The organism is Flavimobilis marinus, from assembly GCF_900113055.1.
GTDB classification, from domain to species: domain Bacteria; phylum Actinomycetota; class Actinomycetes; order Actinomycetales; family Cellulomonadaceae; genus Flavimobilis; species Flavimobilis marinus.
In genome coordinates, this window is record NZ_FONZ01000004.1 from 1 (window position 1) to 113,632 (window position 113,632).

Annotated in this window: 99 protein-coding genes, 1 tRNA gene and 1 pseudogene (1 of these 101 cut by a window edge); 56 read left to right on the forward strand and 45 right to left on the reverse strand. The window is 73.3% G+C overall.

Annotation, left to right across the window (positions count from 1 at the left end; all coding sequences use genetic code 11):
- The 4 genes and pseudogenes from BMZ30_RS13785 to BMZ30_RS11030 form a co-directional block, all read left to right on the forward strand.
- Positions 1-355 (forward strand): annotated as a pseudogene (locus tag BMZ30_RS13785) (PKD domain-containing protein); the annotation flags it as partial.
- Positions 352-1,302 (forward strand): glycosyltransferase family 2 protein, encoded by a 951-nt coding sequence (locus tag BMZ30_RS11020; protein WP_093378689.1) that lies wholly within the window; start codon positions 352-354, stop codon positions 1,300-1,302. The pseudogene BMZ30_RS13785 and the gene BMZ30_RS11020, both read left to right, overlap by 4 nt.
- Complete coding sequence (locus tag BMZ30_RS11025) at positions 1,292-2,356, forward strand: glycosyltransferase (protein WP_177191356.1); 1,065 nt, start codon at positions 1,292-1,294, stop codon at positions 2,354-2,356. Before BMZ30_RS11020 ends, BMZ30_RS11025 begins: the two co-directional genes overlap by 11 nt.
- The gene (locus BMZ30_RS11030; protein WP_093378694.1) at positions 2,356-3,636 is read left to right on the forward strand and encodes a hypothetical protein; all 1,281 of its coding nucleotides are present in this window, start codon (positions 2,356-2,358) and stop codon (positions 3,634-3,636) included. Before BMZ30_RS11025 ends, BMZ30_RS11030 begins: the two co-directional genes overlap by 1 nt.
- On the opposite strand, the gene BMZ30_RS11035 is transcribed toward BMZ30_RS11030, so the two are convergent.
- Positions 3,570-4,046 (reverse strand): GtrA family protein, encoded by a 477-nt coding sequence (locus BMZ30_RS11035; protein WP_229828865.1) that lies wholly within the window; start codon positions 4,044-4,046, stop codon positions 3,570-3,572. The genes BMZ30_RS11030 and BMZ30_RS11035 overlap by 67 nt on opposite strands.
- A 339-nt stretch (positions 4,047-4,385) precedes the next feature.
- Here BMZ30_RS11035 and mfd point away from each other — a divergent pair, with 339 nt between their 5' ends.
- The 14 genes from mfd (at position 4,386) to BMZ30_RS11105 (ending at position 22,253) form a co-directional block, all read left to right on the forward strand.
- Positions 4,386-8,039: a transcription-repair coupling factor gene (gene mfd, locus BMZ30_RS11040; protein WP_093378699.1), complete on the forward strand. Its 3,654-nt coding sequence runs from the start codon at positions 4,386-4,388 to the stop codon at positions 8,037-8,039.
- Positions 8,040-8,191: 152 nt separating this feature from the next.
- A complete protein-coding gene (locus BMZ30_RS11045) occupies positions 8,192-8,641 on the forward strand; it encodes an FAD synthase family protein (protein ID WP_093378701.1) in 450 nt (149 codons plus the stop codon).
- A 368-nt stretch (positions 8,642-9,009) separates the two neighbouring features.
- The gene (locus BMZ30_RS11050) at positions 9,010-10,536 is read left to right on the forward strand and encodes a sugar transferase (protein ID WP_219810222.1); all 1,527 of its coding nucleotides are present in this window, start codon (positions 9,010-9,012) and stop codon (positions 10,534-10,536) included.
- A 39-nt stretch (positions 10,537-10,575) separates the two neighbouring features.
- On the forward strand, positions 10,576-11,286 hold the full coding sequence (locus BMZ30_RS11055) for a nucleoside triphosphate pyrophosphohydrolase (protein ID WP_093378704.1): 711 nt from the start codon (positions 10,576-10,578) through the stop codon (positions 11,284-11,286).
- A 102-nt stretch (positions 11,287-11,388) separates the two neighbouring features.
- A complete protein-coding gene (locus tag BMZ30_RS11060) occupies positions 11,389-12,567 on the forward strand; it encodes an NAD(P) transhydrogenase subunit alpha (protein ID WP_093378707.1) in 1,179 nt (392 codons plus the stop codon).
- Positions 12,564-12,887 carry a proton-translocating transhydrogenase family protein gene (locus BMZ30_RS11065; RefSeq protein ID WP_093378709.1) on the forward strand — a complete coding sequence of 108 codons (324 nt, stop codon included), beginning with the start codon at positions 12,564-12,566 and terminating at the stop codon, positions 12,885-12,887. Before BMZ30_RS11060 ends, BMZ30_RS11065 begins: the two co-directional genes overlap by 4 nt.
- Entirely contained in the window at positions 12,884-14,314 is a 1,431-nt protein-coding gene (locus BMZ30_RS11070) for an NAD(P)(+) transhydrogenase (Re/Si-specific) subunit beta (RefSeq protein WP_093378712.1), read from the forward strand. The genes BMZ30_RS11065 and BMZ30_RS11070 overlap by 4 nt, the downstream gene beginning before the upstream one ends.
- A gap of 312 nt (positions 14,315-14,626) precedes the next feature.
- Complete coding sequence (locus tag BMZ30_RS11075; protein WP_093378714.1) at positions 14,627-16,771, forward strand: carbohydrate binding domain-containing protein; 2,145 nt, start codon at positions 14,627-14,629, stop codon at positions 16,769-16,771.
- A gap of 119 nt (positions 16,772-16,890) precedes the next feature.
- The gene (eno, locus tag BMZ30_RS11080; RefSeq protein WP_093378717.1) at positions 16,891-18,171 is read left to right on the forward strand and encodes a phosphopyruvate hydratase; all 1,281 of its coding nucleotides are present in this window, start codon (positions 16,891-16,893) and stop codon (positions 18,169-18,171) included.
- A 140-nt stretch (positions 18,172-18,311) separates the two neighbouring features.
- A complete protein-coding gene (locus tag BMZ30_RS11085; protein WP_093378721.1) occupies positions 18,312-19,052 on the forward strand; it encodes a septum formation initiator family protein in 741 nt (246 codons plus the stop codon).
- Complete coding sequence (locus tag BMZ30_RS11090; RefSeq protein WP_093378725.1) at positions 19,049-19,549, forward strand: DUF501 domain-containing protein; 501 nt, start codon at positions 19,049-19,051, stop codon at positions 19,547-19,549. Before BMZ30_RS11085 ends, BMZ30_RS11090 begins: the two co-directional genes overlap by 4 nt.
- Before the next feature lie 53 nt (positions 19,550-19,602).
- A complete protein-coding gene (locus BMZ30_RS11095) occupies positions 19,603-20,556 on the forward strand; it encodes a Ppx/GppA phosphatase family protein (protein ID WP_373296877.1) in 954 nt (317 codons plus the stop codon).
- Between the two features lie 57 nt (positions 20,557-20,613).
- Positions 20,614-22,059 (forward strand): NAD(P)/FAD-dependent oxidoreductase, encoded by a 1,446-nt coding sequence (locus BMZ30_RS11100; protein ID WP_093378728.1) that lies wholly within the window; start codon positions 20,614-20,616, stop codon positions 22,057-22,059.
- 120 nt (positions 22,060-22,179) lie between these two features.
- Positions 22,180-22,253 (forward strand) — tRNA-Leu (locus BMZ30_RS11105).
- A 23-nt stretch (positions 22,254-22,276) separates the two neighbouring features.
- Here BMZ30_RS11105 and BMZ30_RS11110 read toward each other — a convergent pair.
- Positions 22,277-22,543: a hypothetical protein gene (locus BMZ30_RS11110; RefSeq protein WP_143073192.1), complete on the reverse strand. Its 267-nt coding sequence runs from the start codon at positions 22,541-22,543 to the stop codon at positions 22,277-22,279.
- A gap of 154 nt (positions 22,544-22,697) precedes the next feature.
- On the opposite strand from BMZ30_RS11110, the gene BMZ30_RS11115 reads away from it, so the two are divergent.
- The 4 genes from BMZ30_RS11115 (at position 22,698) to BMZ30_RS11130 (ending at position 28,197) form a co-directional block, all read left to right on the forward strand.
- A complete protein-coding gene (locus tag BMZ30_RS11115; RefSeq protein ID WP_093378733.1) occupies positions 22,698-25,811 on the forward strand; it encodes an efflux RND transporter permease subunit in 3,114 nt (1,037 codons plus the stop codon).
- Positions 25,812-25,925: 114 nt separating this feature from the next.
- The gene (locus BMZ30_RS11120; protein ID WP_093378735.1) at positions 25,926-26,744 is read left to right on the forward strand and encodes a Bax inhibitor-1/YccA family protein; all 819 of its coding nucleotides are present in this window, start codon (positions 25,926-25,928) and stop codon (positions 26,742-26,744) included.
- A gap of 63 nt (positions 26,745-26,807) precedes the next feature.
- On the forward strand, positions 26,808-27,212 hold the full coding sequence (locus tag BMZ30_RS11125; protein ID WP_093378738.1) for an FKBP-type peptidyl-prolyl cis-trans isomerase: 405 nt from the start codon (positions 26,808-26,810) through the stop codon (positions 27,210-27,212).
- A 97-nt stretch (positions 27,213-27,309) separates the two neighbouring features.
- Positions 27,310-28,197 carry an LLM class flavin-dependent oxidoreductase gene (locus tag BMZ30_RS11130; protein WP_093378740.1) on the forward strand — a complete coding sequence of 296 codons (888 nt, stop codon included), beginning with the start codon at positions 27,310-27,312 and terminating at the stop codon, positions 28,195-28,197.
- A 184-nt stretch (positions 28,198-28,381) separates the two neighbouring features.
- Here the strand turns inward: BMZ30_RS11130 and BMZ30_RS11135 are convergent, their stop codons facing one another.
- Complete coding sequence (locus BMZ30_RS11135) at positions 28,382-29,518, reverse strand: class I SAM-dependent methyltransferase (RefSeq protein WP_093378743.1); 1,137 nt, start codon at positions 29,516-29,518, stop codon at positions 28,382-28,384.
- Between the two features lie 92 nt (positions 29,519-29,610).
- Here BMZ30_RS11135 and BMZ30_RS11140 point away from each other — a divergent pair, with 92 nt between their 5' ends.
- Genes BMZ30_RS11140 through BMZ30_RS11150 form a run of 3 tightly spaced genes read left to right on the forward strand, consistent with a single transcriptional unit; the run spans position 29,611 to position 32,958 of the window.
- Entirely contained in the window at positions 29,611-31,011 is a 1,401-nt protein-coding gene (locus tag BMZ30_RS11140; protein ID WP_093378745.1) for a cystathionine beta-synthase, read from the forward strand.
- Between the two features lie 16 nt (positions 31,012-31,027).
- A complete protein-coding gene (locus BMZ30_RS11145) occupies positions 31,028-31,693 on the forward strand; it encodes a biliverdin-producing heme oxygenase (protein ID WP_093379184.1) in 666 nt (221 codons plus the stop codon).
- Positions 31,694-31,746: 53 nt separating this feature from the next.
- Positions 31,747-32,958 carry a cystathionine gamma-synthase gene (locus BMZ30_RS11150; protein ID WP_093378749.1) on the forward strand — a complete coding sequence of 404 codons (1,212 nt, stop codon included), beginning with the start codon at positions 31,747-31,749 and terminating at the stop codon, positions 32,956-32,958.
- Between the two features lie 36 nt (positions 32,959-32,994).
- Here the strand turns inward: BMZ30_RS11150 and BMZ30_RS11155 are convergent, their stop codons facing one another.
- The gene (locus BMZ30_RS11155) at positions 32,995-33,408 is read right to left on the reverse strand and encodes a DUF5997 family protein (RefSeq protein WP_093378751.1); all 414 of its coding nucleotides are present in this window, start codon (positions 33,406-33,408) and stop codon (positions 32,995-32,997) included.
- 42 nt (positions 33,409-33,450) lie between these two features.
- On the opposite strand from BMZ30_RS11155, the gene BMZ30_RS11160 reads away from it, so the two are divergent.
- Entirely contained in the window at positions 33,451-34,248 is a 798-nt protein-coding gene (locus tag BMZ30_RS11160) for a LysR substrate-binding domain-containing protein (protein WP_093378753.1), read from the forward strand.
- Between the two features lie 223 nt (positions 34,249-34,471).
- Here the strand turns inward: BMZ30_RS11160 and BMZ30_RS11165 are convergent, their stop codons facing one another.
- Both BMZ30_RS11165 and BMZ30_RS11170 read right to left on the reverse strand, forming a co-directional pair.
- Complete coding sequence (locus BMZ30_RS11165; protein ID WP_093378756.1) at positions 34,472-35,632, reverse strand: AAA family ATPase; 1,161 nt, start codon at positions 35,630-35,632, stop codon at positions 34,472-34,474.
- Positions 35,633-35,637: 5 nt separating this feature from the next.
- The gene (locus BMZ30_RS11170; protein WP_093378758.1) at positions 35,638-36,399 is read right to left on the reverse strand and encodes an isoprenyl transferase; all 762 of its coding nucleotides are present in this window, start codon (positions 36,397-36,399) and stop codon (positions 35,638-35,640) included.
- A gap of 197 nt (positions 36,400-36,596) precedes the next feature.
- Between BMZ30_RS11170 and trhA the strand changes: the two genes are divergently transcribed.
- Positions 36,597-37,331 carry a PAQR family membrane homeostasis protein TrhA gene (gene trhA / locus BMZ30_RS11175; protein WP_093378761.1) on the forward strand — a complete coding sequence of 245 codons (735 nt, stop codon included), beginning with the start codon at positions 36,597-36,599 and terminating at the stop codon, positions 37,329-37,331.
- Between the two features lie 4 nt (positions 37,332-37,335).
- On the opposite strand, the gene BMZ30_RS11180 is transcribed toward trhA, so the two are convergent.
- Complete coding sequence (locus BMZ30_RS11180) at positions 37,336-39,705, reverse strand: glycoside hydrolase family 65 protein (RefSeq protein WP_229828862.1); 2,370 nt, start codon at positions 39,703-39,705, stop codon at positions 37,336-37,338.
- Positions 39,702-40,538, reverse strand: a complete 837-nt coding sequence (locus BMZ30_RS11185) for a beta-phosphoglucomutase family hydrolase (protein WP_177191357.1) — start codon at positions 40,536-40,538, stop codon at positions 39,702-39,704. Before BMZ30_RS11185 ends, BMZ30_RS11180 begins: the two co-directional genes overlap by 4 nt.
- Before the next feature lie 138 nt (positions 40,539-40,676).
- On the opposite strand from BMZ30_RS11185, the gene map reads away from it, so the two are divergent.
- Complete coding sequence (gene map / locus BMZ30_RS11190; RefSeq protein WP_093378764.1) at positions 40,677-41,453, forward strand: type I methionyl aminopeptidase; 777 nt, start codon at positions 40,677-40,679, stop codon at positions 41,451-41,453.
- On the opposite strand, the gene BMZ30_RS11195 is transcribed toward map, so the two are convergent.
- The 3 genes from BMZ30_RS11195 to mca are packed head-to-tail and all read right to left on the reverse strand — an operon-like array spanning position 41,431 to position 43,492.
- Complete coding sequence (locus BMZ30_RS11195) at positions 41,431-42,312, reverse strand: carbon-nitrogen hydrolase family protein (RefSeq protein WP_229828859.1); 882 nt, start codon at positions 42,310-42,312, stop codon at positions 41,431-41,433. The genes map and BMZ30_RS11195 overlap by 23 nt on opposite strands.
- Positions 42,309-42,614 carry a hypothetical protein gene (locus BMZ30_RS11200; RefSeq protein ID WP_093378766.1) on the reverse strand — a complete coding sequence of 102 codons (306 nt, stop codon included), beginning with the start codon at positions 42,612-42,614 and terminating at the stop codon, positions 42,309-42,311. The genes BMZ30_RS11195 and BMZ30_RS11200 overlap by 4 nt, the downstream gene beginning before the upstream one ends.
- Positions 42,611-43,492 carry a mycothiol conjugate amidase Mca gene (gene mca / locus BMZ30_RS11205; RefSeq protein WP_093378769.1) on the reverse strand — a complete coding sequence of 294 codons (882 nt, stop codon included), beginning with the start codon at positions 43,490-43,492 and terminating at the stop codon, positions 42,611-42,613. The genes BMZ30_RS11200 and mca overlap by 4 nt, the downstream gene beginning before the upstream one ends.
- A 41-nt stretch (positions 43,493-43,533) precedes the next feature.
- Here mca and BMZ30_RS11210 point away from each other — a divergent pair, with 41 nt between their 5' ends.
- Both BMZ30_RS11210 and greA read left to right on the forward strand, forming a co-directional pair.
- On the forward strand, positions 43,534-43,938 hold the full coding sequence (locus BMZ30_RS11210; protein ID WP_093378772.1) for a DUF4307 domain-containing protein: 405 nt from the start codon (positions 43,534-43,536) through the stop codon (positions 43,936-43,938).
- A 165-nt stretch (positions 43,939-44,103) separates the two neighbouring features.
- Positions 44,104-44,589, forward strand: coding sequence for a transcription elongation factor GreA (gene greA, locus BMZ30_RS11215; RefSeq protein WP_093378775.1), 486 nt, complete (start codon positions 44,104-44,106; stop codon positions 44,587-44,589).
- Between the two features lie 95 nt (positions 44,590-44,684).
- On the opposite strand, the gene ilvA is transcribed toward greA, so the two are convergent.
- Positions 44,685-45,905, reverse strand: coding sequence for a threonine ammonia-lyase (gene ilvA / locus BMZ30_RS11220; protein ID WP_373296876.1), 1,221 nt, complete (start codon positions 45,903-45,905; stop codon positions 44,685-44,687).
- Entirely contained in the window at positions 45,902-47,197 is a 1,296-nt protein-coding gene (locus BMZ30_RS11225) for an AI-2E family transporter (protein ID WP_373296875.1), read from the reverse strand. The genes ilvA and BMZ30_RS11225 overlap by 4 nt, the downstream gene beginning before the upstream one ends.
- Before the next feature lie 179 nt (positions 47,198-47,376).
- Between BMZ30_RS11225 and msrA the strand changes: the two genes are divergently transcribed.
- Positions 47,377-48,027 carry a peptide-methionine (S)-S-oxide reductase MsrA gene (gene msrA / locus BMZ30_RS11230; RefSeq protein WP_229828883.1) on the forward strand — a complete coding sequence of 217 codons (651 nt, stop codon included), beginning with the start codon at positions 47,377-47,379 and terminating at the stop codon, positions 48,025-48,027.
- A gap of 19 nt (positions 48,028-48,046) precedes the next feature.
- On the opposite strand, the gene BMZ30_RS11235 is transcribed toward msrA, so the two are convergent.
- The 9 genes from BMZ30_RS11235 to BMZ30_RS11275 form a co-directional block, all read right to left on the reverse strand.
- Positions 48,047-49,372 carry a Glu/Leu/Phe/Val family dehydrogenase gene (locus tag BMZ30_RS11235; protein WP_093378783.1) on the reverse strand — a complete coding sequence of 442 codons (1,326 nt, stop codon included), beginning with the start codon at positions 49,370-49,372 and terminating at the stop codon, positions 48,047-48,049.
- Between the two features lie 38 nt (positions 49,373-49,410).
- A complete protein-coding gene (locus BMZ30_RS11240; RefSeq protein WP_093378786.1) occupies positions 49,411-49,815 on the reverse strand; it encodes a FluC/FEX family fluoride channel in 405 nt (134 codons plus the stop codon).
- A 13-nt stretch (positions 49,816-49,828) separates the two neighbouring features.
- The gene (locus BMZ30_RS11245; protein WP_177191358.1) at positions 49,829-50,230 is read right to left on the reverse strand and encodes a fluoride efflux transporter FluC; all 402 of its coding nucleotides are present in this window, start codon (positions 50,228-50,230) and stop codon (positions 49,829-49,831) included.
- On the reverse strand, positions 50,227-51,237 hold the full coding sequence (locus BMZ30_RS11250; RefSeq protein ID WP_093379197.1) for a LacI family DNA-binding transcriptional regulator: 1,011 nt from the start codon (positions 51,235-51,237) through the stop codon (positions 50,227-50,229). The genes BMZ30_RS11245 and BMZ30_RS11250 overlap by 4 nt, the downstream gene beginning before the upstream one ends.
- Before the next feature lie 40 nt (positions 51,238-51,277).
- The gene (locus BMZ30_RS11255) at positions 51,278-52,810 is read right to left on the reverse strand and encodes a GH1 family beta-glucosidase (protein WP_093378792.1); all 1,533 of its coding nucleotides are present in this window, start codon (positions 52,808-52,810) and stop codon (positions 51,278-51,280) included.
- Entirely contained in the window at positions 52,807-53,718 is a 912-nt protein-coding gene (locus tag BMZ30_RS11260; RefSeq protein WP_093378795.1) for a carbohydrate ABC transporter permease, read from the reverse strand. The genes BMZ30_RS11255 and BMZ30_RS11260 overlap by 4 nt, the downstream gene beginning before the upstream one ends.
- On the reverse strand, positions 53,715-54,734 hold the full coding sequence (locus BMZ30_RS11265) for a carbohydrate ABC transporter permease (protein WP_093378797.1): 1,020 nt from the start codon (positions 54,732-54,734) through the stop codon (positions 53,715-53,717). Before BMZ30_RS11265 ends, BMZ30_RS11260 begins: the two co-directional genes overlap by 4 nt.
- A 96-nt stretch (positions 54,735-54,830) precedes the next feature.
- Positions 54,831-56,159: an ABC transporter substrate-binding protein gene (locus tag BMZ30_RS11270; RefSeq protein WP_093378800.1), complete on the reverse strand. Its 1,329-nt coding sequence runs from the start codon at positions 56,157-56,159 to the stop codon at positions 54,831-54,833.
- A 450-nt stretch (positions 56,160-56,609) separates the two neighbouring features.
- Positions 56,610-57,119 (reverse strand): DUF2505 domain-containing protein, encoded by a 510-nt coding sequence (locus BMZ30_RS11275; RefSeq protein WP_177191359.1) that lies wholly within the window; start codon positions 57,117-57,119, stop codon positions 56,610-56,612.
- A gap of 93 nt (positions 57,120-57,212) precedes the next feature.
- Between BMZ30_RS11275 and BMZ30_RS11280 the strand changes: the two genes are divergently transcribed.
- Positions 57,213-58,673: a sensor histidine kinase gene (locus BMZ30_RS11280; RefSeq protein ID WP_093379203.1), complete on the forward strand. Its 1,461-nt coding sequence runs from the start codon at positions 57,213-57,215 to the stop codon at positions 58,671-58,673.
- Positions 58,674-58,761: 88 nt separating this feature from the next.
- On the opposite strand, the gene BMZ30_RS11285 is transcribed toward BMZ30_RS11280, so the two are convergent.
- Positions 58,762-59,010 carry a WhiB family transcriptional regulator gene (locus BMZ30_RS11285; protein ID WP_093378802.1) on the reverse strand — a complete coding sequence of 83 codons (249 nt, stop codon included), beginning with the start codon at positions 59,008-59,010 and terminating at the stop codon, positions 58,762-58,764.
- A 217-nt stretch (positions 59,011-59,227) separates the two neighbouring features.
- Between BMZ30_RS11285 and BMZ30_RS11290 the strand changes: the two genes are divergently transcribed.
- Entirely contained in the window at positions 59,228-59,650 is a 423-nt protein-coding gene (locus tag BMZ30_RS11290) for a hypothetical protein (RefSeq protein WP_143073194.1), read from the forward strand.
- Positions 59,651-59,745: 95 nt separating this feature from the next.
- On the opposite strand, the gene BMZ30_RS11295 is transcribed toward BMZ30_RS11290, so the two are convergent.
- Positions 59,746-62,358: an FtsX-like permease family protein gene (locus BMZ30_RS11295; RefSeq protein ID WP_093378807.1), complete on the reverse strand. Its 2,613-nt coding sequence runs from the start codon at positions 62,356-62,358 to the stop codon at positions 59,746-59,748.
- Entirely contained in the window at positions 62,355-63,137 is a 783-nt protein-coding gene (locus BMZ30_RS11300) for an ABC transporter ATP-binding protein (RefSeq protein ID WP_093378809.1), read from the reverse strand. The genes BMZ30_RS11295 and BMZ30_RS11300 overlap by 4 nt, the downstream gene beginning before the upstream one ends.
- A 200-nt stretch (positions 63,138-63,337) precedes the next feature.
- Here BMZ30_RS11300 and BMZ30_RS11305 point away from each other — a divergent pair, with 200 nt between their 5' ends.
- Both BMZ30_RS11305 and sigJ read left to right on the forward strand, forming a co-directional pair.
- Entirely contained in the window at positions 63,338-64,552 is a 1,215-nt protein-coding gene (locus BMZ30_RS11305) for an NAD(P)/FAD-dependent oxidoreductase (protein ID WP_093378812.1), read from the forward strand.
- Positions 64,549-65,520, forward strand: coding sequence for an RNA polymerase sigma factor SigJ (gene sigJ, locus BMZ30_RS11310; protein ID WP_093378814.1), 972 nt, complete (start codon positions 64,549-64,551; stop codon positions 65,518-65,520). The genes BMZ30_RS11305 and sigJ overlap by 4 nt, the downstream gene beginning before the upstream one ends.
- Here the strand turns inward: sigJ and BMZ30_RS11315 are convergent.
- Both BMZ30_RS11315 and BMZ30_RS11320 read right to left on the reverse strand, forming a co-directional pair.
- Complete coding sequence (locus BMZ30_RS11315) at positions 65,487-66,200, reverse strand: response regulator (protein ID WP_093378817.1); 714 nt, start codon at positions 66,198-66,200, stop codon at positions 65,487-65,489. The two genes, sigJ and BMZ30_RS11315, sit on opposite strands and share 34 nt — an antisense overlap.
- Entirely contained in the window at positions 66,197-67,426 is a 1,230-nt protein-coding gene (locus BMZ30_RS11320) for a sensor histidine kinase (protein ID WP_229828853.1), read from the reverse strand. Before BMZ30_RS11320 ends, BMZ30_RS11315 begins: the two co-directional genes overlap by 4 nt.
- A 124-nt stretch (positions 67,427-67,550) precedes the next feature.
- Between BMZ30_RS11320 and BMZ30_RS11325 the strand changes: the two genes are divergently transcribed.
- Together BMZ30_RS11325 and BMZ30_RS11330 are read left to right on the forward strand one after the other, a co-directional pair.
- On the forward strand, positions 67,551-68,234 hold the full coding sequence (locus BMZ30_RS11325) for a response regulator transcription factor (protein ID WP_093379209.1): 684 nt from the start codon (positions 67,551-67,553) through the stop codon (positions 68,232-68,234).
- A gap of 6 nt (positions 68,235-68,240) precedes the next feature.
- Entirely contained in the window at positions 68,241-69,572 is a 1,332-nt protein-coding gene (locus BMZ30_RS11330; protein WP_093378819.1) for a sensor histidine kinase, read from the forward strand.
- Positions 69,573-69,582: 10 nt separating this feature from the next.
- Here BMZ30_RS11330 and BMZ30_RS11335 read toward each other — a convergent pair whose 3' ends face one another.
- Positions 69,583-70,095 carry a GtrA family protein gene (locus BMZ30_RS11335; RefSeq protein ID WP_093378822.1) on the reverse strand — a complete coding sequence of 171 codons (513 nt, stop codon included), beginning with the start codon at positions 70,093-70,095 and terminating at the stop codon, positions 69,583-69,585.
- A gap of 41 nt (positions 70,096-70,136) precedes the next feature.
- Between BMZ30_RS11335 and BMZ30_RS11340 the strand changes: the two genes are divergently transcribed.
- The gene (locus BMZ30_RS11340) at positions 70,137-71,357 is read left to right on the forward strand and encodes a 5-(carboxyamino)imidazole ribonucleotide synthase (RefSeq protein ID WP_093378824.1); all 1,221 of its coding nucleotides are present in this window, start codon (positions 70,137-70,139) and stop codon (positions 71,355-71,357) included.
- The gene (gene purE / locus BMZ30_RS11345) at positions 71,354-71,887 is read left to right on the forward strand and encodes a 5-(carboxyamino)imidazole ribonucleotide mutase (protein WP_093378827.1); all 534 of its coding nucleotides are present in this window, start codon (positions 71,354-71,356) and stop codon (positions 71,885-71,887) included. The genes BMZ30_RS11340 and purE overlap by 4 nt, the downstream gene beginning before the upstream one ends.
- A gap of 1 nt (position 71,888) precedes the next feature.
- Here the strand turns inward: purE and BMZ30_RS11350 are convergent, their stop codons facing one another.
- The 4 genes from BMZ30_RS11350 to BMZ30_RS11365 all read right to left on the reverse strand — a co-directional run bounded on the left by BMZ30_RS11350 (position 71,889) and on the right by BMZ30_RS11365 (position 75,685).
- Positions 71,889-72,785 (reverse strand): LCP family protein, encoded by an 897-nt coding sequence (locus BMZ30_RS11350; protein ID WP_229828851.1) that lies wholly within the window; start codon positions 72,783-72,785, stop codon positions 71,889-71,891.
- A gap of 482 nt (positions 72,786-73,267) precedes the next feature.
- Positions 73,268-74,542, reverse strand: coding sequence for an LCP family protein (locus BMZ30_RS11355; RefSeq protein WP_229828848.1), 1,275 nt, complete (start codon positions 74,540-74,542; stop codon positions 73,268-73,270).
- Between the two features lie 79 nt (positions 74,543-74,621).
- Positions 74,622-74,978: a DUF2304 domain-containing protein gene (locus BMZ30_RS11360; RefSeq protein ID WP_093379212.1), complete on the reverse strand. Its 357-nt coding sequence runs from the start codon at positions 74,976-74,978 to the stop codon at positions 74,622-74,624.
- Between the two features lie 17 nt (positions 74,979-74,995).
- The gene (locus BMZ30_RS11365; RefSeq protein WP_093378834.1) at positions 74,996-75,685 is read right to left on the reverse strand and encodes a glycosyltransferase family 2 protein; all 690 of its coding nucleotides are present in this window, start codon (positions 75,683-75,685) and stop codon (positions 74,996-74,998) included.
- Between the two features lie 135 nt (positions 75,686-75,820).
- Here BMZ30_RS11365 and BMZ30_RS11370 point away from each other — a divergent pair, with 135 nt between their 5' ends.
- The 9 genes from BMZ30_RS11370 (at position 75,821) to BMZ30_RS11410 (ending at position 87,481) form a co-directional block, all read left to right on the forward strand.
- Positions 75,821-76,420, forward strand: a complete 600-nt coding sequence (locus BMZ30_RS11370) for an acyltransferase (RefSeq protein ID WP_093378837.1) — start codon at positions 75,821-75,823, stop codon at positions 76,418-76,420.
- Positions 76,417-77,535, forward strand: coding sequence for a DegT/DnrJ/EryC1/StrS family aminotransferase (locus tag BMZ30_RS11375; RefSeq protein ID WP_093378839.1), 1,119 nt, complete (start codon positions 76,417-76,419; stop codon positions 77,533-77,535). The genes BMZ30_RS11370 and BMZ30_RS11375 overlap by 4 nt, the downstream gene beginning before the upstream one ends.
- Positions 77,535-78,524, forward strand: coding sequence for a Gfo/Idh/MocA family protein (locus tag BMZ30_RS11380; protein ID WP_093378842.1), 990 nt, complete (start codon positions 77,535-77,537; stop codon positions 78,522-78,524). The genes BMZ30_RS11375 and BMZ30_RS11380 overlap by 1 nt, the downstream gene beginning before the upstream one ends.
- Before the next feature lie 10 nt (positions 78,525-78,534).
- Complete coding sequence (locus BMZ30_RS11385) at positions 78,535-79,797, forward strand: glycosyltransferase (RefSeq protein WP_177191360.1); 1,263 nt, start codon at positions 78,535-78,537, stop codon at positions 79,795-79,797.
- On the forward strand, positions 79,794-81,596 hold the full coding sequence (locus BMZ30_RS11390) for an ABC transporter ATP-binding protein (protein WP_093378844.1): 1,803 nt from the start codon (positions 79,794-79,796) through the stop codon (positions 81,594-81,596). The genes BMZ30_RS11385 and BMZ30_RS11390 overlap by 4 nt, the downstream gene beginning before the upstream one ends.
- Positions 81,593-82,723: a glycosyltransferase family protein gene (locus BMZ30_RS11395; protein ID WP_093378847.1), complete on the forward strand. Its 1,131-nt coding sequence runs from the start codon at positions 81,593-81,595 to the stop codon at positions 82,721-82,723. Before BMZ30_RS11390 ends, BMZ30_RS11395 begins: the two co-directional genes overlap by 4 nt.
- Complete coding sequence (locus BMZ30_RS11400; protein ID WP_093378850.1) at positions 82,720-83,982, forward strand: glycosyltransferase family protein; 1,263 nt, start codon at positions 82,720-82,722, stop codon at positions 83,980-83,982. Before BMZ30_RS11395 ends, BMZ30_RS11400 begins: the two co-directional genes overlap by 4 nt.
- Before the next feature lie 4 nt (positions 83,983-83,986).
- Complete coding sequence (locus BMZ30_RS11405) at positions 83,987-85,111, forward strand: glycosyltransferase family protein (protein ID WP_093378852.1); 1,125 nt, start codon at positions 83,987-83,989, stop codon at positions 85,109-85,111.
- Positions 85,112-85,609: 498 nt separating this feature from the next.
- Positions 85,610-87,481: an HNH endonuclease signature motif containing protein gene (locus BMZ30_RS11410; RefSeq protein WP_093378855.1), complete on the forward strand. Its 1,872-nt coding sequence runs from the start codon at positions 85,610-85,612 to the stop codon at positions 87,479-87,481.
- A gap of 96 nt (positions 87,482-87,577) precedes the next feature.
- Here BMZ30_RS11410 and rocD read toward each other — a convergent pair whose 3' ends face one another.
- Positions 87,578-88,807, reverse strand: a complete 1,230-nt coding sequence (gene rocD, locus BMZ30_RS11415) for an ornithine--oxo-acid transaminase (protein ID WP_093378857.1) — start codon at positions 88,805-88,807, stop codon at positions 87,578-87,580.
- Positions 88,808-89,002: 195 nt separating this feature from the next.
- Here rocD and BMZ30_RS11420 point away from each other — a divergent pair, with 195 nt between their 5' ends.
- Positions 89,003-90,073, forward strand: coding sequence for a magnesium and cobalt transport protein CorA (locus BMZ30_RS11420; protein WP_093378860.1), 1,071 nt, complete (start codon positions 89,003-89,005; stop codon positions 90,071-90,073).
- Between the two features lie 86 nt (positions 90,074-90,159).
- On the opposite strand, the gene BMZ30_RS11425 is transcribed toward BMZ30_RS11420, so the two are convergent.
- The 8 genes from BMZ30_RS11425 to BMZ30_RS11460 all read right to left on the reverse strand — a co-directional run bounded on the left by BMZ30_RS11425 (position 90,160) and on the right by BMZ30_RS11460 (position 100,325).
- Complete coding sequence (locus tag BMZ30_RS11425) at positions 90,160-91,656, reverse strand: GH1 family beta-glucosidase (protein ID WP_093378863.1); 1,497 nt, start codon at positions 91,654-91,656, stop codon at positions 90,160-90,162.
- 113 nt (positions 91,657-91,769) lie between these two features.
- Complete coding sequence (locus BMZ30_RS11430; RefSeq protein WP_093378865.1) at positions 91,770-92,699, reverse strand: carbohydrate ABC transporter permease; 930 nt, start codon at positions 92,697-92,699, stop codon at positions 91,770-91,772.
- Positions 92,696-93,697, reverse strand: coding sequence for a carbohydrate ABC transporter permease (locus BMZ30_RS11435; RefSeq protein ID WP_093378867.1), 1,002 nt, complete (start codon positions 93,695-93,697; stop codon positions 92,696-92,698). Before BMZ30_RS11435 ends, BMZ30_RS11430 begins: the two co-directional genes overlap by 4 nt.
- Positions 93,698-93,818: 121 nt before the next feature.
- Positions 93,819-95,123: an ABC transporter substrate-binding protein gene (locus tag BMZ30_RS11440; RefSeq protein WP_093378869.1), complete on the reverse strand. Its 1,305-nt coding sequence runs from the start codon at positions 95,121-95,123 to the stop codon at positions 93,819-93,821.
- Positions 95,124-95,468: 345 nt separating this feature from the next.
- Positions 95,469-96,491 carry a LacI family DNA-binding transcriptional regulator gene (locus BMZ30_RS11445; protein ID WP_093378873.1) on the reverse strand — a complete coding sequence of 341 codons (1,023 nt, stop codon included), beginning with the start codon at positions 96,489-96,491 and terminating at the stop codon, positions 95,469-95,471.
- Between the two features lie 116 nt (positions 96,492-96,607).
- The gene (locus tag BMZ30_RS11450; protein ID WP_093378877.1) at positions 96,608-98,044 is read right to left on the reverse strand and encodes a TrkH family potassium uptake protein; all 1,437 of its coding nucleotides are present in this window, start codon (positions 98,042-98,044) and stop codon (positions 96,608-96,610) included.
- A gap of 122 nt (positions 98,045-98,166) precedes the next feature.
- Positions 98,167-98,931 carry a response regulator transcription factor gene (locus tag BMZ30_RS11455; protein WP_093378880.1) on the reverse strand — a complete coding sequence of 255 codons (765 nt, stop codon included), beginning with the start codon at positions 98,929-98,931 and terminating at the stop codon, positions 98,167-98,169.
- Positions 98,928-100,325, reverse strand: coding sequence for a sensor histidine kinase (locus BMZ30_RS11460; protein ID WP_093378883.1), 1,398 nt, complete (start codon positions 100,323-100,325; stop codon positions 98,928-98,930). The genes BMZ30_RS11455 and BMZ30_RS11460 overlap by 4 nt, the downstream gene beginning before the upstream one ends.
- An 87-nt stretch (positions 100,326-100,412) precedes the next feature.
- On the opposite strand from BMZ30_RS11460, the gene BMZ30_RS11465 reads away from it, so the two are divergent.
- The 4 genes from BMZ30_RS11465 (at position 100,413) to BMZ30_RS11480 (ending at position 106,220) form a co-directional block, all read left to right on the forward strand.
- The gene (locus BMZ30_RS11465) at positions 100,413-101,546 is read left to right on the forward strand and encodes a glycosyltransferase family 4 protein (RefSeq protein ID WP_177191361.1); all 1,134 of its coding nucleotides are present in this window, start codon (positions 100,413-100,415) and stop codon (positions 101,544-101,546) included.
- Positions 101,543-102,793 carry a glycosyltransferase family A protein gene (locus tag BMZ30_RS11470; RefSeq protein ID WP_093378889.1) on the forward strand — a complete coding sequence of 417 codons (1,251 nt, stop codon included), beginning with the start codon at positions 101,543-101,545 and terminating at the stop codon, positions 102,791-102,793. The genes BMZ30_RS11465 and BMZ30_RS11470 overlap by 4 nt, the downstream gene beginning before the upstream one ends.
- A 147-nt stretch (positions 102,794-102,940) precedes the next feature.
- On the forward strand, positions 102,941-104,233 hold the full coding sequence (locus BMZ30_RS11475) for a nucleotide sugar dehydrogenase (RefSeq protein ID WP_093378891.1): 1,293 nt from the start codon (positions 102,941-102,943) through the stop codon (positions 104,231-104,233).
- Positions 104,234-104,240: 7 nt separating this feature from the next.
- Positions 104,241-106,220, forward strand: a complete 1,980-nt coding sequence (locus BMZ30_RS11480) for a DUF6541 family protein (protein ID WP_093378894.1) — start codon at positions 104,241-104,243, stop codon at positions 106,218-106,220.
- Between the two features lie 13 nt (positions 106,221-106,233).
- Here the strand turns inward: BMZ30_RS11480 and BMZ30_RS11485 are convergent, their stop codons facing one another.
- From BMZ30_RS11485 to BMZ30_RS11495, 3 genes are read right to left on the reverse strand one after another with little or no spacing between them, the layout of a single operon-like run.
- The gene (locus tag BMZ30_RS11485; RefSeq protein WP_093378896.1) at positions 106,234-107,061 is read right to left on the reverse strand and encodes an ABC transporter permease; all 828 of its coding nucleotides are present in this window, start codon (positions 107,059-107,061) and stop codon (positions 106,234-106,236) included.
- Complete coding sequence (locus BMZ30_RS11490) at positions 107,058-108,056, reverse strand: ATP-binding cassette domain-containing protein (RefSeq protein ID WP_093378899.1); 999 nt, start codon at positions 108,054-108,056, stop codon at positions 107,058-107,060. The genes BMZ30_RS11485 and BMZ30_RS11490 overlap by 4 nt, the downstream gene beginning before the upstream one ends.
- Complete coding sequence (locus tag BMZ30_RS11495) at positions 108,053-108,451, reverse strand: VOC family protein (RefSeq protein ID WP_093378901.1); 399 nt, start codon at positions 108,449-108,451, stop codon at positions 108,053-108,055. Before BMZ30_RS11495 ends, BMZ30_RS11490 begins: the two co-directional genes overlap by 4 nt.
- Before the next feature lie 160 nt (positions 108,452-108,611).
- On the opposite strand from BMZ30_RS11495, the gene BMZ30_RS11500 reads away from it, so the two are divergent.
- Complete coding sequence (locus BMZ30_RS11500; protein ID WP_093378904.1) at positions 108,612-109,661, forward strand: sigma-70 family RNA polymerase sigma factor; 1,050 nt, start codon at positions 108,612-108,614, stop codon at positions 109,659-109,661.
- Here the strand turns inward: BMZ30_RS11500 and BMZ30_RS11505 are convergent.
- Positions 109,596-110,396: a TIGR03089 family protein gene (locus BMZ30_RS11505; RefSeq protein ID WP_093378906.1), complete on the reverse strand. Its 801-nt coding sequence runs from the start codon at positions 110,394-110,396 to the stop codon at positions 109,596-109,598. The two genes, BMZ30_RS11500 and BMZ30_RS11505, sit on opposite strands and share 66 nt — an antisense overlap.
- Positions 110,397-110,596: 200 nt before the next feature.
- Between BMZ30_RS11505 and BMZ30_RS11510 the strand changes: the two genes are divergently transcribed.
- Positions 110,597-110,920 carry a WhiB family transcriptional regulator gene (locus BMZ30_RS11510; protein WP_093378909.1) on the forward strand — a complete coding sequence of 108 codons (324 nt, stop codon included), beginning with the start codon at positions 110,597-110,599 and terminating at the stop codon, positions 110,918-110,920.
- A 30-nt stretch (positions 110,921-110,950) separates the two neighbouring features.
- On the forward strand, positions 110,951-113,632 hold the 5' portion of the coding sequence (locus BMZ30_RS11515; RefSeq protein WP_093378911.1) for a glycosyltransferase. 420 nt of this gene lie beyond the right edge of the window; the window shows 2,682 of its 3,102 coding nt (coding positions 1-2,682); its start codon is at positions 110,951-110,953; its stop codon lies off the right edge, out of view.

The following is a 113,632-nucleotide window of genomic DNA, read 5'->3' on the forward strand; positions in this document are numbered from 1 at the left end:
GGAGTACTACGGGGCGCGGGTGCGGTTGGGGACCGATGGTTCGGTGCAGCTGCACGTGACTCGCGGTAGTGGCACGCCGATGGCGGGTGGTGTGGTCCAGGGCGTGACGTTCGGGGCTGGTGACGAGCTGCGGTTGCGTCTGCAGGTGGAGGGCACTTCTCCGACGGTGGTGCGGGCGAAGGTGTGGCCGGAGGGGTCTGCTGAGCCCGAGGCGTGGCGTGCGGTGGGTAGTGACTCCACGGCGGCGTTGCAGGCGGCGGGTGGTCTGGGTATCCAGAGCTACACCGGTGGTCCTTCGGGTAGCCCGTCGGTGGTCTTCTCCTACGACGACCTGCAGGCCGGGTCGATCGGGTGACGGCGACCGCACGAGGAGATACCCCGACCGTCACGGTCGCGACCCTGACGTACCGTCGGGCGCACGACCTGCGCGACGCGCTCCCTGCGCTCGTCGCGCAGGTCGCGCGCGTGCCCGGCGCCGGGCTGCTGGTGGTCGACAACGACGCCGTGGACTCCGCCCGCGCGACGGTCGCGGAAGCCGCCGCGCGCGAACGTCCGGGGCTCGTCCGCTACGTGCACGAGCCCACGCCCGGCATCGCAGCCGCACGCAACCGTGCGCTCGTCGAGGCCGGGACCGACCTGCTCGTCTTCATCGACGACGACGAGCGCCCGAGCGCCGACTGGCTCTCGCTGCTCCTCGGGGCGTTCGCGGAGCACGAGTGCGTGGGCGTCGTCGGCCCCGTGATCTCGATCTTCGACGGACCGGTCGACCCCTGGGTCACCGCCGGCCGGTTCTTCGAGCGTCTGCGACACCCGACCGGAACCGTGGTCCCCGTGGCAGCGACGAACAACCTCCTGCTGGACCTGCGCGCCGTGCGGCGCTGGGGCGTGACGTTTGACCAGGAGTTCGGTCTCACCGGCGGGTCGGACACCGTGTTCACCCTCGAGCTCGCCGCGCGCGGGGGACGACTCGTCTGGTGCGACGAGGCCGTGGTCCACGACGTGGTGCCGGCGGACCGCAACTCCCGCAGCTGGGTGTCGCGCCGTGCGTTCCGGATGGGCAACTCGGCCAGCCGTGCAGCTGTCCACGTCGCACCCGGGCCGGCGGCACGGCTCGGGCAGCGCACAGCCATGGCGGGCCGCGGTGCCGCCCGGGTCGTTGCCGGAGCCGTGCGTGCGGCGACCGGGCTTCTCGTGCGCCGCGAGGAGGCGCACGCGCGTGGCACACGCACCCTGCTGCGCGGCGCTGGCATGCTGTCCGGAGCGCTGGGCTACGTGTATGGGGAGTATCGACGTGCCGCATGAGACGACCGACCACCGGCCGGACGTCGCTGGCGTCACGGTGCTGCAGTCGCTGTCCCGCATCCGGGAGACCACCAATCCCTACCTCGTCCAGCTCCTTGCCAGCCTGCCCGGCGACGTGCGGATCGAGCTGTTCTCCTGGCGCCGCGCGCTGCTCGGGCGCTACGACGTCCTGCACGTGCACTGGCCGGAGGTGATCTTCCGTCGCTCGACCCGGTGGAAGACGATCGCCGCTCGGTCGCTCTACGCCCTCCTCCTGGCGCGTCTGCGCCTGACGCGGACGGCGCTCGTGCGCACGGCGCACAACGTCGAGCCCTACGAGGGCGCCGATCGCGTCGAGCAGCGCCTCATCGATGCCACGGACCGTGCGACCACCTGGTGGGTCACGCTGAACGACTTCACGCCACTGCCGCCCGGGGCGCTCAGCCGCATGATCCCTCTCGGCTGCCCGCCGGAGACCTACTCCGCGCGTCCTGCGTCCGCGCCGGTCCCGGGACGGCTCGTGCACTTCGGGCTGATGCGCCGGTACAAGGGCATCGAGGAGCTGATCGCGGCGTTCCGGACCATCGCGGACCCTGCCGCGAGCCTGCACCTCGTCGGGCGCTGCGACGACCCCGGCTTCCGCGAGGTCATCGAGCGCGAAGCCAGCAAGGACGATCGCGTGGTCGCGCGCCTGGAGCACGTCAGCGACGCCGACCTGGCGGACGAGGTCGCGGACGCCGAGCTCGTGGTGCTGCCGTACCGGGCGATGCACAACTCCAGCGCGTTGATCCTCGCCCTGTCGATGGCGCGTCCGGTCCTGGTGCCCAGCAACGACGTCACGCGGGCGATCGCCGCAGAGGTGGGCCAGGCCTGGGTCCAGCGCTACGAGGGCGCGCTCGAGCCGGGTGCACTCCTGGCCGCGCTGGCAGCGGCGCGGGAGGCCCGCACCGAGCCGGACCCGGACCTGAGCCGCCGCCGCTGGTCGGAGATCGGTCTGGCGCACGGCGAGGTGTACCGGGCGGCCGCGTCCCGGCGCCAGGCTGACGGCGCCGGGACGCGGACGGTGATCCGCTAGTGGAGGTCCGCCACGCCGCTCCTGCGAGCGTCGAGGACCTCCGGCGCCACGAGATCACCCGGCTTGTCGCTGCCGGGCTCGTGGTCCTGGTCGCGGCCGACGTGCGCGGTCCGCTCGGCTCGTCCGTCGGTACGCTCGCCGGGTTGGCGCTGCTGCCGGTGTGGTGGGCGGGAGCGCGCCCGTCGCGTGCGGCGCGCCTGGTTCTGGGACTCGTCGTCGCCTCCTGGCTCTCGGGCCTGTGGCTGACCTGGTACGCCTCTGGTGACCACGCGGTCCTCGATCACCAGGTCGTCGCGTGGTCGTTCTCGATCCTCGGGCTGGGCGTCGCCGTCGGCGCGGTGCTGTGGGCGCGGCGCCTGTGGTCGACGCCGATCGTCGCGGCGCTCTTCGGCGTCGGCATGCTCCTGGCGGCCGCCGACGACGTCGGCGCGCCCAACCCCTGGAAGGTCGCCCTCGGTGTCGCCGTGGCGGTCGTCCTCCTCGGTCTGGCGTGGCAGCGGCGCAGCCGCGCGACGGAGGTCGTCCTGGTCCTGCTGCTGGGTGCGATCTCCGCGCAGAGCGACAGTCGGTCCATGTTCGCGATGTTCGTCCTGACGGCAGGGATCGTCATCTGGCAGAGCTGGACGCCTCCACCTCGGCGCACCGGTGCTCTGGGGCGGTATCTGGTGCTGCTGACGCTGCTCGGCGCTGCCGTGTACAGCCTCGGGGAAGCGCTGGCGCTCGAGGGATTCCTGGGCGAGGACGCCGAGCAGCGCACCGCCGCGCAGGTCGGCCGGTCGGGGTCGCTGATCCTCGGTGCGCGACCAGAGATCGGTGCGACCCTCGCCCTGATGCAGTGGCGTCCCCTGGGGTTCGGCTTCGGCACGGTTCCCCGGACCGACGACATCATGGCCGCCAAGGCAGGGATGGCGCAGCTCAACTACGACCCGGACAACGGGTACGTGGAGCGCTACATGTTCGGCGGGCTGGTCGAGCTGCACTCCATGATCGGCGACGCGTGGGCGCTCTTCGGGATCCCGGGGTTCGCGCTCTGCGCGGTTCTGACGGTGGTCCTCGTGCGCGCCCTGGTGCAGCACCTCGCGTCCCGGACGGCGAGCGCCCTGCTGGTCTTCCTCACTGTCCGCTGCCTGTGGGACATGCTCTTCGGGCCCCTGTACAGCTCGCTACCGATCCTTGCTCTCACGGCAGGGCTCGCGTTGCACGCACCCGTCGTTCACCGCTCACGCTCCAGGACCGGGGCACCGTCGCGAGGCGCTCCGGTGAAGACCACGGTCCGGTAGCACAGGTAGCGGAAGGCCATCCCCAGCACCAGCCCGACGCCGTTCGCGGCGATGTTGTCTGCGAGCGGCGACGTGAGTCCCAGCACGTAGTGGGAGAAGCCGAGGCAGGCGAGCGCGATCGCCATGCCTAGGGCGTTGACCACGAGGAACGCCACCAGCTCGCGGCCGCGGCTCGCGGTGCGCTGGTCCGCGAAGGTCCAGTACCGGTTGCCGAGCCACGCGACCAGCGTGGCGACGAGCACGGAGATGACCTTGGCGGTCAGCGGCTTCGCCTCGAGGAGATCCCCGGGACCGAACCGGAGCAGGTTGAACAGGCCCGTGTCCACGACGAACGCGACCCCGCCGACAGAGCCGAAGCGGAGCAGCTCGGGCAGGCGGCGCGCGAGAGCCGGTGGCAGCGCCGCGGTCACGCGTCGTCGTACGCCCGCGGCTCGTGACTCGGTGCGAGCGCCCGGACTCGCTAACCGCGTGCCCCGTGCGGAGCGACGGGGGTGGGCAGGCGTGACGACCGGGGCAGGGGCGTCCACGAGCGCAGTCGCAGGAGTCGGCTCGACCATCCGCCGAGCATAGGTGGGCTCTCGGGCGGCGCGACAGGGCGCTCGGGGTGAGAGTAGGGGTGGCTCTGTGGGCGGTGTCGGACCAAGCGCGTAATCTGGTGGTCAGCCTGGGGCCTGCGCGGTTCTGGGCCTTCCCGCGTGCCTCGACGTCCCGCCGAGAGCCGCTCCACCCACGCCGGAGGTCTGTCCGCCTTGCCACTCACCGGAGTCCTTCCCCTCCTTCTCGCCGATCCTGGCGCGGGGGAAGCCGTCCGCCGGGTGCCTGCGCGTGGGTTCCTCGACGTCGTGAGCGCACCGGGAGCGCGGCCTCCGTTGCTCGCGGCGATGGCTGGCGCCAGCGCCGGTGGCCAGCCCGAAGGCGGCGCCCGCGACGGCAGCACCGGCGAGCGGCCGGTTGCGGCACGCCCGCTCGTCGTCGTGACCGCGACGGGCCGGGAGGCGGACGACCTCGCTGACGCGCTCGGCTGCTATCTCCCGCACGACGACGTCGCGGTGCTTCCCGCGTGGGAGACCCTCCCGCACGAGCGCCTGTCCCCGCGCTCGGACACGGTCGCCCGCAGGCTCGCCGTGCTCCGGCGTCTCGCCCACCCCGACGCCGAGAGCGGTCAGGGAGGTCCCGTGCGGGTCCTCGTCGTTCCGGTCCGTGCGCTCATGCAACCCGTGGTCGCTGGCCTCGGCGACCTCGAGCCGGTGCGGCTGCAGGCGCGGCAGCAGGCAAGCCTGTCCGACGTCGCGGACCGGCTCGCAGCGGCGGCCTACACCCGGGTGGACATGGTCGAGCGTCGGGGCGAGTTCGCCGTCCGCGGCGGGATCCTCGACGTCTTCCCGCCGATCGAGGACCACCCCCTGCGCATCGAGTTCTGGGGCGACGAGGTCGAGGAGATCCGCTGGTTCGCGGTCGCCGACCAGCGCAGCCTCGAGATCGCCGAGCACGGGCTGTGGGCCCCGCCCTGCCGCGAGCTGCTGCTCACGGACCAGGTCCGCGCGCGGGCGGCTGCCCTCACGGACCAGCTGCCCGGCGCCGTCGAGATGCTCTCCAAGATGGCCGAGGGCATCGCCGTCGAGGGCATGGAGTCGCTCAGCCCCGCGCTCGTGGACGCGATGGTCCCCGTGCTCGACCTGGTGCCCGACGACGCCCTCGTCGTCGTCAACGACCCGGAGCGTGTGCGCCGGCGCGCGCACGACCTCGTGGCGACCACCGAGGAGTTCCTCGCCGCCGCGTGGACCTCGGCGGCGGCCGGCGCCTCCGTGCCCCTGGACCTCAGCGCCGCGTCGTTCCACACGATCGGGCAGGTCCGCGACGTCGCGGCGCGCCGCGGGCTCGGCTGGTGGACCCTGAGCTCGTTCGGCCTCGCACCGGACGCGGAGCAGGGGGACGACGACGTCGCACCGGGCGAGTCCGACGTCCTGACGATCGGCGCGCGCGAGGTCGAGAGCTACCGCGGGGACGTGGAGCGCGCGCTGACGGACGTGCGCGCCCTGCAGCAGGCCGGGTGGCACCTCGTGCTCGCGACCGAGGGCCACGGGCCCGCGAAGCGCATCGTCGAGCAGCTCGCCGCGGCCGACACCGCCGCGCGGCTCGTCGGCGACCTGTCGGCTTCGCCCGAGGGCGGCGTCGTGCACGTGGTGACGGCGACCGTCGGTGCGGGCTTCGTCGCCCCGGACCTCAGGCTTGCGGTGTTCTCCGAGTCCGACCTCACCGGCCGCGCCGGGGTCACGACCAAGGACATGCGCCGCATGCCCTCGAAGCGGCGCAACGTCGTCGACCCCCTGGCGCTGCGGGCGGGCGACTACGTGGTGCACGAGCAGCACGGCGTCGGGCGCTTCGTCGAGCTCGTGCAGCGCACGCTCGGCGCCGGGGCGAACGCCGCCACGCGCGAGTACCTCGTCATCGAGTACGCGTCGTCCAAGCGAGGCCAGCCGGGCGACCGGCTCTTCGTGCCGACCGACCAGCTGGACCAGGTCACCAAGTACACCGGCGGCGAGCAGCCGTCGCTGAACAAGATGGGCGGCGCCGACTGGGGCAAGACGAAGGCCCGGGCGCGCAAGCACGTCAAGGAGATCGCCGGCGAGCTCCTGCGCCTGTACTCGGCGCGCATGGCGACCCAGGGGCACGCGTTCGCGCAGGACACGCCGTGGCAGCGCGAGCTCGAGGACGCGTTCGCCTACGTCGAGACCCCGGACCAGCTCGCCACGATCGAGGAGGTCAAGGCGGACATGGAGAAGTCGGTCCCGATGGACCGGCTCGTGTGCGGCGACGTCGGCTACGGCAAGACGGAGATCGCGGTCCGGGCAGCGTTCAAGGCCGTCCAGGACGGCAAGCAGGTGGCGGTGCTGGTCCCGACGACGCTGCTCGTGCAGCAGCACTTCGACACCTTCTCTGAGCGCTACGCGGCCTTCCCCGTGACGGTGCGCGCCCTGTCGCGCTTCCAGACGGACGCGGAGGCCAAGGCGGTGCTGGACGGCGTGAAGGACGGCAGCGTCGACGTCGTCATCGGCACGCACCGGCTGCTGTCGGGGTCCGTCCGGTTCAAGGACCTCGGGCTCGTGATCGTCGACGAGGAGCAGCGGTTCGGCGTCGAGCACAAGGAGACCCTCAAGCAGCTGCGCACGAACGTCGACGTGCTCGCGATGAGCGCGACCCCCATCCCGCGCACGCTCGAGATGGCCGTCACCGGGATCCGCGAGATGTCGACGCTCGCGACGCCGCCGGAGGAGCGCCACCCCGTGCTGACGTACGTCGGCGCCTACGACGACAAGCAGATCACCGCCGCGATCCGCCGCGAGCTGCTGCGCGAGGGGCAGGTGTTCTACGTCCACAACAAGGTCGACACGATCTCGAAGACCGCCGCGCGCCTGGCCGAGCTCGTGCCGGAGGCTCGGATCGCCACCGCGCACGGGAAGATGAACGAGAACCAGCTTGAGCAGGTGATGCTCGACTTCTGGGAGAAGAGGTTCGACGTCCTCGTCTCCACGACCATCATCGAGACCGGCCTCGACATCTCGAACGCGAACACGCTGATCCTCGAGCGTGCGGACCTGCTCGGGCTCTCCCAGCTGCACCAGCTGCGCGGGCGCGTGGGCCGCGGCCGCGACCGCGCCTACGCGTACTTCCTGTACCCCCCCGAGCGGCCGCTGACGGACACCGCGCACGACCGGCTCGCCACGATGGCCGCGCACACCGACCTGGGTGCCGGCATGCAGATCGCGATGAAGGACCTCGAGATCCGCGGGGCGGGCAACCTCCTGGGAGGCGAGCAGTCCGGGCACATCGCGGGCGTCGGCTTCGACCTCTACGTGCGGATGGTCGCTGAGGCCGTCGCGGAGTTCCGTGGGGACGGCGAGGAGGAGCCCGCAGACATCACGATCGAGCTGCCCGTGGACGCCCACCTGCCGCACGACTACATCGCCCACGAACGGCTGCGCCTGGAGGCGTACACGAAGATCGCGTCGGCGAGCGACCATGCGGCCCTCGCCGAGGTGCGCGCGGAGCTCGTCGACCGCTACGGTCCGCTGCCCGAGGTCGTCGAGGCGCTGTTCGACGTCGCGGGCTTCCGCAACCGGGCACGTCAGGTCGGGCTCACGGACGTCACCGCCCAGGGCAAGTTCGTGCGGTTCGCGCCCGTGGACCTGCCCGAGTCCGCGCAGCTGCGCCTCAAGCGGCTCTACCCGGGCACGGTGCTCAAGCCAGCGATCCGCGCGTTCCTCGTGCCGTTCCCGACGACCGCCCGGATCGGTGGGCGGCCGCTGCGCGGCGGTGAGGTGCTCGCCTGGGCCACCCAGCTCATCGACGCCGTGATCGCGGGGGACGTGAGCGCCGCGGCGCGGACCGCCACCGCGGGCTGACGCGGTGCGGGGACGCAAGCGCGCCCCCGCACCGAGCGTGATCACCCTGACAATCACCCCAGAACCACCCCATCGGGCCTAGGCCGACTCCCTACCGTTGGACCTGCGACCGACAGGTCGACCAGAGGACCGACCGGGGGAGGTGTCAGGGCTTGGTCATCGGCTATGCCCCAGGGGCGTGGGACCTGTTCCACGTCGGGCACCTCAACGTGCTGCGGCACGCCAGGGATCGGTGCGACTACCTCGTCGCCGGCGTGGTGGACGATGACATGCTCGAGCAGGCCAAGGGTGCTCGACCGATCGTGCCGACGCTCGAGCGCGCAGAGATCCTCCGGGCGATCGAGTTCGTCGACGAGGTCTTCATCGAGACCCAGCCGGACAAACTCGAGACCTGGCGCCGTCGCCCGTTCGACGTCTTCTTCAAGGGAGACGACTGGCGGGGGACGGTCAAAGGGCTTGACCTTGAGCGACGCTTCGCAGAGGTCGGCGTCTCCGTCGTGTACTTCCCGTACACGGTGCACACCTCGAGCACGCGGCTCCGCAGGGCGCTCACGATGCTCGAGCCGAACGCCGGGCACGACGAGGCCCTGCAGAACATCTAGAGCGGTGGACCGGGGGTCCACACCGGCCCGTCCGTGGCCGGGACGCACCACAGGCGTCCCGCGGTCCGACCATCAGGGAGACATTCCCGACCGAATCTGAAGACGTGAGTGGCAGGCGCACCAGGCGCCGCGCTCGGAGCACCGGGGGGTGACGAGTGACTAGAGACAGCAGGCGGAGCCGTTCGGCTCGTCACGCCGGCACGCTACCGACCGCGCGCACCGCGCTCACGCTCCCGACGGCGCCGAGCGCGCAGACCGCCCCGTCCGTCCCGGCCCGACGGCCGTCGACGGACCCGCGCGGCTTCGACTACGTCCCGCCGTCGCGGTCGGTGCACTGGGGGCCGTCGGCTCCGCCGGCGCACCGCCCCGTGCGCCTCGCACCGACTCCCGTGTCGCCGACCGTCGGGCTTCCCGCCGACGCCGACGAGCTGCGGAGTCTCGCCGATCACCAGCGTGCCCTCGCCGGCACCGTGGCCCCGGCGGACCCTGCGTGGCCCCGGCGGTACGCGAGACTCCTGCTCGCCGCGGACAGCGGCGCGATCATCGTCGCGCTCGCGGTGGCGTACTTCGTGCGGTTCTTCGCCGGCGGCGAGATCGCCGGAGGTGCTCCGGCGTCCTACGTCGCGATCTCCGCGGGCTTCGCCCTGCTGTGGCTGGCGGCGCTCGCGATCGAGAAGTCCCGCGACCGGCGCATCGTCGGTGTGGGCATGACCGAGTACGGGCGGGTGTGGACGGCGTCGGCGCGGCTCTTCGGCGCGGTGGCGATTCTCGCCTTCGTGGTGCAGTTCGACCTCGCGCGTGGGTTCGTCGCCGTCGCTTTCCCCGCCGGTGTCGCCCTGCTGCTGGTGGGCCGCTACGCCGCGCGCCGCTACCTGCAGGCCCTGCGGCGACGTGGCCGGGCGCTGTCCCGGATCGTCCTCACCGGCTCGCGCGCAGCCGTCGCCGAGCTCGTCGCCGAGCTCGCGCGCAACCCCCTCGCGGGGTACGTCGTCGTCGGGGCGTGCATCCCCGGCGGTGACCCCGCGGCGCGTGCGAGCGTCGCCGGGGTGCCGGTCCTCGGCGACCTCGTCGACGTCCCGCGCGGTGTGCACCTGACGGGCGCGCAGGCGGTCGCCGTCGCCGGGTCGGACCAGATGACCTCCTCGGTGCTGCGGGCGCTCGGGTACCAGCTCGAGGCGTCCGGGACCGACCTCATCGTCGCGCCCGGGCTCGTGGACGTCGCCGGCCCCCGCGTGGTGATGAGCCCCGCAGAAGGGCTCTCGCTCGTGCACGTGGACGCCCCGGTGTTCACCGGGGTGAGGTACGCCGTGAAGTCGCTGCTGGACTGGAGCCTCGCGCTGATCGCAGTCCTGGTCCTCGCGTTGCCGCTCGCCGTCCTCGCGGTCGCGGTCGCGGTCACGAGCCGCGGACCGGTGTTCTTCACCCAGGAGCGGGTGGGTCGCAACGGCCGGCCATTCCGCATGATCAAGTTCCGCTCGATGCGTGTGGGCGCGGAGGCTGAGGTCGACGAGCTCGCCGACCTCAACGAGGGCGCGGGCCCCCTGTTCAAGCTGCGCGACGACCCGCGCGTCACCCCGCTCGGCCGGCTGCTGCGCCGCTACTCCCTCGACGAGCTGCCGCAGCTCTTCAACGTCTTGCGCGGCGACATGAGCCTCGTCGGCCCGCGCCCGCCGCTCCCCAGCGAGGTCGCGTCGTACGACGGTCGCGCCTCGCGTCGCATGCTCGTCAAGCCCGGCCTCACCGGGCTCTGGCAGGTCAGTGGGCGCTCCGACCTCTCCTGGGACGAGGGCCTGCGCAAGGACGTGTACTACGTGGAGAACTGGACGGTCCTGGGGGACCTGCTGATCATGGCGCGCACCGTGCGGGCGATGTTCGCCGCGGAGGGCGCGTACTAGGAGCCGCCAGCGCGGGCGCGGGTGGGCCAGGATGGAGGCATGGACCCGGACCCCAGCACCTCGACCGACCAGGACGGCACGGCGCTCGCGGCTGTCGTCGACGTGATGGACCGGCTCCGGTCGCCGGGCGGCTGTCCGTGGGATGCCGAGCAGACCCACGAGTCGCTCGTCCGCTACCTGCTCGAGGAGGCGCACGAGCTCGCCGAGGCCATCGAGACGGGCGACCGTGCCGGCATGCGGGAGGAACTCGGCGACGTCCTGCTCCAGGTCGTGTTCCACGCGCGGATCGCTTCGGAGGACCCCGGGGACCCGTTCACCATCGACGACGTCGCGGCGGACCTCGTCGCCAAGCTCCGCCGTCGGCACCCGCACGTCTTCGCAGGCGCGGAGGTGACGGACCTGCACGCCCAGTGGGCTGCGATCAAACAGGAGGAGAAGCAGCGCGCGAGCGTCCTCGACGGGATCCCGCCGACGCTCGGTGCGCTCGCGTACGCGCAGAAGGTCTTGGGACGCGCCGACCGGGCCGGGCTCACGGACCTGCTTCCCCCGGACCCCGCCGCAGCCCCGGCGACGGCGGACCCTACCGCTGCGCAGGAGGACCCCGCCCGCCTCGGACAGGAGCTGCTGACCCTGGTCGAGCGTGCCCGCCGCGCGGGCATCGACGCGGAGGGTGTCCTGCGCGCCGCGGTGCGCGAGGTCAGCGCCGCCGTCCGGGCGGCGGAGTCTTCGCCGGAGCGTCCCGCCCCCTGAGACACCGCATGCGCCGTGGTGGACACCGATGGGCCGTAGGTCCCCTGGCCAGCGGCGGCACCTCGGCCAAGATTGACCCAGTCCGAACCGAGGAGACGAACGATGCCAGACGAGACCACCCAGCCGACACCGGTCGCCGTCGGCGTGCTGCGGGAGGCGGCGGGTGAGCGCCGCGTCGCGCTCGTCCCCGAGGTCGTCGAGACGCTCGTGTCGCGCGGCCTCGTGGTGCGCGTCGAGGCTGGCGCCGGCACTGACGCCTGGTTCGCCGACGACGTCTACGTCGCCGCCGGTGCGCAGGTCACGTCGCGCGCGGTCGCGGCCACGAGCGACGTCGTCGTGAGCGTGCACCGCCCCGGACCCGATGTGGTGGACGCGCTCACCCCCGGGCAGACCCTGATCGGGCTGCTGGGCGCGCGCGCCGACCGCGAGGGCCTCGTCGAGCTCGAGCGCCGCGGGGTGCGCGCCCTCAGCCTCGACCTCCTGCCGCGCACGCTGTCCCGGGCGCAGACGATGGACGCCCTGAGCTCCCAGGCCTCCGTCGCGGGGTATCGCGCCGCCCTCCTCGGGGCCGAGACCTTCGCGCGCTACCTGCCCATGATGATCACCGCAGCCGGGACCGCCCGGCCCGCCAAGGTCCTCGTCCTCGGCGCCGGCGTCGCCGGGCTGCAGGCCATCGGCACCGCGCGGCGGCTCGGCGCGCAGGTCACGGGCTACGACGTCCGGCCCGCGGCGCGCGAGGAGGTCACGTCCCTGGGCGCCACGTTCCTGACGACCTCCGTGACCGCCGGCGCGGGCGAGGGCGGCTACGCCCGCGCGCTCACGGCCCAGGAGACCGCCGCCCAGCAGGCCGAGCTCGGCGCGAAGATCGCGGGCTTCGACATCGTGATCACCACCGCGCAGGTCCCCGGCGCCCGCCCGCCCCTGCTGGTCACCGAGGACACCCTCGACCAGATGGCGCCCGGCTCGGTGCTCGTCGACCTCGCGGCGAGCGCGCTGGGCGGCAACGTCGCCGGCAGCGCACCCGGCCAGAGCGTCGTCACCGATCGCGGGGTCACGATCGTCGGCGCGCACGACCTCCCGAGCCGGATGGCCACGGGCGCCTCGACCGCCTACGCGCGCAACATCGCCGCGGTGCTGGGCGTCGTGGTCGCCGACGATGCCGTCGTCCTGGACCCCGCCGACGAGGTCGTCGGTGCCCTGTGGGTCGGTGCCGACCTCCCCGCGGCGCCGGCACCGGTGACCGTCCCGTCCGTCCCGACCGTGGAAGGTGAGGGCGCATGAGCCCCGACCTGCTCAGCAACCTGGCGCTCTTCGTGCTCGCGCTCCTCGTGGGCTTCGAGGTGATCTCCAAGATCCCGGCGACCCTGCACACGCCCATGATGTCCGGGGCGAACTCGATCCACGGCGTGGTCCTCGTCGGCGCCGTCCTGATCGCCGGCATCGCCGACTCTCTCCTCGGCTACGTGCTCGTGTTCGTCGCCGCCGCGTTCGCCGCGATGAACGTCGTGGGCGGCTACGTCGTCACCGACCGGATGCTCGGCATGTTCCGCGCGAAGCCGAAGCCCGCCGCTGCCGCCGCTCCTGAAGGGACCGACCGATGAGCACCCTCCCGTGGCTCGACACGCTCGTCCGCCTGGTCTACCTGGTCGCGGCCGTCGGCTTCGTGCTCGGCCTGCACCTCATGCGCTCGCCCGCGACGGCGCGCAAGGGCAACCTCCTCTCGGCCGCGGGCATGGCCGCCGCGATCGCCGCGACCGCGATCCTGCTCTACGCCGGGGACGCCGAGCACTCGGGCGACGTCGTCCTGTGGGCGACGCTCGCGCTCGTCCTGGGCACGGTCGTCGGCTCCGTGGGCGGCTTCGTCAGCGCCCGGCGCGTCCAGATGACGGCGATGCCGCAGCTGGTCTCGCTCTTCAACGCGGTCGGCGGCGGCGCCGCGGCCGTCGTGGCGTTCGTCGAGTTCCTCCGCGTCGGCGACGCCGTCACGGCGGGCTTCGCGATCCCCGTGGGCCTCGACGTCATCATCGGTTCGGTGACCTTCTCCGGCTCGCTCGTCGCCGCCGGCAAGCTCCAGGGCTGGGTCTCCGGTGCGCCGATCACCTTCGCCGGCTCGCGTGTCGCGACCGCGGTCTCGGCCGTGGTCGCCCTGGGCGGCGCCGCGTGGATCGTGGTGGACCCGAGCCTGTGGCTGCTGGTCGTGGTCACGGTCGCGTCGCTCGCGTTCGGCATCCTCATGGTGCTGCCCATCGGCGGTGCCGACATGCCCGTGGTCATCTCGCTGCTCAACGCGTTCACGGGGCTCGCGGTGGCGATGGCCGGGTTCGTCGTCGACAACCAGATCATGATCATCGCGGGTGCCCTCGTGGGGGCCAGCGGTGCCATCCTGACCCAGCAGATGGCCGAGGCCATGAACCGCTCGGTGCTCGCCATCATGGTGGGCGGGTTCGGCACGGGGGACGCCGCGGCGGGGGACGTCGTCGTCGGGGCTGCGACGGAGGTGCGCCGCACGGACGCCGACGACGTCGCGATCCAGCTCGCGTACGCCTCGAAGGTCATCATCGTGCCCGGGTACGGCCTCGCGGCCGCCCAGGCGCAGCGCGAGTGCGGCGAGCTGGGTCAGATCCTCACCGACCGGGGGATCACCGTGTACTACGCGGTGCACCCCGTCGCCGGCCGCATGCCCGGGCACATGAACGTCCTGCTCGCCGAGGCCGACGTCCCGTACACCCAGCTCAAGGAGATGGACGAGGTCAACCCGGAGTTCGACACCTGCGACGTGGCCCTCGTCGTCGGCGCGAACGACGTGACGAACCCCGCGGCGCGTCGCCCGGGCAACGCGATCTCCGGGATGCCGATCCTCGACGTCGACCGCGCCCGGTCGATCGTCGTGATCAAGCGGTCCCTGGGTCACGGGTACGCGGGCCTCGACAACGAGCTCTACGGTGCGCCCGCGACGTCGATGCTCTTCGCCGACGCCAAGAAGGGCCTCGGGCAGATCCTCGCGGCCGTCAAGACGTACGCGAGCTGACGGCGCGGCGGAGCCGCCCTCGCTGCAACCTCCGCCGCGCGTTTCAGCGGCCTTGCAACGAGGGCGTTGCCGCCTGACCGGCTCTGTGCCGCCATCCAAGTCGGGGTTGTGCTTCGGCGCCGGGCGGCCGCACCGATAATCTCACCCTGTGGTTGCAAGCCTTGCAGAACGCTTGCAGGAGCGTTACGTTCCGAATGCCCGCTTCCTGCGGGTGCCGCAACAATGCGGCACGAGGGGAACGTCGACCACACGGCCCGAGCACGAACGTCCGGGCGTGGGGGCGCGACGCGCCCACGTCGATGGAGGAGCTCGATGAAGAGATCCCTGCAGTCCCGGCGCTCGCGCGCCACCGCCTTGCTCGCGTCCGCCGCCGTCCTCGCCGGGCTCGCCGCGGCGCCGACGGCGACCGCCGCCGCGACCGCCGCCGCGCCCGCTGCGCTCGGGGTCACCGCGCCGGCAGCAGCGACCGTCGTTCCCACCGCCGGCGCGGCGTCGGCGAGCATCGCGCCGACGGCCGCGCCGGTCGTCCCGGGGCGCGGCAACACCGCCGCGAACCTGTTCCAGTGGACCTGGAACGCCGTCGCCGCCGAGTGCACCCGGACGCTCGGCCCGAACGGCTACGCCTACGTCCAGGTGTCGCCGCCGCAGGAGCACGTCCCGGGCGGCGCGTGGTGGACGTCCTACCAGCCGGTGAGCTACCGGCTCGAGTCCAAGCTCGGCACGCGCGCCGAGTTCGCGGCGATGGTCGACACCTGCGGCGACGCGGGCGTCAAGATCATCGCGGACACGGTGATCAACCACATGGCCGGCGCGGACAGCTCGGGCACCGGATCGGGGGGCTCCAGCTACGGCGTCGACTCCTTCCCCGGGCTCTACGGCCGCAACGACTTCAACGACTGCCGCACCGACATCACGAACTACGGCGACCGCTGGCAGGTGCAGAACTGCCGGCTGGTGAGCCTGCAGGACCTGCGCACAGGCTCCGACTACGTGCGCACCAAGATCGCGGACTACATGAACGACCTGATCGGGCTGGGGGTCGCCGGCTTCCGGATCGACGCCGCCAAGCACATCCCCGCGAGCGATCTCGAGGCGATCAAGGCCCGGCTCAGCGACCCGTCGGTCTTCTGGGTGCACGAGGTCATCGGGTCTGCCGGTGAGCCGATCCAGCCGTCCGAGTACCTCGGCAGCGGCGACTCGCACGAGTTCCAGTACGCCCGGAACCTGGCGGGCTACTTCGACGGGAACATCGCCGGGATCCGCGGGATCAGCAACGGGCTGCTCGGCTCCGACCGCGCCGGGGTGTTCGTCGACAACCACGACACCGAGCGCGACACCCACGGGACGATGAGCTACAAGTGGGGCGCCAAGTACGTCCTGGGCAACGTCTTCCTGCTCGGCTACGACTACGGCTGGCCGACCGTGTACTCGGGCTACAAGTTCACCGACCGCGACGCCGGCGCGCCCATGTCCGGCGGGCGAGTACAGGACGCGTCCTGCGCCAACGGAGCCGTGTGGACCTGCACGCACGACTGGACCGAGATCGCCGGGATGGTCGGCTTCCGCAACACGGTGGGCTCAGCCCCGGTGACGCGCTGGTGGGACAACGGCGCCAACGCGATCGCGTTCGGTCGCGGCGACCGTGGGTACGTCGTCGTCAACAACCAGGCGTCAGGACTGAACCAGACGTTCCAGACGTCGCTGCCCGCCGGGACGTACTGCGACGTGGTCGCCTCCCGCACCTGCGCGGAGACGATCACCGTCGACGACTCGGGCCGGTTCTCGGCGCAGATCCCGCAGTACGGTGCGCTGGCGATCCACGTCGGCGCGCGCGCGGGCGACGTGCCGACCGACCCGACCGACCCCACGGACCCCGCCGAGGCGACCACGGTCTTCTACTCGACGAGCCAGGGCTGGTCCGCGCACCGGATGCACTATCGGGTGGGCAGCGGGGCATGGACGACCGCGCCGGGCGAGGTGCTCGCCCCGGCGTGCGCGGGCTGGGTCTCGCGGACGGTGCCCACGGACGGCGCGGTGATCACGGCGGCGTTCACCAACGGCTCCGGGACCTGGGACAACAACGGAAGCGCGGACTACCGGCTCAGTGGTGCGGTCGCGGCGGTCAAGGACGGGCGCGTCACCGCGGCGAACCCGTGCGCGCAGGCGCCGTCGGACACGACCACGGTCTACTACGCGACCGACCGCGGCTGGTCGACGTACCGCGTGCACTACCGCGTGGGCTCGGGCGCATGGACGGCCCTCCCCGGTGAGGCGCTCGCCCCGGCGTGCGCGGGCTGGGTGTCCCGCACGGTCGCGTCCGCCGGCCAGCCGGTGACGGCGGCCTTCACGAGCGGCTCCGGCCAGTGGGACAACAACGGCAGCGCCGACTACCGCCTGACCGGTGCCCATGTCGCGGTCCGGGGAGGCCAGGTGACACCGGGCAGCCCCTGCGCCTGACCGCCCGGGACGAGGGCGGGCCGCGTCGGGGGAGTCATAGGACGAACTGCCCGGCGCGGCCCGCGGACCCCTCCACTAGTGTGGGGGAGTACACCCACCTGTCTTCTGAAGGAGTTTCTGTGGCCAGCATCGAAGCCGTAGGCGCACGCGAGATCCTCGACTCTCGCGGCAACCCCACCGTCGAGGTCGAGGTAGCGCTCGACGACGGCACGTTCGCGCGCGCGGGCGTCCCCTCCGGCGCCTCCACCGGAGCCTTCGAGGCCGTCGAGCGTCGTGACGGCGACAAGGGCCGCTACCTCGGCAAGGGCGTCCAGGGCGCCGTCGACGCCGTCAACGACATCATCTCGCCCGAGCTGCTCGGCTTCGAGGCTGAGGACCAGCGCGCGATCGACGCCGCGCTCATCGAGCTCGACGGCACCGACAACAAGGGCAAGCTCGGCGCCAACGCGATCCTCGGCGTCTCGCTCGCCGTCGCACGTGCCGCCGCCGAGTCGGCCGGCCTCGAGCTCTACCGCTACGTCGGCGGCCCGAACGCCCACGTCCTGCCCGTCCCGATGATGAACATCCTCAACGGTGGGTCGCACGCCGACTCCAACGTCGACATCCAGGAGTTCATGGTCGCCCCGATCGGCGCCACGACGTTCCGCGAGGCGCTGCGCACCGGCGCCGAGGTCTACCACTCGCTGAAGTCCGTGCTCAAGAGCGAGGGCCTGTCGACCGGCCTCGGTGACGAGGGTGGCTTCGCGCCGAACCTCTCGAGCAACCGCGCCGCGCTCGACCTCATCCTCGTCGCGATCGAGAAGGCCGGCTTCAAGCCGGGCGTGGACGTCGCGCTCGCGCTCGACGTCGCCGCCACCGAGTTCTTCAAGGACGGCGCCTACCAGTTCGAGGGCGCTGCCAAGACGCCGGAGGAGATGGTCGCGTACTACGGCCAGCTGGTCGCGGACTACCCGCTCGTGTCGATCGAGGACCCGCTGTCCGAGGACGAGTGGGGCACGTGGAGCGAGCTCGTCGCGAACGTGGGCGACAAGGTGCAGATCGTCGGTGACGACTTGTTCGTCACCAACCCGGTCCGCCTGGCCAAGGGCATCGAGCTCAAGGCCGCCAACTCGCTGCTGGTCAAGCTCAACCAGATCGGTACCCTGACCGAGACCCTCGAGGCCGTGCAGATGGCGCAGCGCGCCGGCTTCACCGCGATGGTCTCGCACCGCTCGGGCGAGACCGAGGACACGACGATCGCCGACCTCGCGGTCGCGGTCAACGGTGGCCAGATCAAGACCGGTGCTCCCGCCCGTGGCGAGCGCATCAACAAGTACAACCAGCTGCTGCGCATCGAGGAGGCCCTCGAGGACGCCGCGGTATACGCGGGCGCCTCGGCGTTCCCGCGCTGGAAGGCCTGAGCTCAGCTCTGAGCCGCGCCGCTGAACGGTGGCGCACACCGAGGGTCGGGACCGTCTGGTCCCGGCCCTCGGTCGTTCTCGGGTGGTCCCCCGGGGAGTCGGTGGCCCGCCCGCACCTCTCGGCGAGGCAAGATGGACCCATGTCTGCCCGCCGACCCCCGACCGCGCGAGGGCAGGGCCGTGAGCCCGTCCGCCGCCCGGCCGGCTCGGCGCGCCCCGGTGGGAGCCCGACGGGATCGGGACGCCCGACGGGTGCCGCCCGTCCGAGCGGGTCGGCCAGGCCCAGCGGGTCACCGCGCGCGGCCACCACGGGACGGGGCCGCACCACGCCGTCCGCCCCGCCCGTCGTCGCTCGCCCCGCGCGCGCCACGGTGTGGCCGCGGGTGCTCACGGCGCGCGCGATGGTGCTGTTCGTCGTCGCGCTCCTCGCCTTCGTGCTCGTGTTCCCCACGGCCCGCTCGTACTTCGGTCAGTCCGCCCAGTTGCAGGCTCTGCGCGCCGAGGTGTCCGCGGCACAGGAGCGCAACACCGAGCTCGAGTTCCAGGTCAGCCGGTGGCAGGACCAGGCCTACGTCGCCTCGCAGGCACGCGAACGCCTCGCGTACGTGTACCCGGGGGAGACCGCCTACCGGGTGCTCGACCCCGACGTCGCGGAGCCTGCCGTCAACCCGGACACGGGCAAGGCGGTCGCCGAGGGACCGGTGGACGTCGGTTTCGCGGACACGCCCTGGTACGGCACGATCTGGAACTCGCTCACCGTGGCCGGCGAGGTCACGGTCGACGACCAGCCCGCTGCGCCCACCGACCCCGCTGACCCCGCTGACCCGGCCGTGCCCCCCGCCGACGACGCGCCCACCGCCCCAGGAACGGACGACGAGTGACCACGACCGACGTGACCCCGCAGGACCTGCAGAGCCTTGCCGAGCAGCTCGGGCGCCCGGCGCGCGGCGTCGTCGGCATCGCGGCGCGCTGCCGCTGCGGCCGGCCGCTCGTCGTGCGGACGGCGCCGCGCCTCGACGACGGCACGCCCTTCCCGACGACGTACTACCTGACGCACCCCGCCCTCACGTCGGCCGCCAGCACCCTCGAGGCGAACGGCGTCATGAAGGAGATGACGGCGCGCCTGGCCGAGGACGAGGACCTCGCCGCCCGCTACCAGGCGGCCCACGAGCACTACCTCGCGCAGCGCGCCGAGCTCGGCGACGTCCCGGAGATCGCAGGGATCTCGGCCGGCGGGATGCCGACGCGCGTGAAGTGCCTGCACGTCCTGGTCGGGCACGCGCTCGCGGCCGGGCCCGGCGTGCAGCCCCTCGGCGACGAGGCCCTCGCGCTGATCGCCGAGGCCGGCTGGTGGGACCCGCAGCGCTGCCGCTGCTGAACGGCGCGCCCCTGCTGCTGACCGAGCCCGCCGGTGGTGCGAGGATGGTCCGCGTGACTCGAGTAGCTGCCATCGACTGCGGGACCAACTCCATCCGGCTCCTGATCGCCGACGTCGACCCCGCCACCGGCGTCCTGGAGGACCTCGTGCGGCGCATGGAGGTCGTGCGCCTCGGGCAGGGTGTCGACCGCACGGGCGAGCTGCACCCCGAGGCGCTCGCCCGCACGCTCGAGGCCACGGCGCGCTACGCCGAGGAGATCCGCGAGCTCGGTGCCGAGCGCGTGCGCTTCGTGGCGACGTCGGCCACCCGGGACGCGCGCAACCGGCAGGAGTTCGTCGACGGCGTCCGCGCGATCCTGGGCGTGGAGCCCGAGGTCGTCGCGGGCGACGAGGAGGCGCGGCTCTCGTTCGCCGGTGCCACGAGCATGCTGGGCGCCGACGGGGGGCCGTACGTCGTCGTCGACCTGGGCGGTGGTTCGACGGAGGTCGTCCTCGGCGAGGCCGAGCCGAGCGCGGCGCACTCGATGGACGTCGGGTGCGTGCGGATGACCGAGCGGCACCTGCACGACGACCCGCCCGCGCCCGCCCAGGTGCAGGCGGCACGCGCGGACGTGCGCGCGGCGCTCGACGCCGCCGTCGCCGTCGTCCCGGTCCGCCAGGCCGCGACGCTGGTCGGCCTGGCCGGCTCGGTGACGACCGTGACCGCCCACGCCCTCGGCCTCGACCGCTACGACCGGGACCGAATCAACGGCGCGGAGCTCGCAGTCGACGAGGTCCTCGCCGCCTGCGAGTCCCTGCTGGCCATGACGCGCGAGCAGCGGTCCGCGCTCGGATTCATGCACCCGGGTCGCGTGGACGTCATCGGCGCCGGCGCGCTCGTGTGGTCGGAGGTCGTGCGCCGCGTGCGCGACGAGGTCGCCGCCGGCGGCGGGACGCTCGACTCCGTCGTCACCAGCGAGCACGACATCCTCGACGGCATCGCGCTCAGCGCGGCGGGGCGCCTGTAACGCCCGTCACCGTGGATCGACCCGCCGCGTCGGGCGTCGCGTCGTTACGATGAAGCCATGCCTCAGAACGAAACCGCTCCGTCGTCGGCCGCGCAGACCACGACCGTGACCCCCAAGCCGCGCAAGGTCCCGCGCATCGTCGTGCTCGGCGGCGGGACGGTCGGGCTGTACGCCGCCAAGCGCCTGCGCAAGCGCCTCGGCAAGCGTGAGGCCGCGATCGTGATCGTGGACCCGCGCCCGTACATGACCTACGCGCCGTTCCTGCCCGAGGCCGCCGCCGGCTCGATCGACGGACGCCACGTCGTCGCGCCGCTGCGCCGCGCCGTGAAGAACGTCGACGTGCTGCAGGGCAACGTCGCGAAGATCGAGCACGCCGACCGCCGCGTCACAATCCAGCCGGAGGAGGGCGAGGCGTACAGCGTCACGTACGACCACCTCATCGTCGGCCTCGGCTCGGTCGCGCGCACGCTGCCCATTCCCGGTCTCGCGGAGCAGGGCATCGGCTTCAAGACCGTCGAGGAAGCGATCGCCCTGCGCAACCACGTGCTCAACCGGATCGACGTCGCGTCGTCCACCTGGGACCCCGAGCTGCGCAAGAAGATGCTCACGTTCGTCTTCGTCGGCGGCGGGTTCGCCGGGATCGAGGCGCTCGCCGAGGTCGAGGACATGGCGCGCGCCGCGGCCAAGTACTACCCGGAGCTCGACGCCAAGGAGTTGCGCTTCGTGCTCGTCGAGGGCTCGCCGCGCATCCTGCCCGAGGTCTCCGAGGAGCTGGGCGGCTACACGCTCGAGCAGCTGCGCAAGCGCAACATCGAGATCCACCTGTCGACCTTCCTGAACTCGTGCGTCGACGGGCACATCGTGCTGTCGAACAAGATGGAGTTCGACACCGAGACGGTGGTCTGGACCGCGGGCGTCAAGGCCAACCCGGTGCTCCAGGACTCGGACCTCCCCCTCGACAAGATGGGCCGCGTCATCTGCCTGCCCACCCTGCAGATCGCCGACGAGAACGGCGTCATCGTCCCGGACGCGTGGGCCGGCGGCGACTGCGCCGCGGTGCCGGACCTCACGACCCCCGGAGCGTTCTGCCCGCCCAACGCCCAGCACGCGCTGCGCCAGGCGAAGAAGATCGGCGAGAACCTCGCCAAGGTGCTGCGCTCTGCCGAGCCCGAGGAGTACAGCCACCGGAACGTCGGCGCGGTCGCCTCGCTCGGCATGTACAAGGGCGTGGCCCAGATGTTCGGCAAGATCAAGGTGCGCGGACCGCTCGCCTGGGTGCTGCACCGCACGTACCACGTGATGGCGATGCCCACGTGGAACCGCAAGATCCGCATCATGGCCGGCTGGACCAGCGCGCTGTTCCTGCGGCGCGAGGTCGTGTCGCTCGGCGCGATCCACGACCCGCGCGCGTCCTTCCGCTCGGCCTCGACGCCCAAGCCGGCGCCCGAGGAGAAGAAGGCCGTCGACCACGCCGACGCCAACAGCAAGGGCGCCAAGACCTGAGCAGGTCCTGAGCACCGCGCTCGTCGTGAGCGCACGTGAGGGAGTCGCCAGCACCGGCGGCTCCCTCACGTCGTTCGGTGCCGGTGGCGTCGCTATGCTCGCCCCGGAGCCCTCGGGCCCGCCCCCGTAGCCCAATCGGCAGAGGCAGTCGGCTTAAACCCGACCGAGTATGGGTTCGAGTCCCATCGGGGGCACCGGCTGTGACGAAGGACGGGCGTCAGCGCGCCTGTGCTTCCTTCTCGCGCCACGCGCGCAGCACCACCCACACGCCCCAGACGACGACGGCGGCGCCGGCTGCGACGAGGATCCAGTTGGGGACCTGCGCCTCGCCGGAGGAGATGACGGGCCACTGGTAGATGACGACCGCGGCGCCGAGCACGGCGCGGAACGTCCCGGTCCACCACCAGCGCTCGTGCACGCCGGGGCGGGCCGCCTCGGTGGGCTCGTCGGGCTCGGGCGCGGGCGTGGGGCGGTCGTCGCTCATCCGCACAGCCTGCCACGCCCGTGTGCCCTGCTCGCCCACGGGAACAAACCGGCAGGTGGACGCGTCCTATAGTCGGCACTGCTCTCCTCGGGGAGCGACGTCCAGGTCGGCAGCCCGCCGGTCCAGCCGCACTCGCCCTCGGGGGTCCGCACCGGTGTCTGTCCTCGCCAGGTTCTCGCTCGCCAACCGCGCGCTCATCGCCCTGATCACCGGGGCGATCGCCCTGCTGGGCGTCGTCAGCCTCGGTCAGCTCAAGCAGGAGCTCATCCCGTCGCTGCAGTTCCCCACCGCGATCGTCGTCGCGACCTACCCGGGAGCGGCTCCCGACGTCGTCGAGGACGCCGTGTCCGTGCCGCTCGAGGAGGCCGTGCGCGGCGTCGACGACGTCGAGTCCGTCTCGTCGCAGTCCTCGACGAACATGTCGCTCACCACCGTCCAGATGACGTATGGCACGGACATGGACGCGGCCAGCGCCCAGCTCCAGGCCGCCGTGAGCCGGATCTCGAGCCTGCTGCCCGAGGACGTCGACACCAACGTGTTCACCGGCTCGATCGACGACCTGCCGGTCATCCAGCTCGCGGTCTCGGGCGAGGGTGACGAGGCCGACCTCGCCGCCGCGATCGAGCAGACCGTGCTGCCGCGGCTCGAGAAGATCGACGGGATCCGCAGCTCCGCGGTCACCGGCGCCGCCGAGCAGCAGGTCCTGGTCCTGCCCGACCTGCAGGCGCTCGCCGCCCTCTCGCTGGCCCCCAGCGCCGTCGGCGACACGATCGAGGCCGCCGGCCTCGTCCTGCCCGCGGGCGAGGTCGACGACGCGGACCGCACCCTGTCCGTGACCGCAGGCAGCGCCCTGACGAGCGTCGCCGACATCGAAGGTCTGCCGATCGCCGCCGAGGGCGCCGACGGCGCGACCGTCGGGGACGTCGCCGAGGTCGTCTACGGGCCCGCGCCCCCGACGTCGTACTCCCGCCTGGACGGAGAGCCGGCGCTCGCCATCTCCGTGACCAAGACCCCCGCGGGCAACACCGTCGAGGTGTCGTCCGCGGTGACCGACGCGATCGCCGAGCTCGAGGAGGATCTCCCGGGTACCCGGATCGAGGTCGTGTTCGACCAGGCGCCGTTCATCACCGAGTCGATCGAGGGCCTGACCACCGAGGGCCTGCTCGGGCTCGTGTTCGCGATCGTCGTGATCCTGCTGTTCCTCGCGTCGCTGCGGTCCACGCTCGTCTCCGCGATCTCGATCCCGCTGTCGCTGCTCGTGACCTTCATCCTCATGAACGTCACCGGGTACACCCTCAACATCCTCACCCTCGGCGCGCTGACGATCTCGATCGGCCGCGTCGTGGACGACTCGATCGTCGTGATCGAGAACATCAAGCGCCACCTGTCCTACGGCGAGGCCAAGACCCACGCGATCCTCGGTGCCGTGCGCGAGGTCGGTGGCGCCATCACGTCGTCGACCATCGCGACGATCGCCGTGTTCGTGCCCATCGCCCTCGTGGGCGGGGCCGTGGGCGAGCTGTTCCGACCCTTCGCGGTCACCGTCGCGATCGCGATGCTCGCGTCGTTGTTCGTGGCCCTGACGATCGTCCCGGTGCTCGCGTACTGGTTCATCAGAGAGCCGCTGCACGCCGGGGACGAGGACGCGCAGGCCGAGGCCCGTGCGGCCGCCGAGGCCAAGGAGCGCCGCGGCCTGTGGCAGCGCGCGTACGTCCCGTCGCTGCGCGCGGCCCTCGCCCACCCCGTGATCACGATCGCCGTGTCGGTCGGCATCTTCGCCGGCACGCTCGCGCTCGTGCCGCGTCTCGAGACGAACTTCCTCGGCGACGCCGGTCAGAACACCCTGACCGTCACCACGAGCTTCGCGCCCGCGACGAGCCTGGAGACCCAGGACGCGGCGGCGACGCAGGTCGAGGAGGCGCTCGTCGACGTCGCCGAGATCGAGACGATGCAGACGACGGTCGGTTCCTCGGGCGGCATCGAGGCCGCCTTCATGGGCGGGGGCAGCGGGCCCAGCGCCTCGTTCGCGCTCACCCTGGCGGAGGACGCCGACACCGCGGCGGTCGAGGCCGAGGTCCGCCAGGCCCTGGACGGGCTCGAGGGTGTCGGCGACGTCTCCGTCGCCGGGTCCGACGCCGCGTTCGGCAGCTCGACCGTGGACCTCGTCATCCAGTCCGCGGACATCGAGGTGCTCGAGGACGCGGCCGCCCAGGTGGCCGCCGCGGCCGCCGAGGTCGACGGCGCCGCCGAGGTCGCGAACAACCTCGCCCAGGGCCAGCCCGCCGTGCAGGTGAACGTCGACCAGGAGGCGGCGGCCGCCGCGGGCCTCACCGAGACGCAGGTCGTGGGCATCGTGTCCGGTTCCATGTACGAGTCGAACCTCGGCACCGTGGACCTCGGCGACGGGCGCGTGGACGTCCTGCTGCGCGGCAACCCGATCCCGCAGACGCTCGCCGAGCTGCGCGAGCTGAGCCTGCCGACCGCCGCCGGCCTCGTGCCCCTGACCGACCTCGCGTCGGTCGAGGAGGTCGAGCTGCCGACGTCGATCAGCCGGATCGACGGCGCGCGCAGCGCGACCGTCGCGGTCACGCCTGCCGGGCAGGACCTCGGCTCGCTGACGAGCGCGCTGACGGCGATGGTCGACGACCTCGACCTGCCCGCGGGCGCGTCCGTCGAGATCGGCGGCGTCGCCTCGGACCAGGAGGAGGCCTTCGCGGACCTCGGCCTGGCGCTGGTGGCCGCGATCGCGATCGTGTTCATCGTCATGGTGGCGACGTTCAACTCCCTCGTGCAGCCGCTGATCTTGCTCGTCTCGGTGCCGTTCGCGGCGACGGGCGCGCTGATCCTGCTGCTGGTGTCCGGCACGCCGCTGGGCGTCGCCTCGCTGATCGGCATGCTCATGCTCGTGGGCATCGTGGTGTCGAACGCGATCGTGCTGATCGACCTCATCAACCAGTACCGGTCCCGCGGCCGGACGCTGCGCGAGGCGATCGACGAGGGCGCCCGCAAGCGCCTGCGGCCGATCGTCATGACGGCGCTCGCGACGATCTTCGCGCTCACCCCGATGGCGCTCGGCATCACCGGCGGTGGTGCGTTCATCTCCCAGCCCCTCGCGCTCGTCGTCATCGGCGGTCTGCTGACGTCGACCCTGCTCACGCTGCTCGTCGTCCCCGTGCTCTACCTGCTGATCGAACGGGGCAAGGAGAAGCGGGCGGACAAGCGGGAGGCGAAGCGCGAGGCCAAGCGTGCCGCGCTGACCGGTGCATGACCACCGCGGGAACACCAGACCGCGTACGCTCGTTCTCAGAGCAGGTGACCGCCTCGCGGTCACCGGCACGACCAACGGCCAGCGTCACCGCGACGCGATGACCAGGAGGAACCTGTGAGCAACCCCGTATTCAGCTCGAGCGGCGTCTTCACCGACTCGAGCAACCGTCGTGGCCGCGGCCCCGCCGCACCGATGGACGCGCCCACGCTCGAGCAGATGTACCAGGCGCCGACGGCGACGACGCGCGACACCGGGCGCCTGACGTACGACGACGTCATCATGAAGACCGGTGGCCTGCTCGCCCTGCTCGCCGTCGTGGCCGCCGGGACCTGGATGGTCTCGGACACCATGCCAAACCTCTACATCGTCGGCGCGATCGTGGGCTTCGTGCTCGCGATGGTCAACATCTTCAAGAAGCAGCCGAGCCCGGCCCTGATCACCGCGTACGCGATCGCCGAGGGCGTGTTCGTCGGTGGCCTCAGCGCGCTGCTGGACGGGATCTACCCGGGCGTCGCCATGCAGGCGCTGCTCGCCACGGCCGTGACCTTCGCCGTCACGCTGTTCGCGTTCAAGTCCGGCAAGGTGCGCGTCACGCCCAAGGCCAACAAGATCTTCATGATCGCGATGCTCAGCTACCTCGCGTTCTCGCTCGTCAACGTCGGCCTGATGATCTTCGGTGGCACGGACTCGGCCTGGGGTCTGCGCACGGAGGCGACGATCTTCGGCATCCCGCTGGGCGTCGTCATCGGTGCGGTCGCCGTGCTGCTCGGTGCGTACTCGCTCGTCGTCGACTTCGACGGCATCGAGCGCGGCGTGCGCCAGGGCGCCCCGGCGAAGTTCGCCTGGACCGCGGCCTTCGGCCTGATCGTCACGATCGTCTGGCTGTACGTCGAGTTCCTGCGGATCTTCGCGATCCTGCAGGGTCGCGACTGACCGACCTACGCTGGTCTACGAGCCCACACCCGTGCGGCTCGCCCCCGAACCGAGAGGCAGCACATGACTGCGCACCTTCCTGAGGCCACCGGTGGCTTCGGCGACAAGCCCGTCCTGACGTTCCCCGACGCCGCGGCTCCCGCGGAGCTCGAGGAGAAGGTCCTCGTGCAGGGCTCGGGCGACACGGTCGAGGCCGGCAACACGATCGTCGTGAACTACCTCGGCCAGCTCTGGGGTGGCGGGATCTTCGACAACTCCTACGACCGCGGGGCCCCGATCGACTTCCCGATCGGCGTCGGCGCCGTGATCGGCGGCTGGGACCAGGGCCTGGTCGGCAAGCAGGTCGGCTCGCGCGTCCTGCTGTCGATCCCCCCGCACCACGGCTACGGCTCGCGGGGCGTCCCGCAGGCGGGCATCGGCGGGGACGACACCCTGGTGTTCGTCGTCGACATCCTCGACGCCAAGTAGCACGCAGCTTTCTCGACAGGCCGGGTTCCGCACTGCGGGGCCCGGCCTTCGCTGTTCCCGGAGCGGTGCCCGCCGAGCGGTGCCCTAGGCTCGGGCCATGCGATTCGGCCTGGTGATCCTCCCGCAGCAGCGTTGGTCCGAGGCGGAGCCGATGTGGCGCCGCGCGGAGGCTCTCGACTTCGACCACGCCTGGACGTACGACCACCTGGCGTGGCGCACGCTCGTCGACGAGCCGTGGTTCGCGACCGTGCCGACCCTCGCCGCCGCAGCGCTCGTGACGTCGCGCATCCGCCTCGGGACCTTCGTGGCGTCCCCGAACTACCGCCACCCGGTGCCGTTCGCCAAGGAGGTCATGTCTCTCGACGACCTCAGTGCGGGGCGGTTCGTGCTCGGCTTCGGAGCCGGGGGCATCGGCGTGGACGCGACCGTGCTCGGCGAGCCCCTGCTGACCCCGGGGGAGCGGGTGCGGCGCCTCGACGAGTTCGTGGGCCTGCTCGACACCCTGCTCACGCAACCCGTCACCGATCACCAGGGCGAGCGCTACGCGGCCGTCGGGGCGCGCATGTACCCCGGGCCCTTCGGGACGAGCCGCCCGCCGTTCGTGCTCGCCGCCAACGGGCCGCGCGCGCTCGACGTCGCGGTCGCCCGCGGGGAGGGCTGGGTCACCACCGGGATGGAGGACATGCCGGACGTCGCCTCGTGGTGGCGCGGGGTGGCTGAGCTCGGCGAGCGCCTGGACGCGGCGCTCGAGCGTGCCGGGCGGACGGACGCCGTTGCGGACCACGAGCTGTTCCCGCGCTACCTGTCGCTCGACTCGAAGGAGTTTGCGCTCGACAACGTCGCGCGGTTCGAGGACATGGTGGGACGGGCCGCGGAGCTCGGCTTCACGGACGTGATCGTGCACCACCCGCGCCCCGACGGCATCTACGCAGGCGACCCGGCGATCCTCGACGACGTCGCCGCGCTCCTCCCGCGCCTGCGCTGAGACCTGCTGCTGGACCGCGCCTCAGCCCGGGGCTTTGGCTTCCGGCATCCCCACCCCTCCGCCGAGTCCGATAGTTCGGTCCCGGGTGCGATAGGAGGCCCCGTCGGCCCCGGGACCGAACTATCGGACTCGCGCGGTGCGTCCCGACTCTCCCGGGGCGTCTGCGGGGCGGGTGCGGGGCAGCTCAGCCGCGGGCGACCGAGCGGGCGACGGTGAACTTGGGGTTCTGCGCGGCCATCTGGGTGGGTCCGACGACGCGGTTCAGCTCTCCCTTGTAGCGCAGGTGGGAGTTGTACACCGACCACAGCTCGCCGCCGGGCCGCAGCATCCGGGCGGCCGCGGCGAACATGCCCGACGCCGCCCCGGTGTGCACGGCGGCGCCGACGTGGAACGGCGGGTTGCACAGCACGACGTCGACCGAGCCGTCCGGGATCTCACCGCCGACGTCGTCGCGGAGCACCACCACGCGGTCGGCCACGCCGTTCTCGGCCGCCGTCGCCGCCGCCGACGCGACGGCCGCCGCCGACTGGTCCGTCGCGATCACACGGGCGTGCGGGAGCTCGCGCGCGAGCCAGGTGGCGAGCACCCCGGTGCCGCAGCCGAGGTCGACGGCCTGCACGACGTCGTCGGGCAGCGGCGTGCGGGTGAGGGCCTCGAGCAGGAAGCGCGTCCCGATGTCGACGCGCGTGCTCGCGAACGCGGCGCCGTGCGCGAGCACGGTGAGGCCGACGTCGTCGTGGCGCTCGGAGCGCGGGTACGTCGTCGCGGTCTCCGGCTCCGGGCGGATGCCGCGGGCGACGAGGACGCGGGCCTTGCCGCGAGCGAGCGTCGCGTGGACGTCCGTGAGGTGCCGGGCGAGCACGTCGTTCATCGCCCGGGTCATGTGCTTGAGCCGGCCGCCCGCGTACACGACGACGTCGGGGTCTGCGTGCGCGGCGATGAGCTGCGCGAGCTCGTCGAGCGCGTCCAGGCCGCGGGGCAGGCGCAGCAGCACCACGCGGGCGCCGGTCAGGACCGCGGGGTCGAGGGCGGGGAAGGAGCGGAAGGTGCCCTCGAGCCCGACCTCGACGGCGTTGAGCGCGAGGGCGCGCTCGCCGGTGATCAGGTCGGTGTGTGCGCGGACGTCCCGCGCGCCGTGCAGGCCGACCGCGCCGAGGGTGAGCGCGCCGTACGCGTCGTCCAGGGTGACGACCGTGCCCGGGGGCGCCGCGGCGACGTCGGCGGCCGCCTCGTCCAGCAGCAGCCGGTCGGCCGCGTCCACCGCGACGAGCTCGGGTGCCTCCACGTCGGGGCGGCGGCGGAGAGCGTCGAGGAGGGTCATGGGCCCAGTCTGCCTGACGGCGTCGCCCCGCCCTGCCCTGTCTCCCCGCCCCGTCGCCCTGCCCTGTCGGCCCGGCCGGATACCGTGGGGGCATGAAGTTCGCCTCGCACATCTCGGAGCTCGTCGGCGGCACCCCGCTCGTGCGGCTCTCCTCCGTCACCGACGGCCTCGCCGCGACGATCCTCGCGAAGGTCGAGTACCTCAACCCAGGAGGCTCGGCCAAGGACCGGATCGCGCTCAAGATGATCGAGGCGGCGGAGGCCAGCGGCGAGCTGCGTCCCGGCGGCACGATCGTCGAGCCGACCAGCGGCAACACCGGCGTCGGGCTCGCCCTGGTGGCCCAGCGCAAGGGCTACCGCTGCGTGTTCGTGTGCCCGGACAAGGTGAGCGCCGACAAGCGCGACGTGCTGCGCGCGTACGGCGCCGAGGTCGTCGTGACGCCCACGTCGGTCGCACCCGACGACCCGGAGTCGTACTACTCGGTCTCGGACCGCCTGGTGCGGGAGATCCCGGGTGCCTGGAAGCCCAACCAGTACGCGAACCAGAACGGCCCTGCGAGCCACTACGAGAGCACGGGCCCGGAGATCTGGTCCGACACCGACGGCCTGGTCACGCACTTCGTCGCGGGAGTCGGCACGGGCGGCACCATCACGGGCACCGGGCGGTTCCTGCGGGAGGCCTCCGCGGGCCGGGCGGACCTGGGCGAGGTGCGGATCGTCGGGGCGGACCCCGAGGGCTCCGTCTACTCGGGCGGGACGGGGCGCCCCTACCTCGTCGAGGGGGTCGGCGAGGACTTCTGGCCGACGGCCTACGACCCGGCGGTGCCGCACGAGATCGTTGCGGTGTCCGACGCGGACTCGTTCGCGATGACCCGGCGCCTCGCCCGCGAGGAGGGTCTGCTGGTCGGGGGCTCGTGCGGCATGGCCGTCGTCGCGGCCCTCCGGCTCGCGCGCCGCTTGCAGGACGAGGACGCCGTGGCCGCCGCGCGCGCCGTGATCGTGGTGCTCCTGCCGGACTCGGGGCGCGGGTACATGTCCAAGATCTTCAACGACGCGTGGATGCGGTCCTACGGCTTCCTGGACGCGGGCGAGGGCGTCACCGCGGGGGAGATCCTGCGCGGGAAGTCCGGCGCGATGCCTGACCTCGTGCACACCCACCCGGCAGAGACGGTGCGGGACGCGATCGAGATCCTGCGGGAGTTCGGCGTCTCGCAGATGCCCGTGGTGCAGGCCGAGCCGCCCGTCGTGATCGGCGAGGTGGCCGGGTCGGTCAGCGAGCGCGACCTGCTCGACGCCGTGTTCTCCGGGGCGGCGCAGCTCAGCGACCCCGTCTCCGCGCACCTGGGGCGGCGCCTCCCGCAGATCGGCTCGGGCGAACCGCTCGAGCGGGTGCGCAAGGCGCTCCAGGACGACGACGCGCTCCTCGTCGTCGACGACGGCAAGCCGGTGGGAGTGCTCACCCGGCACGACCTGCTCGGCTACCTCGCGAGCTAGCGTGACGCGGGTCGGTATGGCGGTCAAGACGGAGACCGAGACGACGGTCGAGACCGCGCTCTCGGCACAGCTGCGCGAGGGCACGCGCGAGGACCACGCGCGCGCAGAGTCGACGCCGTTCGTCGCGGACCTCATGGCGGGGCGGCTCGACGTCGCGGCATACGCCGATCTCGCCGCCCAGCAGCACGCGGTGTACGTGGCCCTCGAGGCCGCGGGTGCGGCGCTGGGGGAGCGCGGCGCGTCGGTCGCGCTGCCCGCGCTGGCACGCGTCCCCGCGATCGAGTCCGACCTCGCGCGGCTGTGGGGCCCGGCGTGGCGCGATCGCGTCGACCTGCTGCCCGCCACGCGCCGCTACGCCGAGCGGCTGCGGGAGGTCGCCACCACGCTGCCCGGCTATGTGGCGCACGCCTACACCCGCTACCTCGGCGACCTGTCGGGCGGGCAGATCATCAAGCGGATGCTCGCCCGGCACTACGGCCTGGCCGACGACGTGCTCGCGTTCTACACGTTCGACGCGCTCGAGAGGATCAAGCCCTTCAAGGACGAGTACCGGGCGCGCATCGACGCACTCGAGCTGACCGGCGACGAGCGGCGGGCGGTCGTCGCCGAGGCGCGGGGGGCGTTCGACCTCAACCGGGCCGTGTTCGCGGAGCTCGGCGCGCGCCACGCGCCCGCGCCCTGAGACCTCGCTCGCTCGGCGCCCCGCTTGTCACCGCCGGCGGCTAGCCTGGACGGGTGACGAACAACGACACCCACGACTGGTCCACCGCAGGGTTCGCGACCCGCGCCATCCACGCCGGGCAGGATCCCGACGCCGCGACGGGCGCCGTCGTCCCCCCGATCTACCAGGTGTCGACGTACAAGCAGGACGGCGTCGGCAACCTGCGCGGGGGCTACGAGTACTCCCGCTCGGGCAACCCGACGCGCACGGCGCTCGAGGACGCGCTCGCCGCGGTCGAGGGCGGGGAGCGCGCCTTCGCGTTCTCGTCCGGCCTCGCGGCCGAGGACGTCCTGCTGCGCGCCGTCTGCACGCCCGGCTCGCACGTCGTCATGCCCGACGATGCCTACGGCGGCACCTACCGCCTGATCGCCCGCGTGCACGGGCCGTGGGGCGTCGAGCACACCCCGGCCGACATGTGCGACGCCGGCGCGGTCGCCGCCGCCGTGCGCCCGGGACAGACGCGCGTCGTCTGGGTCGAGACCCCGTCGAACCCGCTGCTGGGCGTCGCGGACATCGCCGCGCTCGCGAAGGTCGCGCACGACGCCGGGGCGATCCTCGTGGTCGACAACACCTTCGCCACGCCGGCCCTGCAGACTCCGCTCGCGCTCGGCGCGGACGTCGTCGTGCACTCGACGACCAAGTACATCGGCGGGCACTCCGACGTCGTCGGGGGAGCGGTCGTCGTGGGCGCCGGCATCGAGCTGCCCGCCGGGGCCGCCGGACCGACCGGCACCACGAGCGTCGCCGACGCCGTCGGCTTCTACCAGAACGCCGCCGGAGCGGTCGCCGGGCCGTTCGACGCCTGGCTCACCCTGCGCGGGCTGAAGACCCTCGACGTGCGCATGCAGCGCCACAGCCAGAACGCGATGGAGATCGCCCAGCTGCTCGCTGCGCACCCGAAGGTCACCCAGGTGATCTACCCCGGCCTGCCCGAGCACGAGCAGCACATCGTCGCCGCGAGCCAGATGCGCGCGTTCGGCGGCATGATCTCCTTCCGCACGGGATCGCTCGACAGCGCGCTCCAGGTGGTCGACCGCACCAAGGTCTTCACCCTGGCCGAGTCCCTCGGCGGGGTGGAGTCGCTGATCGAGCACCCCGGGAAGATGACCCACGCGTCGGTGGCTGGGTCCGCCCTCGAGGTCCCGGACGACCTCGTGCGGGTGTCGGTCGGGATCGAGGACGTCGCGGACCTGCGGGCCGACCTGGAGCAGGCGCTCGACGGGTGAGCGCCCGACGCCCGGTAGCGCGCGGGGTGGGGATAGTTAGCTCTTGCCCCGGGCGCGCTGGGCGCGGATCTTCTCGGCCTTGGCCTGCTGCGCGGCGATGCGGTCCTCCTCGGCGCGCACCTCGGCGTTGACGGCGCGCTCGCGCACGAGCCAGTCCGGCTGCTCCTCGCGGAGCTCGGCGATCTCCGAGGTCGTCAGCGGCTCCGTGTACCCGGCGCGGGCGAGGCCGGAGATCGACACGCCGAGGCGCGCGGCGACGACAGAGCGGGGGTGCGGGCCGTTCTGGCGGAGCTCGGCGAGCCACTGCGGGGGGTTGGTCTGCAGCTCGGTGAGCTCCTCGCGGCTCACGAGCCGGTCCTGGAACTCCTGGGGTGCGGCCGGCAGGTAGATGCCCAGCTTCTTGGCCGCGGTGGCGGCCTTCATGGTCTGGGAGCTGGGCTTCGAGGTCATCCGGCGATTCTAGCGGCACCGGGGCGCCGGTAGCCTGGACCGGTGACCGACACCACGCCGCCGCCCGCGCCCGCCTTCCGGCTGGGCTACGTCCCGGGCGTGACGGCGGCCAAGTGGGTCGCCGTGTGGCACGAGCGCCTCGACGTGCCGCTCGACCTCGTCACGCTCGACGCCGCCGACGCCGCCCGTGCGATCCGCGCCGGCGAGGTCGACGCGGCGTTCGTGCGTCAGCCTCTCGACCGCACGGACCTGTCGCTGATCCAGATGTACGTCGAACAGCCGGTCGTCGTCGTCGCCAAGGACCACGTCGTCACCGCCGCCGACGCGGTCACCTGCGCCGACCTCGACGACGAGGTCCTGCTCGATCCGCGCGACGTCGTGCTCACCTGGGAGGGTCCGCAGCCCGGCCGGCCCGCCCGCGAGCGTCCCGCCACGACAGCCGGGGCGATCGAGCTCGCGGCCGCCGGCATCGGCGTCGTCGTCGTGCCGCAGTCGCTCGCCCGCCTGCACCAGCGCAAGGACGTCACCTACCGGCCGCTCACGGATGCGCCGACCTCCCCCGTGGGGCTCGCGTGGCGCGAGGGGGACCCCAGCGACCTCGTGGAGGAGATGATCGGCATCGTGCGCGGGCGCACCGCCAACAGCTCCCGCGGGCGCCGCGCCGCGGAGGAGGCAGCCGAGGCCTCAGCGAAGGCCGTTGCGGCGGCGAAGGCAGCCAAGGCCGAGAAGGCCGCCCGCAAGCCCGGTCCGGACCCCCGCGCCGCCGCCTCCCGCAAGGGCGGCCCCCGCCGTCCGACCACGGCAAAGGCCGCCCACCGCCACCGCCGCGGCGGCCGCTGACCCGTCGGGCTGGCCCCCCGGCTGCCCGCCGCTGACCCGTCGGGCTGCCCCCCGGCTGCCCGCCGCGGACCTGCCCGGCTGGCCCACCCCCGCCGCCGGCCCGAAGAATGCGCGAAATCTGCTGCCCTGAGCGACATGGAGTGCGCATTCCTCGCGTTGGCCGGGGGCGGCTGCGAGTAGGCCCCTCGGACAGAGCGCCGGGTCGCGGGCCCCCGTGCGCGCCTCAGCGGGACGTCCAGCTCCACGCGGGCTGGTCGAGCCGGCCTTCCCGCCCGACGACGACCGTCTCCCCGAGGTCCTTGGTGAGCTCGACGTGCGTGGTCGGCACGGGCGCCTCGGCCCGGCCGGCGACCGCCCCGCCGCCATGGCCCCCGGCGTCGAGCAGCGCTTCCGCGAGTGCCTCGGCGTGCGTGACCACCACGAGCTGGGTGGTCGCCGCGGCGGCCCGCACCAGCCGGGCGAGCGGTGCCAGCATGCTCGGGTGCAGGTTCGCCTCGGGCTCGTTCAGCACCAGGAGCGACGGAGGCCGCGGGCTGAGCAGCGCCGCGACGACCATCAGGTAGCGCAGCGTCCCGTCTGACAGCTCCGCCGCGGCGAGCGGGCGCTCCAGGCCGGGCTGCTCGAGGGCCAGCCCGAACCGGCCGTCCACGGCGGACAGGCGCAAGCGGGCGCCGTCGAAGGCGTCCGCGACGGCACGCTCGAGCGGTTCAGGATCGCCCATCGCCTCGATCGTCGTCAGCGCGGCGGCGAGGTCGTCCCCCGTCGGGGCGAGCACGGGCGTGCGGGTGCCGGGACGCACCTCGCGAGCCGGCGCGCCGGGATCGGTGCGGAAGTGGTCGTAGAACCTCCAGCCCCGCAGCAGGCGGCGCACGGCGTGCAGCTCGGGCGTGGCCACGGGGTCCACGAGCTCGTCGATCATGGACTCGTACGGCGCGAGGCGGGACGCGCGGTCCTCCCACCGGCCGGCGTCGTCGCGCGTGCGCAGGTGGGGGCCGCGCCGCTCGGCCTGGACCGTGCCGGGGCGCAGCAGCGGGCCCGCCCAGACGGCCTCGGTCTTGATCTCCGGGTCGCGCTGGAACGGCGAGCCCTCGTCCTGGGGGAGGCCCAGGTCGAGCTGGTAGCCGACGTCGTCGGCGGCGAAGCCGAGCTGCAGCGCCACGCGGCCCGAGCCGCGCGGCCCCGCCCACAGGGACGACGCGAGGCCGCCCTCCTGGGCGAGCGCACCGATCACCTGCCCCTGGCCGCACGCCGCGAGCAGGCGCAGCGACCGGTACAGGTTCGACTTGCCGCTGCCGTTGGGCCCGGTGACGACCGTGAGCTGGTCGAGCTCGAGGACGAGCTGGCGCAGGGACCGGTAGCCGGCGACCGCCACGGTGCTCAGCACGGGCGTCAGCGCCCGAGGCGGCGGTCGCGCGTCGTGTAGGAGCGCAGCGCACGCAGGTAGTCGACGCGGCGGAAGCTCGGCCAGTAGGCCTCGCAGAAGTAGTACTCGGCGTGCGCGGACTGCCACAGCAGGAACCCGCCGAGCCGCTGCTCGCCCGACGTGCGGATGACGAGCTCCGGGTCTGGCTGGCCGCGCGTGTACAGGTGCTCGGCGATGTGCTCGACGTCGATGTGCTCGGCGATCTCCTCGACGCTCGCGCCCGAGGCGGCCTGCTCGCGCAGGTAGGCGCGCACGGCGTCGGCGATCTCGTGGCGGCCTCCGTAGCCGATGGCGACGTTGACCTCGAGGCCCGCGACGTCGGCCGTGGCGGCCTGGGCGGCGCGCGCCTTCGCGGCGGTCGACTCGGGCAGCAGGTCGAGGCTGCCCATGATGCGCAGGCGCCACCGTCGGCACTCGGCCAGGCCGGCGACGGCGTCCTCGATGATCGCGAGCAGCGCGTCGAGCTCGTCGGGAGAGCGCTTGAGGTTGTCGGTGGACAGCATCCACAGCGTGACGACCTGGATGCCCAGGTCCTCGCTCCAGCCCAGGAACTCGCTGATCTTGTCCGCCCCGCGCCGATGGCCGGTGGCCGCGGGCTCCCCGAAGGACCTCGCCCAGCGGCGGTTGCCGTCGAGGATGACGCCGACGTGGCGGGGCAGGGACTCGCGCGGTAGCGACGCGGCGAGCTGCCGCTCGTACAGTGAGTAGAGCTGCTTGGGAAGTCGCACTCTGGTCCTTGTCGCGTCGGTTCGCGTGCGCGGGCGTCCGCGTCGGACGCGAACGCGATCACGCTACCGGATCGTGGAGCGCCGACGGCGGACCACGGGGTCGCCTCCCAACCTACGGTTCCGTAACCTACGTTTGCGTAAGTTACGCTGATCGGGCTCGCAGCACGAGCGTCCACGACCACACCGAAGGACCAGCGATGCGCACCACCAGCACCCACGACGACCGCGAGCCGACGAGCGCGCTCGACGACGTCGTCGACGCCGCCCGCGAGGGCGCCGAGGCCGTCGTCGAAGCGGTCAAGCCGCGGCTGCGGGGGGCGATCCACGCCGTCACGTTCCCGCTCGCGGTGATCGGCGGCATCCTGCTCACCGTGTGGGCGCCACCCACGGCGCCCCGGGTCGCGGTCGCCGTGTTCGCCGTGACCGCGGCGCTGCTGTTCGGCACGAGCGCCGTCTACCACCTCGGGCGCTGGTCGCCCGCGGTCTCGGCACGCCTGCGCCGGGCCGACCACAGCAACATCTTCCTCATCATCGCGGGGACCTACACGCCGCTGTGCGTCCTGCTCCTCGAGGAGTCGCTCGCGCGCCTGCTGCTGATCCTCGTGTGGGGCGGCTCCCTCGTCGGCCTGGCCGCACGCATGATCTGGCTCAACGCCCCGCGCTGGGTCTACACGCCGGTCTACATCGCCCTGGGCTGGGTCGCCGTCGGCTACATGAAGGCCTTCTATGACGCCGGCGGCGCCGCGATCGTCGCGCTCATCGCGATCGGCGGGCTCGCCTACACCCTGGGGGCCGTGGTGTACGCCATGAAGCGGCCCAACCCCAGCCCGCGCTGGTTCGGCTTCCACGAGGTCTTCCACGTCGGCACGGTCATCGGCTTCTGGTGCCACTTCGCCGCAGTCGCCGTCGCGGTGTCGCAGATCCGGGGCTGAGACCTCACCCCACCACGCGCGGCTCACGGCCGGGCGGCTGCTGCGGTGTCGGGAGCAGCGGCGCGCGCGGTCGCACCGGCCGGACCGCAGGGGTGCCGGGGTCGACACGCACGCGCTCGCCGTCGAGGTCCAGCTCGACGGCGTCGCCGCCCAGCACGCTCACCTCGACGGCCTCGTGAGTGACCTCGACGCACAGCCGGCTCCCGCGCCACAGCATCCGGAACGCGAGCCGGTCGATCCCCGGGGGCAGCGCAGGGGCGAGGCGCAGCACGTCGGCGTGCGGCCAGACACCTCCGAGGCCCTCCACGAGGGCGACCCAGACGCTCCCGAGCGATGCCAGGTGCAGGCCGTGGCCGACGTTGTCCTGCAGGTCCCGCAGGTCGACCAGGGCCGCCTCGTGCAGGTACTGGTGGGCGAGCTCCATGTGGCCCGCCCGGGCGCAGACGACGGCCTGGGAGCCCGCGGAGAGGGACGAGTCGCGCACGGTGCGGCGCTCGTAGTAGTCCAGGTTGCGGGCCACCTGCGCGTCGTCGAAGCGTTCGGGCAGCCAGTGCATGGCGAGCACGAGGTCGGCCTGCTTGACCACCTGCTTGCGGTACAGCTCGAAGTACGGCGCGTGCAGCATCAGCGGGTACTTCTCGTCGGCGTCGAAGTCCCACTCGGCGAACCGGGTGAAGTCCTCGCACTGGGCGTGCACGCCCAGCTCGTCGTCGAACGGTACGTGCACGGTCTGCGCCGCGCGGGCCCAGGCGTCGCGCTCGTCCGCGCTGACGCCGAGGCCTGCGGCGAGCTCCGGGTGGCGGTCGCACGCCGCGCAGGTCGCCTCGAGCGCGCGGGCGGCCATGAGGTTCGTGAACACGTTGTCGTCGATCACCGCGGTGTACTCGTCGGGGCCCGTGACGCCGTCGACGTGCCAGCCGCCGTGCCGGTCGTGGTGGCCCACGGCCATCCACAGCCGCGCCGTCTCGACGAGCACCTCGAGGCCGCAGTCCCGCTCGAGCCCTTCGTCCCCGGTCACGTAGCGGTAGCGCTCGAAGGCGTACGCGATGTCCGCGTCGATGTGGAAGGCGGCCGTCCCCGCGGGCCAGTACGCCGACGTCTCGGACCCGTCGATCGTCCGCCACGGGAACGCGGCGCCCGCCAGGCGGAGGGTCTTCGCCCGCGCGCGGGCCTTGTCGAGCGTGGAGGCGCGCCAGCGCAGCGCGGCGGCCGCCGCCTCGGGGCGGGTCGCGGCGAGCACGGGGAGCACGAACCCCTCGATGTCCCAGAACGTGTGCCCGTTGTACCCGGACCCCGTCAGGCCCTTGGCGCCGATCGGGCGTCCTTGCGCGCGGGCGCCGGCCTGCAGCACCTGGAAGAGGCAGAAGCGCACGGCCTGCTGCAGCGGTGCGTCCCCGTCGATCTCCACGTCCGCGTCGCGCCAGAAGTCCGCCAGGTAGGCGCGCTGCTCCGCGACGAGCGTCTGCCAGCCGTCGGACCGCGCGCTCGTGAGCGACGCGGCGACCACGTCCCGCAGCGAGGCGGGGGAGGCGTCGTCGGACCATGCGTACGCCAGGTGCTTGATCAAGGTGAGCTGCTCGCCCGAGCCGAGGTGCGCGACGACCGTCGTGCGCGCGAGGTCCTGCTGGACCTCGGACTCGACCGCGTGGTCGCCCGGCGCCTCGACCTGGTGGTCCGCGCCGCACGCGACGACGAGCTCGCTCGAGCGCGTGCGGTGCACGAGCGTCGCCCCGTGACCGCGCTGCTCCTGGGTGACGGGCTCGAGCGGGCTCGACAGGGCCTCGGCGACGCGGGGATCGTCGGACTCGACGTCGGGCGGAGAGTCGTTCGCGACGAGCTCGGACTGCACGACGACGCGCACCGGGCCGTCCAGGGCGCACACCTCGTAGCGCACGGCCGCGCTCGTGCGGCGCGCGAACGAGACCAGGCGGGTGGCCGTGATGCCGACCCGGCGACCGCCGGGGGAGACCCAGACGACGTCGCGGGTGAGCGTCCCGGCGCGCAGGTCGAGGACGCGCTCGTGCCGCTCGAGCCGGCCCGTGCGGACGTCGAACGGCTCATCGTCGACCAGCAGACGCACGATCTTGCCGTCCGTGACGTCCACGAGCTGCTGCCCGGCCTCCGGGTAGCCGTATCCGCCCTCGGGATAGGGCAGGGGATGGTGCTCGAAGAAGCCGGCGAGGTAGGTGCCGGTGACGCCGCTGGGCTCACCCTCGTCCAGGTTGCCGCGCAGCCCGAGGAAGCCGTTCGACAGGGCGAACAGCGACTCGGTCTGGGCGAGGTACGCGAGGTCGAGCGTCGCCTCCCGCAGCACCCACGGCTCCGTGCCGAGGTCGGCCGTGTCCGGCGGCTCGTCCACGAGCGACTCGCTCACCGGGCAGCGTCCAGGAGCTCGGCGAGGTCCGTCACGACGACGTCGGCCCCCGCCTCGCGCAGCGCGTCGGCCTGGTCCAGGCGGTCCACGCCGACGACGTACCCGAAGCCCCCGGCGCGCCCTGCGGCGACACCCGCCTGGGCGTCCTCGAAGACGGCGCACTCTGCCGGCGTGACGCCGAGCTCCCGGGCGGCGGCCAGGAACGTGTCCGGGGCGGGCTTGCCCGGCAGCGCGCGCTCGCGGGCGACGACGCCGTCCACGCGCACCTCGAGCAGCTCGCCGAGCCCGGAGACGTCGAGGACGAGGACCGTGTTGGAGCTCGAGGACACGACGGCGCGGCGCAGGCCCGCCGCGGCGGCCTCGCGCAGGTAGCGCACCGAGCCCTCGAACACCTCGACGCCGTCGCGGGCGATCAGCTCGAGCACGAGCTCGTTCTTGCGATTCCCGATCCCGTGCACGGTCTCGGTCCCGGGCGCGTCGTCCGGGTTCCCCTCGGGCAGCACGATCCCGCGGCTGGCCAGGAAGTCCCGGACCCCGTCGGGGCGGCGCTTGCCGTCGACGTAGCGGGCGTAGTCCTCGACCGGGTCGAACGGGCGCAGGTCGGTGGGGTCGAGGCCCGCGAGCGCCAGGTCGGGGTCGAGGTCGAGCGCGGCGGCCGTGAGGTCCGCCTGCCCGCTCGCCGTCGGCGGGGTCCCGCGCAGCTCGGCGAGGTAGGTGTCGAACGTCTGTGTCCACGCGACGTTGTGCACGGTCGCCGTGCGCGTCAGCACGCCGTCCAGGTCGAACAGGCAGGCGCGCACCTGGGGCGGCAGCCCGAGCGGTCCTCGGTTCACGGTGTCTCCTCCCGGCGGGGTCGTGGCCACGAGTCTTGCTGGCCGTCGTGGTCTTCGCACCCGGAGGCCGCGGGGTCGGCGTGGCCGACCACGGGGCACAATGGGCCCGAACGTCTCTCTCCATCGCGAAGGACCCCCATGATCGAGATCCTCACCCCGGCCGAGGTCGAGCGCGGGCGGGCGACCGGCGCGCTCGTTGCCGACATCCTGCAGACCCTGCGCGAGCGGGCGGTTCCCGGCACGAACCTCCTGGACCTCGACCGCTGGGCACGCGAGATGATCGTCGCGGCCGGGGCGGTCTCCTGCTACGTCGACTACGCGCCGTCGTTCGGCCGCGGCCCGTTCGGGCACTACATCTGCACCTCGGTCAACGACGGCGTGCTGCACGGGCTGCCCCACGACTACGCGCTCGTCGACGGCGACCTGCTCTCCCTCGACCTCGCGGTCTCCCTCGACGGGATCGTCGCGGACTCGGCGATCAGCTTCCTCGTCGGCCAGGCGCGCCCGGCCGCCGACGTCGCGATGATCGACGCGACCCAGCGGGCGCTCGCGGCGGGCATCGCGGCGGCGCGTCCCGGCGCGCGCATCGGCGACCTCGCGCACGCCATGGGCACGGTCCTGATTGAGGCCGGCTTCCGCGTGAACACGGACTTCGGCGGCCATGGCGTCGGCTCCACCATGCACCAGGACCCGCACGTGCCGAACAGCGGCCGCCCGGGACGGGGCTACACGCTGCGCCCGGGCCTCCTGCTCGCGCTGGAGCCGTGGGTCATGGCCGACACCGACGAGCTCGTCACCGACGCCGACGGCTGGACGCTGCGCAGCGCGACCGGCTGCCGCACCGCCCACAGCGAGCACACGATCGCGATCACCGCCGACGGCGCGGAGATCCTCACGCTCCCGACGCGTCGCTGAGCTTGTCGGCGGGCCCGTCGTCGGTCGCGCCGTCGGAGGCGTCCGTGCTCGGCGCCGGCAGCGGCACGACGCCGTAGCGACGGTTCACGAGGGAGGGGTTGCGGTCGCGCACGCCGCGGATCGCGGCCGGGTCCAGGTCGATCACGAGCGTCCCGGCGCCCGTGCCGAGCTCTCCGAGCACGACGCCGTTCGCGTCGATGGCCATCGAGTGCCCGACGACGCCGCGCCCCGCCTGCCCGACGGCCAGCACCGCGGCGGTCGACTCGATCGCGCGGGCGCGCGCGAGCACGCGCCACTGCTCGAGCTTGCCGGGCCCGGCAGCCCACGCCGCGGGGACGACGAGGACGGTCGCGCCGGCGTCCACGAGCCGGCGCGAGACCTCGGGGAAGCGCAGGTCGTAGCAGGTCTGGATGCCCAGGCGGAGCCCGCCGACGTCCACGACGACGGGTGGCGCGGCCGGGTCGCCGGGCTCGAGCCGGTCGGACTCGCGATGCCCGAACGCGTCGTACAGGTGCACCTTCGTGTAGGTCGCGCGGTGCTCGCCGTCGGCCACCACGACCACGGCGTTGACGGCGCGCCCGGCCTTCCGGCCGGGAAACGCTGCGCCGGCGACCACGGTGAGGCCGCGGGAGGCGCTGAGCTCGCGCAGCGCCGTGACGAACGGGCCGTCCGGCGCCTCGGCGAGGTCCGCGCCGACGCCGCGCGGGTCGAAGGCGGCGGCGTACTCAGGCAGCACGACGACGCGGGCGCCCGCGTCTGCGGCGGCGGTGACCTCGCGCCGCGCGTGCGCGAGGTTCGCCTGCGGATCGGCGCCCGAGGCCAGCTGCACGAGCGCGACGCGCACCGGCGCGTCGGTCACGGGCGGGGCGGGCCGTCCGTCGGGTCTGCTGGGCCGTCGTCAGGCCGGTCGCTCGACTGGCCCGATGCGTCCCGGGCGGCGCGCTCCTCGTAGCCCAGGCGCCGGATCTTGCGGTTCATCGAGAACCAGACGCCGACGCCCGCGAGGGCGAGCAGGAACGTCACGACGAAGCCGATGGTCCCGGGCGTGACGTCGGTGGGGTCGAGGTCGGGCCGCAGCACGTCCGTCGGCGTGGGGGACGGGGTCGAGGTCTCGGTCCCCACCGCGGCGGGGGCCGCGGGCAGGGCGGTGTAGTCGGTCACGGGGTGTCCTCTGGGTGGATGCCCGCGAAGAGGTCGTCCTCGGGGGTGGTGGTAGGCACGAGCGACTCGGCGAGCTCGAACTCCTCGTAGGGCCAGACCGCGGCCTCGAGCTCGCGCGGCATCGCGAAGAAGAAGCCGTCCGGGTCGATCTGTGTCTCGTGCGCGCGCAGCGCCGCGTCGCGCGCGTCGAAGAAGTCCTCGGCGCGGATGCGCGTGGTCACGGGACGCTCGGGGATCTCACGGGCTGCCCGCGACTCGACCCAGTCGCCGAACGGGGACAGCAGGCCCTCGTCGATCAGGGCCTCGTGCATCGTGCGCACCCGGCGCATCGAGAAGTCGTGGTTGTAGTACAGCTTGAGCGGCCGCCAGGGCTCGCCGTGGCCCGCGTAGCGCTCCGGGTCCCCGGCGGCGTGGAACGCCTCGAAGGCGACGCGGTGGCACATGATGTGGTCCGGGTGCGGATACCCCCCGGACGGGTCGTACGTCGTCATCACGTGCGGGCGGAACTGCCGGACGAGCTCGACGAGCGGCGCGGCGGCCTCCTCGAGCGGCACCAGGGCGAAGCAGCCGTCGGGCAGCGGCGGCAGGGGGTCGCCCTCCGGGAGGCCCGAGTCCACGAAGCCCAGCCAGTGGTGCTGGACGCCGAGCGCCGCAGCGGCCCCGGCCATCTCGGTCCGGCGCCGCTCGGCGAGGTCCGCCATGTCGCGCGGCTCGAACGTGCAGGTCGGGTTGAGGATCGAGCCCCGCTCGCCACCGGTGCAGCTGACCACGAGGACCTCGACCCCGGCGGCCGCGTAGCGGGCCGCGGTGGCCGCTCCCTTGCTCGACTCGTCGTCGGGGTGGGCGTGGACGGCCATGAGGCGCAAGGGCGTGGGCATCGGGACTCTTCCTGCGGGGGCTTCGGTGAGACAATCCTGTCATGACCGTAACCCCAGACCTGGCCGACAGGTACGGCGTCCGCAGCCCTCGTCGTCGGGCACAGACGGTGGCGCTGTGGACCCTCGGCGCGCTCGGCACCGTCGCGGCCGGGTGGATCGGCTGGTCGATGGCGACCTCCGAGCCGTACGTCGTGAACGACTACGGGTTCGTCGTCGTGAGCCCGGAGCTCGTCGAGGTGACGTTCGACGTCACCAAGGACGCGGACGTCGCCCTCACGTGCCGCCTGACGGCTCTCAGCCCCAGCTATGCGCAGGTCGGGTTCGCCGAGGTGACCATCCCGGCGGGGTCGGACGAGCTGCAGCGGTTCACGGTCGACGTCCCGACGTCGGAGGAGGCCACCACGGGCCTGCTCGACGGTTGCGAGGCCCTGCCCGCTGGTTCCTGAGCTGCCGGCGACGGCTCGGGGCTGGCCTCCGGGCGGCGGGGATTCCGCGGTTCGCGGCAGGGAGGCTAGACTGATGGTTTCTACCGCCGTGGCCTCGTGCCCGGCCGCAAACCATGACGCACGGTGAGATCACCGTGCGTCTCTGTCTTGTTGGAAGGAGCGATCATGGCCGAGACGACCACTACGACGTGGCTGACGCAGGAGGCGTACGACCGGCTGAAGGCCGAGTACGACCACCTCACAGGGCCGGGTCGGGACGAAGTCGTCGACAGGATCGCCCGCGCCCGCGACGAGGGCGACCTCAAGGAGAACGCCGGCTACCACGCCGCGCGCGAGGAGCAGGCGAAGCAGGAGGCCCGCATCCGCGAGCTCAAGCAGAAGCTCGAGTCCGCCAAGGTCGGCCAGCCCGCCGACGACGGCAAGGTTGAGCCGGGCATGCTTGTCACCGCGGACATCGCCGGGGACGAGACCAAGTTCCTGCTGGGGTCCCGCGAGATCGCCGGGACCACGGACATCGACGTCTACTCCGACCAGTCGCCGCTCGGTGCCGCGATCAACGGTCGCTCGGCTGGTGACACCGTCACCTACCAGGCGCCCAACGGCAAGGAGATCACCGTCGTGATCAAGGCTGCGGAGCCCTTCCAGGGCTGAGCCTCCCGCGCCGCGGACGAAGGCCCCGACCCGACGGTCGGGGCCTTCGTCGCGCTCCGGCGTCGACCGCGCCCGGGGTTCGTCGCGCCCGGCGCTCAGGCCTGGTCGTCCAGGTGGTAGCCCCGCGTCGTGAGGTGCTCCACGAGCTCGGCGCAGTGCTCGGTGCCCTTGGTCTCGACCTGCACCACGACCTCGACCTCGTCGATCGCCAGGTGCGGGCCGGTGCGCACGTGCTCGACGTGCATGACGTTGCCGCCCACGGCCGCGATGTCGAGCATGAAGTTCGCCAGGGCGCCGGGGCGGTCGAGCAGCCGCACGCGCAGCTGGAGGTAGCGCCCCGCGGAGGACAGCCCGTGCCGTACCACCCGGAGCAGCACGATCGGGTCGATGTTCCCGCCGGACAGCACGCACACGACCGGGCCCGCGAGGCCGGAGGAGTCCGCGATGAGCGCGGCCACACCGGCGCTCCCGCCCGGCTCCACCAGCAGCTTCGAGCGCTCGGCCAGGGCGAGGAGCGCGCGCGAGAGGTGCTCCTCGGTCACCGTGCGGACCTCGAAGCGACCGTCCGCCGCGCCCCGGGCGAGCACCTCGAAGGGGACGTCCCCGGGCTGCGCGACGGCGATCCCGTCGGCCATCGTGGAGCGGGCGTGCACCTTGAGCGGTGCGCCGGCCGCGAGGGACGGCGGGTACGCCGCCGCGCGCTCGGCCTGCACGCCGACGACGCGCACGTGCGGCGCGAGGTGCTCGAACGCGGCGACGAGCCCGGCCGCGAGCCCGCCCCCGCCCAGCGGGGCGAGCACGGTGCGGACGCCCGGGACCTGCGCGAGGATCTCGAGAGCGATCGTGCCCTGGCCCGCGACGATGTCCGCGTGGTCGAACGGGTGGATGAGCACCGCCCCCGTGGCCCGCGCGTCCTGGTGCGCCGCCGTGAGGGCGTCGTCGACGCTGGACCCGACGAGGCGGACCTCCGCGCCGTAGTCTCGCGTCGCGGCCACCTTGGGCAGCGCCGCGTCCGACGGCATGTAGACCACCGCGTGGATGCCGAGCTCCCGGGCGGCGAGCGCCACGCCCTGCGCGTGGTTGCCGGCGCTCGCGGCCACGACGCCGCGCTCCCGCTCGGCCGGGCTCAGGCGGGCCATGCGGACGTACGCCCCGCGCACCTTGAACGAGCCGGTGCGCTGCAGGTTCTCGCACTTGAGCAGCACCGGGACCCCGGCGAGCTCGGAGAGCGCCCGCGTGGTGGCGACGGGGGTGCGCTGCGCGACGCCGTCGAGCAGGCGCGCCGCCTCCTGCAGGTCCGCCAGGTCCACGGTCACTCTCGCGATCCGGTGTCAGGCTCTCCGGCGGACCGCCACGCATGCTCCTCGAGTGCGTCGACGTGGGCGGCCGTCTCCGGCGTCGGCCCCGCGACGACGACGGTGCGGGGCGCCGCGTCGACCGACTCCGCCCGGGGGGTCCGCCGCGGCGACCGGAAGATCAGATGGTCCCCGATCCCGAGGTCGGGGAACTTGTCCTTGCCGTGGAAGTACTGGATCACGGTGTTGAGCACCGCCACCACGGGCACGGCGAACAGCGCTCCGACGATCCCCGCGAGCATCGCCCCGCCGGTGACGACCAGCAGGACGGCCACCGGGTGCAGGGACACGGCGTGGCCCATGAGGAACGGCTGCAGCACGTTGCCCTCGATCTGCTGCACCAGCAGCACGATCCCGAGCATGATCAACGCGTACACCCAGCCCTTGACCACGAGGGCCACGGCCACGGCGATCGCGCCCGTCGCGATGGCCCCGACGAACGGGATGAAGGACCCGACGAACACCAGGGTGGCGAGGGGGAACGCGAGCGGCAGGCCGAGCACGGCCGCGCCCACGCCGATGCCGACCGCGTCGACGAACGCCACCAGGATCTGGGTGCGGACGTACGACGCGAGCGTGACGATGCCGCGCCGGCCCGCCTGGTGCACGTCCTCGCGCACATGGCGGGGGAGCAGCCCGACGACCCAGGTCCAGATCCGGCGGCCGTCGAGCAGGAAGAAGAAGGCGCAGAAGAGCGCGATGATCGTACCGGCCAGGACCTGGCCGACGGTCGTCGTGACGGACAGTGCACCCGAGACGAGCGTGCCCATGTTCTCCTCGGCGGCGGTCACGAGGTCGCCGAGGTACTCGTCGAGCTTGGCCTGCTCGACGTGGAACGGCGAGCCGGCCAGCCAGTCGAGGGCCTGCTGGAAGCCCTCCTGGGCCTTGGTGCTGAGGTCGCTGATGCCGTCGACGATCGAGGCGCCGGCGAGGGTGATGAGGGCGGCCACGAATCCGATCAGCCCGAGGACGGCGATCCCGGAGGCGAGCGCGCGCGGGAACCGGAGGCCGACGTGCAGGAGCCGCACGAGCGGCGCGAGCAGGACCGTGAACAGCAGCGCGACGGCCACCGGGATCGTCAGCGTCTTGAAGGTCGCGAGCACCCAGAGCCCGGCGACGACGGCCGCGGCGATGACGATCAGGCGCCAGGACCACGCGGCGGCGGCCTGGACGGACGGTGGCACGATGATCGGTCGCACCGGGGTCCCGGTGGCGGGCGCGCCCTCGTCGGTCGCGTCGGGTGCTTCGGTCACGTGTGCGCTCCACTCCTGGTCCGGGGCCTGCCAGGCTAGGCTACGGCCCCGGCGCCCGGGCGCGGGAACAGGCGTGCGGGCGGCGGTGTTGCCCTCGTGCGCGGCCGCGCCCGACGCGGCACCCGTCCAGCTCTGCCGCTGGTCTCGACGTCTCATGGAGGTGGCTCGTGTTCGAGTCGATGTTCGGTTCGCTCAAGTCGACGATGGTGGCCCCCGAGCGCGCGCTCGCCGGCCGCTCGCAGCCGATCTTCACCGTCCCGCCGACCCACGCCGTGCTCGGCACCCCGCTGCAGGGTCCGTGGCCCGAGGGCACGGCCGTCCTGTACCTGGGCCTGGGCTGCTTCTGGGGCGCCGAGAAGGAGCTCTGGCAGCTGCCCGGCGTCGTGACGACGGCAGCGGGGTACATGGGCGGCTTCACGCCGTACCCGACCTACGAGGAGACCTGCACCGGGCAGACCGGGCACACGGAGACGGTGCTGGTCGCCTACGACCCGAGCGTCCTGACGCACACGGACCTGCTGCGGCACTTCTGGGAGTCGCACGACCCGACGCAGGGCTTCCGGCAGGGCAACGACGTCGGCACCCAGTACCGCTCGGCCGTGTTCACGACGACGCCCGAGCAGGCCGAGGTCGCCCGCGCGACCCTGGCCGCGTTCCAGTCCTCGCTGAGCGAGCGCGGCTTCGGGACGATCACGACCGAGGTGCGCACGGCCGAGGAGGCCGGGCCGTTCTACTACGCCGAGGAGTACCACCAGCAGTACCTGCTGAAGAACCCGAACGGCTACTGCCCGGTGCACTCGACCGGCGTCGCCTGCCCCACCCCGGCCTGAAGCCCGGGGGCGGGGTCGGTCAGGGGTATAGACCCCGGGCCGTGTGGGCCGCCGCGACGCGGCCGACGCCGATGACCAGCGCCGCGTCGCGCAGCGTCAGGCCGTCGCGACGCGCCCGGTCGGAGACCTTGGCGTAGGCGCTGCGCATCCGGCGCTCGAGCTTCTCCTCGACCTCGTCGTCGTTCCACCAGTACGCCTGGTTCGCTTGCACCCACTCGAAGTAGGAGACGACGACGCCGCCCGCGTTGGCGAGGATGTCCGGCACCACGGTCACGCCGCGGCTGTGCAGCACGGCGTCGCCCTCGAGCGTCGTCGGGCCGTTGGCGCCCTCGACAACGAGCGACGCGCGCACCGTCTGGGCCGTCTGCGCGTTCAGCACACCCTCGACGGCGGCGGGCACGAGCACGTCGACGTCGGCCGCGAGCAGCTCGTCGCCGGTGATCGGGTCCGCCTCGTCGAACCCGACCACGCTCCCGGTCGCCGCGACGTGCTCGACCAGCCGCGCGACGTCGAGCCCGGTGTCGTTGCGGATCGCCCCGTACTGGTCGCTGACCGCCACGACGACCGCGCCCTCAGCCGCGAAGATCGCCGCGGCGTGGCCGCCGACCTTGCCGAAGCCCTGGATCGCCACGCGCGTGCCGGCGAGGTGCTCGCCGCGCTCGTGCAGCGCCGCGCGCGTGGCGTGCACGACGCCGCGGGATGTGGCGGTGGGACGGCCCACGGACCCGCCGAGGTTGAGCGGCTTGCCGGTGACCACGGCGGGCACGGTGTGCCCGGACGCGACCGAGTAGGTGTCGAGCACCCACGCCATGGTCTGCTCGTCGGTGCCGACGTCGGGCGCCATGATGTCCCGGTCCGGGCCGATGATCGGCATGATCTCGGACGTGTAGCGCCGCGTCACGCGCTCGAGCTCGGACCGGGAGAACTCGCGCGGGTCGATCGACACCCCGCCCTTGGCCCCGCCGAACGGCAGCTCGACGATCGCGCACTTCCACGTCATGAGCATGGCCAGCGCTCGCACCTCGTCGGCGTCGACGCCCGGGGCGTAGCGCAGCCCGCCCTTGCCTGGGCCGCGCGTGAAGTTGTGCTGCACGCGGTAGCCGTGGAAGACGACCGTGTCGCCGTCGTCGCGCCGCAGCGGGACCGAAACGCTCATCTCTCGGCGCGGGGTGGCGAGGTTCGCCTGCAGCCCGTCCGGGAGCTCCAGGTGCTCCGCCGCGAGCTTCAGCTGGGCCAGGGCGGTCGCGAGCGCCGGGGTGTCCGCCGCCTCCGGTTCCGCCGTCGTCGTCGCGCCGGTGGGCGCCTCGTGCGTGGGGGCTGTGGAGCCCTGATGCGTCGCGGTCACGTTCTCTCCCCATCGATGAGCCAGACCTTGGGCCCACCTTAACCAGCGAGCGCGTAACCGGCCGCCGCAGCGGCGAGACCGAGGACGAGGTGCGCCGCGAGACGGGCGAGCAGCCGTCCCCGGGCGCCGGCGCGCGCGTCGTCGGCGAGCTCGACCGCGACGGTCGAGAAGGTCGTCAGGCCGCCGGCGAGTCCCGCGCCCCCCACCAGGAGCCAGGTCTGGTCCCACCCGTGCACGGCGACGAGGGCGGCGAGGACGCCGAGCAGCGCCGAGCCGGCGACGTTCACGACGAGCGTCGCGGCCCCCGGGTGCACGAACCACCGTGCGCCGTACCGCGCGTGCAGCCGCGCGAGCGCACGGTTCTGGGCAAGCTCAACCAGCGCCCGCAGCACGGCACCGACTCCGGCGGCGAGCGCGACGGCGCACGCGAGCCCCGCGCTCACACGAGCCCCGCGCTCACGCGGCGTTCCCGCGCGCGTCCGGTGCCGCGACGCGCCCGCCGACGACGAGCCCCGCGCACGCGGCGAGCACGCCGACGACGACGGTGGCGACGAGGTAGCCGGCCGCGAGGACGACGTCGCCGTCGGCGACCAGCCGGTCGACCGCGTGCGTGACGGCGGAGAAGGTGGTGAAGCCGCCCAGCAGCCCGGTGCCCAGCAGCGGGCGTGCCCACGCGGGGGAGCGTCCGGGCCGGACCCACGCCGCGAGCAGGAGGCCGAGCGTGAACGCGCCGACGACGTTGATCGCCCAGGTGAGCCAGGGCGCGCCGGGTCCCTCGTGCGTCACGAGCAGCGCGCGGGTCAGGCCCCCCGCCGCGCCGCCCGCGAGGACGAGCAGCAGGGTGCGCGCCGTCCTCACGTGCTGGCCCGGACGACCAGCTCGGGGGGGAAGACGACGGTGGGGACGTCGCGCTTGCCCGACAGCAGCGTCAGCAGCTGCTCGACGGCGCACGAGGCCATCTCCACCACGGGGTTGCGGACGGTGGTCAGGGGCGGGGTCATGCTCGCGGCGACACCCAGGTCGTCGAACCCGACGACGGAGACGTCCTCGGGCACGCGGCGGCCGTGCGCGCGCAGGGCCTCGAGCGCACCGAGCGCCATGGAGTCCGACGCCGCGAAGACCGCGTCCAGGTCCGGGTGCACCGCGAGGAGGTCGGTCATCGCGCGGTGCCCGGACGCGACCGTGAACTCGCCGGACGCGAACGCGTCGGCCGGCAGCCCTGCGTCGGTCAGCACGTCGGACCACCCGTCGCGGCGGTCGAGCCCGGCGGCCATGTCTGCCGGCCCCGCGATGTGCGCGATGCGCGTGCGGCCCGTGTCGACCAGGTGCTGGACCGCCTGCCGGGCGCCCGCCCGGTTGTCGACGTCGGTGTAGATCAGTCCCTCGGTCGCTGCGAAGGGACGCCCCACGAACACGGCGGGGACCGGGCTCGCGAGGACTGCCTCCTCGAGGCCGTCCTCGCGGTGGTGGGACGCGATCACGACGCCGTCGACGTGGCCGGCACGCAGGTACCGCGCCAGGCGTCGGGGCGACTCGCCCGGCCGGGCGATGATGAGCAGCAGCTGCAGGTCCGTCGCGGCGAGCGCAGCACCGACCCCGCGCAACGTGCCGCCGATGAACGGGTCGGACAGCACGCGCTCGTCAGGCTCGGGGACGACGAGGGCGATCGAGTCGGTCCGGCGGGTGACGAGCGAGCGCGCCGCCCGGTTCGGCACGTAGCCGAGCCGGGCGGCGGCGTCGTCGACGGCGGCCTGGGCCTGGGGGGAGACGCGGGCGCCCCCGTTGAGCGCGCGGGAGGCCGTGGAGCGGGAGACTCCCGCGGCGGCGGCGACCTCATCGAGGGTCGGCTGCGCGGTGGCAGAGATCGTGGTCACGTGGACATCTTTCCACCGCGCAGCGGCTTCCTCAGCGCCCGGAGGTCCCCCGGGCCGGGACGACGTTGGTGCGGGCGACCTCGGAGAACCACTTGCCGCTCGCCTTGACCGTGCGTTCCTGCGTCTCGAAGTCGACGCGCACGATGCCGAACCGCTGGTGGTAGCCCCACGCCCACTCGAAGTTGTCGAGCAGCGACCAGGCGAAGTACCCGCGCACGTCGGCACCGGCCTCCATCGCGTCCCGCACAGCACGCAGGTGCACGTCGTAGAACTCGAGGCGGTCCGTGTCCTCGACGTAGCCGTGGGCGTCGGGGACGTCGTCGTACGCGCAGCCGTTCTCGGTGATGTACAGCGCCGTGCCGGCCGGACCTGTGTACTCCTCCTGCAGGCGGAGCAGCAGTCGCGTCATGCCCTCGGGCTGCACCTCCCACTGCTGCGCCGTGTGCGGCAGGCCGCGGTTGCGGCCGTGGATGCCGTGCGCGGCGGCGTGCGGGGACTGCGTGGGGCGCTCGACGGGGGCGGACCCCTGCAACGGCTCGGGGTACGCCCGGTAGGAGACCTCCTCGCCGTGGTAGTAGTTCACGCCGAGCGCGTCGATCGGGCTCGAGATCGCCGCCATGTCGCCGTCCTGGATCTTCTCCTCGAAGCCGCTCCGCAGGCCCTCGGCCTCGAGGTCCTCGAGCAGGTCCAGCGGATAGGCACCGCGGAAGATCGGGTCGGCGAACAGACGGTTGAACTGCCCGTCGATCCGGCGAGCCGCGTCCACGTCCCGCGGGTCGGCCGGGTCGACCGGGTCTGCCACCGTGAAGTTCAGCGTGATGCCGAGCTCGGCCTGCGGCTGACGCTGACGCAGCTCCTGGACGACCAGCCCGTGCCCGAGCAGCTGGTGGTGCGCGGCCGCCAGTGCCTTGCCGTAGTCGCGGTCACCGGGAGCGTGCGTGCCGCCGCCGTAGCTGAGCATCGAGGAGCACCACGGCTCGTTGAGCGTGGTCCACACCGACACGCGGTCCTGGAGGGCCTCGTGCACCGCGAGGGAGTAGTCGACGAACTTGAGCGCGGTGTCCCGGTTGCCCCAGCCGCCGCTCGCCTCGAGGGACTGGGGGTGGTCCCAGTGGAACAGGGTGACCCAGGGCAGGATGTCCCGCTCGAGCAACGTGTCCACGAGCCGCGAGTAGTAGTCGAGGCCCTTCGGGTTGACGGGGCCGGCGTCGGGGCAGACGCGGGCCCACGAGATCGAGAAGCGGTACGCGCCGAGGTTCATCGAGCGCATGAGGTCCGCGTCCTCGACGTAACGGTGGTACTGGTCGCACGCGACCTCGCCGTCGTGGCCCGAGAGGACGGCCCCGGGCACGCGGGTGAAGGCGTCCCAGACGCTGTCGGTGCGTCCGTCCTCGTGCGCGGCGCCCTCGACCTGATAGCTCGAGGTGGCCGCGGCCCAGAGGAAGCCGTCGGGGAAGGGGACCGCGTCGGTGCTGGCGAGGTGCTTGCCCTGCGTGTACGCGGCCGGGTGGGGGTTGTGCGTCGCGCTCGGCTGCTGCTGCGTCGACTGTGCTGAGGGGGTCATCCCTTGACTGCTCCTGCCATGATTCCGGAGACGAGCTGCTTACCTGCGAAGACGAACACCACGAGCAGCGGGAGCGTGGAGAGCAGGACGCCGGCCATGATCAGCGAGTAGTCCTGGAAGTAGCTGGACTGGAGCTGGCGCACGACCATGGGCAGCGTGGGGTTCTGGTTGTTGAGGATGATCGACGGCCAGAAGTAGTTGGTCCAGCTGCCGATGAATGTGAACAGGGCGAGCATCGCGGCCGCAGGGCGCGCGGCAGGCATCGCGACGTGCCAGAAGGTGCGGATCATCGACGCGCCGTCCACGCGGGCGGCCTCGATGAGCTCGTAGGGCAAGGCGTTCTCGAGGAACTGGGTCATCCAGAACACGCCGAACGCCGTGACGATGCCGGGCACGATCACCGCGGCGAGGTGCCCGGACCAGCCGATGTCCCGCATCACGATGAAGAGCGGGACGACACCCAGTTGGGTCGGGATCGCCATGGTCGCCACGACGAACACGAGCAGCGGCTTGCGGCCACGGAAGCGCAGCTTGGCGAACGAGTAGCCAGCCAGCGTGGAGAACATCACGACGGCCGCAACCTGCACGAGCGCGACGATGAACGAGTTCACGACGCCCTTGACCAGGGGGATGTCCGAGTTCAGTACGCGCTGCACGTTGTCCATGAGCAGGCCGTCCGGGATCAGGTCCGGGATCGGGTGCTGCGAGATCGTCACCTGGTCGCTCGAGGCGAGCAGGAACGTGTAGTAGATCGGGTAGGCCGAGATCAGCAGCACGGTGCCGAGGATCAGGTAGGTCACCCAGCCGGGGCGGCGGTTGGTGCCGGCGGCCTTGACCTTGCGGCGGCGGGCCGCGACGCGTGCGGCGCCGGGTCCGGCCGTCTGTGCGATGACGGGCAGCGAGCTCATCGGATCCTCCTGAGGGCCGGCGTCGCGCGGCGGGCGGCGCGGGTGCCGGCGGACGAGATGCGGTTGGTGAGCCAGAAGTTCAGGAGTCCGATCACGATGATGATCGCGAACAGGATCAAGGCGACGGCGCTCGCGCGCCCGAAGCTCTTCTGGTTGCCCCAGCCGAGGTTGTAGAGGTAGAGGGTGACGGTCAGCCACTGGCCGCTCGCGCCTCCGCGGCCCTCGCTGTCGAACACGCGGACCTCGTCGAAGATCTGCAGGCCGCCGATCGTCGAGGTGATAACGACGAAGATGATGGTCGCGCGCAGCTGCGGGACGGTCACGGAGAAGAACTGGCGGACTCGGCCGGCGCCGTCGAGCGTCGCGGCCTCGTAGAGGTCGCGCGGGACGGCCTGCATCGCAGCGAGGAAGATCAGCGCGTTGTAGCCGGTCCAGCGGAAGTTGACCATGCTCGCGATCGCGAGGTGGCTCGGCAGGGTCTCGGAGTGCCACATGATCGGGTCCATGCCGATGGCGCCGAGGAGCTCGTTGATCGCGCCGTACTGGTCGCCGAACATGCGGGAGAAGATCAGGCCGACGGCGACGGGAGCGACGACGTACGGCAGCAGGACACCCATGCGCCAGAACGTCTTCGCACGGAGGTTCGCGTCGAGCATCGCGGCGATGATGATCGCGGCGAGCACCTGCGGCACGGACGACAGCAGGAAGATGGAGAAGGTGTTGCGCAGCGCGAGCCAGAAGGAGTCCTGACCGAGGACGTCGCGGAAGTTCTGCAGGCCGACGAACTCGCCCTGGCCGGTAAGCAGGTGCCAGTCGTGCAACGACACGTACACCGTGTACAGGAACGGGAACAGGCCCGTCAGGGCGAACAGCAGGAAGAACGGCGAGATGTACAGGTACGGCGAGAGCTTCAGGTCCCAGCGGCCGAGCTTCTGGCTGAACGCGATGCGTCGCGGGGGTCGGTCGGGGTCCGGCTGCGGCGTGGCCTGCAGCGGCTGTGGGGTCAGGACGGCCATGGGAGTTCCTTCGGATCGGGCTGGTGCCACGCGCCGCGTGGCGCCAGGGGGGAGAAACCCTGGCGCCACGCGACGGCGTCGGAGGTCAGGTCAGGCTCAGAAACCGAGCTCCTCGAAGGTGGAGATGGCGCCGTTCCAGGCGGTCTCCGGGTCCTCAGACTTGTCCACGTCCACGCGGGTGATGGCGTCTTGGACGGCCTGGTGGATGGCGAAGTAGTTCGCACCCTTGAACGGGAGCGAGTCCGCCGTCAGCGCCTGTGCCCGCGAGGAGAAGATCGTCCCCATCGGAGCGTCGTTGAAGAAGTCGTTCGTGGCGGCCGTGACCGACTCGGACTTCTGCGCCTCGAGCTGGCTCGGGAACGTGCCGGCGTTGTCGAACGCCTTGGCCTGCTGCTCCGGAGCGGTCAGCCAGTCGGCGAGCTTGATGGCCTCGTCGACGTTCTTGCCGTTCGCGGGGACGGTCAGGTACGAGCCGCCCCAGTTGCCGCCGCCGCCGGGGAAGACGTCAGCGATGTCCCAGCCCTCGATGCCGCCGGCGCGCTCCTCGATCGGACCGAGCATCCACGCGGGGCAGAGCATCGTCGCGAAGCCGTCGTTCTGGAACGCGGCGTCCCAGTCGCCGCTCCACTGGTTCATGCCACCCGACAGGTCCTTGGCGGCCGCGAGGACGTCGAGGTACAGGCCCTTGACCTCCTGGTTCGCGGCGAGGTCGGTGGGCTCGCCCGTGGCGGGGTCCTCGTACGCGGCGGCGACCTGGCCGATCATGCCCTGGAACGTCGCGTTGGCGGAGTCGAACCAGGCCGCGTCGGACTTGGCGACGAAGTCGCGCCCGGCGGAGAAGTAGTCCTCCCACGTGGCGTCGGCGCCGCCGAGGAGCTCGGCGACCTCGTCGCGGTCGGTGGGCAGGCCGGCCTCCTTGAACAGGTCGGAGCGGTAGCAGATGGCCTCGGGGCCGATGTCGGTGCCGTAGCCGATGAGCTTGCCGTCCGGCGTGCGGCCCTGGGCTTCCTTCCAGTCCAGCCAGCGGCCCTTGATGGAGTCCGTCTCGAGGTCGGCGAACGAGTCGGGGACCTGGGAGAGCTCGGGCATCCAGTCGATCTCGATGCCCTCGATGTCGGCGAGACCGTCGCCGCCCGAGGCGATGCGCGTGGTCAGGTTGGCGCGCGCGTCCTTCGACTCCGCAGCGCGGTTGTGCACGATCGTGACGTTCGGGTTCGCGTCCATGTACTCCTGGAGGAGCTCGTCCGTGTAGCCGAAGTCGTTGAAGGTCGCGACGGTGAGCGTGATCTTCTCGCCGCTGCCGCCCGCGGTGCTGCCGCCCGGCGTCGTCGTGCCGCTGCTGTCGTCCGAGCAGGCCGTGAGGGTCAGGGCGAGCGCCGCGACGCCCACCGCCGCCGTCCACGTCCTGGGAATGTTCCTGCGCACTGGTGACTCCTTCGTCCCCGACCGGCGTCGTCGCCGGATCGTCTGCGGGTGCGGTCTCGGTCGAGCCGCACGTGGCCTGGAAACGCTTCCATACCGATGGAGTGGAAGCGTTCCCACGCGCCTGGTGACCGATCGTGCCCGGGGTGTGGGAGCGCTGTCAAGGCCGCCATGGACCGATGCGGGGAAACCCCGCAGGATGCCGCCGAGCCGTCACCGTAACGTGATCGAAACGTGACCCAGGGCACGTTTCGGGGCGCCCCGACCGCGCTGCCGAAGGCGCGCCGCGCTCCAACGGCCACGCGCGACAGCCAGGCCGCAAAGGCGCGAGCCCGATAGCTGGGCCCCGAATCCGACACGAGGTGCTGTCGGAGTCGGGTGGCGACTATCGGACTCGGCGGTGCTTGGGCGGGCGCCCGGGGTGCCAAGCGCGCGGGTGCTCAGCCGGTCGGGTCAGGCATCGCCGAGGTTGTGGCGCTCGATCCACGCCGCCGTGGCGTCTTTCTCGAGCGTGATCGTGCGGACGATCTGCTCGGCGGCCGACTTCTCGATGGCCGCGCCGAACAGGGGGACCGACGCCTTGAGCTCGCCGTCGTACCGGAGCACCGCGCCGTCCGGGGATGCCTCGAGGAGCAGCGTGCCGGTGAGCCGCACGGGCGTGCCCGTGATCTCGAGGACCACGGTGCCGGTGCGTCGGTCACCGGACTGCGGCTCCCACGCCTCGACCTGCCGGATCTCGAGCCTGTCGCCGACGAATGCCCGCGCCTGCGCGGGGATCTGGTCCGACGGCACCGAGCGGCGGACCGTCACCGTGAAGCTGGAGTCCGGGCTGCCCGTGACGAGGGCGTCGTCCACGCGCGCCCCGGTGGCCGAGGCACGGTGCGCGACGAAGTCGGCGTCGGAGAGCAGGCGGCCCGCCGCGGTGACGTCGAGCGGCAGCGTCTGCTCGTGGTGCAGGTGCACGGTTCCTCCGGGGCGGTGCTGGCGGGTGCGGTCGATGTCGAGACTAGCGCTCCAGGAGTGTGCGCGCCCTCGTAGGCTGGGGCGGTGTCCGCGATGAGTGAGCTGATCTCCCGCCACGCCGAGCTCTCGGAGCCCGACGTCAACTGGCTGCAGCTGCTGGTCGGTGACTGGCAGGTGATCTCCGACCTCGCCTTCGCCGACCTGGTGCTGTGGCTCCCGGCTGCCGATGGGGAGTTCGTGGCGATCGCCCACTGCCGACCGAGCACCGGTGCGACCGTGCACTACGACGACATCGTCGGCTCGCTCGCGCAGGAGGGGCAGCGGTTGCAGCTGGCCCGGGCCCTGAGCGAGGTGCGCTCCCAGCGCGAGCGCGAGCCGCGCTGGCTCGGCACGTTCGCCGTGCGCGAGGACGCCATCCCGGTCGTGCACGACGGGCACCCGATCGCCGTCCTCGTGCGGCAGACCTACCTGGGGTCGGGGCGCACACCGAGCCGGCTGGAGCTCAACTACGTCGAGGCGGCCGAGGGCCTGCTGGGGATGATCTCGCGCGGCGAGTTCCCGCACCCGGACTCGTCGGCAGGGCCGCGCCGCGGCGCGCCCCGCGTCGGCGACGGCCTGGTGCGGCTGAACTCCGAGGGCGAGGTGCTCTACGCGAGCCCGAACGCGCTGTCGGGCTTCCACCGCCTCGGCGTGATCGGCCCGCTCGTGGGCGAGTCGCTGGTCGAGGTCACGGCTGCGCTGATCGAGCAGCGCGCCCCGGTCGACGAGTCGCTGCCCGTGGTGATGATGGGACGTGCGCCCTGGCGCACCGAGGTGGAGTCCGCCAAGGTCTCGCTCTCGGTGCGCTCGCTGCCGATCACCGAGGACGGGCGGCGCATGGGCGCGGTGCTGCTGTGCCGCGACGTCACCGAGGTGCGGCGGCGCGAGCGCGACCTCATCACCAAGGACGCGACGATCCGGGAGATCCACCACCGGGTGAAGAACAACCTGCAGACCGTCGCGGCGCTGCTCCGCCTGCAGGCGCGCCGCATGAACGTGCCCGAGGCCAAGGAGGCGCTCGAGGAGGCCATGCGCAGGGTCGCCACCATCGCGCTGGTGCACGAGAGCCTCTCGCAGACGCTCGACGAGGAGGTCGAGTTCGACGGGATGGTGGGCCGGGCGCTCCGGCTCGCGGCCGACGTCGCGTCCGCCGGGACCCAGGTGCGGACGGTGTCGACGGGATCGTTCGGGAAGGTCCCGGCCGAGGACGCGACCGCGCTAGCGCTGGTCCTGACCGAGCTGGTGACCAACGCCGTCGAGCACGGCTTCGAGGGGCGCGCTGTGGGGACCGTGCAGATTGATGCCGCCCGGGAGGGGGCGCACCTCGAGATCACGATCACCGACGACGGCGTGGGGCTGCCGGCCGAGCAAGGGCCCGGCTCTGGCCTGGGCTCGCAGATCGTGCGCACGCTCGTCACGAACGAGCTGCGGGGAAGCATCACGTGGGGCGAGAACCCGGGCGGCGGCACCGTGGTCGCGATCGGCGTCGACCTGCGCGACCCCAAGCGGGAGTAGGCCGCCAGCGTCGGACACCCGACGCCGGACGCACGAAGGGCCGGCACCGTGCGGTGCCGGCCCTTCGCGGGTGGTGTGTGTGCGGGACTCAGCTCGCGCGACGGGCGCGGGCGGTGCGGCGCTTGAGGGCGCGGCGCTCGTCCTCGGACAGGCCGCCCCAGACGCCCGCGTCCTGACCGGACTCGAGCGCCCACTTGAGGCAGGTGTCCACGACGTCGCAGCGACGGCAGACAGCCTTTGCGTCCTCGATCTGCAGCAGTGCCGGCCCGGTGTTCCCGATGGGGAAGAACAGCTCGGGGTCTTCGGTCAGGCAGGCTGCGCGGTGACGCCAATCCATGGGGGTCTCCTTGGGCACGGGTCAAGCCACGATGCGGGGGAGCAGGGCTTGGCCGAGGTGTTGACGAAAATGGGCCTCACCAAGGTTCACACCTGGCAGGTCGGAGCACAAGGGTCGCCCCGAGGATTTCTGTCGCCCTGACGTGAGGTATTTGTCACACGGAGTTTGCTTGACAGTCATCTTCTAGGGTATGGAGCGTGTCGCGTAGGGTGTGGGCGTGCCGACCCCCACCTCCCCGCGCCGACTCCCGCCCCTGCTGATCGTCGTCCTCGCCGGGCTCGCTCTGGAGGTCGTGGCGCTGGTCGTGGCGGGCGGCGCCGCCGTCGTCGACCTGGTCGCCGGGAACGGCCGCGTGGGGGTCGGCCTGTTCCTCGCGGCGTTCGCGTGGGGGCTGGCCGCGATCCTCGTCGCCTGCGCGCGGTCGCTCGTCGCGGGTCACCGCGGCGCGCGCTCACCCGTGATCACCTGGCAGCTGTTCCAGCTCGTGATCGCCGGGACCTGGCTCCAGGAGAGCGTGTCGGTCCCGCCGCTCCTGCTCGGAGGCGTCGCCGTCGTCGTCCTGGTCGGGATGCTCACCCCTGCGGTCGTGGAGGCGACCACCCGCTCGGCACGCCCCGCCGTCGACGACGACGCCGCCTGAGCACGCCCGACCACCAGACGGATCCCGACGCCCGAGGGCCGGTCGCGGTGGCCCCTGCGCACCACGACCGGCCCTGAGCGTGCCGTCGATGTCGATCAGTCGACGGCGAGCGCCTCCACGGGGGAGGTGCGGACCGCGCGCCGTGCCGGGAGCACCGAGGCGCCGAGCCCGGCCGCGAGGCCGACCAGGAGGACGAGCCCGAGGTCCCGCCACGGGACCGCGAGCCGGACGTCGCCGATCAGCCCGAGGGCCGCCGTCGTGCCGATCCAGCCGTACGCGAGGCCGAGCGCGATGCCGAGCACCGACCCGACGAGGGTGATCAGGAGGCCCTCGATGGCGAGGCTCGAACGGAGCTGCTTCTTGGTCAGCCCGATCGCGCGCAACGTCGCGCTCTCCCGCTGCCGCTCGATCACCGACAGGGACAGCGTGTTGGTGACGCCGATCAGCGCGATGACGACGGCCACGGCGAGCAGCCCGACGACGATCGCGAGCATCGTGTCGATCACGCGCTCGAGCGCGGCGCGCTCGACGGCCACGCCGGAGACATAGACGCCGGACTCGCTCACGGCCTCCTGGATCTCCTTGGTCGCCGTGCCCTCGTCGGCGTCCTCGGTGAGGCCCGCCCACGCACCGTCGATCGCGGTCGCCTGGGTCAGCCGGTCGAGGGTTGTCAGGGTGACGACGGGCCCGCGGTAGGCGACGTCCGACTCGTGCACCGTGAGCGTCACCTGTTCGGCACCCGCCTCGAGGTCCGCGGCCGCGGTCGGGACGGGCCCCGCCGGCAGCAGGGTGAACGACGTGGCGGCACCCTCGACGATGTTGGCCGCCTCCATGTCGCTCGCGACCATGAGCACGGTCGAGTCGTCGAGGTCGGCGAGGGCGTCGACGGCGTGGAACGCCGCACGGGCCTTCTCCGGGTCGACCCCCACGAGCTCGGTGATCGTGCCCCGCCGGTCGTCCCACGTCAGGCCGATCGAGAACGGCGCGACCGTGTCGACGCCCTCCACCGCGGCAACCTGCTCGACCAGCGTCGGCTCGAGGCTCGCGTCGATCACGCTCGCGTCCTCCCAGGAGACGGCGGCCCCGCCTTCGATCGAGACGTCCATCGGGTACTGCGAGTCCAGCTCGGCGGTCAGGGCGCTGCGCGCGCTCGCGGCACCGGTGGACATGGTGACCACGAGGGTCACGCCGATCAGCAGAGCCGTGCTGGTCGCCGCGGTGCGCCGGGGGTTGCGCAGGGTGTTCGCGGCCGCCAGGCGGGCCGTGGGGCCGCCGCGGGCGACGAGCCGTCCGACGGCCCCCGCGACCTTGGGCACCCAGAAGCCGGTGCTGACCAGGACGCCGACGACGGACAGCGCACCGCCTCCGAACGCGATGAGCAAGCCCATCTCCGCGCCGCCGATCCGGGTCGTGGCGATGCCGAGGCCCATGAAGCCGATGCCCGCGAGGATCAGGAGCGCCGAGATGACGATGCCGATGCGCCCGGACCTGCTGCGGACCGTCGGCGGGTCGAGCGGGCGCAGCGCAGCCAGCGGAGACGTGCGGCTCGCCGCTCGCGCGGGAGCGAGCGCAGCGATGGTCGTCACGAGCAGGCTGGCGAGCAGCGGTACCACCACGACGGTCGGTGTCACCTCGATCCAGGCAGGCAGCGGAACGTCGAGGTCCATCGATCCCAGGATGCTGAGGGACGCCTGGGCGACCCCGGCACCGACGAGCAGGCCGAGCACGCCGGCGGCGAGCCCGAGCAGGCTCGCCTCGAGCAGCACCGACAGCCGGAGCTGGCGCTTGTTCGCTCCGACGCAGCGCAGCAGCGCGAGGGTGCGGGCGCGCTGGGCGACCAGCACCTGGAAGGTGTTGGAGATGACGAGCCCGGCGACCAGCAACGACAGGGCTGCGAACCCGAGCACGACGGCGGTCATGACGTCCTCGCCGCCGGTGAACTCGGCCGCGAGGCCGCGCGCGTACTCGTCTCGCGTCAGCACCTGTGCCTGGGGCCCGAGCGCTGCGCCGAGCATCGTCTGGATCTCGCGCTGGACCTCCGTCGTGTCGGCCGAGTCGGAGACTGCGACGCTCGCGTGCCAGGCGGCGCTGACCATCGCGTCGTTCACGTTCCAGGAGAGCAGCTCCTCGGCGGTGGCGACGGCGGCGCCGCTCTGGGAGGCGTAGGCGTTGTAGGGGTCGTCGAGCAGGCCGACGATCTCGACCCGGCGAACCTCGGTGCGGTAGGCCTCGTCCTCCCAGATGTCGATGGTGACCGCGAGCTCGTCGCCGACGACGGCGCCCACCCGCTCGGCGAAGGACACGGGCAGGGCGATCTCGCCCGGTGCGGCCGGTGCGCGGCCCGCGCTCACGGTCTGCGCGTCGAGCGACGGGTCGCCCTTGGTCGCGACGGCGTAGAGGTAGGTGTTGGTCGCCCCGAAGGTGACCTCTTGGTACGTCTCGTGGTGCGCGCCGACGGCGGCGACGCCGTCGAGAGCGGCCACGGCCTCGAGGTCGCGCTCGGCCAGGCCCTCGGCGGTCATGTCCGCGTCGATGACGAGGTCAGCCTTGCCCCACGCGGCGCTCAGCGCGTCGTAGGTCCCGCGCTGGATGGCGTTCCCGGCCAGCAGGGTGGCGGCGACGAAGGCGGCGCCGAGGGCGATCGCGATGCCGGCGGCGGTGAGTCTGCCGACGGAGCGGCGCATCTGGGCCAGGGTGAGGCGGATCATCGGGTGGCCTCGGTGGGGGCCTCGACGGTGCGCAGGGCGTCGAGGCCGGCCAGGACGGCTTCGGGGGTGGGGTCGGAGATGTCGCCGGCGATGCGGCCGTCGGCGATGAGCACGACGCGGTCGGCGTAGGCGGCGGCGGCGGGGTCGTGGGTGACCATGATGATGGTGCGCCCGAGCTCGCGCACGGAGCGGCGCAGGAAGCTGAGGACCTCGGCGCCGGAGCGGGAGTCGAGGTTGCCGGTGGGTTCGTCGGCGAAGACGACCTCGGGCTGGGCGATCAGGGCGCGGGCGATGGCCACGCGTTGCTGCTGGCCGCCGGAGAGCTCGGAGGGGCGGTGGGTGAGGCGGTCGCGCAGGCCGAGGGTGTCGACGAGGGTGGCCAGCCACGCGCGGTCGACCTTGGCGTTGCCCAGGTCCAGGGGCAGGACGATGTTCTGCTCGGCGGTGAACATGGGCAGGAGGTTGAAGGACTGGAAGACGAAGCCGACGCGGGTGCGGCGCAGCTCGGTGACGGCGTTGTCGCCCAGGGCGGTGATCTCGGTCTCGCCGAGGAACGCTTGGCCGCTGGTGGCGGTGTCGAGGCCGGCGAGCAGGTGCATGAGGGTGGACTTGCCCGAGCCGGAGGGGCCCATGATGGCGGTGAAGCGTCCGGCCGCGAAGTCCACGTCGACGTTGTCCAGGGCGATGACGGCGGCTTCGCCGGTGCCGTAGACCTTGGTCAGGGCGCGGGCGCGCACGGCGGTCCCGGTCGCGGTGGGCTGGTAGACGGTGGTGTCCATGAGGGTCCTTCGATCGACGTCGTGCACGGTCCTGCGCACGTTCTCGACGCTACGGACCGAGGCCAGCTGCTCGCATCGGGCTCCGGGCGGGTCCTGCGCGCGCTGGTGTCATCCCGTGGTCGTACACCGCCCGGGCCGACCTCACACTCTGGCCTCCTGCCTCGTCATACGGGTGAGAAGGACACCCACGAGGAGGAACCATGACCGATCGTGCACGGCCGACCAGGGGCAACCCGGGCGGCTCGCAGACCGTGCTCGTGCTCGGCGCGGGGTACGCCGGGATCATGACGGCGAACGGCGTCAGAGCTGCCCTGCGTCCCGACGAGGCGGCGTCCGTGCGCGTCGTGCTCGTGGCGCCGGGGGCACAGTTCGTGGAGCGGGTCCGGCTGCACCAGCTGATCGCGGGGTCGGTGGGCGGGGTGACGCGGGCGCTCGATGACCTGCTCCATCCGGAGGTCGAGGTCGTCGACGGGTACGCGACGCGCATCGACCCAGACGCACGGGAGGTCGAGGTCGATCGCTCGACCGTGCTGGGCTACTCCGTCCTCGTCTACGCCGTCGGCAGCGGAGCCCGTCCCGCGGCCGTGGACCCCCACGCCCGCGTGGTCGCGTGCGCCGAGGATTCCGCCTTGGCCCGCCAGGACCTCGCCGGGCTCGCGCCGGGACGTGCTGTCGTCGTGGTCGGCGCGGGGATGACCGGGGTCGAGACGGCGAGCGAGGTGGCCCAGGCGCGCCCCGACCTGCAGGTGACCCTCGTCAGCGCCGGCGTCCTGCTCCCCGGCAGCCCGGCACGTGCCCGCGGGCGGGTGGAGCGCACCATCCGCGAGCTCGGCGTCGCGCTGCGGACGTCCGCCACGGTGGTGGCTGTCGGGCGGGACGCCGTCACCCTGGCCGACGGGACCGTCGTGCCGGCCCACCTCTGCCTGTGGGCCGGCCCGCTCACGACGCCCGAGCTCGCGGCGTCGAGCGGGCTCCCGGTCGACGGCCGCGGCCGGCTACTGGTCGACGGCGCGCTGCGGACGCTCGGGCATCCGGACATCGTGGGCGCCGGGGATGCCGTGTCGCTGCCGGACGTCGTCGGGGGGCACCTGCGCCCTTCGTGCGCGTCCGCTCTGGCGCTCGGCCGTCGGGCCCAGGACACGGTGCTGGCGCTCGTGCGCCACGAGCCGGTGGTCGCACGTCCGGTCGGCTATCTGGTGCAGTGCCTCAGCCTCGGTCGTGCGGGCGGGTACGTTCAGCTCGTGAAGCCTGACGACACGCCATTGCCGCTCGCCCTGCACGGGCGCCCTGCCGCGCTCGTGAAGGAGCAGATCACCCGCATGGCGGTGGCGGCGGTCGAGCGCGAGCGGCGACGCCCCGGGTCGTACGTCGTGCCGCCAGGGCCGCGTCCCCAGCGCGCGCGAGCCGGGGCATGACCGTCACCGACAACCTCGGCCCTGGTGGCGCGGTGCACCGCCACCTGATCGGGGTCGCGTACCGGCTCCTGGGTTCCGTCCACGACGCGGAGGACGCCGTCCAGGACGCTCTCGAGCGCTGGTCCGCCCTCCCGGAGCAGGGCGACGTGCGCGAACCGGTGGCATGGCTCACGACGGTCGTGAGCCGGCTGAGCGTCGACCGGCTCCGTTCGGCGCGCGCCCGGCGCGAGTCGTACGCGGGCATCTGGCTCCCCGAGCCGGTGCTCGGTGACGCGGTCGCCCCTCGAGGCGCGGGACGTGCGGCTGCTCCCGAGGATGTCGTCACCCTGGACGAGTCCGTGTCCTTCGCGCTCCTGACCGCGATGGAACAGCTCACCCCCGCGGAGCGCACGGCGCTGATCCTGCACGACGTCTTCGCGCTGACCTTCGTCGAGGTCGCGGCGATCCTGGACCGGACGCCCGAGGCATGCCGACAGCTCGCCACGTCGGCTCGGCGCCACCTGCGCGGCCGCCCGCGCTTCGCCGTCGACGGTCCGGAGCGGGACCGGGCGGTCCGGGCCTTCGCCGACGCGTGCCGGACGGGTGACGTGGACGCGCTCACCCGGGTGCTGGCGCCCGATGTCATCACCCGGTCGGACGGCGGAGGCCACGTGCACGCGGCTCGGCGAGCCGTCGTCGGTGCAGAGCAGGTGGCGCGGTTCCTCCTCGGGGTCCTCGGCGGGCAGGCACGGCACGGGAGGTCGCCCGAGGTCGCGTTCGAGCCGGTCAACGGCCGCCGCGGTCTAGTCCTGCGCGAGGACGGCGCGATCACGGCGGTCGTCGACGTCGCCGTCGCGGCCGGTCTGGTTGCGGAGATCGCGATCGTCCTCAACCCGGACAAGCTTCCCTCCGGCACCGCGGCGTCGAAGTCGGGGCCCCCCGCCCCCGGCGCGCTTCAGGATCCGGGACGGACCAGCCCGGACTCGTAGGCGGTCACCACCGCTTGCACCCGGTCGCGCGCGCCGAGCTTGGCGAGCACGCGGCCCACGTGGGTCTTGACGGTCGCCTCGGCGACGAACAGGTCCGTGCCGATCTCGGTGTTCGAGCGACCTCGGGCCATGAGCACGAGGACCTCGCGCTCGCGCTCGGTGAGGCTGCCGAGGCGGGCGTCGTCGGCCGGGTCGGCGGGGGCGTCGCCCGTGAGCGCGGTGGACATGTGCTCGAGCAGCCGGCGCGTGCTCGACGGCGCGATCACGGCGTCCCCGCGGTGCACCGTCCGGATCGCGCCCAGCATCTCCTCGGGCGGGGCATCCTTGAGCAGGAAGCCGCTCGCTCCCGCCCGGATGGCCTCGAGCACGTACTCGTCGAGGTCGAAGGTCGTCAGCACGATGATCCGTGACTGGGCGCCGGCGGCACTGGGGCGGGCCCACGCCTCCGCCAGGCGCGCGGTCGCCGTGAGCCCGTCGGTGCCGGGCATCCGCACGTCCATGAGCACGACGTCGGGGCGCAGCGGCGTCAGCAGCCGCACGGCCTCGTCGCCGTCCCCGGCCTCGGCCACCACGTGCAGGTCGGGCTGAGAGTCGATCACCATCCGGAAGCCGGCGCGCACGAGCTGCTGGTCGTCGACCAGGGCCACACGGATCTGGTCAGGTGCGGGGAGGTCGGTCATCGCTCGCTCCGGTCGGGGAGGGGAAGGGTGAGGCGCACGCGGAACCCGCCGCCGGGGCGCGGGCCGGAGACCAGGGTGCCACCGAACATGGCCGCGCGCTCCGACATCCCGAGCACGCCGTGCCCGGCCCCGTCCGAGGTCGCAGCGGCGCCGCGGCCGTCGTCGGCGACCTCGAGGACCACGCTCGCCGCGTTCCACTGCTGCAGCACGGTTACCGCCGGGTCAGGACCGGCGTGCTTGAGGACGTTGGTCAGGGACTCCTGGCACACGCGGTACAGCGCGAGCCCGACGCCGGGCGGCAGCGGGCGCGCGGTGCCCATGCGGACGAGGGAGACGCGCAGGCCGCTCTCACGCATCTGCTCGAGGAGCTGTTCGATGTCCCCGCTCGCGGGCTGCGGGGCACGCTCGGGGGACCTCGTCCCGCCCGTGGTCGACCCGCTCGCGCCGTCGGCGTCGTCATCGGTCTGGTCCGTGCGCAGGACGCCGAGGAGTCGCCGCATGTCGGCGAGGGCGTCACGCCCGGTCTCGGCGATCGTCCCGAGCGCGTGCGCTGCGGCGTCCGGGTTCGCGGCGGCCGCGTACCTGCCGCCGTCGGCCTGCGCGATCATCACCGACAGCGAGTGGGCGACGATGTCGTGCATCTCCCGTGCGATGCGGGTGCGCTCCGCCGCGGCGGCGAGGCGCGCGAGCTGCTCGTGCTCGGTCTCAAGCTGGCGGGCGCGGTCCTCGAGCGCCTGCACGGTGGTCAGCCGGGAGCGGCGCGCGAAGGCGAACGCCCATACGGTGAGCACGAGCATGGTGCCGAAGAAGGCGTAGCTCACCGCCTCGCCCAGCCCGCCGTTCGACTGACCCGTCACCTGGGCCGAGCCGATCCCGACGCCGAGGAGCGCGCCGAGGAGCGCGAGGCGCCGGGCCCAGCGCGGGCCGCGGACGGTGACCGAGTGCAGGGCCCAGCAGACGGCGACGATCGCGGGCGTGAGGATGATGTGCGCCATGGGCGTGAAGGCCGCGGCGATCGCGTAGACGGAGACGGCGGAGGCCACCGGGTTGGTGCGGCGGAAGGCCAGCGGCGCGAGGAGCGCGACCGATGCCACAGCGGCAGGCAGGGCGCCGAGGTAGATCCCCGCGGTGCTGGCCAGCATGAGCCCGACGAGCAGGGCAACCGTGCCGTCCACGGTCCGCGGGTGCTCGCGCAGCCATCGGCGCGTCCCTGTCGTCTCCTCCACGCCGTTCACCCTAGGTCGCCGCCCCGGGCCCGCGCGTCATCCCCCGGGACCATTGTGAGGAGGGCGACGTCAGCCTTGCGCGTCAAGGACGTGCCAAGAGGACGCCATGACCTACCATGGCGACATGACCCATGTGCTCTTGGCAGAAGACGACCCGGCGATCGCCGAACCGTTGGCGCGTGCGCTCACCCGCGAGGGCTACGACGTCGTGGTCCAGGGCACGGGACAGGGAGCGATCGACAACGTCGGCTCCGCGGACCTGGTCGTGCTCGACCTCGGTCTCCCGGACATGGACGGGCTGGACGTCGCCCGGGCGATCCGCAGCCAGGGTCTGACGACGCCGATCCTCGTGCTGACCGCACGGGCGGACGAGGTGGACCTCGTCGTCGGGCTCGACGCTGGCGCCGACGACTACGTCACCAAGCCGTTCCGGCTCGCTGAGCTCCTGGCCCGGGTGCGCGCGCTGCTGCGCCGCACGCACGGCGAGGTCGAGGTGGACGAGGAGCTGCGCGCCCAGGACGTGCGCGTCGACGTGGCCGCCCACCGCGCGTTCCAGGGTGAGCGCGAGCTGCACCTGACGACCAAGGAGTTCGAGCTGCTGCGCGTGCTCGTGGGCAGCGCCGGGAGCGTCGTCGTGCGCGACACGCTCATGCGCGAAGTGTGGGGCTCGGAGCTCGTGGGCTCGACCAAGACGCTCGACATGCACGTGTCGTGGCTGCGCCGCAAGCTCGGCGACGACGCAAACGCCCCGCGCTACATCTCGACCGTGCGCGGCCTCGGCTTCCGGTTCGAGACCGGCGTCGGCTGACCCTCGATGCGTCGCCGGGTGATCCTGGCGACCGTCTCGGCGGTCGCGGTCGCTGTCCTCCTGCTCGGCTTCCCGCTCGCGTTCCTCGGCGCGCAGCTCGTCAAGAACAACGAGCTGCGCGAGCTCCAGATCCGCGCGCAGAACATCTCTCGCACGATCGAGGGACGTCTCACCCGGGACGACCAGGTCACCGTGGAGTCGCTCGAGCCCCACGTCGGCGGGGAGGGGCGGCTGTCGGCGTACATCCAGGTCGTCACGCCCACGGGTGAGCGCATCACCGCGGGCGAGGAGATCACGGGGCAGACCCAGGAGGTCGCGAACCTGACGGACAGCAACGCGCTCGTCTACGTCCAGGTGTCGCAGTGGGACCTGTACCTGCGCAGCGCGCAGATCGTCGTGCTGGTGATCGTGGCGTCGGTCGTGGCCGTGGGCGCGGGCATCCTCGTGGCCATCTGGCAGGCGAACCGGCTGTCCGCGCCGCTGCTGTACCTCGCTGCCTCGGCGGAGCAGCTCGGCTCCGGCCAGGTCCGACCGCACGTCGAGGCGTCGGGCGTGGAGGAGATCGACCTCGTCGCCGCGGAGCTCGCGCGGTCCTCGGACCGGATGGCCTCGCGGCTGGCCGTCGAGCGGCAGTTCGCCTCGGACGCCTCGCACCAGCTGCGGACGCCGCTGACGGCCCTGACCATGCGGATCGAGGAGATGGCCCTGGCCGCGCCGGACAACCCGGAGGTCCAGGAGGAGGCGCGCATCTCGCTCGAGCAGATCGAACGGCTGGTCGTCGTCGTCGACGACCTCCTCAGCCGGTCGCGGCGCGCCCTCGGCGGCACCAACGAGGCGCTCGTCCTGCTCGACGTCGTCGCGCAGCAGGCCGAGGAGTGGGGGCCGACGTTCGAGCAGGCCGGCCGCCGGCTGGTGGTCGACATCGACGAGAGCACCCGGGTGCTCGCCTCGCCGGGCGGGCTCGCCCAGGTGCTCGCGACCCTCATCGAGAACTCGCTCAAGCACGGCGGCGGGACCACGACCGTGCGCTCGCGCGGGGGGACGAGCGGCGCCGTCGTCGTCGAGGTGGCCGACGAGGGCGACGGCGTGCCCGACGAGCTCGCCCCCCACATCTTCGAGCGCGAGGTCACGTCCGGCGCGGGGACCGGCCTCGGGCTGGCGCTCGCCCGCGACCTCGCCGCCGCCGACGGCGGGCGCCTCGAGCTCGCCCAGCGCCGCCCCGCGGTGTTCGCGCTGTTCCTCTCGGGCGTCCCGAAGAGCCTCGACCCGTCGGTCGTGCTGCCGGTGGGCAGCGTGGTGTCCAGCGGGTGGGGCCGACGACGGCGCCCGCCGGCCTGACAGATCCTGCTCAGCCGCGCGGTGCGGGAGCCTGCTCGGCGGGTGCCGTGAAGACCCAGTGGCGGTAGGCGAGGTACCGGAACACCATCCCGAGCACGAGGCCGACGCCGTTCGCGCTGATGTTGTCCGCGAGGGGCGAGCGCAGGTCCAGCACGTAGTGCGAGAACGCCAGGCAGGCCACGGCGATGCCCATCCCCCCGATGTTCACCACCGCGAAGCCCGCGAGCTCGCGCACGTGGTTGGCGGTGCGTCGCGCGGCGAAGGTCCAGTACCGGTTGCCGAGCCACGACACGAGGGTCGCGACCGCGACCGAGATCACCTTCGCCGTCAGCGGCTTGTGCTCGAGGAGGTCGCCCGGGCCGAACCGCAGCAGGTTGAACAGACCGAGGTCGACGACGAACGCGACGGCCCCCACCGACCCGAAGCGCGCGAGCTCGGCCAGGCGCGCCGCCAGGCGCACGGCCCGCCCGGACGTCGGTGTCGGCCGCTCGCCCTCGAGCGTCGGGGGTGCGCTGCTGGTCATGCACCGAGGGTAGCGCCGGGAAGCGTCTACCCTGGGTGCCCGTGGGAGAACTCGTGGTGGCAGTGGTCGGTGGCGGACAGCTCGCGCGCATGATGGCGCCAGCCGCAGCGGAGCTGGGCGTGACGCTCCGCGTGCTCGTCGAGGGCGCGGGGGCGTCCGCGGGGCAGGTGGTCGTCGACGCCCCGCACGGTGCGTCCGCCGACGCCGCGGCTGTGTCCGCCGTCGCGCTGGGCGACGCCGAGCGCCGGCCCGCGGACGTGCTCACGTTCGAGCACGAGCACGTCCCGCACGCGTTGCTGCACCAGGTCTCCGACGCCGGTGTGCCCGTGCGCCCCGGGCCGCACGCGCTCGAGGCGGCCCAGGACAAGATCGTCATGCGTCGCCGGCTCACCGAGCTCGGCGTGGCCTGCCCGGCGTGGGCGGCGCTGCCCCGCGACCCCGAGGCGGCGCGCGCGGCGCTGGACGCGTTCGTCGCCGCGCACGGCGGCGCGGCCGTCGTGAAGACCGCGCGGGGTGGCTACGACGGCAAGGGTGTGCGGGTGGTGCGGGGGAGCGCCGACGTGGGCGAGTGGATCGCCTCGGCCGCCCTCGACGGGCCGGCCCTGCTCGTCGAGGAGAAGGTGCCGTTCGTGCGCGAGCTCGCCGCGGTGGTCGCACGGCGGCCCTCCGGCGAGGTCGCCGCCTACCCGGTCGTGGAGTCCGTGCAGCGCGACGGCGTCTGCGCCGAGGTGCTCGCTCCCGCGCCCGGCCTGGACCCCGCGCTGGCCGCGCACGCCCAGGCGGTCGCCGAGCAGATCGCGACGGCGCTGGACCTCACCGGTGTGCTCGCCGTCGAGCTGTTCGAGGTCGACGGCGCCGTGCTCGTCAATGAGCTCGCCATGCGACCGCACAACTCGGGGCACTGGACCATCACCGGAGCGGTCACGAGCCAGTTCGCCCAGCACCTGCGTGCGGTGCTCGACCTGCCGCTCGGTTCGACCTCCCCGGTGGCACGGTGGACCGTCATGGTGAACGTCCTCGGGTCGCGGCTCACGGCGCTCACCGACGCCCTGCCCGACGTGCTGGCCGACCCCGCCGTCCAGGTCAACCTGTACGGCAAGGAGATCCGCCCGGGGCGCAAGCTCGGGCACGTCACCGTGAGCGGCAGCGACCTGGCCGAGGTCCGCGCCCGGGCCAACCGTGCCGCCGCGCTGCTGCGGGGCGAGGACGCCGACGACGGGGTAGCAGCACCGACGGCAGACGCCACGAGGAGGAACGCATGAGCGACACAGCGACGGGCGGGCGGCCGGTGGTCGGCATCGTCATGGGGTCGGACTCCGACTGGCGCGTCATGCACGCGGCTGCCGACGTGCTCGAGGAGCTCGGCGTCGCCGTCGAGGTCGACGTGGTCTCGGCGCACCGCATGCCCACCGAGATGATCGACTACGGCCGCACGGCCGCGGACCGTGGCCTGCGCGTCCTCGTCGCCGGTGCGGGCGGCGCCGCCCACCTGCCGGGCATGCTCGCCGCGGTGACCCCGCTGCCCGTGATCGGCGTCCCGGTGGCCCTCCAGCACCTCGACGGCATGGACTCGCTCCTGTCGATCGTGCAGATGCCGGCCGGCGTGCCGGTCGCGACGGTCTCGATCGACGGGGCCAAGAACGCCGGGCTGCTCGCGGCGCGAGTCCTCGGCGCTGGCGAGGGCGACGAGGCGGCGGCGCTGCGCGCGCGGATGAGCGCGTACCAGGACGGCCTGCGCGACCAGGCCGCGGCCAAGGGCCGCGCGCTGCGGGAGGCGCGGGAGCGGGGCTGACCTACTCCTCGCCGACCTTCCCCGCGGGCAGCGAGCCCGCCATGATGTCGGCGAAGAACCCGGGCGCCTCGTCGGGGTCGAGCAGGACGGTCGAGCCGACCCCGCCGGGGCGGTAGTCGAGGCTGGCGATCGGCGGGGCGCCCGTGATGCCCTCCGGGCCGCCCGCCGCGCGGAAGGCGAGGGCGAGCCGGCCCATGTCGATGATGCCGGTGTCGTCGTCGACCGCCACCGAGGACAGCCCGGCGTCGATCAGCGAGACCTGCTTCGCGGGGTTGACGAGGACGCCCGGGCTCGCGACCTGCTTGACCAGCTTGCTGACCAGCTGGCGCTGGCGCTCGGCGCGTCCGATGTCACCCTCGGGGTCCGCGTAGCGCATCCGGATGAAGGCGAGCGCCTTCTTGCCCTTCACGGTGTGGCAGCCCGACTTCCACTTCAAGCCGGATCGCTTGTCGTTGACGTCGTAGTCCAGGCAGAGCTCGACGCCGCCGACGGCGTTGACGACCCCCTGCACCCCGCCGAGACCGATCTCGACGTAGTGGTCGATCGTGAACCCGGTGAGGCCTTCGACGCTCGCGACGAGCAGCTCGGGACCGCCCCAGGCGTAGGCCGCGTTGAGCTTCGCGGGACCGTGACCCGGCACGTCGGTGTAGGCGTCGCGGGGGAGGCTGATCAGGGCGGTGGGGCCGCTCTCCGGCTCGTGCAGCAGCATGATCGTGTCGGTGCGCGCACCCTCGGTCCCGTCCTCGTTGATCGCGCCGTCGTCGCGGGAGTCCGAGCCGGCGAGGAGGTAGGTGGTCCCTGCGGTGTCGGCCGCTCCGGAGAGGGCCGTGACGTGCGTGATCTTGCCGTCGGCCCACAGCAGCAGGCCGATCGGCCACGCGAGGACGAGCAGGAGCACGAGGCTCAGGACCAGGGCGACGATGCGTCCCCGCCGGAGACGGAGGCGCCCCGGCCTCCCCGGGGTGCCGGGTCCGTGGGGTCCGGACCCGCCGGGAGGACGGGGGCCGCCGCTGGGCGGCGTGCCCGCGCCGGCGCGCACACCGGGGGCGGCGGGGGCCGCGGCCGGTCGGGCAGCGCCCGCGGTGCGGACCCGCGGGGTCCCGTGCGGCGGGGTCGCGGCCCGCGCTGCCGCGGGAGGCGCGGAGCCGACCCGGCGCGGAGCAGCAGCGGGGCGCGGCGTCCCCGGGGGCTGCGGGGTGCTCGGACGCGCGGAGCTGGTCCGTGGGGGGATCCGACCAGCGCCGGGGCTGCGGGGCGCGCCGCTGGGCTCCGCCGCCTGGCCGACCGGCACGGCACCTTCGGTCGTCCTCGGTCGCTGCGCGGGCGTGTGCTGCGGGGTGAAGCTCGGCGGCGTCGTCCGACGCGGTTCGTCTGCCATGCTCAGCCGCACTCCGCCGTGACGTCGGCGCCGGTGAAGGCCTCGCGACCTGCGCTCTTGGTCTCGGTGGGCTCGGGCTCGGTCGTCTCGGTCGGCTCGGTCGTGCTGTCGGTCGGCTCGTCCGACGGCTCGACCGTGTCCTCGGGCTCAGTGGGAGCCTCCGGATCGGTGGGAGCCTCGGGCTCGGTGGGAGCCTCGGGCTCGGGCACGAGCGGGTCGTCGGAGGCCATGTTCGCCCAGACCGCCATCGCCTCCTCGGTCCAGACCACCTCGTTGGTGTCCGCGGGGTTCGGGACCCAGGGGATGGTCATGAACGTGATGTCCTTCGCGCGCAGGCTCCGCATGCTGTAGGCGAGGCCCGCGAGGTTCGGCACGCTCGCGAGCTCGGGGTTGGTCGTCAGCGAGGACGTGCCGGCGTCGAGGAAGCTGTACAGCTTGGGCAGGTCGGTGACCAGGCTCTGGCTGAGGGCCTCGTTCACCATGGCGGACATCAGCTGCTGCTGCCGGCCGATGCGGTTGGTGTCGGACCCGTCGCCGACGCCGACGCCGGTGCGAGCGCGGGCGAAGCCGAGCGCGTCCTTGCCGTCGAGCGTCTGGAAGCCGGCGGTGAGCTTGAGGTCGGCCTTGGGCGCGTCGATGTCGTTCGGCACGCAGATCGGGACGCCGCCAAGGGCGTCGACCATGTTCTCGAAGCCGGCGAAGTCCACGACCGCGTAGTGGTCGATGTACACGCCCGTGAGCGCCTCGACCGTCTTGATGGTGCAGGCGGCCGCGGAGGCGACGTCGCCTCCCACGGACCAGCCCAGCGAGAACGCCGAGTTGAAGCGCCCGGCGGTCGCGGCGCTGGTGGCGCCTCCGGTGCCGGTGCACGAGGGGATCTGCACGAACGAGTCGCGCGGGATCGACACCAGCTCCGCGCGCGACCGGTCGGCCGACACGTGGAGCACGATCGTCGTGTCCGAGCGCATGCCTCCGACCCCGTCGTCCACCACGTCGCCGTCGCCGCGCGAGTCCGAGCCCATCAGCAGGATGTTCAGGTCCTTGCCGGCGTTGGGGTCGTCGGGGTCGGCCACCTTCTCGGGGCGGTCGCCGCCGAGCAGCTGCGTGACCTCACCGGTTCCGATGTTGCCCTGGAGCCGGGCGGTCGCGGAGGTGAGCCCGACGCCGACGAAGGTCAGGACGCCGACGACGGAGAGCGCGACGGCGCGGACGGCGCGGTGGTTGCGCGTGGTCCGGGCGTGGCGAGGCACGTCGGTGCGCATGGGTGAGGCAGTCACGAGGGTCAATAGTAGGGAGCGTCGTGCGCTCAGCGATGCAAGCCGCGGGGTGAGGCGGTGGAGGACTTGTGCAGGTGGCTCAGGCGCCGGGACCGGCGCGCCGCTCGTCCTCGAGGCGCGCCTCCGTGAGCGTCAGCTCGCGGGTGAGCGCGGTGATCTTCGCCGACAGCTGATTCATGCGTCGGTGGCTGGTCGAGATGTAGCTGAGGAACGCGATCACGAGCGCGTACAGCAGGAGGTCGGCCCCACGCCCGACGCCGAGCCGGTTCGCCACGGCCGACAGCCACTGCGGGACCATCACCGACACGGCGGCGGCCAGCACGAACCCGAGGAGCATCAGGCGCCGGATGGCCTGGTGGCGAGCGTCGGCCGTGGACCGGTTGAGGAGCAGCGCGACGACGCCGATGCCGACGAGCAGCACGACCTGGATCCACATGACGTCCACGGGAGCTCCTAGCGGAAGACGAGGTCGACGAGGATGTTGACCGAGTTGAGCAGCGACTGCCCCTTGCCGCGCGAGTAGTCGGTGTACAGCACGTGCACGGGGTGCTCCCGCCACGGCAGGTGCGTGCGCTGCAGGTGCAGGACGATCTCGCTGGCGTGCGCCATGCGGTCCTGGGTGAGGTGGACGCCGCGCGCGGCGTCGGACCGGATCACCCGGAGCCCGTTGTGGGCGTCGGTGAGCCGCAGCCCGGTGCTCTGGTTGGTGAACCACACGGCCAGCTTGAGCACGACGCGCTTGAGCAGACCGGCACGGGTGCGGTCGTCGAGGAAGCGCGACCCGAAGACGATCGCGACGTCCTCGGCTCGGGCGAGCTCGACCATCGCGACGGCGTCGGTCACCTGGTGCTGGCCGTCCGCGTCGAACGTCACGACGTACCGCGCACCGGCGCCGACGACGTACTCGATCCCGGTCTGCAGCGCGGCGCCCTGGCCGAGGTTGACCGGGTGGCGCAGCACGCGGGCACCAGCGGCCTGGGCGGCTGCGGCCGAGCCGTCCGTGCTGCCGTCGTCGACGCACACGACGTGCCGGAAGCGTTCCCGGGCGCCGCGCACGACGTCGCCGATGACCTCGGCCTCGTTGAAGAGGGGGACCACCAGCCACGCGTCGTCGATCAGGGGCAGGCCGGTCATGGCAGCCATTCTTGCACCGCCGCGACCCGGTCCGGTGGGGGCTCCGGGCGCGACCATCGTCCCGGCGGCGCTGTCGCGGGTGCGCGCTAGGCTTGCGCTGACCTGCCGCCGGACCCGAGCCGTCGGCCCACGGAAGGGGACCCGATGGCAGTGCGTGTGGCACCAGGGGCGGACGTCTCGCCCGAGGCGCAGCTCGGTGACGGCACCGCGATCTGGCACCTGGCACAGGTGCGGGAGGACGTGCGGATGGGCGCGGGGTGCGTCGTCGGTCGCGGCGCGTACATCGGCACCGGCGTCGTCATGGGCCAGCACTGCAAGGTGCAGAACTACGCCCTGGTGTACGAGCCCGCGCGGCTGGGGGACGGCGTGTTCGTCGGCCCTGCGGCAGTGCTCACCAACGACACCCACCCGCGCGCGGTCAACCCGGACGGCTCGCTCAAGGACGCGAGCGACTGGCACGCCGTCGGCGTCACCATCGGTGACGGCGCGGCGATCGGGGCTCGCGCCGTGTGCGTGGCCCCCGTGACGATCGGCGCCTGGGCCACCGTGGCCGCGGGCGCCGTGGTGACGCGGGACGTCCCGGCCCACGCCCTCGTCGTCGGCGTGCCGGCGCGGCAGGTGGGATGGGTCGGCAAGGCCGGCCAGAGGCTCGATGACCAGGGGGACGGCACCTTCCGGTGCCCCGTGACCGGCGCTCGCTACGAGCTCACCGGGACGACCATGACCGAGGTGGAGACCGCATGAACGAGTTCATCGCACCAGCCAGGCCGATCATCGGCGACGACGAGCGCGCCGCGGTGGACCGCGTGCTGCGCAGCGGGATGATCGCCCAGGGCCCGGAGGTCGCGGCGTTCGAGCAGGAGTTCTCCGCCGAGCTCGCGGGCGGCCGGACCTGCGTGGCCGTCAACAGCGGCACGTCCGGCCTGCACCTGGGGCTGCTCGCGGCGGGGATCGGCCCGGGCGACGAGGTCGTCGTCCCGTCCTTCACGTTCGCCGCGACGGCCAACTCGGTCGCGCTGACCGGCGCCACCCCGGTGTTCGCGGACATCGACCCGCAGACGTTCTGCCTGACACCGGACGCCGCGCGCGAGGTCCTGACGGAGCGGACCAAGGCGGTCATGCCCGTGCACCTGTACGGCCACCCGTTCGACGCCCCGGGCTTCGCCGCGCTCGCGGCCGAGCGGGACGTGATGATCTTCGAGGACGCCGCGCAGGCGCACGGGGCGAGCCTCGACGGACGCATGGTCGGCACCTTCGGGACCTTCGCGATGTTCAGCCTGTACCCGACCAAGAACATGACCTCGGGCGAGGGCGGCATGGTCGCGTGCGTCGACGACGACGTCGCGCGCGCCGTCCGCCTGCTGCGCAACCAGGGCATGGAGCGCCAGTACGCGAACGAGGTCGTGGGCTTCAACGCCCGGATGACCGACGTGCACGCGGCGATCGGCCGCGTCCAGCTGGGCAAGCTGCCGGCATGGACCGCGCAGCGTCAGGCCAACGCGGCCACGCTCGACGCCGGCCTCGCCGCGGCCGCCGGGGTCGTCACCCCCGCGGTGGCGCCGGGCGCCGTGCACGTCTACCACCAGTACACGATCCGCCTCGCGGGCTCGACGGGCGCGGAGCGCGACCGCTTCGTGGCCGCGCTCAAGGAGGAGCACGCGGTGGGCGCGGGCGTCTACTACCCGATCCCCAACCACCGGCTCGCCAGCCTCGAGCACTTCGCCCCGGGCCTCGACCTGCCCGAGACCGAGCGCGCCGCCGCGGAGGTCGTCTCCCTGCCGGTGCACCCGTCGCTGACGGAGGCCGACCTCACCAGGATCGTCGACGCCGTCGTCGCCGTGGCCGGGGCAGGCGCCTGATGGCCGCGCTGCGGGCGGGCCTGATCGGCCTCGGTGCCATGGGGCGCCACCACGCGCGCGTTCTGCGGGAGATGGACGGCGTCGACCTCGTCGCTGTCGCGGACCCGGGGGGAGACCCGTTCCGCGTCGCGGGCCCGCTCGAGGTGCTCCGCGACGTCGAGGCGCTGATCGCGGCGGGCATCGACATGGCCGTCGTCGCCGTGCCGACCGCCTTCCACGAGCCGGTGGCCGTCGCGCTCGCGGAGGCCGGCGTGCACACGCTCGTCGAGAAGCCCATCGCCCTGGACGTCCCGGCGGGGGAGCGCGTGCGCGACGCGTTCGGCCGCGCGGGCCTCGTGGGCTGCATCGGCCACATCGAGCGCTTCAACCCGGCCATCCAGGAGGTCCGCCGCCGCGTGGCCGCCGGTGAGCTCGGCGAGGTCTACCAGATCGTCACCCGGCGCCAGGGTCCGTTCCCGGCCCGGATCGCCGACGTGGGCGTGATCAAGGACCTCGCGACGCACGACATCGACTCGACCGCGTGGGTCGCGGGTGCCGCGTACGACTCGGTCTCCGCGCAGACCGCCTTCCGCTCCGGTCGGTCGCACGAGGACATGGTGCTCGCGACCGGACGCCTGGCCGACGGGGTGATCGTCAACCACGTGGTGAACTGGCTGTCCCCGATGAAGGAGCGCATCACGATCGTCACCGGGGAGCGTGGCGCGCTCACCGCGGACACCTCGAGCGGCGACGTGACGTTCTACGCCAACGGCACCGTCGCCACCGAGTGGGAGTCGGTGGCCTCGTTCCGCGGCGTGAGCGAGGGTGACGTGATCCGGTACGCGATCGCCAAGCGCGAGCCGCTGCGCAACGAGCTCGAGGCGTTCCGGGACGCCGTGCTCGGCGAGGAGAACCGGACCGTCACGATGGCCGAGGGCCTGACGACCCTGCGCGTCGCCGAGGCCATGCTGGCGAGCGCGGCCGACCGCGGGCGCACCGTCAGCCTGTGAGCCGCGCCCTGTGAGCCGGGTCGTCGTCGCGACGCGGCTGTTCGCCCCCGAGCCGGCAGCCGCGTCGTTCCGCCTCGCCGCGCTCGTCGACGCGCTCGTGGCGCAGGGCGACGACGTCACCGTGCTCACGACCCGGCCGCGGCCGGGCAGCGAGGCGGGGGCGGCGACGCCCGCGGATCCACCCGTGGCAGGCGGCGCGCGGGTCCGGCGCTGGCCCGTGCTGCGCGACGCGAGCGGGTACGTGCGCGGGTACCTGCCCTACCTCAGCTTCGACTTCCCGCTCGCGCTGCGGCTGCTGGTGACCCGCCGGCCGGACGTGGTCGTCGTCGAGCCGCCGCCTACCACGGGCATGGTCGTCCGCGCGGTGTGCGCGCTGCGCCGCGCGCCGTACGTCTACTACGCGGCCGACGTGTGGTCGGACGCGGTGGTCAGCGACGGCGGGTCGGCCCTCGTGCGCGGGGTGCTCGGGTGGCTCGAGTCGGGTGCGCTGCGCGGGGCCCGGGGCGTGCTGGCCGTGCTGCCGGCGGTCGCCGACCGCGTCCGCGCGCTCGCCGGACGGCCGGTCGACCTCGAGGTCGTGCCGCACGGGATCGACACGGCGGTGTTCACGCGCCAGCCGGTAGACACCGACACGGACGCTGACCGGCCCGACGAGGCGCCGCCCCGGTACCTCGTTTACACGGGCACGACGTCCTCCTGGCACGGCGCCGACGTGTTCGTCCGTGCCCTGGCCGCCGTGCGCGCGCACGTGGACGTCGACCTCGTGCTGCTCGGGCACGGCAGCCAGTGGGAGGAGATCGGCGCGCTCGCGGACGAGCTCGTACCCGGGCACGTGCACCGCCGGCCCATGGTCCCGCCCGCGGAGGCCGCGCGCTGGCTCCGGCACGCGGAGGCCGCCGTCGTGAGCCTGAAGCCGGGCCAGAACTACGACATGGCGTTCCCGACCAAGCTGCTCGCCGCCGTGGCGTGCGGCACGCCGGTGGTGTTCAGCGGCGTCGGGCCCGCACGCGACCTCATGGCCGCCCACGATCTCGGTCGCGCGGTCGCGTTCGACGCCGACGACGTCGCGGCGGCCCTGGTCGACCTGCTCGCCTCGGCGGAGGTCACCGATCCGACGACGCGCGCGACACGCCGCGACGCGCTCGCGGAGTGGGCGGCCGAGCACGTCTCGCTCCAGGGATCGGGAGCCCAGGCCGCACGCGCCGTGCGACGATGGGCGCTCCAGCGGCCCGGCGGGCCGACGGCCCAGGACAGCGAGGACCAGACCGCGTGAAGCTCATCTGGCGCACGATGGCGAACCTGCTCCCGCTGCTGCCGGGGCGGGCGCGGCGCTTCCTGAGCATCTACATGCTGGCGAGCTCGGCCCTCGCGCTGCTCGACATCGCCGCACTCGGCCTGCTCGCGCTCACCCTCGCGCCGATGGTCGCGGGCAACCCGGTCTCGCTCCCCGTGATCGGCCCGGTCGGGGAGGACTCCTACGTCTGGATCGTCGTCGCGGTCTCGACGCTGATCGTGGTCAAGGGGCTGCTCGCGGTGGCGCTGCACTGGGTGGTCACGCGGCGCTTCGCCGCGTACGAGCTCGAGATCGGCAACCGGCTGTTCGACGCCTACATCCGCGCGCCCTGGACGGACCGGCTCAGCCGGAACACGTCGCAGCTCGTGCGGCTCGCCGACGTCGGCATCGCGAACGCGACGGCAGGCTTCCTGCTTCCCGTCGCTGGCCTGCCCTCGCTGGGCGCCACGTTCCTCAGCGTGCTGGTGGTGCTCGTCATCGCCCAGCCGGTCACCGCCGCGCTCACGCTCGGGTACCTCGGTCTGATCGGCGCCCTGATGTACTTCTGGGTCTCGCGCAAGTCGATCGTCGCGGGCCGCGTGAACCGCGACTACTCCTTCAAGGTCGCGCGGCTCATGACGGAGATGGTCGGGGCGCTCAAGGAGATCACGCTGCGCGACAAGGCGGGCGAGGTCGCCGCCGTCGTGCAGGAGAACCGCCGCAGCACCACCCGGGCCCGGGCCAACCTGTCCTTCCTCGCGGCGGTCCCGCGGTACGTGATCGAGTCGGCGATCGTCGGGGGCTTCGTGCTCGTGGGCGGCGTCGCCTACGCCACCGGAGGGGCGGGGCCGGCGTTCAGCGCCGTCGCCCTGTTCGCCGTCGCGGGCTTCCGCATGGTCCCCGCGATCACGAGCTTCCAGTCGGTGATCGCCACGACGTCCGCCAACATCCCCAACGTCGAGGCCGTGATCACGGACATCCACGCGGCCGCGGGCTACCTCGCGCACGCCGAGACCGTGGGCCGCGAGCCGCTCGACGGCGAACCGCGCAACCTGACCCTGCGCGGCGTCGCGTTCACGTACCCGAGCGGCGGCGAGCCCGCCGTGCGGGACATCGACCTGGACCTGCCGTTCGGGACGACGCTCGCGCTGGTCGGGGTCTCGGGCGCGGGCAAGTCGACGCTCGTGGACATCCTGCTCGGCCTGCTCGTGCCCAGCGAGGGCACGATCGACATCGACGGCAAGCCGCTCGCCGACGTGCTCGCCGCCTGGCGTCGCCGGGTGGGCTACGTGCCGCAGGACGTCTCGCTGTTCGACGCGAGCGTCGCCCAGAACGTCGCCCTGACGTGGGGCGACGACATCGACCGGGACAAGGTCCGGGACTGCCTCGCCCGCGCCCAGCTGCTCGACGTCGTGGAGAACCGGGCCGGTGGGCTCGACGCCCGCATCGGCGACCGCGGCATGGCGCTGTCCGGCGGTCAGCGGCAGCGGCTCGGGATCGCTCGCGCGCTCTACTCGGACCCCCTCGTCCTCGTGCTCGACGAGGCGACCAGCGCGCTCGACACGCAGACGGAGGCCAGCGTCGCCGGGGCGATCGCGCAGCTGCGCGGCGAGGTCACGGTGATCTCGGTCGCGCACCGCCTGTCCACCATCCGCGCGAGCGACCAGGTGTGCTTCATGGCCGACGGGACGATCGCCGCTCGCGGGACGTTCGACGAGCTGGTCGCGGCCGTGCCGGACTTCGCGACGCAGGCCAGCCTGGCCGGCCTCGTCGCACGCGACACGGAGGAGGAACGATGACGGACAGCACGACGACGAGCGTGACGACCAGCGACCGCTCCCGCCGCGACGTGCTCCTCGACGTCGTGATCGCGGTGCACTCGCCCACGCGCCGGGTCGATCGCGCCGTCGCGTCGGTGCTCGCGTGCCCGCAAGCTCGTGCGATCGTCGTGTGCCACGGCGTCGGGATCGCGACCATCGCGGACCAGCTGCGGGCGGGCGACGTCGACCCGCACGACCCCCGCGTCCGCCTGCTCGGCTTCCAGGACGGCCAGCGCAGCCCGACCGGACCGTTCACCTACGGGCTCGAGGCCGCGACGTCGCGCTGGGTCGCGCTGCTGGGGTCGGACGACACCTTCGCCCGCCGCGCGCTCGACCGGATGCTCACGGTCGGGGAGACCCGGGGCAGCGACGCCGTCGTCGCCCCGCTGCGCCAGGGCGGGCGCCGGCTGAAGAACCCGCTCGTGCGACCCACGACCTCCTGGCGCACCCGCCCGCTCGACCCCGTCCGCGACCGGCTCGCCTCGCGGAGCGCGCCGCTCGGGATCCTGCGCCGGACGACCGTCGAGCGGCTCGGTCTGCGCCTGACCGAGGGCCTGCGCACGGGCGAGGACCTCGCGTTCAGCGCCCGACTGTGGTTCTCGGGCGCCCGGATCGACCACGTGCCGAGCGACCCGCCGTACGACATCGGCACGGACGCCCCCGACCGGGTGACGTCGGCCGAGCGCGCGCTTGCGGACGAGCTCGGCGGCGTCCGGGGGCTGGCTGCCCAGCCGTGGGTGGCCGACCTGCCCGCGCCCGCGCGCCGCGCGCTTGCCGTGACGATGCTGCGCGTGCACGTCCTCGGTGCGCTCGCCCGCCGCGTGGACGGCGCGCGCTGGGCCGATGACGAGCCCGCGCTGCTGGGGGACGTCGCGCGTGCGTGGGTCGCGCTCGCACCCGGTGCCCCCGCCCCGCTCTCCCGTGCCGATCGGGACGCGCTCGACGTCGTCCTCGCTGCGCCTGCGCCGACGGCTGCGGACCTGGTCGCGGCCGCCCGTCGGCGGGCCGCTGCCGGTCGGCTCGCGACGGTGCTGCCACGTTCGCTCGCGCGCGTGCTCGACCGCGAGGGCACGCTGCGGCGCTACGTCCGGTACCGACTGCCGTGAGCGGCGTCGTCGCCGGCCTGCGGCAGGGCTTGCTGCGGACGGTCGCCGGGGTCCGGCGGGCCGTGCCCGCACCCGTGAACCGCGCGCTCGACGCGCTCGTCCGTGCGCTGCCCGAGCCGCTCGTGCTCGCCCTGAACCCGGGCCAGCTTCGGTACTCCAGGGCAGACATCCCCGTGCCGCCGCCCGCGCCCTCCACGCCCATGCGGCTGTACGTCGCGCCTGCCAACTTTGCCGGGCAGGGGTTCCGGTGGGCGCGAGCCGCTGAGCGGCTGCCCGGCGTGGGCGCCGTGAGCATGGCGTTCCAGCGCCCCGAGGACTTCCGCTTCCCCGTGGACGACGCCGTCCCCGTCGCCGTGTACGCGACCTCGCCCTCCTGGCAGCGTCGGCAGCGGGCGTACGTCGATGGTTTCAGCCATGTGGTGATCGAGGCAGGGCGCCCGCTGTTCGGATCGCGCTCGGACGCCTTCGACGAGGCCCTCGCGCTGCGTGCGCGCGGGACTCGTGTCGCACTGCTCTTCCACGGGAGCGACATCCGGCTGCCGAGCCGGCACGTCGACGCGACGCCGTGGTCGCCGTTCGCGGACTGGGACCTCGCGCCGCGGCTCGAGGAAGGGGCGACCCGGAACGCGGCCGGCGTCGCCCGGGTACGGGCGCAGGCGCCGGAGGTCCCCGTCCTCGCCTCGACGCCCGACCTCCTGCTCGACGTGCCCGACGCGACCTGGCTGCCCGTCGTCGTCGTCCCTGAGGCGTGGCGGAGCGACGTGCCGCCGCTCGCGCGGGCTGTCCCCGTCGTCGTGCACGCGCCGAGCAACCCCGTGGTCAAGGGCTCGGACCTGATAGCCCCCGCGCTCGAGCGGCTGCACGCCGAGGGGGTGGTCGAGTACCGCCGGATCGCGGGCGTGCCGGCCGCCCAGATGCCCGCGCTCTACCGCGACGCGGACGTCGTCCTCGACCAGTTCCGGATCGGCAACTATGGCGTGGCTGCGTGCGAGGCCATGGCCGCGGGGCGGCTCGTCGTGTCGCACGTGACGGCGCAGGTGCGCGACCACGTCCGAGCTTCGAGCGGCAAGGACCTGCCCGTGGTGGAGGCGACGCCCGACACGATCGAGGCGGTGCTGCGCGACGTCGTGGCGCAGCGCGACCACTACGTGGGCGTCGCCCAGCAGGGCCCGGGATTCGTCGCGGACCTGCACGACGGCGCGACGTCCGCGCGCGTGCTCGCCCCGTTCCTCGGCGTCGAGCCGCACCTGGCAGGATGAACCCGTGGCTCCCCGACTGCTGATCCTGTCCTTCTCGTCGATCGCCGGCGACGCCCGCGTGCTCAAGCAGGTGCGCCTGTTCGCGGAGCGCTACGAGGTGACCACGTGCGGGTTCGGGCCCGCGCCCGAGGGCGTCGTCGAGCACCTCGAGCTTGCTCCGGAGAGTGCAGGCCTGATGCCCGACGGCCGCACCGTCACGCTGCGGCAGTACCGGCGGGCGTACGGATCGATCCCCGCGGTCGCCGCTGCGCGGGTCGCGCTGGCCGGGCGCCGCTTCGACGTCGTGCTGGCCAACGACGTCGAGGCCGTCGGTGTGGCCCTCGAGGTGGGCGCACCCGTGCACGCCGACCTGCACGAGTACTCCCCGCGCCTGCACGAGGAGAACCGCCTCTGGATGCTCCTGATCGCGCCGTTCTTCCGGTGGATGTGCCGGAAGCACGTGTCTCGTGCCGTGTCGGTGACGACGGTCGGGGAGGGGTTGGCGCGGGAGTACGCGCGCGAGTTCGGGTTCCAGGCCGGGGTCGTGACGAACGCGACGCCCTACGCCGACCTCGAGCCGGGCGATGTCGGGCGACCGCTGCGGCTCGTGCACTCGGGCGCGGGGCTGCGCAACCGTGACCTCATGCTCATGCTCGACGCGGTCGACCGGTGCGCGGCCGACGTCACCCTCGACCTGCTGATCACACCGAACCACCCGGCGTACATCGACGAGCTCCGCGAGCGTGCGGCGCAGATCCCCGGCGTGCGAGTCCTCGACCCCGTCCCGTACGCGGAGCTCATCGCGACGCTCAACGGCTACGACGTCGGCGTCTTCGTCCTGCCTCCGTCGACCTTCAGCTACGCGAACGCCCTGCCCAACAAGCTGTTCGACTACGTGCAGGCGCGGCTCGGGATCGTCGTCGGCCCGTCGTGGGAGACGGCCGGCTACGTCGAGCGCTACGGTCTCGGGCTCGTGACGCAGGACTTCACGTCCCAGGGGCTGGCGCGCACGCTCGACGAGCTCACGCCCGAGCGGGTCGCGCGGTGGAAGGCGGCGTCGCACGCGGCTGCTGAGGAGCTGTCCGCCGGTGAGCAGGTGCTCGGGTGGGCGCGGGCCGTGGACGCCCTGGTTGGCGGTTCCGCCCGCTAGGCGGGTCGGCGGGCTCCGCCCGCCAGGCGGGCCGCTGGACTGTGCCCGGTGTCCGATGCTCCCGGTGGTCCGGGCCTGCGCGAGCCGCGACTCCCAGGGTGCGGCGTGAGCGGGCCTACCCAGGGCCCGTGGACAGGTCCGGCCAGGCCGTTCGCCGCTCAAGCCGGGGGGAGGGCGTGCCGATGGCTCGGTGAGGGGACGGCCGTCGATCGCCGGACAGGAGCCGCCCCCGACGCCCTCCGCATGACGAGAGGAGTCCGACGATGAGCTTCATGGCGCTGCTGATGATCCTGCTCGCCTTCTTCGGCATCTCGCTCTGACGACGGGCTGAGCGGGCCTGCGCTGGTCTGGGTCGACCTGAGCCGACGTGAGCTCGGACGGGCGACTCGGTGTGTGGGGCTTGGGGCTTGGTGCTTCGTGCGGTAGTGCCTGATGCGTGGGGCTTTGTCCTGTGTGAGGACGGCTAGGCGTGTCAGGGGTCACGCCTAGCGTGAACTCATGGTCACGATCGGCGGTGAGAAGGCGCAGCGCGCAGTGCTCGTCCGGGCGCGCCTGTTGGCCGCCCGGGGCACGGGGAGCTGCACGGTCGTCGATCCGCCCTCACCGGAGGTGCTCGTAGCGCCGGACGCGCCCGACGTGCCGGAAGAGCCCTGGGACATGGACGGGACGTCGTGCTGGGAGCCCCCGGAGGAGTGGTTCGAGCAATCCTCCGCGCGGCTGCCAGACGCATCTGATCTGGCCGGGATGGATCGAGAGTTTGAGAAGTCCGGGTCGCCAGAGCTCCCTGGCGCGGCACGCCCGAGCGGTGTCCCGGAGCGTGCGTGGACGGGCGGCATGGACGGGCGTCCGGCAGCCGACCGCTCGTTTGACCTCGCCGCCGCCGAGCCCGGCGCCGCGCTGGTGTCCGCCCTGCTGGAAGCCGACCTCGACGGCCTCGACGACTATGACGTGGTCGAGGCGGTCGCGGCCTGGGACCGCGTCGTCTCCTGGGCGCAGGCGCAGCAACTGGAGGCCGTCGCGGTGCTCGCGGACCGAGAGTCCATGAACCCGCCGTGGCCGGCGACTGCGGGCCGTGTCGCGCGCCCGAACGTCACAGGCGAGGAGCTGGCCCTGCGGCTGGGCCGGACACGACGCGCGGCGAACGTCATGGTGGACATGGCCCGTGCGTTGGTCGGTCCGCTCGCGCCGACGGGCGAGCTCCTCGAGCGCGGCCGGCTCGACCTGGCACAGGTGCGCGCTATCCACGACGGTCTGGCCGGAGTTCCGGACGCCGGGTGCGCGGACGTCCAGGACCTCGTGCTGGATCGTGCGCCGGAGCGCTCGCCGGGGCAACTGGCCAAGGACGTCTCGCGTGCTTTGATCGCGCTGGACCCGGCGGGCGCGAGTGCGCGGGTGGAGCAGGCGTGCCGCGGCAGGCGCGTGGACCGGCCGCGGGCGCTCGCCCACGGCATGGCTGGCATGTGGGCCGTGCTCCCCGCGGACCGAGCGATCACGATCGACGCCGATCTTGACTCGCACGCGCGGGGCCTCCGTGCGGCGGGCGATGGGCGGACGTTGGACCAGCTGCGCGCGGACCTCTTCGTCGACGCGCTGACCGGTGCGGCGCACGGGGACACGCCCGCACCTGGTGGCACGGATATCGGCGCGCCGAGCGGCGGCGGGTCCCTCGTCAGCGGCCCCGTGAGAGGGCCTGCGGCCAGAGGCGCCAGCGGCGCGGCAGCGGCGCCCCCGCCGAGGAGTCCGCGACGACGGGACGGCTGGACCCCGCGCCGCGCCCAGGTGAACGTCACGGTGCCGTTGACGACTCTGCTCGGCCTCACCGAGGAGCCGGGGGAGCTCGCCGGGTACGGCCCGATCGACGCTGGCACGGCGCGACGACTGGCTGCAGACGGGACCTGGCGTCGGATCGTCACGGACCCGACGGCCGGCACGGTCCTCGACGTGGGCAGAACGACGTACCGGCCGCCCGCGGACCTCGACGCCCACGTGCGCCACCGCGACCAGTCGTGTGCGCGGCCGGGCTGTGGCGCCTCGGCGTTCGGCTGCGACCTCGACCACACGGTCGACTTTCACCGGGGCGGGGGTCGCGGCACGACCAGTCACGACAACCTCGGGCCGCTGTGTCCGCGCGACCACCAGATCAAGACGGACGGTGGCTTCTCTCTCGAGCAGCCGTCCGCCGGGACGTTCCGCTGGACGACGCCGACCGGCCACAGCTACGAGCACACGCCGGGGAGACCACCGCCGCTTCCTGCCCCGGAGGTGCGCCCGCGAGAGTCGGAGGCGGGAATGGGCGAGTCGGAGGTGCGCCCGCGAGAGTCGGAGGTGGGCCAGGGCGAGCCCCAAGCGGGTGAACCTCCCGATGGGTGAGGTATCGAAGCGCGCGCTGCGCGGCTTCGCGCATCGTGGCGACCTGCATCGTGGCGACCTGCGCGGACACGTCACGCCGCGAGGTGCGCTGGGACGTCACCCCTCGACGGAGTCCATGCCGGTGCGCCTGGCTGCCTTGCGCAGCACGTCGCCGAGCACGTCGAGTCCCAGGGTGAGGTCCTCCTCCGAGATCGTCAGCGGCGGGGCGAGCCGAATCGTGTCGCCGTGGGTGTCCTTCGCGAGGACCCCGCGCGCGGCCAGCTGCTCGCACAGGCCGCGCCCGCTGAGCCCGGGGACCGCGACGTCGAGGCCGGCCCACAGGCCCGTGGTGCGCACCGAGGACAGGAGACCCTCGGCGACGAGCGCGTCCAGGTGTGCCGTCATGACCACCCCGAGCGTCCGGGCCCGTTCCTGCAGCGTCCCAGGCTCGAGCAGGTCGACCACGGCGAGCCCGACGGCGCACGCGAGCGGGTTCCCGCCGAACGTCGAGCCGTGCGTCCCAGGGGTGAACACCCCGAGCACGTCGCGTCGGCCGACGACGGCCGAGACCGGGAGGATTCCGCCGCCGAGCGCCTTGCCGAGGGTCGTGAGGTCGCCCTGGACCCCGGAGAGCTCCTGGGCGAGAGTCGTGCCCGTGCGCCCGAGCCCGGACTGCACCTCGTCGAGGACGAGCAGCACGTCGGCATCGGTGCAGAGCGCGCGGAGCCGCGTCAGGTAGTCGGCGGGCGGGATGAGCACCCCGGATTCGCCCTGCACCGGCTCGACGAGCATAGCGACGGTCGTCGCGTCGATGGCGGCGGCGACGGCGTCGGCGTCCCCGTAGGGCACGATGCGGAACCCCGGTGTGAAGGGACCGAACCCGTCGCGCGCCTCCGGGTCGGTGCTCATGGAGACGATCGTCGTCGTGCGCCCGTGGAACGCGCCCTCGGCGACGATGATCGTCGCCTGCTCGGCGGGCACGCCCTTGACCTCGTAGCCCCACTTGCGCGCGGCCTTGATCGCGGTCTCGACGGCCTCGGCGCCGGTGTTCATCGGCAGCAGCATGTCGGTGCCCGTGAGACGGGTGACGCCGAGGGCGAAGGGGGCGAGCTGGTCGTGGTCGAACGCCCGCGACGTCAGCGTGATCCGCCCGAGCTGTCGCGTGGCCGCCTCGACGAGGGCCGGGTGGCGGTGCCCGAAGTTCAGCGCCGAGTAGCCAGCGAGGAAGTCCAGGTAGCGCCGGCCCTGGACGTCGGTCACCCAGCTGCCCTCGCCCTCGACCAGCACGACGTCCAGCGGGTGGTAGTTCTGCGCGAGCACCGCGCGCGTGTCTCGGTCGACGGTCATGGGAGCCTCCTTGCGGCGACACTACGTGGCGTGGAGGCTCCCGCGACAGGGGGCGCGGACAGCGAGTCTGGTGGCGAGCGCGGCCGCTGCGGGCTGCGGCGCGGACGCCGCCACGCCCGAGCAGGTCGACGGATGCCCAGCCACGTGCTGCGCGAGGCATGATGCGAGCGGGAACGAGCGAGAGGGAGTCGAGCCATGGCAGTCGTCGACGACGGCATCTACGTGGACGGGGTGCGTGCGCCGGGAAGGTCGGCGCTGGGCGTCGCGGAGCCCGACGCCGGTGCACCGGGCGTGGAGGATCTGGCGTGGATCGGCCTGCTCAGGCCGACGCACGGCGAGCTGGCCGCGGTGGCCCAGCGGTTCGACCTGCACCCCCTGGCGGTCGAGGACGCGCACAAGGGGCACCAGCGGGCCAAGCTCGAGCGGTACGGGCACACGCTGTTCGTGGTCCTGCGACCCGCCTGGTACCACGACGCCGAGGAGAGCGTGGAGTTCGGCGAGGTGCACCTGTTCGTCGGCCCCTCGTTCGTGGTGACCGTGCGTCACGCGGAGCTGCCCGACCTCACGGGTGTCCGCCGCCGGCTGGAAGCTCGCCCCGACCTCCTGGCGCGAGGGTCCGAGGCCGTGCTGGCGGCGGTGACGGACGAGATCGTCGACGCGTACGCCCCGGTCGTGACCGGGCTCCAGGGAGACATCGACGAGATCGAGGACGACCTGTTCGACGGGGTCGTCAACCCGGGTTCGTCCAAGCGGATCTACCAGCTGCTCGGCGAGGTGATCGCTTTCCAGCGCGCCATCGGGCCGCTCCCCGACATGCTCGACGCCCTCCTGCGCGGCGCGGCGAAGTACGGCACGGAGGACGAGGTCCAGCACGAGCTGCGCAACGTGCTCGACCACGCGATCCGTATCACCGAACGGGCGCACACCTTTCGCACGCTGCTGGAGAACGCCCTGACCCTGCACTCGACGCTCGTCACGCAGGAGCAGAACGACGCCATGCGCCGACTCGCGGCCGCCAGCCTCGCGCAAGGTGAGGAGAGCCGGCGACTCACGCAGGCCTCGATCGACCAGGCCGAGCAGATGAAGAAGATCTCCTCGTGGGCCGCGATCCTGTTCGCCCCGACGCTCGTGGCCTCGGTGTACGGCATGAACTTCGACCACATGCCGGAGCTGGCGTGGGCCTGGGGGTACCCGTTCTCGCTCGCCCTGATGGTGGCTCTGGGCGTGACGCTGTGGACGGTGTTCAAGCGCAAGCGCTGGTTGTGACCGGACCGGGCGCCGGTGCGGCTGGCGTCGGTGCGGCTGGCGACCGGTGCCGCCAGCCGCACGCGTGCGTACAGCCGCGTGAAGCCTCAGTCCTTCGCGGTGTGCTCACCGATCAGCCCGGCGTACCAGTGCGCGCTGGCCTTGGGCGTGCGCTCCTGGGTCTCGTAGTTGACGCGGACGATGCCGAAGCGCTTGGTGTAGCCGCGCGCCCACTCGAAGTTGTCGAGGAACGACCACACGTAGTAGCCGCGCACCGGCGCGCCTTCCCGCACGGCGTGGGCCACGGCCTCGATGTGGTCGCGCAGGTAGGAGATGCGGTCGTCGTCCTGCACCGAGCCGTCCGGCTGGACGTGGTCGGGGAACGCCGAGCCGTTCTCGGTGACGTAGAGGTCGAGCCCAGGGTGCTCGCGGTGCATGCGCAGCAGCAGCTCGGACATGCCGCGGGCGTCGATCGACCAGCCCATGTCCGTGTACGGACCGGGCTGGGCGGGGAACTCGATGTCCTCGCACGCCGGCCACGCGCTGACGGCCCCGTCACCGTGCCCGTCGGCTTCCTCGCGGAGACCCACACCGTCGTAGGCGCGCACGACGGTCGGGCTGTAGTAGTTCACCCCGACGAAGTCGAGCGGCTGGTGGATGGCCGCGAGGTCGCCGTCGTGCACGAACGACCAGTCGGTGACCGACGACGTCGCGTCGAGGATGTCCTGCGGGTACGTCCCGTCGAGCATCGGGTCGAGGAAGACGCGGTTCTGCAGCCCGTCGATGCGGTGCGCGGCAGCCACGTCGGCCGGGGAGTCGGCGTCGGCCGGGCGCACCCAGGCGAGGTTGAGCGTCACGCCGACCTGGGCGTCGGGCCGCTCGGCACGGATCGCCGTGGTGGCGAGGCCGTGCGCGAGGTTGAGGTGGTGCACGGCGGCGAGGGCGTCCGCGTGGTCCGTGCGCCCTGGGGCGTGCACACCGCTGCCGTACCCGAGGTAGGCGGAGCACCACGGCTCGTTGAGCGTGATGAAGCTGTCGATGCGGTCGCCGAGCCGCGCGGCGACCAGCCCGGCGTACTCGGCGAACCGCTCCGCGGTCGCGCGGGCGGGCCAGCCGCCCGCGTCCTCGAGCGCCTGGGGCAGGTCCCAGTGGTAGAGGGTCGCCGCCGGAGTGATGCCGGCGGCCAGGAGCTCGTCGAGGAGCCGGGAGTAGAAGTCGAGCCCTTCTTCGCTGACCGGGCCGAGGGAGTCGGCCGTGACGTGCGGGGTGATGCGCGGCCACGCGATCGAGAACCGGTAGGCCTGCAGCCCGAGGTCCTTCATCAGCGCGACGTCCTCGCGGTAGCGCAGGAAGTGGTCGTCGGCGACGTCGCCGTGGTCGCCGTCGTGCACCCGTCCGGGCGTGTGGCTGTAGGTGTCCCAGATCGACGGGGTTCGGCCACCCGCGGTCACCGACCCCTCGATCTGGTACGACGCCGTGGCCGTGCCCCAGACGAAGTCCGGCGGGAGCGAGCTGAGGGAGGCTGGCAGCGCATCGGGAGCGAGGCCGGGGGAAACGGCGTCGGGGGCGAGGGTCGCGGCGGGCTGGTCGAGGAAGGTGCTCATGGTGGTGGGGCGCGAGGCCCGGCTCCGTCTCTGGTCGAGGATGGGGGTCGAATGTGGTGCGGGGAATGAGGGGAAGGTGCGGCGGGACGCCGGGGAGGGGCAGCGCGAGTCGCTCAGCCCTTGACCGCCCCGGCGATGATCCCACCGACGATCTGCCGGCCGAAGAGCAGGAACACGATGATCACCGGCACGGTGCCCACGAGGGTGCCCGCCATGATGATCGCGGTGTCCGGGACGTAGCCGCTGCCGAGGTTGTTCAGCGCGACCTGCACGGTCGGGTTGGACGAGTTCAGCGTGATGACCGGCCAGAAGAAGTCGTTCCACGCCGTCATGAACGTCAGCATGCCGAGCACGGCCATCCCGGGCCGGGCGATCGGCAGGACGATCGACCAGAACGTGCGCAGGGACGTCGCGCCGTCGACGCGGGCGGCCTCGATGAGCTCGTCGGGCAGCGACTGGATGAGGTACTGCCGCATGAAGAACACGCCGAACGCCGTGACGAGCGTCGGCAGGATGACCGACAGCAGGTTGCCGGTCAGGTTGAACTCCGCCATCACCATGTACAGCGGGACGACGCCGAGCGTGGTCGGGATCATCATCGTGCCGAGTGTCAGCGTGAACAGGAACTTCTTGCCCTTGAACCGCAGCTTCGCGAACGCGAACCCCGCCAGCGTGCACAGCAGCAGCGTCGCGACGGTGACGACGCCGGAGACGAGGAACGAGTTCGCGATCGCCTTGGCGATGTTCTGCTGCTCGAGCGCCGTGGTGATGTTGTCCCACAGGTAGGGGCCCGGGGTCAGCGGCGGAGGTGACTGGACCATCTCGGACATCGGCCGGCTGGCCGCGACGATCATGTAGTAGAACGGCGCGATGAACAGCGCGGCGGTGACGAGGAGCATCACGTACGTGCCCCAGCCGGCGTCGTGGTTGCCGCGGCCGCGACGGCGGCGCCGGGCGGGCGCGGGGTAGAGGGCGCCGCGCGAGGCGGCGCTGCGGGCAGCCGCGTCGGGGACGACGACGCCGGTGGCGGCGACGGTGCTCATTCGGATCCTCCGTCGGACAGGCGCTCGCGGGTGCGCAGGCGCATGATCAGGGCGTTGATCAGGACGAGGACCACGATCAGCAGGAACGTCACCCATGCGACGGCCGCCGCACGGCCGAGCGACCCGAACTCCCAGCCCTGCTGGTACATGAACAGACCGAGCGTCTGGTACTGGTTCACGGCGCCGCCGTTGGGCGTACCGCCGCCGAACAGCAGCGGCTCGCCGAACAGCTGCGTGGCGCCGATGGTCGAGACGACGATCGTGAACAGGATCGTGGGGCGCAGGCCGGGCAGGGTGATGTGCACGAACTGCTGCCAGCGGTTGGCGCCGTCGATCTGCGCGGCCTCGTAGCGGTCCTGGGGGATCGACTGCATCCCCGCCAGGTAGATCAGGGCGTTGTAGCCGGTCCAGCGCCAGGTCACGATCACGGCGATCGCGATCTGTGCGCTGATGTCGCCGTTGCGCCAGTCGATCGCGTCGAGCCCGACGAGCGAGAGGGTCCAGTTGGCGAAGCCACCGTCACGGCCGAACAGCTGCGCGAACACGAGGGTGGAGGCGGCGACCGACGTCGCGTACGGCATGATCATCGACACCCGGAACAGGGTGCGTCCGCGCATGTTGTAGTTCAGCAGGTGCGCCAGCCCGAGGGCCAGCATGAGCTGGGGGACGGTCGAGAGGATGCCGATCGTGATCGTCTTGAACAGGGCGTTGTAGAACGCCTCGTTGGTGAAGAGCCAGACGAAGTTGTCGAGCCCGACCCATGTCATCTCCGAGTTGAGCCGGAACTCGAACAGGCTCACCCAGGCGGTGTACAGCAGGGGGAAGAGGCCGAAGGCCGCGAAGACGAGGAAGAACGGCGCGATGTAGACGTAGGGCGCCGACTTCGCCTCCCAGCGGAAGAGCAGGCCGCGCAGCCCGCGGTGGCGCGGCGGGGGAGCCGGCCGGCCGGGATCGGCTGAGGCGGCCGGCGGGTTGGGCGCCGAGACGGTGGCGGTCATGACGGGCCTCTCGATGAGGGGGTGGGCGGGGAGACGGGCCGGGGCCGGCGGCGGGGCCGCGGCGGCGGTGGGGGCGACAGCGGTGGGGACGGCCGGCGAGCGCCCGTCCCCACCGCGCCGGTCAGCCGAGCTGGTTGGTGATCTTCGAGATGCCGTTGGCCCAGGCATCCTCGGGGCTGACACCGTTGACCTCGACGGACAGCAGCGCCTGGGTGAGCGCGTTCTTGGCGACGCCGTCACCCACGCCCAGGATCTGGGTCGGGGCGGACTGGGCAGACGCGGAGAAGATCTCGCCGGTCGGGGCGTCGTTGAAGTACTCGTCGGTGGAGTCGGCGACGTCGTCGAACGCCTCGGTGTTGGACGGGAAGTTGCCGCCGACCTCGAACACCTTGGCCTGCTGCTCGGCGTCGGTCAGCCACGCGATGAGCTTGGCCGCCTCTTCCTTGTTCTTCGAGGCCTCGGGGATGCCGAGGTAGGCGCCGCCCCAGTTGCCGCCCTGGCCGCCCGGGAGCTCGGTGATGTTCCACTGGCCGGAGCCGGCGTCACCGGCCTTGCCCTTGATGTAGCCGATCATCCAGGACGGGCAGGCGATGGTCGCGAACGTGCCGGAGCCGAAGCCCGCGTCCCAGCTCGGGTCCTTGAACTGCTCGAGCTTCGCCGTGAGGCCCGACTGCCCGGCGGCCGCGGACTTCATGAACGCGTCCTTGACGGCGGCGTTGTTCTCGACGACGAGCTCGCCCGCGGCGTTGTAGTAGATCTCCGACTCGGTGGAGACGATGGCGTTGTAGAGCCCGCCCGCGGAGTCGAAGAACGCGCTGCCCTCGGGCGCGTTCGCCTTGTACTCCTCGGCGAGCGCGATCACGTCGTCCCAGGAGCCGAGGCGCTGCTTGAGCTCCTCGGGGTCGGAGGGCAGACCAGCGGCGTCGTACAGGTCGGTGCGGTAGCACAGGCCCATCGGGCCGATGTCGGTGCCCAGGCCGAGGACCTTGCCGTCGGTGGTCGTGGCGGCGTCCGCCTTCCAGTCGACGTAGTCGCCGACGCGGTCCGCGGCGACGGTCTGGGACAGGTCCGTCCAGAGGTCGGCCTGGTTCGTGACGACGTCGGCGATGCGCGCGACCTCGATGCCCTGGATGTCGGCGGTGCCGGATCCCGAGTTCAGCTTGGTCTGCAGCGCGGGCCAGTACTTGTCCTCACCCTGGGTGGACTCGTACTGGATCGTGATGCCCTCGTTCTCGGCCTCGTACTGGTCGAACAGGCCCGCCTCGTCGAGCCCGAAGGTGCCGAAGAGCGACACCGTCAGGACCGTCTCACCGTTCGCGCCCGTGGTCGGGTCGCTGGCCTCGGACGAACCCGAGCAGGCGGTCAACGTCAGGGCGCCCGCCATGATGACGGCGGTCGCTCCTGCGGATCTACGTGCTGTGAACATCGTTCCTCCTCGCGGCCCGGGGGCCGGCTGGCTCGCAGGATCGGTCGACATCGAGCGATCCCCACCGGTCCGCTCTGACCGGTGTGCCCCACCCGGCAGCCGGTGCTGGGTGGGTTGTCGACGCGGGGTCGACAGGTGATGAACGCTGAGAAAGCGCTTTCATTCCGTTCACGACTCTGCGTCATCTCGTCCGGCTCTGTCAAGAGGCGTCCGTTCTGCGGAGGAGGGGACAGCCGTCGCCGACGACGCGCACGGGCGTGAGCGGGTACCTCCAGCGCGGGCGCGCGCCATGCCTAGCGCCGGTGCCGCGCGGCTCCGGGCGCGCCCGGGAAGAGCCGGCCTGGCTCAGGCGGAGTCGCGCACCACGAGCTCGGTCGCGAGCGTCACCGACGTCACGGGCAGGCCGTCGAGGGCGTCCAGCAGCATCCGGGTCATCTGCCGCCCCATGGCCTCGAGCGGCTGCCGGACGGTGGTGAGCGGGGGGTGGGCCTGTGCCGCGAGCGGGACGTCGTCGAACCCGACGACCGCGACGTCGTCGGGCACGCTGCGGCCGGCCTCGCGCAGGGCGCGCAGGGCGCCGAGCGCCATCAGGTCGTTCGCGGCGAAGATGCCGTCGATGCCGGGGTCGCGAGCGAGCAGCCCGCGTGCGACCTCATAGCCGCTGTCGGGGGAGAAGTCCCCGGCGACCACGAGCTCGTCGGACAGGGGTAGGCCATGCTCGGCGAGCTCGGCGCGGAAGCCGAGCAGGCGGTCGCCGGAGGCCGTCATGTCCGGCGGGCCGGCGATCGTCGCGACGTGGCGGCAGCCGCGCTCGATCAGGACGTGCGCGGCCGAGCGTCCGCCTGCGACGTTGTCGGGGGACACGAACGGCAGCGCGGGACGTCGGCCCGGAGGTCGACCCGCGAGCACCACGGGGATCCCCAGCCGCTCGAGCCGGCCGGGCAGGTGCTCGTTCGCGTGCACCGACAGGAACATCGCGCCGCCGAGGTGCCCGCCCGCGGCGTACTCCTCGAACCGCGCGCGGTCGTCGTCGGTCGACACGATCGCGAACATCAGCTGGCGGCGGTGGTCGGAGGCGGCCGCCTGTGCGCCCCGCAGCACCCCGGCGAAGAACGGGTCGGCGAAGAACCGCTCCCGGGTCTCGGAGACCACGAACGCGATCGCGTCGCTGCGCCCGCCGGCGAGCTCACGGGCGGCCTGGCGGGCGACGTAGGAGAGCTCGGTCGCGGCGTCCCGCACGGCCTGCTGGGCGCGCTCGCTGACCTTGCTCGACCCCGCCAGGACCCGGCTCGCGGTGGCGCGGGACACCCCGGCGCGCGCGGCGACGTCGTCGAGCGTCGCGGCGTGCGTGCGTGCGGGGCGCACCATGTCTCGTCCCTTTCCCAGCGCCCGCCCGGACCGGGAGGGTTCGGCACACAGTATGCCCGCCCGGCCCGGCGGGGTGTCGGACGCGCCCGCCCGCCGTCGCGGCCCGGTGCCGAGCGTCAGCCGACGATCGGCGAGCCCTCCGGCAGCCGGATGAGTCGCTGCCGCTCGCGCAGCGCGAGCGCGGTGCCGAGCGTGACCGGCCCCAGCCGACCCGCCAGCATCAGCATGATGATGATGCCTTGGTGCCACGGCGCGAGCTCCGCGGTGATGCCGGTGGACAGACCGACGGTCGCGAACGCGGACACGACCTCGAACAGCACCTCGTCCGAGGTGAACGGCGACGTGCTGGTGATCGTGATCGCCGCCACCGCGATGGTCGCCATGCTCAGGAGCACCACTGCGAGGGCCTGGCGCTGCACGGCGGGGGCGAGCCGTCGGCCGAACAGCACCGAGTCCGGGTCGCCGCGGAGCTCGGCCCACATGACGACGAACAGGACCATGAAGGTGGTGACCTTGATGCCGCCCGCGGTGCTGCCGCTGCCGCCGCCGATGAACATCAGGACGTCCGTGCCGAGCCACGTGCCGTTGTTCATGGCGCCCGTGTCCACGGAGTTGAAGCCGGCGGTCCGCGGCATCACGCCCTGGAAGAACCCCGCCAGGATCTTGCCGCGCGCGTCGAGGGGGCCGAGCGTGGCGGGGTTGGTCCACTCGGCGATCGTCACGAAGGCGCCCCCGACGACGAGGAGGACGGCGCTCGCGGCGAGGGTGATCTTGGTGTGCAGGCTCCAGCTCTTCGGCCGGCGCCGCGAGCGGGTGAGCTCGAGGATGACGGGGAACCCGATCCCGCCGACCACGACGGCGACGGCGATCGGCACGCAGATCCACGGGTCGGTCGCGAAGCTCGAGAGGCTGTCGCTGAACAGCGCGAAGCCAGCGTTGTTGAAGGCGGACACCGCGTGGAACAGGCCGAGCCACAGTGCACGGAGCGGCTCTTCGCCGTAGGACACGACGTAGCGGCCGGCCAGGACGAGCGTCGTGGCCCCCTCGACCACCGCAGTCACGATCCCGATGCCGACGAGGGTCGTCCGGACGTCGCCAAGACCGACGCTGCGGGTCGCGGACGCGCTGACCATCCGGGTCTGGAGGTTCAGCCTCCGCGACAGGAGCAGGCCGAGCAGGGAGGCGAGGGTCATCACACCGAACCCGCCGACCTGGATCAGCGCCATGATCACGACCTGGCCGAACGTCGTCCACTGTGTCGCGGTGTCGAGGACCGTCAGGCCCGTCACGCACACGGCCGACGTCGCAGTGAACACAGCCTCGAGGATCGTGGGCCGGTGCGCGGTGGTGCTGGCCGCAGGAAGGAGCAGGAGGGTCGCCCCGAGGACGACGGCGACGACGAAGCCTGCGGCGACGATCTGCCCGGGCCTGCGGCGGGCTCCCGGCCGGTACGTCTGCCCGCGTCCGCCCGGTCGCGGTGGGGCGACGGGAGTGCGGGTGGACAGGAAGGGCGCGGTGCGCAGGCGCAGCAGCAGGGGTGACGCGGCGGACATCGGGGTGGCTCCAGGACGGGTCCCGGTCCCGGGGTCGGGGCGGGCAACGAGTCGCCACGCTAGGCGTCGCGGACTCGCCGTCGGGCCGAAAAGGTCCCCCGGGCGAAGACCTTGACGGTTCCTTAACGGTCGTCGAAGAGGTAGCCGCGCCCCGGCATCGTGATGAGGTGGCGAGGGGCCGCGGGGTCGTCCTCGAGCTTGCGGCGCAGCTGCGCGGCGTACACCCGCAGGTAGTTCGTCTCCGTCCGGTAGGCCGGGCCCCACACGTCGTGCAGGAGCTGCTCGCGGCCCACGAGGTGCCCGCGGTGCCGCACCAGGATCTCCAGCAGGGACCACTCCGTCGGCGTGAGCCGCACCTCGACCCCGTCGCGGTGCACACGCTTGCGCGCGAGGTCGATCGTGAGGGCGCCGGCGCGGACGGGCACGGCGTCCGTGCCGGGGGTCGCACGCCGGACCGCGGCCCGGAGCCGGGCCAGGAGCTCCTCGGACCCGAACGGCTTGGTGATGAAGTCGTCGGCGCCCGCGTCCAGCGCCGCGACCTTGTCGGGCTCGTGCCAGCGGGCGGACAGCACCACGACCGGGGTCGCGGCCAGCGCGCGCAGACGCGGGATGACGGTGAGCCCGTCGGCGTCCGGCAGCCCGAGGTCGAGCAGGATGACGTCGACCGGCGCGCGGGCGGCCTCGAGCGCCTCGGCGGCGGTCGTCGCGGTCCGCACGTCCCAGCCGTGGGTGCGCAGGTTGATCGTCACGGCCCCGAGGAGACTCGCGTCGTCGTCGACCACGAGGACGCTCGGCGCGACCACGGCGGACGCCTCCCGCCCGGCGGCGTCCGGTCCGCTGTGGTCCGCTCCGCCGGCACCCGCGCCGAGGTCGGCCCGGGCGCTCATCGTGCGTCCGCCCGGGGCACGCGCACGACGGCGGTCAGGCCGCCGCCCTCGGTGTCGCGCAGCGAGACCTCCGCGTCGATCGCCTCCGCGAGGCCGCGCACCACGGCGAGCCCCAGCCCCATGCCGGCCGGGTGGTCGGCGCCTGCCCCGAGCCGCTCGAACGCCTGAAAGACGCGCTCGCGGTCCGCGGGTGCGATGCCGGGTCCGTCGTCGACGACGGTGACGACGAGCGCGTCGTCGCCGGCGCGTGCCGCGACGAGGGGGCGCGCTCCGGGACCCGCGTGCCGCGCGGCGTTGCTCGCGAGGTTGGCCACGACGCGCTCGAGCAGCACGGCGTCGGTCCACGCGAGCGGCAGGGACTCGGGCAGGTCCAGCTGCACGCGGTCGGCGAGGCCGTCGAGCGCGAGCGGGAGGATCTCGTCGAGGCTCACCGGCACCAGCTGGGCGCGCACCGCGCCGGCCCGCAGGCGGGAGAGGTCGAGCAGGTTGCCCACGAGGCGCTCGAGGCGCCCGGTCGACACCTCGACGGTCCGGGTGAGGGCCACCCGGTCCTCGGGGGCGAGCAGGTGGTCGTGGCGCAGGCCGTCGACCGCGGCGCGGATCGCCGCTAGCGGGGTGCGCAGGTCGTGGGACGCGGTGGTGAGGATCGCCGTGCGGGTGGCGTCGGCCTGCTCGAGCTCGAGCGCGCGGGCCGCCCGCGCGCGCAGCCGGCGGCCCTCGAGGACGAGCGATGCCTGGGCCGTGAAGCGGTCGAGCAGCCGAGCGTCACCCAGCCCGGTGGGGCCGGTGACGCGGATGCGCAGCCGCCCGGCGACCGCCGACCACGTCGAGCCGTCGGCGGGGCCCGGGTGCTCGTGCACGGTCACCCAGGTGTCCGTCGCGACGTCGCGCTCCTCGACCCGGACGCCGTGCCCCGGTGCGTGCCGCGCGAGGACGGCCGCGACGTCGGCGGGTGCGTCGCCCCCGTCGAGGACGGCGCGCGACAGGTCGGCGAGCAGCTCGGCCTCCGCCCGGGCGCGCCGGGCCTGGCCCGAGCGTCGCTCGGCGACGTCGACGACCGAGGCCACCGCGACCGCGACGAGCACGAACACGACGAGCGCCAGCGCGTCCTCGCCGTCCGCGACGACGAGCTCGCGCGTGGGCTCGGTGAAGAAGTAGTTCAGCAGGGAGGAGGCGAGCAGCGCGGCGGCGAGCGAGGGCAGGAGGCCGCCGACGATCGCCGTGGCGACGACGAGCGTGAAGAAGAACATCAGGTCGCTCGCGAGCGAGAGGTTGTCGCGCTCGAGCAGCAGGACGCCGGTCAACGCCGGCGGACCGAGGACGGCCAGGGCCCACCCGCCGGCGGTGCGGGCACGGGACAGCCCGTGGTCGCGCCCATGGTCGGGTCGGGTCATGACGCTCCTCGTCGTGCACGGGCCGGGCACGACAGCCCTGGTGACGGTCGCGCGGCGGCCACCGCGCGACCAATCTACGCTGGGCGCGTGAAGATCCTCGTGGTGACGACGTGGTTCCCTGGCGCCCACGACCCGGCGACGGGAGCGTTCGTGGCCAAGGACGTGCTCGCGCTCGCGGCCGAGAACGACGTGCGGGTGCTCCACCTCGTCGCACCGCGGCTGCACGACGGCGGGCCCGAGCGCACGGAGCACGGCGGGGTGCCGGTCCGACGCCTCGTCATGCACCCGGGCCGGCCGGCGCACCTCGCGCGCGCCCACGCCGCCGTCGCGGCGGAGAGCGGCTGGGCCGACGTCGTGCACACGATGGCGTTCTCGACGCTGCTGCCGTTCCTGGGTCGCGCGCGGCCAGACCGCCCGTGGCTGCACACCGAGCACTGGCAGGGTGTGACGTCGCGGCGCCACCTGGCTCTCCCGCTGCGTCTCGCGATGCCGGTCCTGGAGCGCCTCCTGCTGCGTCCCGACGTCGTCACGGCCGTCTCCGAGTACGCGACGGCGCCCATCCGGGCTCTGCGCGGCTCCCGGCCGACCGCCGTCGTGCCGTGCATCGCCGCGACGCCCGCCGTGCCGCCCGCGCGCCGCGACCGCGACGGCGACCGCGACGCCACGCTGCGGCTGGTCGCGGTCGGGTTCCTCAACCCCATGAAGGATCCCTGCGTCGCCGTCCGCACGGTGGCCGAGCTCGCGGCGCGCGGCGTCGACGTCCACCTCACCTGGGTCGGCGACGGGCCGCTGCGCGCCGAGACCGAGGCCCTGGCGCGCGAGCTGGACGTGCACGAGCGGCTCACCATCACCGGCTCCGTCGCGCCCGCCGACGTCGGCGCCCACCTCGCAGCGGCCGACCTGTTCTTCCTGCCCACGCGCCGCGAGACCTTCGGCGTCGCGATCGCCGAGGCCATCGCGCACGGGCGACCCGTCGTGGTCGGCGCGACGGGGGCGCAGCGCGAGTACGTCGCCCCGCGCGTGGGTGCGCTCGTCGAAGTCCAGGACCCCGCCGCGTACGCCGACGCGATCCTCCGGGTGGACGCGGACACGCGCGACCTGACCGCCGCCGACGTCGCCGGGAGCATCGGCGGGGCCTTCGCCGCGGAACGCGTGGTCGCGGGCTACGAGCGCGCCTACCGCGAAGCCGTCGCGGGGCCCTCGCGCCCGGGGCGGTCATGAGCCGCCGCGGCGGCGAGCGGGACGAGGGTTCGTCGCCGTCGGGCGCGGGCCGCGCGCAGGAGGTGTCGCCGGCCGGCACCGAGCCCGTCGTCGACGTCGTCGTCGCCGTGCACACCACGGCGCGACCGATCGCCCGTGCCGTCGGCTCGGTGCTCGCCACGGCGGCACCGGTGCGCATCACCGTCGTGTGCCACCACGTCGCCCCGGCCGAGGTGGACGCGCTGCTGGACGACGTCCGGGCGCGGCTGCGCGACACCCCGCACCAGCTCCGGCTCCTCGCCCTCGACGACGGCACGCGCAGCCCGTCGGGCCCCTTCAATCTCGGGCTCGACCGGACGACCGCGCCGTTCGTCGCGATCATGGGCTCGGACGACGCCCTGGAGCCTGGCGCGGTGGACTCGTGGCTGGCCCGCCAGCGCGAGCACGACGCGGACGCCGTGGTGCCGCGCCTGCGGCACGGGCGGGTCGAGGGGGCGGCACTCGTGCGCACGGCCGCCGGCGCGCTGGCGCGGCTCGGACTGGTCGGCTCCGACGCGGTGCCCACGCCCCCGGCACGTCCGGGCCGACGCCGCGTGTCGGGCGTCCGCGACCGCCTCGCCTACCGCAGCGCCCCCCTCGGGCTCGTGCGCCGGGCGACCCTCGAGGCGCTCGAGCTGCGGATGGTGCCCGGGCTCGGCGTCGGCGAGGATGTGGCGTTCTCGACGCGGCTGTGGCTCGAGTCGCGGGTGGTGCTCGACCGCCACGGGCCCGCGTACCTGATCGGCCCCGACGCCGCGGACCGCGTGACGTTCGCGCACAAGCCCGCCGCGGCCGAGCTCGCGTGCGTCACGGACCTCGTCGCCCAGCCGTGGTTCGTCCGGCTGCCAGTGGTGGCACGGCGCGGGGTGGCGGTGAAGCTCGCGCGGATCCACGTGTGCGGGGCCGTGCACAACCGGCCCGACCCGGCGCGCTGGACGTCCGCCGACCTCGACGCGTTCGTCGCGACCGTGACGGCGCTCGACGCAGCCGCACCCGGGTACGCGGTCGTGCTGTCCCGCGCGGACCGGGACCTGCTCGACGCGCTCGCCCAGCATGGAGGGGCGGCGCGGGCGCCCGGCGCCGCGGCGACGGAGCTCCTCGCGCTGTCCCGGCGCCGCCGTCGCCACGGCACACCGGTCACCCTGCTCCCGCGTGACCCGCGGCAGGTGCTCGCCCGGGAGGCGCCGTTGCGCGTCATGGTGGCGTCGGTGCTGGCGCGTCTCGGCTGACGCGGCTCGCCGTGCTCGCGGGCTGGACCTCGGTCGCGCCCGTCGCCGGCAGCCCCTCGTGTCCGGCCCCCGGAGCGTTCGACCCCCTCGATATGCTGGCCCAGGCCCGCGGGACGCGGCGCCAGCCCCGAGCAAAGGACTCCTCGCATGCGCATCGCCGTCGTCGCCCTCGGCAAGATCGGCCTGCCGCTCGCGGTCCAGTTCGCCGACGCCGGGCACGAGGTCGTGGGGGTCGACGTCAACCCGGCGACCGTGGCCACCGTGAACGACGGCCGCGAGCCCTTCCCGGGCGAGGCGCACCTCGCCGAGAAGCTCGCCGCGCTCGTCCCCGCCGGCCGGCTGCGCGCGACGACGGACTACGCCGACGCGATCCCGGGTGCCGACGCCGTCGTGCTCGTCGTGCCGCTGTTCGTGGACGAGGAGACCGCGCAGCCCGACTTCGGGTGGATGGACGCCGCGACCCGCTCGCTGGCCGCGCACCTGACGCCGGGCACCCTGGTCTCGTACGAGACCACCCTGCCCGTGGGGACGACGCGCGAGCGCTGGAAGCCGCTGCTCGAGGAGGTCTCCGGCCTGCGCGAGGGGACCGACTTCGACCTCGTCTTCTCGCCCGAGCGCGTGCTCACCGGCCGCGTCTTCGCGGACCTGCGGCGCTACCCCAAGCTCGTCGGCGGGCTCAGTGCGCAGGGCGCGGCGCGTGCGGTCGACTTCTACGAGGCCGTCCTCACGTTCGACGAGCGACCCGACCTCCCGCGTCCCAACGGCGTGTGGGACCTGGGCTCGGCGGAGGCCGCGGAGATGGCCAAGCTCGCCGAGACCACGTACCGCGACGTCAACATCGGGCTGGCGAACCAGTTCGGGGCGTTCGCGGAGCGCGCGGGCATCGACATCTACGCCGTGATCGACGCGTGCAACTCCCAGCCCTACAGCCACATCCACCGCCCGGGCATCGCCGTCGGCGGGCACTGCATCCCCGTCTACCCGCGCCTGTACCTGTCCGTGGACCCCGACGCGTCGATCGTGCGCGAGGCCCGCGCCGTGAACGCGGCCATGCCCGAGCACGTCGTCGGTCGCGCGGCCGAGGTCCTCGGCGACCTCGCCGGACTGCGCGCCGTCGTGCTGGGCGCGGCCTACCGCGGCGGCGTGAAGGAGACGGCGTTCTCGGGCGTGTTCGCGACGGTCGCGGCGCTCGAGTCCCGCGGTGCGCGCGTCACCGTGCACGACCCGCTGTACGACGACGCCGAGCTCGCCGCGCTGGGGTGGACGGCACACCGGCGGGGCGACGAGGTCGACGTGGCGGTCGTGCAGACGGACCACGCGGAGTACCGGGAGCTCGCACCGGCCGACCTGCCGGGGATCCGGCTCCTGGTCGACGGTCGCCGGGTGACGGACCCGGCGCGCTGGACCGGCGTGCCACGGATCGTCGTCGGGCAGGGCTGAGCCCGACGTGACCTGGACGGCGATGCTCGGCCCCACGCTCCTCCTCGCGACGGCCGTGGTGCTCCCGGGGACGGTGGTGCTGCGCCTGCTCGGCGTGCGCGGCGTCCTCGCGCTCGGCGGTGGGCCCGCCGTGTCGGTCGCGGTCTACGCCGTGCTCGCGATCGTGGCGAACCTCGCCGGGATCGCGTGGGCGTGGCCCCCGGTGCTCGCGGGCTGGGTCCTCGTCGCCGTCGTGGCCGCCGTGCTCGGTCGCTGGGCGCGGGGGTGCCTCGGGGCCCTCGCGGAGCCGTCTCCGCGAGGCCGCACCGCAAGCCTGCTCGCGCTCACCTTCGTCGTGGCCGCGGCGCTGCTGGCCGTCCCGATCGCCGTCGGCATGGGCTCGCCGGGCGCGCTGCACCAGCACTGGGACTCCGTGTTCCACGCCAACGGGGTGCAGGCGATCCGGGACACCGGCAACGCCTCGACGCTGGGCGCCATGGCACCCCTGTTCGGCGACATCGGGCCGCGCTTCTACTATCCGGCGGCGTGGCACGGCCTCGTCGCGCTCGTGCCCGCGAGCGTGGCCGTCGCCGCCAACGCGTCCACGTTCGTCCTCGGTGTCCTCGCGTGGCTGCTGGGCATGGGAGCCCTGGGCCGCGTCGTCCTGAGGACCTGGACGGGCGCGGGCCTCACGCTCGTCGTGGCCGCCGGCTTCGGTGCCTTCCCGGCGGTGATCCTCGCGACCCTCGCGCAGTGGCCGTTCGGCGCGGCCATCGCTCTCGTCCCCGGTGCGCTCGCCCTGCTGATCGCCGGCACCCGCGGCGCGCACGGCCGCGGGCGCGTGGTCGCCGTGCTCGCCGTCGCCGTGGCCGTCGGGGGTGTGGTCCTCGCGCACGGCTCAGGGCTGTTCTCGTTCCTCCTGGTCGCCGGCCCCTATGTCGTCGTCGCGGCCGTGCGGTGGGGTCGCACCCAGTGGAGCGGCGGACGCCGGCGCGCCGTGCTCGCCCTCGCCGTCGGGAGCGGGCTGGTGCTGCTGGCCGCGCTCGTCGTCGTCCTGACCAGCCCCACGGTGCAGAACATGCTGCGGTTCGAGCGGAACGTCAACGCGTTCTACCCCGTCACGGCCTACCGCACGCTGACGGACCTGCCGTTGGCGGTGCCGTTCGTCGGCAACCTCCCGATCGCCGCACTGACGATCCTCGGCGTGCTCGCCGTCCTGCGCAGCCCCGCCCGGCGCGAGCAGCTGCGCTGGCTCGTCGTCGCGTGGGGGGTTGTCATCGCGATGGTGGCGCTCGCGGCCGGGCCGGAGAACCCGCTGCGCATGCTCGCCGGGTTCTGGTACACGCAGTCGGCACGGATCGCCGCCGTGTACCCGGTGGTCGCCGCGCCGCTCGGCGCGCTCGGGCTGCTCGCAGCAGCGGCGTGGCTGCGCGCGCGGTTGCGCGAGGGACGTCTCCCACGCCTCGCGCCCCTCGGGGCCCGGCCCCTCCCGACCGTCGCCGCCCTGCTCGCCGGGATCGTCGTCGTCGCCACCGCGGGTTGGTACGCCCCGGCCAAGGCGGGCCGCTTCGCCGAGGCCTACGAGCCCGGACGGATCGCCTGGGGCACCATGCTGTCCGAGGAGGAGATCGCCCTCGTCCGCCGCCTCGAGACGACGACGCCCCCGGACTCGGTGATCCTCGGCGACCCGCACAACGGCGCGCCCTTCGCGTACTCGGTCGCGCACCGCCGGGCCGCCCTGCCGCAGCTCGGCACGTCCGGGATGTCCGAGTCCCAGGCCGTGCTCGCTGACCGCTTCTTCGCCCTGGGCGAGGACCCGGCCGTGTGCGACGCGGTACGCGACCTGGGCGTGACCCACTTCTACCTCGACACCGCGACCGTCGCCGACGGCGCGAAGGTGAGCCCCTCGGCCCCCGGCCTGCAGCGGCTGCCCGCCACCGGCGTCGAGGAGGTCGACTCGGGCGGGACCGCGACCCTCTACCGCGTGACGGGCTGCGGGCAGGGCTGAGGGAGACGCCCGGTCACGAACGGCGCCGGTAGATCGCCATGGTGACGGGGGCGAGCAGCGCCGTGAGGCTTGCCGAGGCGATCAGGGCCCACGAGACCTGCGCGAGCGTCGCCGTGCCTGCCATCAGCCCGCGCACCGCGGTCGTCAGGTGGGACACGGGGTTGACGTCGACCCACGCACGCAGGAGGTCCGGCATGGTCGCGGGGTCCACGAAGATGTTCGACGCGAACGTCAACGGCATGAGGATGAGCATCGACACGCCCATGACGGCGTTGGGGCTGCGCATCACGAGCCCGAGGATCACGAACGCCCAGCTGATCGCGAACGCGAACACGAGCAGCAGGCCGACGGCGGCGAGCACGCCCGTGACGCCGCCCGCGGGGCGGAAGCCGAGCGCCAGGCCGAGCCCGATCGTGATGGCCGACGCGACCGAGTAGCGCACCGTGTCGCCCAGCAGCGCCCCCACGATCGGCGCGGGCCGCCACACGGGCAAGGACCGGAACCGGTCGAACACCCCCTTGGTGATGTCCGTGTTGAGCGTGAAGCCCGTGTACACGGTCACCACGAGGACCGTCTGGACGACGATGCCCGGGAGCAGGAACTGCAGGTAGGTGCCCGTGTCCCCGGCGATGGCCCCGCCGAACAGGTACGTGAACATGAGCGTGAAGATCACCGGGGTGAGCGTGACGTCGAACAGCTGCTCGGGGACGTGCTTGATCTTCAGCAGCGCCCGGTAGGCGAAGGTCATGGTGGCGCTCAGCGCGGAGGGTCGGGTCGGGCGCTCGGGCACCGCGACGGCGGCACGGAGCGCGTTGGTGCGTCGGGCGTCGAGGGTGGTCATCGTCGTTCCTCCGGGGCTGTGGCTCTGGCGGCGTCGGCCTCGTCCGTCGCTGCGGGCTCGCCCGTGAGCGCGAGGAACACCTCGTCGAGGGTCGGCTGACCGAGCGAGAGCTCGGGCACGTCGATGCCGGCGTCGAGCAGCGCGGGCAGCACGTGCGCCGCGGCCTCGGTGCGGTCGTCGGCCACCCGGGCCTCGAGCGCCGCGGCGTCCGGCAGCAGGGTCACGGGCGTCCCGAGCACCCGCTCCACGACGGCGGCGGCCTGCGCGCGACGGGTCGGGTCTGCCAGGCGCATCCGCACGGTGCCGGTGCCGACCGACGCCTTGAGCTGCGGCGCGGTGCCCTCCGCGATGACCCGCCCGTGATCGATCACGGCGATCCGGTCGGCGAGCTGGTCGGCCTCGTCCAGGTACTGGGTGGTCAGCAGCACGCTCGCGCCCTCGGAGACCAGGAGGCGCACGATGTCCCACACCTGGTTGCGGCTGCGGGGGTCGAGGCCCGTCGTCGGCTCGTCGAGGAACAGCACGGACGGGCTCATGACGAGGGAGGCGGCCAGGTCGATGCGGCGACGCATGCCGCCCGAGTACGCCTTGACCTGCTTGTCCCGGGCCTCGCCGAGCTCGAACGCCTCGAGCAGCGCGACGCCGCGCGCGCGAGCCTGCGGCGGCCGGAACCCGTACAGGCGGGCGATGACGACGAGGTTCTCGAGCCCCGTGAGGTCCTCGTCGACGGACGCGTATTGGCCCGTGAGCCCGACGACGGTGCGGACGTCGTGGGCGTCGGCGACGACGTCGTAGCCCAGGACGCGCGCGTGCCCGGCGTCCGGACGGAGCAGCGTGGCGAGCATCCGCACGACCGTGGTCTTGCCTGCGCCGTTCGGCCCCAGCAGCGCGTAGACGGACCCGGCGGGGATGGCGAGGTCGACGCCGTCGACCGCCGTGGTGTCACCGAAGTGCTTGACCAGTCCCGACGCCTCGACGGCGAGCGTGCCGGTCATGCCGGCTCCATGGCCATGTGCATGACCTCCCACACGAACCCGTCGGGGTCGGTGAACGAGCGGCTGTACATGGGGCCGTCGGCCAGGGGGTCGCCCCACGCGCCTCCGCCGAGGGCGAGCGCGCGGGCGGAGAGGTCGTCGACCTCGGTGGGGCTCTCGGCGGACAGGCAGTAGATCGCGCGGGTGCCGTGCGCCTGCTCCGCGACCGGGCCGACGACGAAGTCCGCGAAGCGCGCCGGGGTCAGCAGCATCAGGTAGATGGTGGGGGAGACCACCACGGCGACGCTGTCCGGTCCGGTGTAGGCCTCCTCGATGCCGAAGCCGAGGCCCTCCCAGAATGCCCGGGACCGAGCGAGGTCGGTGACCGGGAGGTTGACGAAGATCATGCGGTCCATGGCGGGCTCCTCAGCGGCGGGTCGTGGTCGAGACGTGGGCGCGGTCGTGCGCCGTCACGAGGTCTGACTCGGCGCGCGGGCGGAACTCATCGGGGTCGGGCGGTTCGTCCGGATCGTCGGGTCTTCACTCTCGCCGGGGTGAGGCGTAGCGTCGGGGCGTATGGGCGATCTCGAGAGCAACGAGGGGTTCGCGGCCCTCGTGGAGCCGCACCGGCGCGAGCTGCTCGCGCACTGCTACCGCATGCTCGGCTCCGTCCAGGACGCCGAGGACATGGTCCAGGAGACGTTCCTGCGCGCCTGGCGGGCCCAGGACGGGTTCGAGGGCCGCGCGTCGCTGCGGACGTGGCTCTACCGGATCGCGACCAACGTGTGCCTGACGGCGCTCGCGAGCAGCCCGCGCCGCCCGCTCCCGACGGGCCTGGGTCAGCCGCCCTCGGACCCGACCGGCCAGCTCGAGTCCCGGCCCGAGCTGCCGTGGCTCGAGCCGCTGCCGGACGAGCTGGTGTGGGGCAGACACGAGCCGGCGCCCGACGAGGAGGTCGTCAGCCGTGAGAGCGTGCGGCTCGCGTTCGTCGCGGCGCTGCAGCACCTCACCGCGCAGCAGCGCGCGGTGCTGATCCTGCGGGACGTGCTCGCGTGGTCCGCGGTCGAGGTCGCGGCGGCGCTCGACCTCTCGGTCGCGGCGGCGAACTCGAGCCTGCAGCGCGCGCGGGCGCACCTGGCGTCGGTGCGGGCCGGCCGGGCCGAGCGCGGCAGCGACCCGGTGGCGGGTGGCGGGCTGGTCGCCGAGTTCGCGCGCGCCTTCGAGAGCTACGACGTCGCGCGGATCGCCGAGCTCCTGACCGCCGACGCGGTGTGGGAGATGCCGCCGTTCACGGGCTGGTACTCGGGCTCGGCCGAGATCGCGCGGCTCATCGAGACGCAGTGCCCGGCGTCGGGCCCCGGCGACATACGGATGGTGCGGACTGCCGCGAACGGCCAGCCGGTCCTGGCGCTGTACATGCGCGGCGACGACGGGGTGCACCGCGCGTTCCAGCTGCAGCAGCTGACGGTGCGCGACGGGCGGGTCGCACACGTGGCCTGCTACTTCGACACCGCGCTGTTCGACGCGTTCGGGCTGCCGGCCGTCCTTCCGCCCGCAGGGTCAGCCGATCTGCTCCTGCGTCACGAGGCGGGCGCGGAGCGCGGGGTCCTCGCGCAGCCGGGCTGAGTGGTCGGCGCCGCTCAGCACGACCGACGCGTCCGCAGCCCAGGCGCCCAGGCACTCCTGCAGCGCCGTCGCGAGCGGCGCGGGTGTCGCCTGGTCGGCGGACGCGCCCGTCGTCACGAGCGTCCGGGCGCCGGCGACGTGCCCGGTGGCGGCGGCCCACGCGAGCAGCTCGCCGTAGGTGACGCGGCTCTCCGCTGCGTCGTCGCCGTCCGCGCCGCTGCCGACAGCCCGGAGCGCCTGCTCGTCGTCACTCACGGGCGGCAGGTACCCGATCTGGTCGCCGAACGACATCACGGCGGCGGCGGCGTCCACCACCCCCGCGGGCAGCGGCTCCGCGCCGTCCCACCGGCGGGCGAGCCCGGGCAGCGCGACGGCGGCCACGAGCGGGACGCGCCCGGCCCACGCCGCCGGACGGTGCGTGAGGACGACCTCGGGCGCGGGTACCGCGACCGTGTCGTCGGGGTCGCTACCGACGCTGACCTCTGCCCCTGCGCACCACGCGCCGAGCGCCCACACGGCCGCGCGCCAGTGCACGGGCAGGTCGAGGAGCACCCGGGTGCCGGGCTCGACGTCGAGCTCCTCGACGAGCATGTTGGTGCACTTGGTTATCCAGTTGAGGAGCACGGCCCCCGACAGCTCGATGCGCTCGCCGTCGGGCCCGTACCAGGTCAGACGAGGTCGACCGGGATCGAGGGACAGGGGAGCGAGGGCGGCGACGATCGGTGAGGAGGCCATGGGACGAGCCTACGAGAGGCGCACAGCGAGATTTCCTAACACATCCGGCTTGACTATCGCGGATGACACGCGTGTAATTCCCCTAACGGAATTCGTGATGCTCGTGATCATCGCTGCGGCGCACACCGACCTTCGCCACGGAACTACACGACACGACGCAGAAGCACCACGCCGACGCAGTCGCAACAGAGGGGCACAGCATGTGGAACCTGCTCGATGACGACGGGGCCTTCCCCTCGGACGTGAGCCGACCCGTGGATGGTGTCGCGGCCGTGCTGCCGCTGTTCGGCGAGGACGCCGAGACCGCGATGAGCTGGCAGGAGCGCGCGCTGTGCGCCCAGACCGACCCCGAGGCGTTCTTCCCCGAGAAGGGCGGCTCGACGCGCGAGGCGAAGAAGGTCTGCACGAGCTGCGACGTCCGCTCCGAGTGCCTCGAGTACGCGCTCGCCAACGACGAGCGGTTCGGCATCTGGGGCGGCCTGTCGGAGCGCGAGCGTCGCAAGCTGAAGCGCCAGGTCGTCTGACGCGTCGCCGGCCCTGGCCGTGCGAGCTCCATGACTGAGCCCACCCCGACCCTGTCCCCGCGCAGCGCCGCACCGGACGTCACGGTGATCGTCGTGACGCGAGGCATGACGCCGTTCCTCCCGCACACGGTCGACGCCCTGACCGCGCAGGACACGGCTCCCGCGCGCGTCGTCGTCGTCGACGTCTCCGCCCAGACCGCGGTGCGTGCCGATGACCTGCCTGCGCTCGGGCGGCTGCGCTCCGACGGCGTGCGGGTCGACCTCGTGCCGGCGCCGCGTTCGACCAGCTTCGGCGGCGCGATCGAGCACGCGCGCGCCGAGCTCGACCTCGACTCCACCTGGTTGTGGCTGCTGCACGACGACTCCGCCCCGGAGCCCGCCGCCCTGCGGGCGCTCGTCCGGGCGGTCGAGCACAAGCCCTCGGTCGCGCTCGCGGGCGCGAAGCAGCGCGACTGGTGGGAGCCGGCGCGCTTGCTCGAGGTGGGCGTCCGCACCACTCCCGCCGGACGCCGCATGACCGGCATCGAGCTCGGTGAGGTCGACCAGGGGCAGCACGACGCCCGCGAGGACGTCCTCGCCGTCGGCCTCGCGGGGGCTCTCGTCCGCACCGCCGCATGGACGGCTCTGGGGGGCACGGATCCCGCGGTGGGCCCGTTCGGCGACAGCCTCGAGCTCAGCCGGCGCGCCCGGCGCGCGGGCTACCGCGTAATCGTCGTCCCGGGCGCGGCGGTGCGCCACGCGCAGGCGGGCCTGCGCGGCCTCCGCGACGACGAGGTCGACGTCGAGGCGATGGACGCCCCGCGGGTGGACCCTGCGGAGGGGACCTACGGCGCACGCCGGGCAGCGACCTTGCACCTGCGCCTCGCCGGGACACACCCGCTGCTCGTGCCCCTGCACACGGTGGCGATGCTCGTGCTCGCCCCGCTCCGCGCGGGGTGGCACCTCCTGCTCAAGCGACCTCGCGGCGCGCGCGGCGAGGTTGGCGCTGCGGTCCGCGTCCTGCTGCGTCCTCGAGCCATGTGGCGGGCGCGCCGGCTCTCCCGGCGCACCGCGCAGCAGCCCCGCTCGAGCCTGCGACCGCTCGAGGCCGGCTGGCGCGACGTCTGGGCGGAGCAGCGGGACCTGCGCCTGGCGCGCGCCGAGGTCCGACGACACGCGGTCGCGACCGACCCGCTCGAACGTGCCGAGCGCGCGGCGGCTCGGCGCCGACGGTGGGCAGCCACGGGCGGTGTCGTGATCGCGCTGGTCGCGCTCTCGGTGTGGTGGTTCGGTGCGGTGCTCGGTGCCCTCGCAGACGGCGGTCGGCTCGTCTCGGGGGCGCTGGCCCCGAGCGGCGCAGGCGCGAGCGACCTCGCCCGCCTCGTGCTCGACGGAGCGGGTCCGACCGCGGACGGTCATGCGACCTTCGGGCATCCCCTGCTCCTGGTCCTCGTCCCGCTCGCCGCCTTGGCCGCCGGATCCCTCCAGACCGCGCTGCACGTCCTGCTGGTCGCCGCGCCCGTGCTCGCGGGCCTGGGCGCGTGGAACGCGACGGCGATGGTGACCCGGTCGCTCGCGCTGCGCGCCATGGGCGCGCTCGCCTGGGCGACGGCGCCCGTCCTGGCGGCCGCCGTCGCGGCCGGTCACCTGGGCGGGGTGCTGGTGCACGTCGCCCTGCCGTGGGCCGTGTGGGGCCTGGTCCGCTCGGTGCGCGCGCCCGCGCACGCGCTCCGCCCCGGCGGGTCGCTCGCCGCCGCGGGCCTGGCCGGGCTCATGCTCGCCGTCGTGGTGGCAGGCGCGCCGGTCCTGCTCCCCGCCGTGGTCGTGCTCGTCGTCCTGGTCGCGGTGCTGGTGCGCGGAGCGCGCTGGCGGCTGCTCGCGACCCTGGTCCCGACCGCCGTCGCGCTCGTCCCTGCGGTCCTGCACGTGGCCGACGCCGGATGGGCCGGCTGGGAGACGCTGCTGCGGGACCCGACGCGTCCGGCGACGACGCCGGCGCCCCCGTGGCAGCTCGCGCTCGGCTGGCCCGGACCCCAGCACACCGACCTCCTCGAGCAGGTCGGCGTGCTCGGGCTCGGGGTGGTCGTCGTCCTGGTCGGCGTCACCGGGCTGCTGCGCGGCGGCGCCCTCGGGCGGCTCGCCCGGGCGGCCTGGGTGCTGGTGACCTTCGGTGTCGCGTCCGCGGTGGCTGCGACGCTCGTCGCCGGCGCGGCGCCGGGCGCCAGCGTGTCGTTCGTGCTGCTCGCCGCGGGTGCGGCCGCCGTCGCGGCCCTCGACGGCAGCGCGACGCGTGCGGCCGCGCACGCGTTCGGGTGGCGCCAGGTGGGGCTCGTGGCCCTCGGCGGGCTCGGGACCGCGGCGATCGTGGTGTCGCTGGCGACCGTGGGCCCGCGCGAGTCGCTCGCGGCAGGGTCGGGCGACGGGCTGCACGTCCTCGCGCACGACGCCCTGCCCGCCGTCGGGCGCCAGCTCCAGGAATCCCCCCGTGAGGCGCGGGTACTCGTGCTCGAGCCGGGGGAGGTGCTCCGATACCAGCGCTGGCACGAGGCCGGCCCCGAGCTCGTCGACCGGCTGGCGCTCACTCCCGGTCCGAGCGTTCCCGACCCTGCGCTCGGTCCGCTCGTGGCAGCGCTCGCGGCCGGCGTGGACCAGGACCCTGCCGTCCTCGACGGGCTCGGGACCGGGGCGGTCGTGGTCACGGGACCGGACGACGCGACCCGACGGGAGCTCGTG

What these genes read in the sequence shown, in the direction of transcription:
- BMZ30_RS11055 (WP_093378704.1), top strand. Translation starts at nt 10,576, where the DNA reads ATGGACCCGGACCCCAGCACCTCGACCGACCAGGACGGCACGGCGCTC.
- BMZ30_RS11060 (WP_093378707.1), top strand. Translation starts at nt 11,389, where the DNA reads ATGCCAGACGAGACCACCCAGCCGACACCGGTCGCCGTCGGCGTGCTG.
- BMZ30_RS11065 (WP_093378709.1), top strand. Translation starts at nt 12,564, where the DNA reads ATGAGCCCCGACCTGCTCAGCAACCTGGCGCTCTTCGTGCTCGCGCTC.
- BMZ30_RS11070 (WP_093378712.1), top strand. Translation starts at nt 12,884, where the DNA reads ATGAGCACCCTCCCGTGGCTCGACACGCTCGTCCGCCTGGTCTACCTG.
- BMZ30_RS11075 (WP_093378714.1), top strand. Translation starts at nt 14,627, where the DNA reads ATGAAGAGATCCCTGCAGTCCCGGCGCTCGCGCGCCACCGCCTTGCTC.
- BMZ30_RS11085 (WP_093378721.1), top strand. Translation starts at nt 18,312, where the DNA reads ATGTCTGCCCGCCGACCCCCGACCGCGCGAGGGCAGGGCCGTGAGCCC.
- BMZ30_RS11100 (WP_093378728.1), top strand. Translation starts at nt 20,614, where the DNA reads ATGCCTCAGAACGAAACCGCTCCGTCGTCGGCCGCGCAGACCACGACC.
- BMZ30_RS11110 (WP_143073192.1), bottom strand. Translation starts at nt 22,543, where the DNA reads ATGAGCGACGACCGCCCCACGCCCGCGCCCGAGCCCGACGAGCCCACC.
- BMZ30_RS11125 (WP_093378738.1), top strand. Translation starts at nt 26,808, where the DNA reads ATGACTGCGCACCTTCCTGAGGCCACCGGTGGCTTCGGCGACAAGCCC.
- BMZ30_RS11130 (WP_093378740.1), top strand. Translation starts at nt 27,310, where the DNA reads ATGCGATTCGGCCTGGTGATCCTCCCGCAGCAGCGTTGGTCCGAGGCG.
- BMZ30_RS11135 (WP_093378743.1), bottom strand. Translation starts at nt 29,518, where the DNA reads ATGACCCTCCTCGACGCTCTCCGCCGCCGCCCCGACGTGGAGGCACCC.
- BMZ30_RS11140 (WP_093378745.1), top strand. Translation starts at nt 29,611, where the DNA reads ATGAAGTTCGCCTCGCACATCTCGGAGCTCGTCGGCGGCACCCCGCTC.
- BMZ30_RS11145 (WP_093379184.1), top strand. Translation starts at nt 31,028, where the DNA reads ATGGCGGTCAAGACGGAGACCGAGACGACGGTCGAGACCGCGCTCTCG.
- BMZ30_RS11155 (WP_093378751.1), bottom strand. Translation starts at nt 33,408, where the DNA reads ATGACCTCGAAGCCCAGCTCCCAGACCATGAAGGCCGCCACCGCGGCC.
- trhA (WP_093378761.1), top strand. Translation starts at nt 36,597, where the DNA reads ATGCGCACCACCAGCACCCACGACGACCGCGAGCCGACGAGCGCGCTC.
- map (WP_093378764.1), top strand. Translation starts at nt 40,677, where the DNA reads ATGATCGAGATCCTCACCCCGGCCGAGGTCGAGCGCGGGCGGGCGACC.
- mca (WP_093378769.1), bottom strand. Translation starts at nt 43,492, where the DNA reads ATGCCCACGCCCTTGCGCCTCATGGCCGTCCACGCCCACCCCGACGAC.
- BMZ30_RS11210 (WP_093378772.1), top strand. Translation starts at nt 43,534, where the DNA reads ATGACCGTAACCCCAGACCTGGCCGACAGGTACGGCGTCCGCAGCCCT.
- greA (WP_093378775.1), top strand. Translation starts at nt 44,104, where the DNA reads ATGGCCGAGACGACCACTACGACGTGGCTGACGCAGGAGGCGTACGAC.
- msrA (WP_229828883.1), top strand. Translation starts at nt 47,377, where the DNA reads ATGTTCGGTTCGCTCAAGTCGACGATGGTGGCCCCCGAGCGCGCGCTC.
- BMZ30_RS11255 (WP_093378792.1), bottom strand. Translation starts at nt 52,810, where the DNA reads ATGACCCCCTCAGCACAGTCGACGCAGCAGCAGCCGAGCGCGACGCAC.
- BMZ30_RS11260 (WP_093378795.1), bottom strand. Translation starts at nt 53,718, where the DNA reads ATGAGCTCGCTGCCCGTCATCGCACAGACGGCCGGACCCGGCGCCGCA.
- BMZ30_RS11265 (WP_093378797.1), bottom strand. Translation starts at nt 54,734, where the DNA reads ATGGCCGTCCTGACCCCACAGCCGCTGCAGGCCACGCCGCAGCCGGAC.
- BMZ30_RS11280 (WP_093379203.1), top strand. Translation starts at nt 57,213, where the DNA reads ATGAGTGAGCTGATCTCCCGCCACGCCGAGCTCTCGGAGCCCGACGTC.
- BMZ30_RS11285 (WP_093378802.1), bottom strand. Translation starts at nt 59,010, where the DNA reads ATGGATTGGCGTCACCGCGCAGCCTGCCTGACCGAAGACCCCGAGCTG.
- BMZ30_RS11295 (WP_093378807.1), bottom strand. Translation starts at nt 62,358, where the DNA reads ATGATCCGCCTCACCCTGGCCCAGATGCGCCGCTCCGTCGGCAGACTC.
- BMZ30_RS11300 (WP_093378809.1), bottom strand. Translation starts at nt 63,137, where the DNA reads ATGGACACCACCGTCTACCAGCCCACCGCGACCGGGACCGCCGTGCGC.
- BMZ30_RS11305 (WP_093378812.1), top strand. Translation starts at nt 63,338, where the DNA reads ATGACCGATCGTGCACGGCCGACCAGGGGCAACCCGGGCGGCTCGCAG.
- sigJ (WP_093378814.1), top strand. Translation starts at nt 64,549, where the DNA reads ATGACCGTCACCGACAACCTCGGCCCTGGTGGCGCGGTGCACCGCCAC.
- BMZ30_RS11315 (WP_093378817.1), bottom strand. Translation starts at nt 66,200, where the DNA reads ATGACCGACCTCCCCGCACCTGACCAGATCCGTGTGGCCCTGGTCGAC.
- BMZ30_RS11325 (WP_093379209.1), top strand. Translation starts at nt 67,551, where the DNA reads ATGACCCATGTGCTCTTGGCAGAAGACGACCCGGCGATCGCCGAACCG.
- BMZ30_RS11330 (WP_093378819.1), top strand. Translation starts at nt 68,241, where the DNA reads ATGCGTCGCCGGGTGATCCTGGCGACCGTCTCGGCGGTCGCGGTCGCT.
- BMZ30_RS11335 (WP_093378822.1), bottom strand. Translation starts at nt 70,095, where the DNA reads ATGACCAGCAGCGCACCCCCGACGCTCGAGGGCGAGCGGCCGACACCG.
- purE (WP_093378827.1), top strand. Translation starts at nt 71,354, where the DNA reads ATGAGCGACACAGCGACGGGCGGGCGGCCGGTGGTCGGCATCGTCATG.
- BMZ30_RS11360 (WP_093379212.1), bottom strand. Translation starts at nt 74,978, where the DNA reads ATGTGGATCCAGGTCGTGCTGCTCGTCGGCATCGGCGTCGTCGCGCTG.
- BMZ30_RS11365 (WP_093378834.1), bottom strand. Translation starts at nt 75,685, where the DNA reads ATGGCTGCCATGACCGGCCTGCCCCTGATCGACGACGCGTGGCTGGTG.
- BMZ30_RS11370 (WP_093378837.1), top strand. Translation starts at nt 75,821, where the DNA reads ATGGCAGTGCGTGTGGCACCAGGGGCGGACGTCTCGCCCGAGGCGCAG.
- BMZ30_RS11375 (WP_093378839.1), top strand. Translation starts at nt 76,417, where the DNA reads ATGAACGAGTTCATCGCACCAGCCAGGCCGATCATCGGCGACGACGAG.
- BMZ30_RS11380 (WP_093378842.1), top strand. Translation starts at nt 77,535, where the DNA reads ATGGCCGCGCTGCGGGCGGGCCTGATCGGCCTCGGTGCCATGGGGCGC.
- BMZ30_RS11395 (WP_093378847.1), top strand. Translation starts at nt 81,593, where the DNA reads ATGACGGACAGCACGACGACGAGCGTGACGACCAGCGACCGCTCCCGC.
- BMZ30_RS11410 (WP_093378855.1), top strand. Translation starts at nt 85,610, where the DNA reads ATGGTCACGATCGGCGGTGAGAAGGCGCAGCGCGCAGTGCTCGTCCGG.
- rocD (WP_093378857.1), bottom strand. Translation starts at nt 88,807, where the DNA reads ATGACCGTCGACCGAGACACGCGCGCGGTGCTCGCGCAGAACTACCAC.
- BMZ30_RS11420 (WP_093378860.1), top strand. Translation starts at nt 89,003, where the DNA reads ATGGCAGTCGTCGACGACGGCATCTACGTGGACGGGGTGCGTGCGCCG.
- BMZ30_RS11425 (WP_093378863.1), bottom strand. Translation starts at nt 91,656, where the DNA reads ATGAGCACCTTCCTCGACCAGCCCGCCGCGACCCTCGCCCCCGACGCC.
- BMZ30_RS11430 (WP_093378865.1), bottom strand. Translation starts at nt 92,699, where the DNA reads ATGAGCACCGTCGCCGCCACCGGCGTCGTCGTCCCCGACGCGGCTGCC.
- BMZ30_RS11435 (WP_093378867.1), bottom strand. Translation starts at nt 93,697, where the DNA reads ATGACCGCCACCGTCTCGGCGCCCAACCCGCCGGCCGCCTCAGCCGAT.
- BMZ30_RS11440 (WP_093378869.1), bottom strand. Translation starts at nt 95,123, where the DNA reads ATGTTCACAGCACGTAGATCCGCAGGAGCGACCGCCGTCATCATGGCG.
- BMZ30_RS11445 (WP_093378873.1), bottom strand. Translation starts at nt 96,491, where the DNA reads ATGGTGCGCCCCGCACGCACGCACGCCGCGACGCTCGACGACGTCGCC.
- BMZ30_RS11450 (WP_093378877.1), bottom strand. Translation starts at nt 98,044, where the DNA reads ATGTCCGCCGCGTCACCCCTGCTGCTGCGCCTGCGCACCGCGCCCTTC.
- BMZ30_RS11455 (WP_093378880.1), bottom strand. Translation starts at nt 98,931, where the DNA reads ATGAGCGCCCGGGCCGACCTCGGCGCGGGTGCCGGCGGAGCGGACCAC.
- BMZ30_RS11460 (WP_093378883.1), bottom strand. Translation starts at nt 100,325, where the DNA reads ATGACCCGACCCGACCATGGGCGCGACCACGGGCTGTCCCGTGCCCGC.
- BMZ30_RS11470 (WP_093378889.1), top strand. Translation starts at nt 101,543, where the DNA reads ATGAGCCGCCGCGGCGGCGAGCGGGACGAGGGTTCGTCGCCGTCGGGC.
- BMZ30_RS11475 (WP_093378891.1), top strand. Translation starts at nt 102,941, where the DNA reads ATGCGCATCGCCGTCGTCGCCCTCGGCAAGATCGGCCTGCCGCTCGCG.
- BMZ30_RS11485 (WP_093378896.1), bottom strand. Translation starts at nt 107,061, where the DNA reads ATGACCACCCTCGACGCCCGACGCACCAACGCGCTCCGTGCCGCCGTC.
- BMZ30_RS11490 (WP_093378899.1), bottom strand. Translation starts at nt 108,056, where the DNA reads ATGACCGGCACGCTCGCCGTCGAGGCGTCGGGACTGGTCAAGCACTTC.
- BMZ30_RS11495 (WP_093378901.1), bottom strand. Translation starts at nt 108,451, where the DNA reads ATGGACCGCATGATCTTCGTCAACCTCCCGGTCACCGACCTCGCTCGG.
- BMZ30_RS11500 (WP_093378904.1), top strand. Translation starts at nt 108,612, where the DNA reads ATGGGCGATCTCGAGAGCAACGAGGGGTTCGCGGCCCTCGTGGAGCCG.
- BMZ30_RS11505 (WP_093378906.1), bottom strand. Translation starts at nt 110,396, where the DNA reads ATGGCCTCCTCACCGATCGTCGCCGCCCTCGCTCCCCTGTCCCTCGAT.
- BMZ30_RS11510 (WP_093378909.1), top strand. Translation starts at nt 110,597, where the DNA reads ATGTGGAACCTGCTCGATGACGACGGGGCCTTCCCCTCGGACGTGAGC.